99 protein-coding genes, 8 pseudogenes and 1 other annotated feature (1 of these 108 running past the window's edge) are annotated in these 115,343 nt (G+C 64.1%); of the genes and pseudogenes, 69 read left to right on the top strand and 38 right to left on the bottom strand.

Translation table 11 applies throughout. The annotated features are described in order from the left end of the window. Both QPR87_RS12055 and QPR87_RS12050 read right to left on the bottom strand, forming a co-directional pair. Positions 1-795 carry the 5' portion of a FecCD family ABC transporter permease gene (locus tag QPR87_RS12055; protein WP_285049670.1) on the bottom strand. The gene continues 204 nt to the left of window position 1, outside the view, so 795 of the gene's 999 nt are visible here — the first part of the coding sequence; it begins with the start codon at positions 793-795; the stop codon falls past the left edge of the window. Further along, complete coding sequence (locus QPR87_RS12050) at positions 792-1,571, bottom strand: ABC transporter ATP-binding protein (RefSeq protein WP_285049669.1); 780 nt, start codon at positions 1,569-1,571, stop codon at positions 792-794. The genes QPR87_RS12055 and QPR87_RS12050 overlap by 4 nt, the downstream gene beginning before the upstream one ends. An 83-nt stretch (positions 1,572-1,654) precedes the next feature. On the opposite strand from QPR87_RS12050, the gene QPR87_RS12045 reads away from it, so the two are divergent. After that, positions 1,655-2,839, top strand: a complete 1,185-nt coding sequence (locus QPR87_RS12045) for an LLM class flavin-dependent oxidoreductase (protein WP_011749284.1) — start codon at positions 1,655-1,657, stop codon at positions 2,837-2,839. On the opposite strand, the gene QPR87_RS12040 is transcribed toward QPR87_RS12045, so the two are convergent. Next, positions 2,779-8,490, bottom strand: a complete 5,712-nt coding sequence (locus QPR87_RS12040; protein ID WP_197029432.1) for a non-ribosomal peptide synthetase — start codon at positions 8,488-8,490, stop codon at positions 2,779-2,781. The genes QPR87_RS12045 and QPR87_RS12040 overlap by 61 nt on opposite strands. 105 nt (positions 8,491-8,595) lie before the next feature. Here QPR87_RS12040 and QPR87_RS12035 point away from each other — a divergent pair, with 105 nt between their 5' ends. The 3 genes from QPR87_RS12035 to QPR87_RS12025 all read left to right on the top strand — a co-directional run bounded on the left by QPR87_RS12035 (position 8,596) and on the right by QPR87_RS12025 (position 12,682). Then, positions 8,596-8,844: a phosphopantetheine-binding protein gene (locus QPR87_RS12035; RefSeq protein WP_011749286.1), complete on the top strand. Its 249-nt coding sequence runs from the start codon at positions 8,596-8,598 to the stop codon at positions 8,842-8,844. 251 nt (positions 8,845-9,095) lie between these two features. Continuing rightward, the gene (locus tag QPR87_RS12030) at positions 9,096-10,898 is read left to right on the top strand and encodes an ABC transporter ATP-binding protein (protein ID WP_011749287.1); all 1,803 of its coding nucleotides are present in this window, start codon (positions 9,096-9,098) and stop codon (positions 10,896-10,898) included. Beyond that, positions 10,895-12,682 carry an ABC transporter ATP-binding protein gene (locus QPR87_RS12025; protein WP_024845260.1) on the top strand — a complete coding sequence of 596 codons (1,788 nt, stop codon included), beginning with the start codon at positions 10,895-10,897 and terminating at the stop codon, positions 12,680-12,682. The genes QPR87_RS12030 and QPR87_RS12025 overlap by 4 nt, the downstream gene beginning before the upstream one ends. Before the next feature lie 378 nt (positions 12,683-13,060). On the opposite strand, the gene QPR87_RS12020 is transcribed toward QPR87_RS12025, so the two are convergent. The 6 genes from QPR87_RS12020 to QPR87_RS11995 all read right to left on the bottom strand — a co-directional run bounded on the left by QPR87_RS12020 (position 13,061) and on the right by QPR87_RS11995 (position 15,684). Then, positions 13,061-13,501 (bottom strand): CBS domain-containing protein, encoded by a 441-nt coding sequence (locus QPR87_RS12020; protein ID WP_011749289.1) that lies wholly within the window; start codon positions 13,499-13,501, stop codon positions 13,061-13,063. 12 nt (positions 13,502-13,513) lie between these two features. Beyond that, entirely contained in the window at positions 13,514-13,897 is a 384-nt protein-coding gene (sdhD, locus tag QPR87_RS12015) for a succinate dehydrogenase, hydrophobic membrane anchor protein (protein ID WP_024845261.1), read from the bottom strand. Further along, positions 13,894-14,271: a succinate dehydrogenase, cytochrome b556 subunit gene (sdhC, locus tag QPR87_RS12010; protein ID WP_011749291.1), complete on the bottom strand. Its 378-nt coding sequence runs from the start codon at positions 14,269-14,271 to the stop codon at positions 13,894-13,896. The genes sdhD and sdhC overlap by 4 nt, the downstream gene beginning before the upstream one ends. A gap of 15 nt (positions 14,272-14,286) precedes the next feature. Next, positions 14,287-14,655: a 2Fe-2S iron-sulfur cluster-binding protein gene (locus QPR87_RS12005; protein WP_011749292.1), complete on the bottom strand. Its 369-nt coding sequence runs from the start codon at positions 14,653-14,655 to the stop codon at positions 14,287-14,289. A 117-nt stretch (positions 14,656-14,772) separates the two neighbouring features. Beyond that, a complete protein-coding gene (locus QPR87_RS12000; protein WP_011749293.1) occupies positions 14,773-15,225 on the bottom strand; it encodes a DUF6522 family protein in 453 nt (150 codons plus the stop codon). Between the two features lie 21 nt (positions 15,226-15,246). After that, positions 15,247-15,684, bottom strand: coding sequence for an RrF2 family transcriptional regulator (locus tag QPR87_RS11995; RefSeq protein WP_011749294.1), 438 nt, complete (start codon positions 15,682-15,684; stop codon positions 15,247-15,249). A gap of 143 nt (positions 15,685-15,827) precedes the next feature. Here QPR87_RS11995 and ric point away from each other — a divergent pair, with 143 nt between their 5' ends. The 9 genes from ric to QPR87_RS11950 all read left to right on the top strand — a co-directional run bounded on the left by ric (position 15,828) and on the right by QPR87_RS11950 (position 25,426). Next, positions 15,828-16,499 carry an iron-sulfur cluster repair di-iron protein gene (gene ric / locus QPR87_RS11990; RefSeq protein ID WP_011749295.1) on the top strand — a complete coding sequence of 224 codons (672 nt, stop codon included), beginning with the start codon at positions 15,828-15,830 and terminating at the stop codon, positions 16,497-16,499. Between the two features lie 113 nt (positions 16,500-16,612). Next, positions 16,613-16,936, top strand: coding sequence for a hexameric tyrosine-coordinated heme protein (locus tag QPR87_RS11985; protein ID WP_011749296.1), 324 nt, complete (start codon positions 16,613-16,615; stop codon positions 16,934-16,936). 19 nt (positions 16,937-16,955) lie between these two features. Beyond that, positions 16,956-17,294, top strand: a complete 339-nt coding sequence (locus tag QPR87_RS11980; RefSeq protein ID WP_011749297.1) for a carboxymuconolactone decarboxylase family protein — start codon at positions 16,956-16,958, stop codon at positions 17,292-17,294. 213 nt (positions 17,295-17,507) lie between these two features. After that, positions 17,508-19,178, top strand: coding sequence for a cytochrome c oxidase subunit I (locus tag QPR87_RS11975; protein WP_011749298.1), 1,671 nt, complete (start codon positions 17,508-17,510; stop codon positions 19,176-19,178). 245 nt (positions 19,179-19,423) lie between these two features. Beyond that, entirely contained in the window at positions 19,424-21,757 is a 2,334-nt protein-coding gene (locus tag QPR87_RS11970) for a TonB-dependent siderophore receptor (RefSeq protein WP_164901616.1), read from the top strand. An 11-nt stretch (positions 21,758-21,768) separates the two neighbouring features. After that, positions 21,769-22,593, top strand: a complete 825-nt coding sequence (locus tag QPR87_RS11965; RefSeq protein ID WP_011749300.1) for a class I SAM-dependent methyltransferase — start codon at positions 21,769-21,771, stop codon at positions 22,591-22,593. Between the two features lie 4 nt (positions 22,594-22,597). Continuing rightward, positions 22,598-23,611, top strand: a complete 1,014-nt coding sequence (locus tag QPR87_RS11960; RefSeq protein WP_011749301.1) for a FecCD family ABC transporter permease — start codon at positions 22,598-22,600, stop codon at positions 23,609-23,611. Then, entirely contained in the window at positions 23,608-24,378 is a 771-nt protein-coding gene (locus QPR87_RS11955) for an ABC transporter ATP-binding protein (RefSeq protein ID WP_011749302.1), read from the top strand. Before QPR87_RS11960 ends, QPR87_RS11955 begins: the two co-directional genes overlap by 4 nt. A 10-nt stretch (positions 24,379-24,388) precedes the next feature. Beyond that, complete coding sequence (locus tag QPR87_RS11950) at positions 24,389-25,426, top strand: ABC transporter substrate-binding protein (protein ID WP_011749303.1); 1,038 nt, start codon at positions 24,389-24,391, stop codon at positions 25,424-25,426. A 173-nt stretch (positions 25,427-25,599) separates the two neighbouring features. Here the strand turns inward: QPR87_RS11950 and QPR87_RS11945 are convergent, their stop codons facing one another. After that, positions 25,600-25,752, bottom strand: a complete 153-nt coding sequence (locus QPR87_RS11945; RefSeq protein WP_157137445.1) for a hypothetical protein — start codon at positions 25,750-25,752, stop codon at positions 25,600-25,602. 138 nt (positions 25,753-25,890) lie between these two features. After that, positions 25,891-26,046 (bottom strand): butyrate--acetoacetate CoA-transferase, encoded by a 156-nt coding sequence (locus tag QPR87_RS11940; RefSeq protein ID WP_011749305.1) that lies wholly within the window; start codon positions 26,044-26,046, stop codon positions 25,891-25,893. A 69-nt stretch (positions 26,047-26,115) separates the two neighbouring features. Next, positions 26,116-26,173, top strand: a sequence feature (sul1 is cis-regulatory element that is thought to sense ions involved in sulfur or methionine metabolism; They are found in Alphaproteobacteria). Positions 26,174-26,240: 67 nt separating this feature from the next. Here QPR87_RS11940 and QPR87_RS11935 point away from each other — a divergent pair. After that, complete coding sequence (locus QPR87_RS11935) at positions 26,241-27,731, top strand: SulP family inorganic anion transporter (RefSeq protein WP_285049668.1); 1,491 nt, start codon at positions 26,241-26,243, stop codon at positions 27,729-27,731. Positions 27,732-28,215: 484 nt separating this feature from the next. Here QPR87_RS11935 and QPR87_RS11930 read toward each other — a convergent pair whose 3' ends face one another. Both QPR87_RS11930 and QPR87_RS11925 read right to left on the bottom strand, forming a co-directional pair. Then, positions 28,216-29,460 (bottom strand): chloride channel protein, encoded by a 1,245-nt coding sequence (locus QPR87_RS11930; RefSeq protein ID WP_114669397.1) that lies wholly within the window; start codon positions 29,458-29,460, stop codon positions 28,216-28,218. 209 nt (positions 29,461-29,669) lie between these two features. Beyond that, positions 29,670-31,334, bottom strand: a complete 1,665-nt coding sequence (locus QPR87_RS11925) for a BCCT family transporter (RefSeq protein WP_011749308.1) — start codon at positions 31,332-31,334, stop codon at positions 29,670-29,672. 375 nt (positions 31,335-31,709) lie between these two features. On the opposite strand from QPR87_RS11925, the pseudogene QPR87_RS23635 reads away from it, so the two are divergent. Beyond that, positions 31,710-32,567 (top strand): annotated as a pseudogene (locus tag QPR87_RS23635) (hypothetical protein); the annotation flags it as partial. Positions 32,568-32,827: 260 nt separating this feature from the next. On the opposite strand, the pseudogene QPR87_RS11915 reads toward QPR87_RS23635, so the two are convergent. From QPR87_RS11915 to QPR87_RS11905, 3 genes and pseudogenes are all read right to left on the bottom strand, one after another. Then, positions 32,828-33,274: pseudogene (locus QPR87_RS11915) on the bottom strand (IS5 family transposase); the annotation flags it as partial. A 29-nt stretch (positions 33,275-33,303) separates the two neighbouring features. Continuing rightward, positions 33,304-33,519 (bottom strand): annotated as a pseudogene (locus tag QPR87_RS11910) (transposase domain-containing protein); the annotation flags it as partial. After that, positions 33,513-33,944 (bottom strand): hypothetical protein, encoded by a 432-nt coding sequence (locus QPR87_RS11905; protein WP_028710128.1) that lies wholly within the window; start codon positions 33,942-33,944, stop codon positions 33,513-33,515. The pseudogene QPR87_RS11910 and the gene QPR87_RS11905, both read right to left, overlap by 7 nt. Positions 33,945-34,248: 304 nt before the next feature. On the opposite strand from QPR87_RS11905, the pseudogene QPR87_RS11900 reads away from it, so the two are divergent. Both QPR87_RS11900 and QPR87_RS11895 read left to right on the top strand, forming a co-directional pair. Then, a pseudogene (locus QPR87_RS11900) lies at positions 34,249-34,422 on the top strand (recombinase family protein); the annotation flags it as partial. A 52-nt stretch (positions 34,423-34,474) separates the two neighbouring features. After that, positions 34,475-35,311, top strand: a complete 837-nt coding sequence (locus QPR87_RS11895; protein ID WP_231486813.1) for a recombinase family protein — start codon at positions 34,475-34,477, stop codon at positions 35,309-35,311. A 117-nt stretch (positions 35,312-35,428) separates the two neighbouring features. Here the strand turns inward: QPR87_RS11895 and istB are convergent. From istB to QPR87_RS11875, 4 genes and pseudogenes are all read right to left on the bottom strand, one after another. Continuing rightward, a pseudogene (gene istB / locus QPR87_RS11890) lies at positions 35,429-35,893 on the bottom strand (IS21-like element helper ATPase IstB); the annotation flags it as partial. 41 nt (positions 35,894-35,934) lie between these two features. After that, positions 35,935-36,087 (bottom strand): annotated as a pseudogene (locus QPR87_RS11885) (DUF4405 domain-containing protein); the annotation flags it as partial. 202 nt (positions 36,088-36,289) lie between these two features. After that, entirely contained in the window at positions 36,290-37,507 is a 1,218-nt protein-coding gene (locus tag QPR87_RS11880) for an MFS transporter (RefSeq protein WP_024844894.1), read from the bottom strand. Positions 37,508-37,531: 24 nt separating this feature from the next. After that, entirely contained in the window at positions 37,532-38,764 is a 1,233-nt protein-coding gene (locus tag QPR87_RS11875) for an MFS transporter (protein WP_011749313.1), read from the bottom strand. A 204-nt stretch (positions 38,765-38,968) separates the two neighbouring features. Between QPR87_RS11875 and QPR87_RS11870 the strand changes: the two genes are divergently transcribed. Next, positions 38,969-39,922, top strand: coding sequence for a quinone oxidoreductase family protein (locus tag QPR87_RS11870; RefSeq protein ID WP_024844895.1), 954 nt, complete (start codon positions 38,969-38,971; stop codon positions 39,920-39,922). 24 nt (positions 39,923-39,946) lie between these two features. Here the strand turns inward: QPR87_RS11870 and QPR87_RS11865 are convergent, their stop codons facing one another. Beyond that, positions 39,947-40,393 carry a MarR family winged helix-turn-helix transcriptional regulator gene (locus QPR87_RS11865; RefSeq protein ID WP_197029418.1) on the bottom strand — a complete coding sequence of 149 codons (447 nt, stop codon included), beginning with the start codon at positions 40,391-40,393 and terminating at the stop codon, positions 39,947-39,949. A gap of 85 nt (positions 40,394-40,478) precedes the next feature. On the opposite strand from QPR87_RS11865, the gene QPR87_RS11860 reads away from it, so the two are divergent. The 13 genes from QPR87_RS11860 (at position 40,479) to iaaH (ending at position 54,898) form a co-directional block, all read left to right on the top strand. Further along, complete coding sequence (locus QPR87_RS11860) at positions 40,479-41,999, top strand: FAD-dependent oxidoreductase (RefSeq protein WP_024844896.1); 1,521 nt, start codon at positions 40,479-40,481, stop codon at positions 41,997-41,999. Positions 42,000-42,039: 40 nt separating this feature from the next. Continuing rightward, positions 42,040-42,324 (top strand): hypothetical protein, encoded by a 285-nt coding sequence (locus tag QPR87_RS11855; protein WP_128493034.1) that lies wholly within the window; start codon positions 42,040-42,042, stop codon positions 42,322-42,324. Positions 42,325-42,738: 414 nt separating this feature from the next. Further along, complete coding sequence (locus QPR87_RS11850) at positions 42,739-44,766, top strand: alpha-ketoacid dehydrogenase subunit alpha/beta (RefSeq protein ID WP_197025571.1); 2,028 nt, start codon at positions 42,739-42,741, stop codon at positions 44,764-44,766. Beyond that, positions 44,766-45,521 carry an IclR family transcriptional regulator gene (locus QPR87_RS11845; protein ID WP_011749318.1) on the top strand — a complete coding sequence of 252 codons (756 nt, stop codon included), beginning with the start codon at positions 44,766-44,768 and terminating at the stop codon, positions 45,519-45,521. Before QPR87_RS11850 ends, QPR87_RS11845 begins: the two co-directional genes overlap by 1 nt. Before the next feature lie 12 nt (positions 45,522-45,533). Then, positions 45,534-45,932, top strand: a complete 399-nt coding sequence (locus tag QPR87_RS11840) for a RidA family protein (RefSeq protein WP_011749319.1) — start codon at positions 45,534-45,536, stop codon at positions 45,930-45,932. Further along, positions 45,932-47,320 (top strand): aminotransferase, encoded by a 1,389-nt coding sequence (locus QPR87_RS11835; protein WP_024844898.1) that lies wholly within the window; start codon positions 45,932-45,934, stop codon positions 47,318-47,320. The genes QPR87_RS11840 and QPR87_RS11835 overlap by 1 nt, the downstream gene beginning before the upstream one ends. Beyond that, the gene (locus QPR87_RS11830) at positions 47,310-48,737 is read left to right on the top strand and encodes an amidase (protein WP_011749321.1); all 1,428 of its coding nucleotides are present in this window, start codon (positions 47,310-47,312) and stop codon (positions 48,735-48,737) included. The genes QPR87_RS11835 and QPR87_RS11830 overlap by 11 nt, the downstream gene beginning before the upstream one ends. Positions 48,738-48,768: 31 nt before the next feature. Then, positions 48,769-50,076: an ABC transporter substrate-binding protein gene (locus tag QPR87_RS11825; RefSeq protein WP_128493035.1), complete on the top strand. Its 1,308-nt coding sequence runs from the start codon at positions 48,769-48,771 to the stop codon at positions 50,074-50,076. A gap of 2 nt (positions 50,077-50,078) precedes the next feature. Beyond that, positions 50,079-50,891, top strand: a complete 813-nt coding sequence (locus QPR87_RS11820) for an ABC transporter ATP-binding protein (protein ID WP_011749323.1) — start codon at positions 50,079-50,081, stop codon at positions 50,889-50,891. 4 nt (positions 50,892-50,895) lie between these two features. After that, positions 50,896-51,594 carry an ABC transporter ATP-binding protein gene (locus QPR87_RS11815; protein WP_197029419.1) on the top strand — a complete coding sequence of 233 codons (699 nt, stop codon included), beginning with the start codon at positions 50,896-50,898 and terminating at the stop codon, positions 51,592-51,594. 3 nt (positions 51,595-51,597) lie between these two features. Continuing rightward, positions 51,598-52,476 (top strand): branched-chain amino acid ABC transporter permease, encoded by an 879-nt coding sequence (locus tag QPR87_RS11810; RefSeq protein WP_011749325.1) that lies wholly within the window; start codon positions 51,598-51,600, stop codon positions 52,474-52,476. Continuing rightward, complete coding sequence (locus QPR87_RS11805; RefSeq protein WP_285049667.1) at positions 52,473-53,489, top strand: branched-chain amino acid ABC transporter permease; 1,017 nt, start codon at positions 52,473-52,475, stop codon at positions 53,487-53,489. Before QPR87_RS11810 ends, QPR87_RS11805 begins: the two co-directional genes overlap by 4 nt. Next, the gene (gene iaaH / locus QPR87_RS11800) at positions 53,477-54,898 is read left to right on the top strand and encodes an indoleacetamide hydrolase (protein WP_285049666.1); all 1,422 of its coding nucleotides are present in this window, start codon (positions 53,477-53,479) and stop codon (positions 54,896-54,898) included. Before QPR87_RS11805 ends, iaaH begins: the two co-directional genes overlap by 13 nt. Positions 54,899-55,192: 294 nt before the next feature. On the opposite strand, the pseudogene QPR87_RS11795 reads toward iaaH, so the two are convergent. Beyond that, positions 55,193-55,707 (bottom strand): annotated as a pseudogene (locus QPR87_RS11795) (IS5 family transposase); the annotation flags it as partial. On the opposite strand from QPR87_RS11795, the gene QPR87_RS11790 reads away from it, so the two are divergent. The 4 genes from QPR87_RS11790 (at position 55,657) to QPR87_RS11775 (ending at position 60,596) form a co-directional block, all read left to right on the top strand. Beyond that, positions 55,657-57,690 carry an autotransporter outer membrane beta-barrel domain-containing protein gene (locus QPR87_RS11790; protein ID WP_350310456.1) on the top strand — a complete coding sequence of 678 codons (2,034 nt, stop codon included), beginning with the start codon at positions 55,657-55,659 and terminating at the stop codon, positions 57,688-57,690. The pseudogene QPR87_RS11795 and the gene QPR87_RS11790 overlap by 51 nt on opposite strands. Before the next feature lie 29 nt (positions 57,691-57,719). After that, a complete protein-coding gene (locus QPR87_RS11785; protein ID WP_155984362.1) occupies positions 57,720-58,235 on the top strand; it encodes a hypothetical protein in 516 nt (171 codons plus the stop codon). Between the two features lie 88 nt (positions 58,236-58,323). After that, positions 58,324-58,518, top strand: coding sequence for a hypothetical protein (locus tag QPR87_RS11780; RefSeq protein WP_036764897.1), 195 nt, complete (start codon positions 58,324-58,326; stop codon positions 58,516-58,518). Between the two features lie 95 nt (positions 58,519-58,613). Beyond that, entirely contained in the window at positions 58,614-60,596 is a 1,983-nt protein-coding gene (locus QPR87_RS11775) for a hypothetical protein (RefSeq protein WP_155984363.1), read from the top strand. 439 nt (positions 60,597-61,035) lie between these two features. Here QPR87_RS11775 and QPR87_RS11770 read toward each other — a convergent pair whose 3' ends face one another. After that, positions 61,036-61,347, bottom strand: a complete 312-nt coding sequence (locus QPR87_RS11770) for a type II toxin-antitoxin system RelE/ParE family toxin (protein WP_011749333.1) — start codon at positions 61,345-61,347, stop codon at positions 61,036-61,038. Positions 61,348-61,351: 4 nt separating this feature from the next. Next, positions 61,352-61,606: a ribbon-helix-helix domain-containing protein gene (locus QPR87_RS11765; protein ID WP_024844905.1), complete on the bottom strand. Its 255-nt coding sequence runs from the start codon at positions 61,604-61,606 to the stop codon at positions 61,352-61,354. A gap of 214 nt (positions 61,607-61,820) precedes the next feature. Here QPR87_RS11765 and QPR87_RS11760 point away from each other — a divergent pair, with 214 nt between their 5' ends. The 4 genes and pseudogenes from QPR87_RS11760 to QPR87_RS11745 all read left to right on the top strand — a co-directional run. Next, positions 61,821-62,093, top strand: coding sequence for a DUF2285 domain-containing protein (locus QPR87_RS11760; RefSeq protein ID WP_231000905.1), 273 nt, complete (start codon positions 61,821-61,823; stop codon positions 62,091-62,093). Positions 62,094-62,196: 103 nt separating this feature from the next. Further along, positions 62,197-63,096 carry a DMT family transporter gene (locus QPR87_RS11755; RefSeq protein ID WP_011749336.1) on the top strand — a complete coding sequence of 300 codons (900 nt, stop codon included), beginning with the start codon at positions 62,197-62,199 and terminating at the stop codon, positions 63,094-63,096. A gap of 170 nt (positions 63,097-63,266) precedes the next feature. After that, positions 63,267-63,689 carry a LysR substrate-binding domain-containing protein gene (locus QPR87_RS11750; protein WP_011749337.1) on the top strand — a complete coding sequence of 141 codons (423 nt, stop codon included), beginning with the start codon at positions 63,267-63,269 and terminating at the stop codon, positions 63,687-63,689. Positions 63,690-63,891: 202 nt separating this feature from the next. Further along, positions 63,892-64,239: pseudogene (locus QPR87_RS11745) on the top strand (IS110 family transposase); the annotation flags it as partial. A gap of 114 nt (positions 64,240-64,353) precedes the next feature. Here the strand turns inward: QPR87_RS11745 and QPR87_RS11740 are convergent. The 5 genes from QPR87_RS11740 to QPR87_RS11720 all read right to left on the bottom strand — a co-directional run bounded on the left by QPR87_RS11740 (position 64,354) and on the right by QPR87_RS11720 (position 70,936). Further along, positions 64,354-66,918, bottom strand: coding sequence for an aconitate hydratase AcnA (locus tag QPR87_RS11740; protein ID WP_024844906.1), 2,565 nt, complete (start codon positions 66,916-66,918; stop codon positions 64,354-64,356). A gap of 55 nt (positions 66,919-66,973) precedes the next feature. Continuing rightward, positions 66,974-67,846: a GntR family transcriptional regulator gene (locus tag QPR87_RS11735; protein ID WP_024844907.1), complete on the bottom strand. Its 873-nt coding sequence runs from the start codon at positions 67,844-67,846 to the stop codon at positions 66,974-66,976. 86 nt (positions 67,847-67,932) lie between these two features. Then, positions 67,933-69,432 carry a tripartite tricarboxylate transporter permease gene (locus QPR87_RS11730; protein ID WP_011749341.1) on the bottom strand — a complete coding sequence of 500 codons (1,500 nt, stop codon included), beginning with the start codon at positions 69,430-69,432 and terminating at the stop codon, positions 67,933-67,935. A gap of 10 nt (positions 69,433-69,442) precedes the next feature. Then, complete coding sequence (locus tag QPR87_RS11725; protein WP_011749342.1) at positions 69,443-69,913, bottom strand: tripartite tricarboxylate transporter TctB family protein; 471 nt, start codon at positions 69,911-69,913, stop codon at positions 69,443-69,445. 51 nt (positions 69,914-69,964) lie between these two features. Further along, on the bottom strand, positions 69,965-70,936 hold the full coding sequence (locus tag QPR87_RS11720) for a Bug family tripartite tricarboxylate transporter substrate binding protein (protein ID WP_011749343.1): 972 nt from the start codon (positions 70,934-70,936) through the stop codon (positions 69,965-69,967). 170 nt (positions 70,937-71,106) lie between these two features. Here QPR87_RS11720 and QPR87_RS11715 point away from each other — a divergent pair, with 170 nt between their 5' ends. The 4 genes from QPR87_RS11715 (at position 71,107) to tnpA (ending at position 76,452) form a co-directional block, all read left to right on the top strand. Beyond that, positions 71,107-71,520, top strand: coding sequence for a hypothetical protein (locus QPR87_RS11715; RefSeq protein ID WP_011749344.1), 414 nt, complete (start codon positions 71,107-71,109; stop codon positions 71,518-71,520). After that, the gene (locus QPR87_RS11710) at positions 71,517-74,507 is read left to right on the top strand and encodes a baseplate multidomain protein megatron (protein WP_011749345.1); all 2,991 of its coding nucleotides are present in this window, start codon (positions 71,517-71,519) and stop codon (positions 74,505-74,507) included. The genes QPR87_RS11715 and QPR87_RS11710 overlap by 4 nt, the downstream gene beginning before the upstream one ends. 10 nt (positions 74,508-74,517) lie before the next feature. After that, a complete protein-coding gene (locus QPR87_RS11705; RefSeq protein ID WP_011749346.1) occupies positions 74,518-75,594 on the top strand; it encodes a DUF2793 domain-containing protein in 1,077 nt (358 codons plus the stop codon). Positions 75,595-76,035: 441 nt separating this feature from the next. Further along, entirely contained in the window at positions 76,036-76,452 is a 417-nt protein-coding gene (tnpA, locus tag QPR87_RS11700) for an IS200/IS605 family transposase (RefSeq protein ID WP_011749347.1), read from the top strand. A gap of 4 nt (positions 76,453-76,456) precedes the next feature. Here tnpA and QPR87_RS11695 read toward each other — a convergent pair whose 3' ends face one another. The 3 genes from QPR87_RS11695 to QPR87_RS11685 form a co-directional block, all read right to left on the bottom strand. After that, positions 76,457-76,930: a DUF4357 domain-containing protein gene (locus QPR87_RS11695; protein WP_011749348.1), complete on the bottom strand. Its 474-nt coding sequence runs from the start codon at positions 76,928-76,930 to the stop codon at positions 76,457-76,459. 290 nt (positions 76,931-77,220) lie between these two features. Continuing rightward, positions 77,221-77,889: a DUF3011 domain-containing protein gene (locus QPR87_RS11690; protein WP_197025573.1), complete on the bottom strand. Its 669-nt coding sequence runs from the start codon at positions 77,887-77,889 to the stop codon at positions 77,221-77,223. A gap of 465 nt (positions 77,890-78,354) precedes the next feature. Then, positions 78,355-81,621, bottom strand: coding sequence for an autotransporter outer membrane beta-barrel domain-containing protein (locus QPR87_RS11685; RefSeq protein ID WP_024844887.1), 3,267 nt, complete (start codon positions 81,619-81,621; stop codon positions 78,355-78,357). Positions 81,622-82,178: 557 nt separating this feature from the next. On the opposite strand from QPR87_RS11685, the gene QPR87_RS11680 reads away from it, so the two are divergent. The 5 genes from QPR87_RS11680 to QPR87_RS11660 all read left to right on the top strand — a co-directional run bounded on the left by QPR87_RS11680 (position 82,179) and on the right by QPR87_RS11660 (position 85,973). Further along, positions 82,179-82,790, top strand: a complete 612-nt coding sequence (locus QPR87_RS11680) for an outer membrane protein (protein WP_011749351.1) — start codon at positions 82,179-82,181, stop codon at positions 82,788-82,790. A 39-nt stretch (positions 82,791-82,829) separates the two neighbouring features. After that, positions 82,830-83,198 (top strand): hypothetical protein, encoded by a 369-nt coding sequence (locus QPR87_RS11675; protein ID WP_011749352.1) that lies wholly within the window; start codon positions 82,830-82,832, stop codon positions 83,196-83,198. A gap of 190 nt (positions 83,199-83,388) precedes the next feature. After that, the gene (locus QPR87_RS11670; RefSeq protein WP_011749353.1) at positions 83,389-83,796 is read left to right on the top strand and encodes a lysozyme inhibitor LprI family protein; all 408 of its coding nucleotides are present in this window, start codon (positions 83,389-83,391) and stop codon (positions 83,794-83,796) included. Between the two features lie 25 nt (positions 83,797-83,821). Then, complete coding sequence (locus tag QPR87_RS11665) at positions 83,822-84,676, top strand: hypothetical protein (RefSeq protein ID WP_024844885.1); 855 nt, start codon at positions 83,822-83,824, stop codon at positions 84,674-84,676. A 241-nt stretch (positions 84,677-84,917) separates the two neighbouring features. Beyond that, on the top strand, positions 84,918-85,973 hold the full coding sequence (locus tag QPR87_RS11660; RefSeq protein ID WP_197025569.1) for a transporter substrate-binding domain-containing protein: 1,056 nt from the start codon (positions 84,918-84,920) through the stop codon (positions 85,971-85,973). Positions 85,974-85,987: 14 nt separating this feature from the next. On the opposite strand, the gene QPR87_RS11655 is transcribed toward QPR87_RS11660, so the two are convergent. From QPR87_RS11655 to QPR87_RS11640, 4 genes are all read right to left on the bottom strand, one after another. Beyond that, positions 85,988-86,590 carry a hypothetical protein gene (locus QPR87_RS11655; RefSeq protein WP_024844883.1) on the bottom strand — a complete coding sequence of 201 codons (603 nt, stop codon included), beginning with the start codon at positions 86,588-86,590 and terminating at the stop codon, positions 85,988-85,990. 45 nt (positions 86,591-86,635) lie between these two features. Continuing rightward, positions 86,636-87,529, bottom strand: a complete 894-nt coding sequence (locus tag QPR87_RS11650; protein WP_285049665.1) for a helix-turn-helix domain-containing protein — start codon at positions 87,527-87,529, stop codon at positions 86,636-86,638. Positions 87,530-87,831: 302 nt separating this feature from the next. Continuing rightward, on the bottom strand, positions 87,832-88,290 hold the full coding sequence (locus tag QPR87_RS11645) for a hypothetical protein (RefSeq protein WP_024844882.1): 459 nt from the start codon (positions 88,288-88,290) through the stop codon (positions 87,832-87,834). Positions 88,291-88,403: 113 nt separating this feature from the next. After that, on the bottom strand, positions 88,404-89,558 hold the full coding sequence (locus QPR87_RS11640) for a tyrosine-type recombinase/integrase (protein ID WP_011749359.1): 1,155 nt from the start codon (positions 89,556-89,558) through the stop codon (positions 88,404-88,406). 218 nt (positions 89,559-89,776) lie between these two features. On the opposite strand from QPR87_RS11640, the gene QPR87_RS11635 reads away from it, so the two are divergent. The 21 genes from QPR87_RS11635 (at position 89,777) to hypE (ending at position 111,683) form a co-directional block, all read left to right on the top strand. After that, positions 89,777-91,216 (top strand): DUF6880 family protein, encoded by a 1,440-nt coding sequence (locus tag QPR87_RS11635; protein ID WP_024844881.1) that lies wholly within the window; start codon positions 89,777-89,779, stop codon positions 91,214-91,216. A 561-nt stretch (positions 91,217-91,777) separates the two neighbouring features. Then, positions 91,778-93,112 (top strand): PAS domain-containing sensor histidine kinase, encoded by a 1,335-nt coding sequence (locus QPR87_RS11630; protein WP_024844880.1) that lies wholly within the window; start codon positions 91,778-91,780, stop codon positions 93,110-93,112. Further along, positions 93,109-94,098, top strand: coding sequence for an NADH-quinone oxidoreductase subunit B family protein (locus tag QPR87_RS11625; RefSeq protein WP_011749362.1), 990 nt, complete (start codon positions 93,109-93,111; stop codon positions 94,096-94,098). Before QPR87_RS11630 ends, QPR87_RS11625 begins: the two co-directional genes overlap by 4 nt. Positions 94,099-94,115: 17 nt before the next feature. After that, positions 94,116-95,549 (top strand): nickel-dependent hydrogenase large subunit, encoded by a 1,434-nt coding sequence (locus QPR87_RS11620; RefSeq protein WP_024844879.1) that lies wholly within the window; start codon positions 94,116-94,118, stop codon positions 95,547-95,549. 20 nt (positions 95,550-95,569) lie between these two features. Continuing rightward, complete coding sequence (hypF, locus tag QPR87_RS11615; protein ID WP_155984358.1) at positions 95,570-97,819, top strand: carbamoyltransferase HypF; 2,250 nt, start codon at positions 95,570-95,572, stop codon at positions 97,817-97,819. A gap of 202 nt (positions 97,820-98,021) precedes the next feature. Continuing rightward, positions 98,022-99,107: a hydrogenase small subunit gene (locus QPR87_RS11610; protein WP_011749365.1), complete on the top strand. Its 1,086-nt coding sequence runs from the start codon at positions 98,022-98,024 to the stop codon at positions 99,105-99,107. Positions 99,108-99,110: 3 nt separating this feature from the next. Further along, positions 99,111-100,904, top strand: a complete 1,794-nt coding sequence (locus QPR87_RS11605; protein WP_011749366.1) for a nickel-dependent hydrogenase large subunit — start codon at positions 99,111-99,113, stop codon at positions 100,902-100,904. A gap of 15 nt (positions 100,905-100,919) precedes the next feature. Next, positions 100,920-101,504: a HupE/UreJ family protein gene (locus tag QPR87_RS11600; protein ID WP_011749367.1), complete on the top strand. Its 585-nt coding sequence runs from the start codon at positions 100,920-100,922 to the stop codon at positions 101,502-101,504. Positions 101,505-101,508: 4 nt separating this feature from the next. Beyond that, positions 101,509-102,255, top strand: coding sequence for a Ni/Fe-hydrogenase, b-type cytochrome subunit (cybH, locus tag QPR87_RS11595; RefSeq protein WP_011749368.1), 747 nt, complete (start codon positions 101,509-101,511; stop codon positions 102,253-102,255). Between the two features lie 256 nt (positions 102,256-102,511). Next, entirely contained in the window at positions 102,512-103,129 is a 618-nt protein-coding gene (locus tag QPR87_RS11590) for a HyaD/HybD family hydrogenase maturation endopeptidase (RefSeq protein ID WP_024844877.1), read from the top strand. Then, a complete protein-coding gene (locus QPR87_RS11585; protein WP_011749370.1) occupies positions 103,129-103,440 on the top strand; it encodes a HypC/HybG/HupF family hydrogenase formation chaperone in 312 nt (103 codons plus the stop codon). Before QPR87_RS11590 ends, QPR87_RS11585 begins: the two co-directional genes overlap by 1 nt. A gap of 3 nt (positions 103,441-103,443) precedes the next feature. Further along, the gene (locus QPR87_RS11580) at positions 103,444-103,863 is read left to right on the top strand and encodes a thioredoxin domain-containing protein (RefSeq protein WP_011749371.1); all 420 of its coding nucleotides are present in this window, start codon (positions 103,444-103,446) and stop codon (positions 103,861-103,863) included. Between the two features lie 12 nt (positions 103,864-103,875). Next, on the top strand, positions 103,876-104,709 hold the full coding sequence (locus tag QPR87_RS11575; RefSeq protein WP_011749372.1) for a hydrogenase expression/formation protein: 834 nt from the start codon (positions 103,876-103,878) through the stop codon (positions 104,707-104,709). Beyond that, positions 104,706-105,557, top strand: coding sequence for a [NiFe]-hydrogenase assembly chaperone HybE (hybE, locus tag QPR87_RS11570; protein ID WP_011749373.1), 852 nt, complete (start codon positions 104,706-104,708; stop codon positions 105,555-105,557). Before QPR87_RS11575 ends, hybE begins: the two co-directional genes overlap by 4 nt. After that, positions 105,554-106,456, top strand: coding sequence for a hypothetical protein (locus QPR87_RS11565; RefSeq protein WP_024844876.1), 903 nt, complete (start codon positions 105,554-105,556; stop codon positions 106,454-106,456). The genes hybE and QPR87_RS11565 overlap by 4 nt, the downstream gene beginning before the upstream one ends. Next, positions 106,449-106,790 carry a hydrogenase maturation nickel metallochaperone HypA gene (hypA, locus tag QPR87_RS11560; protein WP_011749375.1) on the top strand — a complete coding sequence of 114 codons (342 nt, stop codon included), beginning with the start codon at positions 106,449-106,451 and terminating at the stop codon, positions 106,788-106,790. The genes QPR87_RS11565 and hypA overlap by 8 nt, the downstream gene beginning before the upstream one ends. Continuing rightward, the gene (gene hypB / locus QPR87_RS11555; RefSeq protein WP_011749376.1) at positions 106,790-107,710 is read left to right on the top strand and encodes a hydrogenase nickel incorporation protein HypB; all 921 of its coding nucleotides are present in this window, start codon (positions 106,790-106,792) and stop codon (positions 107,708-107,710) included. Before hypA ends, hypB begins: the two co-directional genes overlap by 1 nt. A 3-nt stretch (positions 107,711-107,713) precedes the next feature. Continuing rightward, entirely contained in the window at positions 107,714-109,195 is a 1,482-nt protein-coding gene (locus QPR87_RS11550) for a sigma-54-dependent transcriptional regulator (RefSeq protein ID WP_011749377.1), read from the top strand. Between the two features lie 2 nt (positions 109,196-109,197). Then, on the top strand, positions 109,198-109,482 hold the full coding sequence (gene hypC, locus QPR87_RS11545; protein WP_011749378.1) for a HypC/HybG/HupF family hydrogenase formation chaperone: 285 nt from the start codon (positions 109,198-109,200) through the stop codon (positions 109,480-109,482). Further along, on the top strand, positions 109,479-110,615 hold the full coding sequence (hypD, locus tag QPR87_RS11540) for a hydrogenase formation protein HypD (protein ID WP_011749379.1): 1,137 nt from the start codon (positions 109,479-109,481) through the stop codon (positions 110,613-110,615). The genes hypC and hypD overlap by 4 nt, the downstream gene beginning before the upstream one ends. A 12-nt stretch (positions 110,616-110,627) precedes the next feature. Then, positions 110,628-111,683, top strand: coding sequence for a hydrogenase expression/formation protein HypE (gene hypE / locus QPR87_RS11535; protein ID WP_011749380.1), 1,056 nt, complete (start codon positions 110,628-110,630; stop codon positions 111,681-111,683). 648 nt (positions 111,684-112,331) lie between these two features. Here hypE and QPR87_RS11530 read toward each other — a convergent pair. Both QPR87_RS11530 and QPR87_RS11525 read right to left on the bottom strand, forming a co-directional pair. Next, on the bottom strand, positions 112,332-113,369 hold the full coding sequence (locus QPR87_RS11530) for a CNNM domain-containing protein (protein WP_011749382.1): 1,038 nt from the start codon (positions 113,367-113,369) through the stop codon (positions 112,332-112,334). Beyond that, complete coding sequence (locus tag QPR87_RS11525) at positions 113,366-114,736, bottom strand: hemolysin family protein (RefSeq protein WP_011749383.1); 1,371 nt, start codon at positions 114,734-114,736, stop codon at positions 113,366-113,368. Before QPR87_RS11525 ends, QPR87_RS11530 begins: the two co-directional genes overlap by 4 nt. Positions 114,737-115,343 lie beyond the last annotated feature (607 nt).

Raw genomic sequence — 115,343 nt, 5'->3', positions numbered from 1 at the left:
CACCAGATGCGGCACCACCAGTCCCAGAAACCCCAGCGGTCCGCAGATCGCCACAGCCGAGGCCGAGGCCAGCACCGCCGCCCCCAGCGCCAGAAGTTGCGTGCGCGCCACGTCGATGCCCAGCGAGGCGGCCTTCTCGGCCCCCAGCGCCAGCAGCGACAGCCGGCGGGCCAGCAGCAGCATCGCCGCCATGCCAAGCGCCGCCAGCCCCCAGAAATCCGCCAGCCTTTCGGCATGGACATGGCTGACATTGCCGCCCAGCCAGCCCAGGTAATCCTGCCGCAGCGCCGGATCGGACAGCAGCAGCGCCTGCGTCAGCCCGCCCAGGAACATCGAGACGATCGCGGCGGACAGGATCAGCGCCAGCCCGCGCGGATCATGCGCATGGCCGGCCAGCCGCGCGACGCCGAGGCTGGCCAGAAAGCCCAGGCCGCCGCCCGCCAGCGCGGCCGATCCCTGCGCCCGCGGCTCCAGCCCCAGCAGGAAGGCGCCGGCCACCACCGCCAGCGCCGCCCCGGCATTGATCCCGACCAGCGAGGGCGAGGCCAGGGGATTGCGCAGCACGCCCTGCAGGACCGCCCCCGACATGGACAGCGCCGCCCCGGCCAGCATGGCGATCAGCGCGCGCGGCAGGCGCTGGTAGATCACTATGACATCCGCCTGCCGCGTCTCGTCGAAGCGGGCCAGCGCGGCCCATATCCCCGAGGGCGGGATCCAGCTTTCGCCCGCCGACAGCGCCAGCAGCAGGCAAAGCGCCAGCGCCAGCGCCGCAAGGACCGGAAAGCCGCGCCTCATGCGCTGGGCTCCGGCAGGGCGGGCAGGCAGATCCGCCGACCCTCGTGGCGAATGACCTGCGCGTCGAGGTCGAAGACCTCGCGCAGGTTCGCGGCGTTCAGGACCTCGGCCACCGGCCCCGAGGCGCGGGCCTCGCCCCCCGACATCATCACCACCTCGTCGGCGAAGCTCAGCGCCAGGTTCAGGTCGTGCAGGACCGAGACCACCGTGCGGCCATGGCGCCGCGTCAGGTCGCGCACCAGCCCCAGCAGGGCATATTGATAGGTGACGTCCAGGTGGTTCACCGGCTCGTCCATCAGCACGACGGGCGTGTCCTGCGCCAGCACCATGGCGATGAAGGCGCGTTGCCGCTGGCCGCCGGACAGGGCGTTGACCGGCAGATGCGCCTGATCCTGCAGCCCGACGATGCGCAGCGCCTCGCGAAACAGCAGCCGGTCGCGGTCGTCCGGCCCGGCGAAAAGCCCCTGCCGGGCATGGCCGCCCATCTCGACCAGCTCGCCCAGGGTCAGGTAGTCGGGGCAATGATTCTCTTGCGGCAGCCAGGCGATGCGCCGTGCCAGCGCCCGGCGCGGGATGCGCGCCATGGGCACGCCGTCCAGCGTGACGCGGCCGGCCTGGGGACGCAGAAAGCCCATCACCGCCTTCAGCAGCGTCGATTTGCCGCAGCCGTTCGGCCCGACCAGCGCGGTGAAGCGCCCTGGCGCGAAGCTGGCGTCCAGCCCGCGAATGACCGGCTTTCGGCCATAGCCGACCGTCAGGCCCTGGATGCGGATCACGTTTTCACTCCGGCTGGCAATCGCGTCCTCCGGTTCGTAAAGTAAAACACTCGGAATTATCCAGACGCAATTTCACGAGGAGCATGCGATGGCGCGGATGCTGCATATCGGTCTGGCCCTTGCCCGGACCTGGGGGCCGCCGCCGGCCCCGGACCAGGCGCTGGCGCTGGATTGCGCGCTGGCGGTCCGGGCCGAGGCCGCGCATCGCGCGGGCGGCGCTGGATCCGACGCTGGTGCTGACCGCCGTGGCCGGGGCGACGCGGCGGATCGGGCTGGTCACGACGGTCTCGACCAGTTTCAACCCGCCCTATGTCGCCGCGCGGCAATTGCAGACGCTGAACTGGCTCAGCAACGGCCGGGCGGGCTGGAACATCGTCACCGCGCTGGATGGAGAGCGGAATTTCGGCCTTGCCGCCATGCCCTCGGCGGCCGAGCGTTACGCCCGCGCGGCCGAGTTCACCGATGTCGTGCGCCGCCTTTGGGACAGCCACGGTGCCGAAGGGCTGGCGGCCATCGACCATTGCGGCGCCTTCTATCAGGTCGAGGGGCCGCTGAACGTGCCGCGCCATCCCGCGCGCGTCGCGCTGTTCCAGGCCGGCGCCTCGGCCGAGGGCCGCGGCTTCGCCGCCTCGGTCGCCGATGCGATCTTCGCCTCGGTCCCCGACCCTGCCGCGGGGCAAGAGCTGCGGTCGGACCTGCAGCGCCGGGCCCGCGCCGCCGGCCGCGACGACGCGCCGCGGCTGCTGCCGGGCTTTCACGCCTATCTGGCGCCCAGCCGGAGCGAGGCGCAGGAGATGTTCCGCGAGGCGCAGGCCCGCCGCGATCCTGCCGCGCTGCGGGCCAAGCTGGGGGCGCTGGTCGGCCGCGACCTGGGCGACTGGCCCGAGGACCGCCCCCTGACCCCCGCGGACCTGCCGGCCGGGGACGCGGCGCTGCGCAGCCGCACCCATTCGGGGCTGCTGCAGCGGCTGATCCGGCAGGAAAGCCCGCCCCTGCGCGACCTGCTGCTGCGGCCCGAGGTGGCCAATTCCGGGCACTGGACTTTCGTCGGCACCCCGGCCGAGGCCCTGGCCGAGATCGCCGCCTGGTCGGATGCCGGGGCCATGGACGGCTTCATCGCCCTGCCGGGCGGCAGCGGGGAATCGCTGGACCTGCTGCTGTCCGAACTGGTCCCGGCGCTGGCCGAGGCGCGGCGCTTTCGCCACGCCTATGCCGGAGAGACGCTGGCCGCGCATCTGGGGCTTGCCTCGCCGGCGTCCAGCGGCTGATCGTCCTGCGGCTGTGCAAAGCGGGCCAGCATCGCCTCGACCGCTTCGGTGATCCGGCGGATTTCGGCGGGGCCGTAGCGGTCGGCGCGATGGCTTAGCATGATGCGCAGGCCGGCGGTCTCGTCCGCCACGTCCTCGACGATCTCGAATTGCAGGCCCAGCAGCGATTCCGCCTTGTCGGGGTCGATCTGCCGGTATTCGACGCGGCTGCCGTCCATCAGCGCGATGGCGCCGTTCATCCGGTTCCGGGCGTGGATCTGGATGAAGACCTCGAACATCTCGTCCAGCCGGGTGACGGGATTGCCGGTCAGCGCCTCGCCCACCAGGTCCAGCGGGACCTCGGAATGCGGCAGCGACCGGGCGATGCGGTCGCGGACCTGCGCGATCAGCGCGGCGGGCGTGTCCTGCGCCCCCAGCGCCAGCCGATGCGCGGTCATGGTGGTGAAATAGCCCACCGTGTCGAACCAGGCCGGATCGTTGCGCCCCGAGGCCGAGGTGCCGATCACCAGGTCGCCGATGCCGCCCAGCCGCCCCAGCGCCGCGCCGATCGCCGCATAGGCCGTCGCGAAAAGCGAGGCCGCGTTGCGCCGCGCCGTGGCGTAAAGCCCGCGTGCGACCTCGGCCGGCAGGTCGATCCGGGTCCAGCCGCCCTGCGGGTCCTGTCCGCCCGGCGCAGCGCCGAGGATCGGGCGGGCACGCGGCGCGCCGCGCAGGTGATCCAGCCAGTAGTCCAGATGCGCGCGGTCCGTATCCGCCGCCCTTTGCGCGGCGGCGAAGCGGTGGAAGCCCGGCGGTTGGTCGGGCCATTCCGGCGCCAGCCCCGCCGCGCGCTGGCGATAGGCGTGGTCAAGCTGGTCCATCAGCAGGTTCAGCGACCATTCGTCCAGCACGATATGGTGGAACAGCATGGACAGCACCTGCTCGTCCCCCTCGCGGAAGAAGCGCAGCCGCAGCGGCAATTCGCGGGCAAGGTCGAAGACATGGCCGGCCTCGGTCCGGCGGTTTGCCTCGCCCGCCTCGGCGCTGGTCCAGAACCAGCGATAATCGCCCAGCCGCTCGACCGGGACCACTTCTTGCAGCGGCGTGCCGTTTTCCTCGCGGAAATGGCTGCGCAGCACGGGATGGCGGCGGATCAGGTCGCCGAAGGCCAGGCCGAAGACCGCTTCGTCCACCGGAGTCGGGAAACGCAGGGCAAAGGGCAGGTTGAAGATGCCGCCATAGCCGAAGGCGGCATAGGCCTTCCACAGCGATTGCTGCGCCAGCGACAGGGGCGCCGCCTGGGGCCCGGCCGCGTCGTCCCCGGCTGCGGGCATCGGTGCGGCCGGCGCGCTGCGGGTGGCGATCCCGGCCAGCGCGAGGGCGGTCGGATGGCGGAAGATGTCGGTGAAGCGCAGGGCGATGCCATGCTCGGCCTGCAGCCTGCCGATGATCCGGGTCGCGACCAGCGAATGCCCGCCATGGTCGAAGAAATCGTCCTCGGGCCCCATTCCGGGCGCGCCGAGCGCCTCGCGGAAGGCGGCTAGGATCAGGCCCGTCAGCGCGTCCGCCGGCTCGGCACCTGGCGCTTCTGGCGGTGCGGTCGGCTCGGGGCCGGGCTGGCCCGCGATCTGGCGCGCGCGGCGGCGGTCGGGCTTGCCGTTGGCCGACAGCGGCAGCGCCGGGATTGCAAGGATGCGGTCGGGAAGGTGCGATTGCGGCAGCCGTTCGCGCAGGAAGGCGCGCAGCGCGGCCGGTTCGGGCAGATCGCGGCCGGCGACCAGCGCGGCCAGCACCGTCTCGCCCCGCGCGTCGGGAATGTCCACGACCAGGGCCTGCGCGACGGCGGGATGGGCGGCCAGCTCGGCCTCGACATCGGCCAGCGAGATGCGCACGCCGCGCACCTTGACATAGCCGTTCACCCGGCTGTCGAACAGGATGGTGCCGTCGCCGCGCAGCCGCCCCAGGTCGCCGCTGCGAAAGGCGCGGATGCCCCCGACCTCGGTGAAGTCGGTCTGTTCCAGCGCGCCGTCGCGCAGATAGCCGAGCGCCAGGTTCACGCCCGTGGTGTGGATGCGGCCGGCCACGCCCTCGGGGCAGGGTTCGCCCTGCGGGTTCAGCAGCAGGTAGCGGTTGCCGGGCAGGGCGCGGCCATAGGGGATGATGCGGTCGTCCTCGGGGCCGATCCGGTGCCAGATGCTCCAGATCGTGGTCTCGGTCGGGCCGCCCAGCGACCACAGCGCCGCATCGGGCCGCAGCCGGCGCAGCCGGTCGATCACCGCCGGCTTGATGTAGTCGCCGCCCTGCGCCACCAGCCGCAGCGAGGTCAGCCCGTCATCCGGCGCACAGGCCAGCAGCATCTCGACGATGGCGGGGACCGAGCACCAGACGGTCACGCCGTGGTCGCGCACCAGACGGTTCCAGGCAAGGGCGTCCTTTTCCTCGGCCGGCGCGGGCATGACCAGTCGCGCGCCGGCGGCCAGGGTGCCGAACAGGTCGAAGACCGACATGTCGTGATGCAGCGGCGTGACCGAGATCACCGCGTCCTGGGCCCCGATCCCCCAGGCATCCAGCGTATGGCCGATGACATTCGCGGTGGCGCGGTTGTTCAGCACCACGCATTTCGGCCGCCCGGTGGTGCCCGAGGTGTAAAGGTAATAGGCCGCCGCTTCGGAACGGGACAGCGCGGCCAGTCCCTGCGGGATCGGGGCCGGGTCATGCGCTTCGAGGGTGCGGGGCGAGGCCAGCGGCCAGCCGGGCAGGTCGGTCCCGGCCACGACCAGCCGCGGCGCGGAATTGCGCAGCAGGTAGTCGCGCCGCTCGGGCGGCGCGGCGGCGTCGATGGGCACCCAGACCAGCCCCGAGAAGGCGCAGGCCAGCGTCAGCACCAGATGCTCGGGTCCGCGCGGCAGACAGATCGCGACCATGTCGCCCGGCGCGAGCCCGCGCGCGGCCAGCCCGGCCATCACGCGCCGCACCCGCAGGCCAAGCGCGCCGTAGCTGGTGCTGCGGGTGTCGCAGATCAGGGCCGTGCGGTCGGGATCGCCGTCGAACAGCTGCGCCGCGATGCGCTCCAGATGGCCGGGGCCGGCATGTTCCGCCCCGGCGGGGGCCGCGGGCGGCGGCGGCAGGAAATCGGCGCCGGCCAGGGTCAGCTCGTCCCGTTCGGCCAGCGCGGCGAAGGCGCGGGCGGCGGCGTCCAGCAACGCGCCGACGACCGCAGGCTCCAGCGCCTGCTCGACGTGATCGGCTTGCAGCAGCAGCGCACCCTCCGCATCCAGCGCCAGCCGCAGGTCCAGCGCGACCTGCGGGGTCTGCACCAGCCCGTCCACCAGCCGCAGCCCGGCATCGGCGGGCACCCGGTCCCAGCCCATGCCGTTGGTCAGCACCACCGGCAGCGCGATCCGACCGCCCATCTGCGACAGCAGCAGCCGGCTGAGGCCGATGCCCGACAGGCCGGGATGCGCCATTCCCTCCAACAGGTCCTCTTGCAGCCGGCGGGCATGATCCAGGAAGCTGCCCCGGTCGGCGCGATAATCGACGGCGACGAAGGACGAGCGGTTGGCCAGCGCCCCGCCCGGCGGCGGCGCCACCGGCACCGCGACACAGGGCGCCAGGTCCGGGGTCCAGCGCGCCAGCACCTCCAGCACCACGGCCATGGCGATGCTGTTGCGGGTCAGTTTCTGCGCCGCCGCCAGCCGGGCCAGGCGCGCCAGCTGATCGCGCGGGATGCGGCGGCTGTCGCGGCGCCAGCGCGGGCGGTCGATGCCGTCCAGCGGCTGCCGCCAGGGCAGGCAGGGCGGCCCCTCGACGCCGGCCAGACGCGCGCGCCACCAGGCGGCATCGGCGGCGCGGTCGGCCTGTTCGAGGGGCGGTGCGGGCAGGGCGCAGGCCGGGGGCAGTTCGGGCGCCAGCAATTCGGCGACGACCTGCGCGATCCCGGCGCCGTCCAGCGGCAGGGCGTCCATCTTGACCAGCAGCGCCTGGTCGCGGGGCTGCGGCATCTCGACCAGCACCAGCCGCCACAGCAGCCCGTCCAGCGGCAGCGGCGCGCGGGCGAACTCGTCCTGCAGGGCGGCCAGCCGTGCCTCGGCCTCATCGGCACCCATATCCGAAAGGTCGATCCGTTCCAGCGGCGGTTCGGCTTCGTCCAGCACGCGCAGCGCCGAATATTCAGGGTCGAGCCGGCAGCGCAGCGCCTCATGCCGCTCGATCAGCGCCTTGGCCCGGCGCGCCAGGGCTTCGGCATCCAGCGGGCCGCGATAGCAGCGATATTCCTGCATGGCGGTGCGGCCCAGCGGCAGCTCGGCCTCGCGGCCCAGCAGATAGGCCTTTTGCAGCTCGCCCAGCCGCCGCATCCGCATCGGCGCTGGCAACCAGTCCGACAGCGGCGCCGCCGCCAGATCGGGCGCATCGGCCAGCCGGCACAGCGCCGCGTGGCAGGCATCGAAACCGGCGCGCACCCAGTCCTCGGGCAACGCGTCCAGCCGCAGGTCCCAATTCAGCAGCACGCCCTCGGCCAGCGCGGCGACCTGCACGTCCAGCGCGACCTGCGGCGCCTGCGACACGCTCCAGACCAGCCGCCCGAACAGCCGGCCGACGCGCGGGCTGAGCAGCTGGCGCTGCGCCCCGTCCAGGTCGAGCCCGCTGGTAAAGACCACCGGCGCGGATTCCACGCCCTGGCCGCCGCGTGACATCTCGCGCAGCACGGCGACGCCGGGGCAGGCCTGATGCGACAGCGCCTCGGCGATCTCGCGCCCTGCCTCGCGCGCCAGTCCGGCCAGCGTGGCCTCGGGCCCGACCCGCAGGCCGAGCGGCAGGATATTGGTGAAATCCCCGACCAGCCGCGAGGCGCCGCGCATCACCGGGGCGCGGAAGAAGCCCGGCAGCGTCAGGCGAAAGGCCCGGTCGCCCGTCGCCCGCGCCAGCAGGGCGGCAAAGACCGCCAGGTAAAGCGCGGTCTGCGTGACCCGCAATTCACGCGCAAGCCCCCGCAGCGCCGCGGCCCGCGCCGGCGGCAGCAGGGCCGAGATCCGGGTGCTTTCCGGCGCGCCGGCCTGGTCGCGCAGCGGCAGCGAGGGCGGCGACGGCAGGTCGCGTAGCCGCGCCCGCCACCATTCCCGGTCCGCCACCTCGGCCGGGTCGGGGGGCAGCCGGGCCAGGTAGTCGAAATAGCAGCTCTCGGGTTCCTCGGACGCAGCGATCCCGGCCGGATCCTCGTAAAGCCGGGCCAAGTCGTCCATGACCAGCCCGAAGCAGGACGGATCGGCCGCGATCATGTCCAGGTCGATATGCAGCCGCTGTTCGCCGCCGGGCAGCAGGCTCAGCCGGAACTCTGCCGCTTCGCCCGAGGCGATGTCCAGCCGCTGATGCGTCATCCGCCGCCGTGTCGCGGCCAGCCGTTCCTGTGCCTGGTCCGGCGCCAGTTCCCGCAGGTCGTCAAGCCGCAAGGCGTGGCGGTCGTCTAGCGGCTGGATCACCTGCTGGCCCGCGGCCGTGACCCGCAGCCGCAGCATCGGGTGCCGGCGGAACAGCCCGCGCACCGCGCGGTCCAGCCGCCGCGGCTCCAGCCCCGCCGGCTGGAACTCGGTATGCAGATGCGCGGATACGCCGCCGCCCGGCCCCTTCCAATCGCGCCCGGTCCAATAGGCTGCCTGCATGGCGGTCAGGTCCATGTTCATCCCCTTGCGTCTGGCGATAGTGGTTGATAAAAATACTCAACTAATGGCGATGTCAAGGAACGGCCTTGGCTGCGCAGGACAGGACAGGACGGGATCGGAATGAACGACATCGGATCTATCGAAACGCTTGACCGGGCATGGCTGGAAGCGCGCGTGTGGGCCCTTATTCCCGACGAGGCGGATATTGGTTCCGATGAAAACCTGCTATTCTTGGGGCTGGATTCGCTGTCGGTGCTGAAGCTGGTCGCCGAGCTGAAGCAGGCGGGCATCACGCTGAGCGCGCGGGAACTGCTTCACGAGCCCAGCATCGAGGGCTGGTGGCGCCTGATCCAGGCGCGGCGGCCCTAGATCATGACGTGCGATCTGGTTGACACGTTTGCTCGGACAGACGGTCCCCAAGGCCCGCGTGACCTACACGGCATCGAACTGGATGGAGTCCATGGCTGTGCCCACACCCTCGTCGACGAACGCCCCCGATATTGCAGGGCGGTCAACCGCCGGGTCCGCGGAATCGATCCGGCGACGGGTTCTGACCCGCCTGCCCCAAGGGCCGGGATAGCCCTCATCCGGCCCCTCTGCATGCCAAGGGAGCAGGGCGCATGAGAGCTGCCAGCCATGCCGCAAGGCCCGAGCGCGGGGATGACGACGACCGGGCCTGGGCCATCATGGAACCCGTGCGTCGCCAGATCCGCCTTGCGATGGGGTTGGGCGCGGTTTCGGGACTGGCGGTCCTTGCCACGATGATCTGCCTGGCGATGACGGTCCTGGCGCTGCGCGATCATCCGGGCCAGGTGCCGTGGGTCTGGATGCTGGGTGCTTTGGCGGGGACGGTCGCCAGCTATCTGGCCCGGCTGGGTGCGTTCAACCAGTCCCACTATGCTGCCTTCCGGCTGGAGCGTATCCTGCGAAGCCGTCTGGCCGAACGGATGGCCGAGGTTCCCCTGGGCTATATCCAGGCCCTGGGCGCCGGCGGGCTGACCAAGGTGATCCACGACGACGTCAAGGCCTTGCACGTCTTCGTCGCCGACAGCACGCCGCTTTATGCCCGCGCCTATGTCACGCCGCTGGCCACGGCGGCGATCCTGTTCTGGCTCGACTGGCGGTTGGCGCTGGCGGTGCTGGCGGTTCTGGGCCTGGGCATCCTGTCGATGCGCGGCGCGCAGAAGCGCCGGCGCAACATGGCGCGGCTGTACAACGAGGCGCGCGAGAAGGTCAGCGCAGCGGTGGTCGAGTTCGTGCAGGCGATGCCGGTGGTGCGCAATTTCGACACCGGCCATTCCAGCTTTGGCCGGTATCAGCAGGCGCTCGACGCCTATCTGGCGGTGCTGGCGCGGTGGTATCGTGACTCGGGCCGTTCGGTCCGCATGACCTGGGCGATCCTCAGCCCGCTTCCGACGCTGGCCGTCGTGCTGTGGCTGGGGCTCTGGCAGGTCCGGGAGGGCGAGCTGGACGCGGTGCGGTGGCTGGCAATTCTTCTGCTATGCACCGGAATGGCCGAATCGGTCATGCCGATGATGATGCTGCGCCACATGATCGACAAGGTGCGGCTGTCGATCGCGCGCATCCATGACGTGCTGGCCGCGCCGCTGTTGCCGGTCCCGGCGCAGGGCCACTCGCGCCGGCCGGCGGATTCCGGCGTGGTCTTCGACGATGTGAGCTTTCGCTATGGCCCCGACGAGACCGAGGCGCTGCGCCATGTCAGCTTCGTTGCCGTACCCGGCAGCGTGACGGCGCTGGTCGGGCCGTCCGGCGCGGGCAAAAGCACCGTTGCGCGGCTGATCCCGCGGTTCTGGGACGTGACCGGCGGCCGCATCCTGATCGGCGGGGTCGATATTCGCGACATGGGCGCCGACGACCTGATGCGGCAGGTGGCCTTCGTCTTTCAGGATACCTTCCTGTTTTCCGACAGCATCGCCGAGAATATCAGGCTCGGTTGTCCCGATGCGACCGATGAGGAGGTGATCGCCGCGGCCCGCGCCGCGCAGGCGCATGATTTCATCGCGGCGCTCCCCCAGGGTTACGACACGCCGGCCGGCGAGCGGGGCGCGCTGCTGTCGGGCGGCCAGCGGCAGCGCATCACCATCGCCCGTGCGATCCTGCAGAACCGGCCCGTCCTTGTCCTGGACGAAGCGACGGCCTTTGCAGATCCGGAAAACGAGGCCGCGCTGATCCGTGCGCTTGGCGAACTCACCCGTGGCAAGACGGTGATCACGGTCACCCACCGCCTGCAAAGCGTCGTCCATGCCGACCAGATCCTGGTCTTCGATGCGGGCCGGCTTGTCCAGGCGGGTCGCCACCACGACCTGCTGGCACAGCCGGGGCGCTATGCACGGCTTTGGGCCAGCCATGCCGAGGCGCAGGCCTGGACCCTGGGACACATGAGGAAGGGAGCCGCCGAATGACCGGGCGCACCATCCCGGCCGGCCGCCCCGGCCCAACCGCGATCCGCGAGACCTGGCGCCAGTTGCAGGACAGCGTGGGCGAGGACGCCCCGCGCTTGCGGGCTGCCATTCTTGGCCTCTTGCTTGCCGCAGCGTTGCAGGGGCTGGCGCTGGCTGCCATCGCGCCGGTCCTTGTCGCAGCCTTCGACGGCAGGGACTGGCCGGGCGCATTGCGCTGGCTGGGGATCTGCACGATCCTCATGGTCGCGGCGACCGCGGCAAGGTGGTGGGCGCAGGGCTTCGACTTCAACGGCCGCATGGCCGCGGCCACGCATCGTGTCCGGCTGCGGCTGGGCGAGCAGATGCGGCGCATGCCGCTGGAAATGCTGCACGGCCACCGCACCGGCGAGCTGAACTCGATGGTCATCAACAACGTCGATGAAAACCTTCTGACCACGCTGACCATTCTCAACCTGATCTTCATCTCGGTCGTCACGCCGCTGGTGACGGGGCTGGCGCTGCTGGTGCTGGACTGGCGCGCAGGGCTGCTGGTCCTGGTGGTGTTTCCCGCCATCCTGCCCCTGTATCGCTGGCGCCGGCCCGCGATCGGGCGTGGCAAGCGCATTCTGGGCGCCGCCCACCAGCAGGCGAATGCGGATGTGCTGGAATACACGCAGGGCCTGCCCGTGCTGCGCGCCGCGTTGCAGGCCGGAGCGCGCGCCGGCAGGCTTGAACGGACGTTCCGCAAGCTGGAGGAGATCCAGATCTACGGGCATCGCAAGGGAGAAAAGCCGAATCTCATCGTCTCGACCGTTGTCGAGCTCGGGCTGGTCCTGATGCTTGGGCTCGGCGTGGCCTTCGTGGTCGCGGGAGAGATGGATCTCGCGCTTCTCGCCGCGCTTCTGGTGATCGTGGTGCGGCTGTCCGAGCCGCTGGCGACCTTCATTCTCTATACCGCGATCCTGGAATTGATCGAGGCAGCCTTGGACCGGATCAAGGCGCTGCTTGCCATTTCACCCCTGGATCAGGCATTGCCCGCGCGAACGCCGGCACACTGCGGCATCAGATTCGAAGCTGCCAGCTTTGCCTATGCAGGGGCCGATGCCCCGGCCCTGCGCGATGTCGATCTGACGATCCCCGAGGGCAGCCTGACCGCATTCGTCGGCCCCTCGGGATCGGGCAAGACCACGCTGGCGCGACTGATCCTGCGCCATGCCGATCCCCAGAAGGGCCGCATCCTGATCGGCGGGGCGGATCTGCGCCAGATCCCCGAAAGCGCCCTGCGCGGGATGCTGTCCGTGGTGTTCCAGGACGTGCATCTGTTCAACGACACCGTCATGGCCAATATCCGCATGGCCCGCCCGGATGCGACCGAGGCCGAGGTCCGCGAGGCTGCCCGTGCCGCGCAATGCCTCGATTTCATCGAGCGGCTTCCGCTTGGCTGGAATACGCCCCTGGGCGAGATCGGCAGCCGCCTGTCAGGAGGGGAGCGTCAGCGCATCTCGATCGCGCGCGCGCTTTTGAAGGACGCGCCGATCCTGATCCTGGACGAGCCGACTGCGGCACTGGATACCGAAAGCGAACGTGCCGTTCAGCGCGCCATCGATGCCGTCGTGCGCGACCGCACGGTCATCGTGATCGCCCATCGGCTGTCGACCATCGCCGGCGCGGATCAGATCGCTGTCGTGGATGACGGGCGCGTCGTCCAACTCGGCACGCATTCCGCGCTGCTGGCGCGGCCGGGCCGCTACCGCGCGATGTGGGAGGCGCAGCAGGCGGCGAAGATCTGGTCGGGTCGGGCGTGATCCGGACAGGAACACCCGCTGATAACGCAATGATGCGTTGGCAGTAGCTGGATGTCGCTGCGTCAGGACGGCAATGGCGATTGCCGGGGGGAACTTTATCGTGCCGACACTACAGCCTCTGCCTGCGCTGATTACTGCTCCGGCGCCGGTTTGCGGGCGATCATCGCCGGGCGACCGATGCACGGGAACAGGCTGGCCTAAGGCAAGGGGATAGCGGTTGTCGGTGCCTCCAGGCGGTATCCTGTCGGCCGCGTTGTTCGCGGGCATCGCCTGCGGAAGGATCATCGCCCGGCCACATCCTAGGCAGGGGTGCATTGCGCCATTGCCGGCGAAGGGCCCATGCCGATGCAAGAGACATGGGCGTTCCCTTGCGCCCGCTCAGCGGTAGCCGATATTCATGACATAATCATGCAGCAGGTTTTCCTCCTCCCGCACTTCCTGCAGCAGCGTCTGAAGAACATCGCGCGCATTCAGCACGCCGAGCGGGTGGCGGTTTGCATCGACGATCGGAATGTTCTTGAAGCCGCGGGCCTTCATGATGTCCCAGACATCCTGCAGCCAACCGTCCGGGGTCACGGTGGTGACGTCGCGCGTCATCGCCTCGATGACAGGTGCGGTGCAGCTGGCGCCGGTACAGCGACCTGTCTGGCGCACCACGTCGGTCTTGGTCAGGACGCCTGCCAGTCGGCCGGCAGCATCGCAGACCAGCAGCATGTCGCAGCCTTCGCCAAGCCGCCTTGCCGCCTGCAGAAGCGCCGCGTTCACATCGATCGATTGCAGGTGCCGGCGCGCGGTGGGCAGAAATTTCTGGATAAGCACGTGAACTCCTTCCTATGCCATCGGCGCGATGCGCAGCACCGAAGCGATGCCGAACACGACACCTGCAAAGCAGGCCAGCTGGATCGCCGCCGCGGCGACGAACCGCGCGCCAGAATGAATGTAGTCCTCGGCCAGAACCTGGAGCCCCAGCGCCGCATGATGAAAGCCGGCCATCAACAGCAGGATCATGAGCCCGGAATTGAGCGGCGCCGCCAACCAGGCCACCAGCTTCGCGTGATCCGCGGCCGCGCTGCCGGCCAACGCCAGGGCGAACCACAGGACCAGCGGCACCAGACCCGCGGCAGAGACCCGCTGTGCCCACCAACGACCCGTGCCATGCCCCGCTGCTCCAAGGCCGCGTGCCCGTGCGAATGGCGGGATATGGCGGATCGTCATGCCAGCCCCCATGTCCACAACGCCAGCGTCAGGATCAGGCTTGTCCCCACCACCGTCCATCCGCCGGCATAGATCGCGCGCAATTCGAAGCCCCGGCCACTGTCCCAGACCAGATGCCGGACGCCGTTGCAAAGGTGGTAAAACAGCGCCAGCGTTACAAGAAAAAGCGCAATACGGCCAGGCACGGACAGCAGCAGCGCCTGCGCGCTTCCGAACGCATCCTGGCCCGAGGCGCCGGCCATCAGCCAGGCTGCGAGGCCGAGGGCGCCGAGGCTCTGCGCCACGCCCGAAAGCCGGTGCCCGAACGACAGGACGGAGGTCAGCTGTGGCCGGTAGTTCTGCATGTTGGGTGATTTTGGACGGCGGTGAGACATGGCGCTTCCTTCGTGTCAGCCTTGCCGCTCGATCATTTTCTTCTTGATCTCGGCGATGGCGCGGCCGGGGTTCAGCCAAGGCTCGATCATTTCGTATTGGGCGAGCAGATGGGTCTGGTCGGGCACCAGTTCCTTGATCGCTGGCAGGTTGGCCAGCAGAAAGATCGTCGCAGGTTTGGCCCGATCGGCTATCGCCCAGGTGCAAGCGGTCCAGTTCGTGGCATCGATCGTCATGGCGCATGACCCGCATACGCCCTCGCGGCACGAACGCCGGAAAGTCAGCGTCGGGTCGATCCTGTTCTTTATCCAGATCAGCGCGTCGAGCGGTATCGGCCCGCAATCGTCCAGATCGTCGCGGAACGTATCCCGCCGCAGGCCGGCCATGCCGTCGGGATCGAGGCGATGGATGCGCAGCGTTGCGATCCGCGCAGCACCCCCGGCGCGGGCCAGGAAAGCGCCGCGGCCGCTTCAGGCGCGGCACCTCGTGCGGGCGAGCGACGATCATGGCGCCTTTCCTAGCAACAGGGATGTCCGGCGCGGCGCGTCGATGCTGATCGCGATGGGGTCGCTGGCAGGGAAGGTTCCCTGCAACGCCAGGTCGAGAAGCGTCTCGATATGGGCCGCCTGTCCCGGATCACGCCCGCTTCCAGGCGCCCCGTGATCCGCGCCGGCCTCCGGCCTCCGGCTTCCGGGGCCGGATGATCCGGCGAAATCCACCGCGCCGCAGGTCAGGATCCTGCCGCTTTCGTCCGCGGTGATCCGAATGCGGCGGCTGGACGAGAAGAAGATCAGCCGCACCGTGCCGGCATCCTTGCCCGCGCCGCGCTCGAACCGGCTGGTGATCGTGCCGTCGCGCATGCCCTGCCGCAAATCATCGGCGCTGATCCCGAATGCCCTGGCCAGGACGGCCGCGTCGATCCGGGCGCCGTCTTGCTGCAATTCGATCCCAGGCATCGCCGCCTCTCTTTCCCGGCCTCACTCGGCCGCCACCACGCGCCCTCCCGGACCCGCTCCGGGCCAGGCGCAATCCTCGAGCGTCGTACGGTCCAACTCGGCCATGAACGCCTCGCGCGCGGCGGAAAGCTGCGGCCGCAGGCGGCAGCGCGGCCTCAGGACGCATTCGCCGCCATCGGCGCGGAAACATTCCACGATGGCGAACTTGCGCTCCAGATGGCGCACCACCTGTCCCAGCGTGATCTCGTGCGCCGGGCGCATCAGCCGCAGCCCGCCGGACCTGCCGCGCTCGGACCGCACGAAGCCGCCAAGCCCCAGGTCGCTGACCACCTTGGCCAGGTGATGCTGCGAGATGGCGAACTCCCTGGCGATCTGCCCGGTCGAGATCGGCTTTTCCGGCGCCCCCGCCAGCCGCATCAGCACCCGCAATCCGTAGTCGGTAAAGGTCGCAAGACGCATCGGCTCTCCTAATTGGTATTGACAATACCGATTATGTGGGAGGATATTCGGTATTGCAAGTACCGAATATAAGGGCTTCGCGCATCCTCCTGACCCGCGGCGCCCGACTCACCATCAGACACCCCCCGCTCATGGAGACCGCCATGCCCCAGACCACATTCCCATTGCACGACCGGACGGTCGGCGAGATCGCCGCGCGGCTTCCCGGCGCGTCCGGCGTGTTCCGCCGCTTCGGCATCGATTTCTGCTGCCACGGAGAGGTGCCGCTGGCAGAGGCAGCCAATCGGCGCCAGCTGGACCTTGGCGCGCTCGAGGCGGTCCTGGGCGACCTCGATCCCCTGGCGATCCCCGATGCGCCACGGGAGACCGGGGCGCTGATCGACCATATCCAGACCCGCTATCACCAGGCGCATCGCCGGCAGATCCCCGAACTGATCGCGCTTTCGCGCAAGGTCGAGGCGGTCCATGCCGGCCACCCGGAGGTGCCCGGCGGCCTGGCCGACCTGCTGCAGCGGATATGGGGCGAGTTGGAGGTGCATATGAAGAAGGAAGAGTTGATCCTTTTCCCGGCCATGCGCCGGCAGGCGGCGGACCGGATTGCCGTCCCCATCGCCGAGATGCGGCATGATCACGACGATCACGGCGCCTTCCTGGCAGAGCTGGCGCGGCTGACGCAGGACCATACCGTGCCCGAGGGCGCCTGCCGGACCTGGCAGGCGCTTTACGCCGGGACCGCGCAGCTGCGGGCCGACCTGATGGAGCATATCCATCTGGAAAACAACGTGCTGTTCCCGCGCTTTGAAAAGGGCGCATGAGCCTGCTGCTGGAAGCCGGGCCGCTATTCATGCAATCCCGCGACGCTTGCCGCCGGCCCCGCATCCAATGCCCCGAAGCCCGCCCCATGTGATCCAATCGAGGAGGAGGTTCCATGTTCCGATCCAGTTGCATCCTTGCCGCCTCGCTGGCGCTGCTGCCGCCTGCCAGCCTTGCCCAGACCGGCCAGTCTGCCACGGGCGCAGCGGTGGCAGAGACGTGGCTGCCGACCCTGCAGGTCGATACGCCGCAGCAGGGCTTCGATCTGGCCATCGTCATGGCGCGGCGGGCGGTCAGGACGACCCAGCCCGATGTCGCGATGCTGAAGGCGCAGCGGTCACGCTATGCCGAGGATGCGGCCAGCCTGATCGACGTCTCGGCCGTGGCGGCGGCCTGGTTCGCGACCATCGCCGCGGCCAACGACTATTGGCGCGAATGAACCTGAAGGGAGGACGACCATGGCCGACATCTCCATGCCCAAGGCCAGCGCCGCGCTTGGCGCGAAACGTCACGCGCTGGCGCCAGCCATCGACGATGCCTTTCTGGCGCTGTCGAAGGTGGTCTTCGCCGACGGTGCGCTGGACAAGCGCACCAAGCAGCTGATCGCGGTCGCCGTGGCCCATGTCACGCAATGCCCCTGGTGCATCGAGGGCCATGTCAAGGGCGCCCGCCGCGAGGGTGCCACCAACGAGCAGATCATGGAGGCGATCTGGGTCGCGGCCGAGATGCGCGCCGGGGCCGCCTATGCCCATGCCAACAAGGCGCTTGCGGTTCTGGATGAGATCGATGGCGCGTGAAGCCTGCCCATGCCCTGCTGCCGCCCCTTGGGGAACATGGCTACGGGTCGAGGCCTGTATGAAGGGCGCGGCGGCAGCCCGGCGGATCACCGCGAGGCTCGATTCCACCCTTGGCCTTGCCGATAGCCGCAGGGCCGGCCAGGTCGGCTTGCCGCCGCGCCCGACCATCCGCGTATCCGCAGACCGGAGCCAGCACAGATAAAGGACAGGACCATGTCAGCCCAGATCAGCGACAGCATCGAAGAGAAGCGGGGCTTCTTCACCCGCTGGTTCATGTCGACGAACCACAAGGATATCGGTGTCCTCTACCTGTTCACGGCGGGTCTGGCCGGGCTGATCTCGGTCACACTCACCGTCTACATGCGCATGGAATTGCAGCATCCGGGTGTGCAATACATGTGTCTGGAAGGCATGCGGCTGGTCGCCGACGCTGCGGCGGAATGCACGCCGAACGGCCATCTGTGGAATGTCGTCGTGACCTATCACGGCATCCTGATGATGTTCTTTGTCGTGATCCCGGCGCTGTTCGGCGGTTTCGGCAACTATTTCATGCCGCTGCATATTGGTGCCCCGGACATGGCTTTCCCGCGGCTGAACAACCTGTCATATTGGCTCTATGTCTGCGGGGTCTCGCTTGCCATCGCCTCGCTGCTGTCGCCGGGCGGCTCGGATCAGCCGGGGGCAGGGGTGGGCTGGGTTCTGTATCCGCCGCTCTCCACGACCGAGGCCGGCTATGCGATGGACCTGGCGATCTTTGCCGTCCACGTCTCGGGCGCAAGCTCGATCCTGGGCGCAATCAACATCATCACCACCTTCCTGAACATGCGCGCCCCGGGCATGACGCTGTTCAAGGTGCCGCTGTTTGCCTGGGCGGTCTTCATCACCGCCTGGATGATCCTGCTGTCGCTGCCGGTGCTGGCCGGGGGTATCACCATGCTGCTGATGGACCGCAACTTCGGCACGCAGTTCTTCGATCCGGCCGGCGGCGGCGATCCGGTGCTGTATCAGCACATCCTGTGGTTCTTCGGCCATCCCGAGGTCTACATGCTGATCCTGCCCGGTTTCGGCATCATCAGTCACGTCATCTCGACCTTCGCCAGGAAGCCGATCTTCGGTTATCTGCCGATGGTTCTGGCCATGGCCGCCATCGCCTTTCTCGGCTTCATCGTCTGGGCGCATCACATGTACACGGCCGGCATGTCGCTGACCCAGCAGACCTATTTCCAGATGGCGACCATGACCATCGCGGTGCCCACCGGCATCAAGGTCTTCTCGTGGATCGCGACCATGTGGGGCGGCTCGATCGAGTTCAAGACGCCGATGCTCTGGGCCTTCGGCTTCCTGTTCCTGTTCACCGTCGGCGGCGTGACCGGGGTCGTCATCGCCCAGGCGCCCTTGGACCGCGTTTATCACGACACCTACTATATCGTGGCGCATTTCCACTATGTGATGAGCCTTGGCGCCGTCTTCGCGATCTTTGCAGGCACCTATTACTGGATCGGCAAGATGTCGGGCCGGCAATACCCGGAATGGGCGGGCCAGCTGCATTTCTGGATGATGTTCATCGGCTCGAACCTGATCTTCTTCCCGCAGCACTTCCTGGGCCGCCAGGGCATGCCGCGCCGCTATATCGACTACCCGGTCGAGTTCTCGTACTGGAACAACATCTCGTCGATCGGCGCCTATATCTCCTTCGCCTCCTTCCTGTTCTTCATCGGCATCGTGTTCTACACGCTCTTCGCCGGCAAGCCCGTGAACGTGCCGAACTACTGGAACGAGCATGCGGACACGCTGGAATGGACCCTGCCCTCGCCGCCGCCCGAGCATACCTTCGAGACCCTGCCCAAGCCTGAGGACTGGGATCGCGCACAGGCGCATCGGTAGGCAAGGCAGACCTTCGGAAACGACCGATCGTATCCAACGGCCCCCGACTCGAGCGGATGTCGGAACAGCCGATGCTGACGCATATCAGCCAAAGGCATCATACCGTGCGAGGCGGATAGGCACCAAAAGCAGCGTTGCAAGCGGTGCCGCAGAGGAGGGGTAGGAGATAGGGCCGGACGATTCCCAAGTGGTGTCGGCGCGCCAAGGTAGCGGGTGCTGGAGCACCGGCACGGAAGAGAATGTCCATGGGAGCGGCAGTATCTGATACGCCCCACAACTCCCGGAATAACAACTTGGCAATCACGTCACGCGGCATCTTGACGCGATTCGATATGTTTACACAAGCATATCGTGATGATACCTCACGATCGTCGGTGGCGTGGAACCACGCGATCCAGATATCACGGGGGGACCAGGGTGCCATGCGTCGCGCAGTTTCGAATGGTGGGATAGCGATTTCTTTTTTCTGCCTGGCCACAGCAGGTCATGCGCAGACGCTGCCCAGACAGGACGCCATCGTTCTTGACCAGGTCGTCATCCAGGGGGGCGACGACAGCGGCAAGAGCGGGGTGCGCGCGAAAACCGCGACGATTGGTCCGCTTGGCCGGCGCGAGATCAAGGACACGCCCTATTCGGTCAGCGTCATCGACAAGACGCTGATTGAAAACCAGCAGGCGACAACCTTGCCCGATCTGTTGAAATACATGCCCTCGACGCAGATGGAGGCGCGCGGCGGCGGCGATGTCGGGCGTCCGCAATCGCGCGGCATGCAGGGCACGCCGGTTTTCAACAATCGCCTCGATGGTATGAACATCGTCGCCACCACTGCGCAGCCCATCGAGATGTATGAAAGGGTCGAGGTCGTCCACGGCCTCGCCGGCGCCTATTTCGGCCCGGCAAGCCCCGGCGGACTTTTCAACTTCACCCGCAAACGGCCCACGCAAGATCCCTATAATCGCATCAACACCGGCTTTACCGGCAAGGGGACCTGGCTGGCGCATGGCGATTTCGGCGGCCATGCGGCAGACGGCATGCTCGGCTATCGCATCAACGTGCTGAGCGAAGAGGGAGACGGCTATGTGAAGGGCAGCGATCTGGATCGCTCGCTGATCAGCGGCGCCTTCGACATCAACCTGACCGACCAGACGACAATAGAACTGAACGCCAGCCGCTACCGTTTCGACAAGTTCGGCTTTCCCGGCAGCTTCAGCTACGACAACAGCGTGACCCTGCCCGATGCGCCGGATCCGACCAAGGTCGGCTACGGTCAGAAATTCGCCGGCTACGGGCTGGAGGACACGCTGGTCGGCGGCCTCGTCAAGCATCGGTTCAACGAGGATTGGTCCTTGACCGCCGGGATGCAGCATCAAAGGGTCAGCCGCTGGTTCGTATCTGTCTCGAACGCGCTTCTGGACGACGACGGCAATTATAGCAACAGCATCGATGGCGGGGTCAGCGGCCAGTTCCGGGTCACCAGCAATATCGCCGTGCTCAACGGCACGCTGTTCACCGGCGGGGTCAAACACGACGTCCATCTGGGCACGACCGGCGTGAACTGGGAAAACTACAGCCCCCGCAGTGGCAATCCGAGCGTGCAAGGCTATCTTGGCGATGCCAGCATCGACAATCCGGTCCAATGGGACGCCCCGACGGGTCTGGTGCGCAACGGGCCGCGCTACAGATCCTTCAGCAACAGATCGCAAAGCCTGGTGTTGGGTGACAGCATCACCTTCAACGGGCAGTGGTCGGCCATCCTGTCGGGCAGCTACACTTGGTTCGACGTCAAGAACTATGACGAAACCGGCACGGTCACGCAGAAATACAGCGAGCGGGGTTTAAGCCCCAGCGTGGCGCTGAGCTACAAGCCCGCCGAAAACATCACCACCTATGTCGCCTATGTCGACACGCTGCAAAGCGGCGGTACCGCGCCGACCACGGCCGCGAACGCCGGACAGGTGCTCGCGCCCGAGCGCAGCAAGCAGGTCGAGGCTGGGGTCAAGGCCGACCTAGGCGGCCTGGATGCTTCGGTGGCGGTGTTCCGTATCGAGCGACCCTTTGCTTTCACCGGCGAGGACAATGTCTATCGCATCCAGGGCGACCAGGTGAACAAGGGGATCGAACTGGAACTGCGCGGCCAACTGCTGGAAAACCTCAATATCCATGGCGGCGTCACCCTGCTTGATCCCAAGCTGAGGAATACCGGCAACCCGCTGACCAGCGATACCGATGTGGTGGGCGCGCCCAAGGTGCAGGCCAACCTGTTCATGGAATATTTCTTCAAGAGCCTGCCCGAGCTTTCGGCCAGCGCCAATCTGCACTTCACAGGCAAGCGTGCGGGCAACAACATCAACAGCTTCAAGGTCGACAGCTATGCCACCCTGGATCTTGGGCTGCGCTACGAACGCCAGATGACCAAGGATACCACCGCGGTCTTCAACCTCGCGATCAACAACGTCTTCGATGAGCATTACTGGGCATCGATCTTTCCCGGCAGCATCGATGGCGCGACGCGGGGCGCGAACAGCGCCTTTCTGGGTGCGCCCCGCGAGGTCAGGCTCTCGGCCAGCTTCAAGTTCTGAAGGATCGGCCCATGGGTAATCTGATCGATTGGGACCTTCTGGACCGTCTGCTGACGCCCCCGGTCTTCGCCCAGTCGCCGATGTGGGATGCTTTCGCGGATCGCTACAACGGCTATGTCGCGATGCAGTCCGAATATACCGGATTGCAGATCGACATGATGAATATCGGGGTAGACGAAACCGTGCTGGATGTAGGCGCCGGGCCGGGCAGGATCGCCATTCCGGCCGCCGCCCGCGCCCGGTCGGTGACCGCGCTCGATGTCTCCCGGCCGATGCTGGATCATCTGGAACGCAACGCAAGGCAGGCGGGGCGCGACAATATCCGCAGGCTCGACCTTGCATGGCAAGACGTCGAGCCGGACGGTAATGTCGAGGTGCATGACATCGTGGTCGCCGCGCGTTCGCCCGCGATGAACGACCTGCGCAAGATCGATGCGCTGGCGCGCAAACGTGCCTATGTGACGCTGTTTTCGGGGCCCAGTCTCAAATGCTTTCACGACAGCTTGGTGGCGGGAATCGAGCCCGCCCCGCCGTCAGCGGCGGCCAAGCCTACGCCGATGCCGGGATATGCGCTGGTCTTCAACCGCCTTGTGGCGATGGGGCTTGAGGTGAACGTCGGTTTTGTTCCCGACGGCTTTTCCCAAGTCTTCCCGGACTGGGATGCGGTTCTGGACGGGTTTTCCTGGCTGGGCATCGGCAAAACCGACGAGCCGCGATTCCGCGACAACATCGCCCCCTATCTGAGCCAGACCCAAGACGGGCTGGCGCTGCGCATGGAAACGCGAACCTGCATCCTGTGGTGGGACAAGGTCCATCCGGCGGGTTTCGGGACGTGATCGGGTGACGGCACGTTCCCCTACGCTGACGTTTCTGGCGCTTCTGCTAGCGGTGAGCGTCATATTCGCCTTCGGGATCGGGCGCTATCCGATCGGCACCCGCGACCTGTTCGATTTCGTTCTGGCCGCGACCGGGCTGGGCCGGATGGAGCAGGACCGCTACGACCTGTTGAGCAACCTGATCCTCGACATCCGTGCGCCGCGCATCGCCGCAGCGGTGCTGGTCGGCGCGTCCCTGGCCACGGCGGGGGCTGCGTTTCAGGCGGTGTTTCGCAACCCTCTGGTTTCGCCCGGCCTGCTGGGAGTGCTGGCCGGTGCCGGTTTCGGTGCGTCCGTGGGCATCCTGATTTCGGGAAACTGGGTCGTCGTGCAACTGCTGGCCTTTGCCTGCGCCATTCTGGCCGTGCTGTTCGCGCTCGGGATTGCGAACCTGTTCGGCAATGCCTCGCTTGTGATGCTGATCCTCGGCGGGATCATCAGCGGCGCGCTTTTCTCGGCGCTGCTGACGCTGGTCAAATATGCTGCCGATCCGGGCGATCAACTGCCCGCGATCACCTATTGGCTGATGGGCAATCTCGGCACCGCACGTATCGAACAATTGCGATGGGCCGCCTTGCCGGTGTTCGCGGGTATCCTGATCGTCTGGATGCTGGGCCGCGCGCTGGACGCAATGTCGATGGGCGACGATGAGGCCCATACGCTTGGCGTTCCGGTGGCGCTGATCCGCTATGCCGTCATTGCCGTTGCGACGATGGTCTCGGCGATCTCGGTGTCGATGGTGGGCATCATCGGCTGGATCGGCCTGATCATCCCGCATATCGCGCGGCTGATGATCGGTCCGATGAACATGCGCCTGATCCCCGCTTCGGCCCTGCTGGGAGCGTCCTTTCTGGTCGGTGCGGACATCCTGGCGCGGTCGCTTTCGGGTATCGAGATCCCCATCGGCATTGTCACCGAGATCGTCGGCATCCCGATCTTCGTCCTCGTCCTGTCGCGCGTCCGCCGGGGCTGGACATGAGCAGGGTCGTCATCTCTACGCAGGGTCTGGGTTTCGACCGCGACCGGCGCGTCATCCTGTCGGACGTCGAACTCGCTATCCGCGCGGCCGAGATCGTCGCCATATTGGGCGCGAACGGAGCGGGGAAATCGACGCTGCTGCGGCTTATGCTGAAGCTGCTGCGGCCGGCGCGCGGCAGCGTCTCTCTGTATGGCATGCCGCTTGCCGCGATGCGCCGCCGCGACATCGCCGCTGCCGTCGCCTATGTGCCCCAGCATCATACGCCGCCCTTTCCCTATACGGTGGCGCAGGTCGCGGGGCTGGGCAGGCTGGTGACCTCGGGCCTGCTGAAACTTCCCGGCGCGCGGGACGAGAAGCGGGTCCAGGCGGTTCTGGAACGGCTCGGGATCGCGCATCTGGCACAGCGCGACTACACCGGCATCTCGGGCGGCGAGCGCCAGCTTGTCCTGATCGCGCGGGCGCTGGTCCAGGGCGCCCGCATCCTGCTGATGGACGAGCCGGACGTGGGCCTCGATTACGGCAACCAGCGCCGCTTGCTCGACCTGATGCGCGCGCTCGCGGCCGAGGGCCATACGATCGTCTTTACCACCCACCATCCCGATCACACGCTCTATGCCGCCGACCGCGCGGTGCTGATCGACGGCGGGAAAATCCTCGCGGATGGCGGGCCTGCCTCGGTCCTCACGCCGCAGGTCATCCACGCGGTCTATGGGGTCCGGGTCGCCCGGGTCGGTCACGGTCCCCACATTATTTTTGTCCCGGCATGAGGAGAGGATGATGTTCCGGATCCGGCATCTGGCCACGTGCATCGCCTGTGCAGTTGCCCTTCTGTCCCAACCCGCATCGGCCGAGATCATGCGCGAGGTGGTCTATTACGGCGACCGATCCGTCAGCCTGCCGCCCGAGATCGATCGGATCGCCACGAATTGGGAGGCGCAGAACTCGATCCTGACCATGCTCGGCTATGGCGACCGCATCGTCGCGACCACGCGCATCGCGCGCTCGATGCCGCTGATGCAAAAGTTCGTGCCCTCGATCAAGGCTGCGGCGCTGACCACGCTCGGCGACGGCACCGTCAATGTCGAGGAGCTGATGGTGCTGAAGCCGGACATCCTGTTTTCCTCGCGTGCGTTACCCGACGCTGTTTCCAGGCAGCTTCGGGGGGCGGGCATCGCCGTGGCGTCCTTTCGCAGCAATTCCATCGACGCGCTGGTCGAGCGCGTGTTGATCACCGGCGAAATGCTTGGGCCGGATGCGCTTGAAGTCGCCAGGAGGTACCAAGGCTATTTCGACGACAACCGCCGCCGCGTCGCCGAGCGGCTGGAAGGCATCCCGCCCGATCGGCGCGTGAGGGTCTACCTGGCCTCGGGCGCGCCGCTTTCGACCTCGGGACGACCGTCGCTGAACCAGGACTGGATGGATCTGGGCGGGGCGATCAATATCGCGGAAAGCTGGTTCGGAGACATGCCCTATGCCTCGGGCATTGCCTCGCTTGAGAATATCATCGCCGGAAACCCTGATGTCATCATCTCGATGAATGCCGAGGACGCCGAGGAAATCCGCACCAACCCGCAATGGCGCAACGTCAAGGCGGTGCGCGAGGGCCGGGTCTACGCCAATCCGCGCGGGCTGTTCTGGTGGTGCCGGGAAACCTCGGAAGGGGCGCTTCAATTTCTTTGGCTGGCCAGCACGCTTTATCCCGACGCTCTTGCCGATATCGACATGCGCGAGGAAACCCGGCGTTTCTATCGCAAATTCTATCGCATCGAACTGACCGACAACGAGATCGCCGAGTTCCTGAAGCCGACATACTGACGCAGCAGTCCGGGATGATCATAGAGACAGCAGCGATGAATTCGCGGACCTTTGAACCAAGCTTCTTTCGAAGTGGATGCCTTGGTCGGTGGCGCAATCTTTCCGCCCACCCGTGCGCGAGAGTTTCGTCGCATCGGGCAATATGCCGCAATATGCCCTTTGCCTTCCCTTCGTTATGCTTGAATGAATATAACGATTCGGTGGGATGCGAGGAGGAGACGGGCGTGGTGGTTCGTGCGTCTCATCGGGACCCAAGCTGGGGTCTTGGAAAAGAACGGCTTCAGGCGCTCCATCTGCGCATCGGTCAGCCAGAAAAGATTGCTCATCGATCAGGTCTCCTTGCGGAGCCTGAATCACGCCAAACACCTGAAATCAATGGGTCTGGAGCCTAAGAAGGCGCCCACGAAACATGGGGCTATTCAAAGCGTAGCCACACTCCAGAACGCAGCTGGAAAGACCTGCCTTCACAACCTAATTTCCGGCACCTCCCCTGCGATCAGCAGGTCCGCGCCGGTCGCGGCCTCGATCTCGCCAGCTGAAACGCCGGGCGCGCGTTCGCGTAGCGCGAGGTCCTCCGGGGTCGGCTCCATCACCACAAGCTCGGTCACGATCAGCGTCACGGAACGTTACGAGGTCAACCTCCACCTGCTTGCCCACTGTCGTGGATCCAGGTATGACGCCGCGAACCGCAAGGACTCGGGTGCGATTCCCGGGTGGCTCTTCCGGCCGCCGATCCGCCGGACCATTCTGAACAAACCCGATCCCACAGGCCCGCCCTTTCCCAGGCGGTCTTCGTCCCGGGTATGGATCACGCATGAATTCTCTTACCTCATACCGGCACGAATGGCTGGGCAACATCCGCGCCGACCTGCTGTCGGGCTTGGTCGTCGCCCTGGCCCTCATCCCCGAGGCCATCGCCTTCTCGATCATCGCCGGTGTCGATCCGAAGGTGGGGCTTTACGCCTCCTTCTCCATCGCGGTCATCACCGCCATCGCCGGCGGGCGGCCCGGCATGATTTCGGCCGCGACCGCGGCAACGGCGGTGCTGATGGTGACATTGGTGCGCGACCACGGGTTGCAATACCTGCTGGCCGCCATGGTGCTGGCCGGGCTGGTCCAGATCGGCATGGGGCTGCTGCGGCTGGGCTTCGTCATGCGCTTCGTGTCGAAATCGGTGATGACCGGCTTCGTCAATGCGCTGGCGATCCTGATCTTCATGGCGCAGCTGCCGGAACTGGATCCCGCCCGCGTGCCGCCGCTGACCTACCTGCTGGTGGCGGCGGGGCTGGCGATCATCTACCTGTTCCCGCTGCTGACCCGCGCCATCCCTTCGCCCCTGGTCACCATCGTCGTGCTGACGGCGCTGAGCCTGGCCTTCGGCTGGGACGTGCGCACGGTGGGCGACATGGGCGCGCTGCCCGACACGCTGCCCGTCTTTCTGCTTCCCGACGTGCCGCTGAATCTGGAAACGCTGACGATCATTCTGCCCTATTCGCTGGCGGTCGCCGTGGTCGGGCTGCTGGAAAGCCTAATGACCCAGAACCTGGTGGATGAGTTGACCGACACCAGGACCGACCGTAACCAAGAATGCATCGGCCAGGGACTGGCCAATACGGCCACCGGCTTCATCGGCGGCATGGCCGGCTGCGCGATGATCGGGCAGTCGATGATCAACGTCAAATCCGGCGGGCGCGGGCGGCTGTCCTGCTTCGTCGCGGGGGTATTTCTGTTGATCCTCGTCGTGGGTCTGGGCGATCTGGTGGCGCGCATCCCGATGCCAGCGCTGGTGGCGGTGATGATCATGGTCTCGGTCGGCACGTTTTCCTGGTCCTCGATCGGGAACCTGCGGACGCATCCGCGATCATCCTCGGTGGTGATGCTGGCAACGGTGGCGACAGTGGTCTGGACCCACAACCTGGCCATCGGCGTGCTGATCGGTGTGCTGCTCTCGGGCATCTTCTTCGCCGCCAAGATCGCGCAGCTTTTCCGCGTCACCTCGGCCCTGTCGCTGGACGGGCGCAGCCGGACCTATCGCGTCGAGGGGCAGCTTTTCTACGGCTCGGTCGAGGACTTCATGGCCGCCTTCGACTTCCGCGAGGCGCTGGAGCGGGTGGTGATCGACGTTTCCGCCGCCCATATCTGGGATATTTCCAGCGTGCAGGCACTGGACATGGCGGTGCTGAAGTTCCGCCGCATCGGGGCCGAGGTCGAGGTCGTCGGCCTGAACGAGGCTTCCGAGACCATCCTCGACCGCCTGGGCAGCCATGACAAACCGGGCGCGCTGGACAGGCTAAACGCACATTGACGAGGATGGAGATGAGCGATCGTATCGTCGCCTTGGTGGACGGGTCCGACTATTCCAAAGCACCTGCCGTCATTCCGGCGAGCTGTCCAAGCCGCTGTGGCCCCTATTGAGATCCCGCAGGTGCTGGGCCGGCCTAGAAACAGGGGATCGATGCGTCGATGACCAGCCCGGCCAAGATCCGTTGCTTTTACGTTCTGTCGTGCCGACAAGGAAGTCGTTGTTGCCACGCCATTTTTCGTGGCGCACTGGCTCCGTTCCGGGTTGATCCCAAACGCCACATTCGTCCACTCTCGTCCTGAAGAATTCGTTGTTAAAGAAGAAGAACCAGACTCAACCCCAGGACCAACTTAAACAAAGGAAAACATTTACCGTAGGGGTTGGGCGGCAGGGCCGGCATTTTGCTTTTCTCGGTCGACCCCGGAAGCTGGTAAACGGCCTCAGTTCTGCCCAGCCGCAAGAGGACCAGGGACGTGAAATTTCCCATTCACGCAGCACCCTCGCGCCGTCGCAGCTTGAGGGCGTCCGCCAGCCACAGCCGGGCCAGCCCGTGATACAGCGGTTCGGGCGACAGCAGGCGCGACACGCCAAAGCCAAGCATCGCGGCGGCCATGATGGGCAGGGCATGTTCCTGCGTTGCGGTCATCTCCATGACGATAACGAAAGCGGTCATCGGCGATTGCACGACACCGGCGAAATAGGCCGCCATCCCGAGCACCGCCGCAAAGCTGAGCGAGGCCGAGAACAGGCCGCCGATCAGATTGCCCAGCCCCGCACCGACCGAAAGCGACGGCGCGAACAAGCCGCCCGGAATACCCGATACGGTCGAGGCCAGCGTCGCCAGCAGCTTGGCCAGGAAAAAGCTGGCGGGCAATTGCTCACCCTGCACCGCCAGCCGCGCCTCGCCGTAGCTGGTGCCAAAGGCCATGCCGCCGCTGAGCAGCCCCGTCACCGCGACCGCCAGACCCGCCGCGCCGGCGACGACGACCAGCTTGCGTCCGGGCGCCAGCTTCCAGCGCCGGATGCGCCGGGTCAGGGACAGCACCGACCGGCTGAACCCGGCACCAAGCGCACCGCCGGCAATTCCCACCACCCCGACCAGCAGCCAGTCGCGCGGGAAATTGCCATAGGCCACGGCCTCGCCGAAATAGGTGTAGCTGCCCGAGATCGCCAGCGCCGCGATCCCGGCGATCACCACTGTCGAAAGCACCAGCCCATTGGTGCGGCTTTGATAGGTGCGCGCCATTTCTTCGATTGCAAAGACTATACCAGCCAGCGGGGTGTTGAAGGCGGCTGCGATTCCGGCGGCCGAGCCCGCAAGGATCAACCCTTTGGCCTGGGCCAGATGCCCGACGCGCGCGCTGGCCAGCATGATGGCGGCGCCGATCTGGACGGTCGGGCCCTCGCGCCCGATCGAAGCGCCGCAGAGCAGGCCCCACAGCGTCAGCAGGAACTTTCCGGCGGCGATCCTCAGCGTCAGATACAGCCTCCGCTCCTCGCCCTCCAAGGCGCGGGCGGCGATGGCCTGCGGGATGCCGCTGCCCTGCGCGCCGGGAAAATATCGTTGCGCGACCCATCCCGAAGAGATGAAGCCCGCAGGAAGCGCCAGAAGCAGCCAGGGCGAGGTTCCCCCGGCCGAGAGATGGCGGAACGTCTCGGTTGCCAGGTCAGCGAGCTTGGCGAAGGCGGTGCTGACCAGCCCGACCAGCAATGCGCCGCACCAGAAGACCATCCGCCCACGCCATTGTTCCCGGCTCGTGATCAGCGCGCGCGAGCGTCGGAGGATGCGAAACCGGGGGCGAGGCATGGGCATGTCGGATCCTGTGTCGCCAAGCAGGCAGAGAGCAGAAGGCCGGAATGAGATCTTCCCTGCATTCCATAGACCTGGTGGAGAAGACAAATGCAAACCGGGCCGGACATGACCGCCCGGCCCGCCCAGCCTCAGGTCAGTTCCCGCTTTTCGGCCAGCAGGCCCTTGAGAATGGCCCAGCAGGCGCCCAGCAGCACCAGCGTGAAGGGCAGGCCGGTCGAAACCGCCATCGCCTGCAAGGCCGTCAGCCCGCCACCCAGAAGCAGGGCGATGGCGACCAGCCCTTCGAAACTGCACCAGAAGATGCGCTGCGGCACCGGCGCGTGGATCTTGCCGCCCGCCGCGATGGTGTCGATCACCAGCGAGCCGGAATCCGAGGAGGTGACGAAGAACACGATCACCAGAACAATGCCGATGAAGCTGGAAATCGCGGTCAGCGGCAGCTGCGACAGCATCTGGAACAGCTGCAGTTCCAGCGCCGCATCGGTCACACCCGAAAAGCCGGCCAATGTCTCGGAAATCGCGGTGCCGCCAAAGGCCGTCATCCACAGGACCGAGATCAGCGAGGGCACGATCAGCACCGCGGTCAGGAACTGCCGCACGGTCCGCCCGCGCGAGACCCTGGCGATGAACATGCCGACAAAGGGCGACCAGCTGATCCACCAAGCCCAATAGAAGGCGGTCCAGCCATGGCGGAAGTTGTCGTCGGTGCGCCCGAACGGGTTGGACAGCGGCAGGATCTTGGCGCCATAGGCGGCCAGATTGCCGAAAAAGCCGGTCAGGATCTGCCAGGTCGGCCCGGTCAGGATCACGAAAAGCAGCAGCAGGACCGCAAGGATCATGTTGATCTCGGACAGGCGCTTGACGCCCTTTTCGACGCCCAGCACGACCGAGGCCGTGGCCACCCCGGTGATGATGACGATCAGCACGATCTTGGCGGTCAGCGCGGTGCTCCAGCCGAACAGGAAATGGAAACCCGCCGATGCCTGCTCGGCGCCGATCCCCAGCGAGGTGGCCAGCCCGAACAGCGTCGCCATCACCGCCAGCACATCCACGACATGGCCCGGCCAGCCCCAGACCCGTTCGCCCAGAATCGGATAGAACACCGAGCGCAGCGTCAGCGGCAGCCCCTTGTTATAGGCAAACAGCGCCAGAGCCAGCGCCACGACCGCATAGATCGCCCAAGGATGCAGGCCCCAGTGAAAGATCGTCGCGGCCATCGCCAGCCGCCGCGCGCCCAGTTCGTCCCCCGGCGCGCCGTCCAGCGGCGCCCAATCGGTGCGCACGCCGTTTTCGACCACCGGCCCGCCCAATGCGGCGGTGAAATGGCCCAGCGGCTCACTGACGCCATAGAACATCAGGCCGATGCCCATGCCGGCGGCAAACAGCATCGAAAACCAGCCGGTCAGCGAGAAATCGGGCGTGGCCTCGGGGCCGCCCAGCCGGACCGAGCCCAGCGGCGACAGGATCAGGCCAACGCACAGCAGCACGAAGACATTGCCGGCGATCAGGAAGAACCAGTCGAAATTGCTGGTAACGACGTCGCGCAATCCGCCGAAGAACGGCCCCAGCACCGAGGGGAACAGCAGCGTGGCCGCGGTAAAGACCACCACCGCGACGCCGGAGATCATGAAGACGGGGTTGTGGATGTCGAAGGCGACCGGCTTGACGCCTTCGATATTGTCCTGTCCGATCTCGTAATCGGTCGCGATGATCTGGGTCGGGCCCTCGGGCGGCGGCAGGGCCTCGATGCCGGCGTCGGCGATCAACGGTTCGGATGGGCTTATCTGTGACATGCGTCCCTTTCTCATTTGGGTTCGATCGGGCGCCGAAAGCTTCGACTCGACGCGAAATGCGCCTGGGGACCCAGAGTTTCACAGTTTCTTTATGATTGCCATCCGCAGCCGCCTGACAGTTGAACTGGGACATGGCGATGCTTGCATCATTCGAAATTCTTCCGCTGGCAGATCAAGATCGTCGTTTCTTCGAGATCCGCGAGGTGGTTCGTCCCAGGAATCGGTATTTAGCCTTGGGGATATGGGACCGGCTGACAAAATAAGGCGTTCGATCGCCGAAAGCTCCGGAGGACCGCAGCGTAGCCCAGGCGATAGTGGATTGCGATTGGCGGTGGGCTTTGCTGTAGTCAGGCGAAGGCACTTCTGAGGGAAGCAATGACGTCTTACTGGAATGGCCGACAGGCACGGCCCGACAACCTCCGGCTGTTGACCCATGAGGGTGCCTGGAAGGCGTGGGCAGATGCTGAAGAACCGATGCCGGCGGATCCAGAGCATCGGCTTCGCGGGTGCCGCTCCATCGTGACGCAGGCACTTCAGGACGTCTTGCACTCGACTAATGTGATCATCCTGCTCGGCTCAGGCGCATCGTTTTGTGCGCGAAATACGACAGGTCCTAATGCTCCGGGCATGCGGGATTTATGGGTTGGGGTGCGGGCAGCTTGCGAAGCGCACCGCGCCGGTGAATTCGATGCGGTAGTGAGGGCGCTGGTTGGAACGGCACCCGGAGTAGATCCGGACGGCAACCCGAAGACTGGCAACATCGAACGACTGCTCAGCCTGTGCAAAATGCGCCTCGAGCTTCTGTCGGTGAAAGAGGAAACCTTGAAGAATGCGCGATCGCTGGTGGACGATCCCGGGCCAGAGGAAGCCGCCGCCGTTGCGGAAATGGAAAGTCTCTCAGCGTTCGTGTCGCTGGCAGAGGAAGCGGTCCTAACCAAGGTCGGCTTCGTGAATGCGACGACGGAGCTTTCGGCGCATACGGAACTTCTTACGAAATTCGGTCGCAGGAGTGCTGACAAGCCCCGGGTCAAGATTTTTACGACGAACTACGACTTGTGTATCGAGGAGGCGGCACTCCGGCTCAATGCGGTTCTCGTGGATGGATTTTCGCACAGCGCGCGGCAGCGATACAATCGAGACAACTTCGATCATGATATCGTCCGCCGGCGCAACGGCACCGCACGCGCAGACTTCGTCGACGGTGTCTTCCAACTCTACAAACTGCATGGCTCTGTCGACTGGAGACGTGTCGGCGACCACGTCTTCCGCAGTTTGGATATGGATTTTGAGCACGGCGCACCCGTCCTGATCTACCCCCGGTCTACGAAATATCAGGAGGCGTTCGATAGCCCCTATCTCGATATGTTCGCGGCATTGCAGGCCGGGTTAAGGGAGCCCGATACGACACTGATCATCGCGAAGACCCCGCCCCACCGGACGGCGCTGTTGCGCAAATCAGCCGATGACCGGACTTCCCCTTTCCCCGGGCACACCTATCCTGCAGCCACGGTCATCGGGATACCGAGTGCTGTGAAGCGGTTGAGGACCGCCGCGCGGATCTGGACCTCTGCCACCTGGCGGTCGAAGTCTCGCGACATCAGCCGCTGGCCGAGCAGCTTCACGCAGTTCATTTTTGTTTCGACCCTGCTGCGGCGGTGATACCCGCTCCAGTTCCGCCAGAGCGCCCGGCCCAAGCGCTTCGATGCTCGCAGGATCTCGTTGCGCGCCCGGGCTCCGGCTGTGTCCGGCTTCCATGGCCTCGCATTCTGTCTCGGCGGCATGATAGCTGCAGCATCGCGGGCGGCGATGGCGTCATGGCAGGCACGGGTGTCATAGGCACCGTCGGCGGTGACGGTGGCGATCTCCTCCTCCGCCGGGATCTGGGCAAGCAGGTCCGGCAGCATCGGCGCATCGCCAACACTGCTGGAGGTGACCTCGACGTAAGCGTTTGCAGGGGATCACGGGCGGCTTAGCTTGCCGGCCTGAAGTTCCAGGGCAGCAGGTCGTCGATGCGGCTTTGCGGATGACCGCTGGCGATGGCGGTGAGCGTGGCCTTGAGGTAGGCGAAGGGCTCGATGCCGTTGATCTTGCAGGTTTCGATCAGCGAGGCGATGCGGCCCCAGGCGATGCCGCCTTCGTCGTGACCGGCGAAGAGTGCATTCTTGCGATTGAGGGCCATCACCCGTTCATTCTGCCCATGTCGGGCAATTTGTTGAGGTGCATTACCGGTGGCACGCGCTTTTTGGCCGACAGTTTCGGGTTGAGCGTGTCGACCGACGCAAGTCCGGTCAGTTTGTCCATATCGAGGTTCTGCCTGGCATCTTCATGGTCGTGGCCGCGTGGATGCTCGACCCGGCGGCTTGCACCGGAATGGACCTCGGCACGCCGCGCGTATCGCTCGCGGCCCTGTCGGATCTCGATGACCTTCTGACTCGGCGCGGTCTTCGGCGAAGCTCTTCCGGTGATATCATCGCCGGAAAGGAACAGACCGATGCAAGACCTGCCCACCGGGCCGTCGCGCCCCAGGCAATTGCAGATGCAGTTCGACTCGGAGCGGTTGCGCGGAATGAGCCCACGGGAGCGCCAGCAGGTATTGACGCGCCTGGCCATTCTGCTGGCCGAAGCAGCGGGAGCGAGCGAGCTGGAGGGAGGCGATGATGGACGGTGATGTTCTTCCACCGGCCATCCTGCAGCGCAAGGCGGTGGTCTATGTGCGCCAATCGACCCCGGCCCAGGTGGAGCTCAACACCGAGAGCCGGCGACGGCAGTATGAACTGGTCGAGATCGCGCGTCGTCGTGGTTTCAGGACCGTGGATGTGATCGACGACGATCTCGGCCGCTCCGCCAGCGGCATGGTGGCCCGGCCCGGCTCGAGAAGCTTGTCGCCGCCTTGTGCGCCGGGGAAGTCGGCGCCGTGCTCTGCTTTGACGCTTCGCGGCTGGCACGCAACGGCAGGGACTGGCACCACCTGCTCGAACTGTGCGGGCTTGTCGAGGCGCGTGTCATCGACCTCGATGGCATCTACGATCCCTGCCTGCCGAACGACCGCCTGCTGCTCGGCATGAAGGGCAGCATCAGCGAGTTCGAGCTTGGGGTGATCCGGGCGCGCATGCTTGACGCCGCCCGGGCGAAGGCGCGCCGTGGCGAACTTCGGATCAGCGTGCCGATCGGCTATATCTGGCATCGCGAGGCCGGCCTCGGCCTCGATCCCGACTTCCGGCTCCAGCAGTGTCATCCGGCTGGTCTTCGAGCGATTCCGCCAACTCGGCAGCGCACGGCAGACGCATCTGTCGCTGGCGGCGGAGGGGGTGTTCTTTCCGCGCCCCTCGGACGGCAAACGCCTGACCTCCTTCGATTGGACAGCGATCCGCTATCGCAACGTCATCGGGCTGCTGAAGAACCCCTTCTACGCAGGGGCCTATGTCTATGGAAAGAGTGAGAAGCGCATTGAACTGGTCGACGGTCGCGCGCGTAAGACCTACGGCCATGGCAAGCCGCCTGAGGCGTGGGACGTGTTGATCCGTGATCATCATGCCGCCTATATCGATTGGGCGGAATACGAGCGGAACCAGATGCTGCTCGCAGCCAACGCCTATGGACGTGCGGGAGGACAGAAGTCCGGGCGGGGCGGCCGTGCTCTTCTTGCCGGCATGCTGACCTGCGGGCGCTGTGGCCGCGGTCTGGCCGTCGCCTATGTCGGCGCCCCGCCCGGCCGTCCGACCTATCGCTGCGATCGGCCCAATCTCATGCTCGGCCTGCCGCGCTGTCTCAGCTTCGGTGGATCCCGTGTGGACGCCGCGATCGCATCGGAGATACTGCGCGTGGTCGAGCCGATGGCGATCGAGGCCGCACTGGAGGCGGAGCGGATGCACAGGGAAGGAGAGGCCGAGCGCCGGCGCGTAGCCGAACTCGACCTGCAGCAGTCAGAATACGATGCTTCGCTGGCGGAACGGCGCTATGCTGTCAATCGGCGTTGAATGGTGCCCCCTTATCGGCGTCCAAAAGTGACCCCTTTGGCGCGCGGGTGAGCAGGCCCGTGGCGGCGTAGCTTTCCAGCTGGCGCAGCCGACGCGGGCCTGCGTTTTGGAGGGCGGTCAAGCTCGTGTTTTGATGCGCCAGCTGTCGTTGCCGGTTTCGACGATGTCGCAATGGTGGGTGAGACGATCGAGCAGCGCGGTGGTCATCTTCGCGTCTCCGAAGACGGTCGGCCACTCCCCGAATGCCAGGTTGGTGGTGACGATGACGGAGGTCTGCTCGTAGAGCTTGCTGACCAGATGGAACAGCAACTGACCGCCGGACTGTGCGAATGGCAAGTATCCGAGCTCATCGAGGATGACGAAGTCGAGCCGCATGAGATGCTCGGCCAGGCGGCCCGCCCGCCCTGCACGGGCCTCGGCCTCGAGCCTGTTCACGAGGTCCACAACATTGAAGAAGCGGCCGCGAGCGCCGTTGCGGATGGCAGCGCGCGCGATCGCCACGGAGATATGGGTCTTGCCGGTCCCGGTGCCGCCGACCAGCACGACATTGCGCTGCTGGCTGAGGAATTCCCCGCTGGCCAGCCCGATTTCAGATGCCGCAGGAAGGGGCGGTAGTTCACGGCGATGTGGGCGCCCGCACCCAGCACGAACAACCACGAAAGCCATTCGTGGACGAAGGTGACGTAGCCGGGCACGATGTCGAAGAACATCATGACGCCGGTTCCGAACATCAGAACCGAGGCGCCGATGGTCAGCGGAGTCGCCCAGCGGCGCATGGTTATGGCTTCGGCCATGTCGGAACCTTTCGAGTTGGGCGGGTGCAGGCCGGGGAGCAGGCGTCAGGCCAGCCTTTCCCGTCCTGCGGATGGGCCATCCGCAGCGATCCTCGCTATTTATCACCGCCTATTGTGTATTATGCACATAATTGAGCATGCGGCCCACGTCAAGCTGAAACGTGCAAAATACGCATATGTGGCATCACGGGTCAGCTCTCTTTGATGAATCCGATCCCGCCGGAGATAGTGCCACGACGGCAATACCGGCCAAGGCCAGCCCGACAAGGGCCATGGCCCACCCGGTGAAATGCTGGCCCTCGATCAGCAGCCCCCCGGCAATCGGTGCGACGATGTTGATCAGCGCGGCCATGGACTGGGCCATCCCCATCGCAGCACCCTGCGAGGTGGCGGGCACGATGAGTGAAAGTGCGGCGACAAGCGTGGGCCGGGCCAAGGCGATGCCTGTTGCGGCCATCACTATTCCGGCCGCCAACGCCGGGACCGTGCCGACAAGGCCGATGATCATGAACCCGATGGCGAGGAGGCTGAAGGAGGCCATGGCCAGCGTCCTCTCGCGCAGGGCCTTGCCAAGGAGCGGCATCACGACGACCTGCACCAGAATATTGATCGCTCCGGCCGCAACGAACACGAACCCGATCTCTGTCGGACCGAAGGGCCGGCCTTGCCATTGGAAGCGGGCGTGCAGCACCAGGGCGAATTGCGATCCGAACAGGCTGAACGCCATGAACAGCAGGGCGAGCGCCGCAAGAAGGTGCTTCACCTGCGGCAAGGCGAGAAGACCGCCGATCTGCGCCAGGAAAGGTGCTGGCGCTGGCTTGTGGATCGGCTGCTGTCCTTCGGCGGGAAGCAGGAGGCAGGTTGCCAGGATGCTGGCCAGGGAAACGACTGCGGCGACTCCGAACGGCACGGCCAGTCCCATCGGTGCCAGAACACCTGCCAGCGCCGGTCCGACCATCGTGCCGACACCCATCGCGGCACTGACGAAGCCGATGGCCTGTCGCCGCTTGTGGGGCGCAGTCCGGTCCGACACATAGGCGGTCGCGATCGAGATGTTGCCTGCCGACAGGCCGCCGAGGATTCGAGCGGCGAACACGACGGCAAGATTGGGGGCCAGGGCGAGCAGGAGGAAGCTCGCACAGGTTCCGATCTGGCTGGCCACCAGCAGCCGCTTGCGGCCGAACAGGTCGGAGGCTTTCCCGAGGATCGGCGCGGCCAGCAACTCGCACAGCGAAAAGCTGGCCAGCAGCAGGCCGATGGTCAGGGGCGTGGCTCCGAACTCGCTTGCGTAGAACGGCAGCAGGGGCAGGATCATGCCCAGACCAGCACTTTCCACCGCGACAACCGCCAAGATCGGGGGCAGGGGACTCCGATCCGGCGCGGCGGGCTCCTCGGGCATCATCGGACTGTTTCCTTGCATGGGAGATCAGTCGGCCCGCGCCGCCGTTTCCGGGTCCACCGCCGGCAGATGTCGCCAGGCGATGGCTGCGGTCAGTGCGACGAGGGCGATGATCACGCCGGTCCAAAGGCCGTAGAGCGCCTGTCCTATCAACAGCCCGGCGAAGACCGGGGAGGCGACATCGGTGAGCGCGATCAGGGATTGGGTGGTGCCGATGACGATCCCTTGCCGTTCCTGCGGAGCATGGACCGACAGAGCCGAGAAGAACGTCGGGCGCGCCATCGCATCGCCGAAGCTGACGCAGAGGATAGCGAGAACGAGGACCGGAAGCGTTGTCGCAAGACCCACCGTCATGTAGCCGGTGGCGACGATGGCACAGATGAATATGATCAGGCGACGTACGGTGAAGAACCGTCCCAGCCAGCGCAGCAGGAACAGTTGCACGAGGATGTTGATCGCTCCGTCCGCCGCCAGCACATAGCCAAGCTCGCGCGGGCCGAAGGGATTTTCCGGTGTGACGAAACTCGCCTGGAGGTAGTTGGCAAGCTGCGAGCTATACATCCCGTAGGCGAAGAAATAGCAGAGCAGCACGACGACCAGCACGCGGATCAGCGGCGAGCCGACGATTGACCTGAACGAGACCTCGCGCGATGCGTCGGGGGTTTGCGATGCGGCCGGGCTGCGCTTCAGCCAGAGTGCCGTGACGGTGAAGCTGACAGCAGACAGCACCATCGCGGCGTAGATCGGTGCGGTCAGCGAGATGTCGGACAGATAGCCGGAAATGCCTGCCCCGACGATGCCGCCCAGCCCTACCCCAGCGTGGAGGGTGCCGATCGCCTGTCTTCGATTGGCGGGCGAACTGTGGTCGGCGGCATAGGCGGCTGCGGCGGCAAAGGTTCCGCCGGTGAAGCCGAACAGCATCCTTGCCAGCAGGACAGGGATAACGGCCTGAGCCAGGCCCAGCAGCAGCAGGCTGACGAAGGCTGTGGCTTGCGTGGCGAGCAAGATCCGCTTGCGCCCCAGCCGGTCGGAGAGTTGGCCGATCAGCGGTGCCGCGACCAGGTGGGTCAATGCCTCGGTGCCCATGACGATGCCGAGGATCAGCGGTGTGCCGCCCATCTCCTGGATATAGAATGGCAGGATCGGCAGGGTGGAGGCGGCGCTGGCAGCATAAAGGCTGACGACCAGGAAGACCGGCAGCATCAGCCGCCAATCGAGTCTTTCCGGGGCGGCATCGTCCGCAGTTGCTGCGTCGTTCATCTCGCGATTCCTTCTGTTGGCGCGCATCTGCGTCGCGAATGAGCGTCGGGAAGTCGGTTGCTGCCGCCCGCTCAATGTGTATCATGCACATAAATGTGGCATGCCTCCGGCGTCAACAGAAAACGTGTATCATGCACATTATATTGACGCAGCGCTTCCCGCCATGATATGTGCTTTATACACACATCAAGAAAGGAAGCCGCCATGAAGGCTCTGGTTGTGCAGGACTACGGCCGGTCGCCGGCCTATACCGATTTCCCCGATCCGGCCGTAGGGCCGGGCGAGGTTCGGGTTGCCGTCAACGCCGCCGCGATGAGCCAGGTGGTCAAGGGACGGGCCGCAGGCAGCCACTACAGCGCATCGGGCGGGCTGCCCTTCGTCGCTGGCATCGACGGTGTTGGTCGCCTTGATGACGGGCGCCGGGTCTGGTTCGTCCTGCCGCGCGATCCCTTTGGCAGCATGGCAGAGCAGACGGTGGTGCCAGTGGCGCAGTGCCTTGTCTTGCCGGACGATCTCGATGACCTGACGGCGGCGGCCATCGCCAACCCGGGCATGTCATCCTGGGTCACCTATACCGAGCGGGCGCGGCTTCAGCCTGGCGAGACCGTTCTCGTCAACGGCGCTACCGGAACCTCGGGCAGGCTTGCCGTCCAGATCGCCAGGCACCTGGGGGCGGGGAAGATCATCGCCACCGGCCGCGACGCCGAGGCTTTGCGCGAGGTCGCCGCTTTGGGCGCGGACGTGACGATCCCGCTTACGGAGGATGCGGCTGCCTTCGAGGAGAGGTTCAAAGAGCAGTTCGCGCAAGGCGTCGATGTGGTCGTCGACTACCTTTGGGGGATGAGCGCGGAATGCCTGCTGATCGCTGGGGCCAAGACCGGACGGCCCGGCACTCCGATCCGCGTGATCCAGATCGGCTCGGTCAGCGGCGCGACCATCACCCTTCCGAGCGCGGTTCTGCGGGCTTCCGCGATCGAACTCATGGGCGCCGGTCATGGCGCCGTCCCGCTCGACCGTCATCTTGCGGCGGTGGAGGCGCTGCTGAAGGCGGTGGCGCCCGCGAACCTGAAAATCGCGTTCCACGCAGTCCCGCTATCAGACGGCACTCGAGCCTGGGATCGGGACGACAGCCGCAACCGCACGGTGTTCGTGGTCTGACATCCGGCTCGCTCCGGGCCTATCCTACTCGCTTCGGGTAGGCTCGGCGCTCATGCTGTCGGCGAGCATCTTCATCAGCCGGATCAACTCGTCGAAATCGTCACGTTTCCAGTCCTTGAACAGCGAAAGCACCATCTTCTCCCGCGCGGCATCAACCGCGTCCGTCGCGGCCTTGCCTTTGGTCGTGATGACTGCCTCGCGCACCCGCTTGTCAGAGGGGGAGGCGCGGCGTTCGACCAGCCCGATCTCCTCCAGCCGGGCGATCTGGCGGCTTACGGTCGTGTAGTCGCGCCCGACACCATCGGCCAGTTCGACCACCCCGATCGGCCCCCGCCGCTCGACCGTGACGAGCAGCGGAAACAGCGCCCTCTCCAGCGTAAGCCCCGCGATTTCCAGCAGTTGCGCATCCCGCTCGGGGCGGTTCATCAGGCTGGCGATGTCCATCAGCGCCCGATGCAGCTCGGGCAACATCTTCCTGATATGTGTATGATGCACTTTTATCGTTGACACGCGCAGACCCTCCATAATATGTGCATCATACACATTGGAGAGAACGATGAAAGCGCAAAACCCTGTTGCGGTGCTGATCTGTGGCGCCGGTGCGTCGGGTCTTACCCTGGCGGTCGATCTGGCCCGTCGTGGCGTGGCCTTCCGCATCATCGAGAAGATGGACCAGCCCTTCGCCGGCTCGCGGGGCAAGGGCATCCAGCCGCGGACGCAGGAAGTGTTCGCGGATCTGGGCGTCCTCGACCGTGTGGTGGCGGCAGGCGGTATCTACCCGTCGATGCGGGAATATCGCGCGGATGGCACCTGGATCGAGAAAGACATGGCTGAGCGGCATGACCCGACGCCCGCCGAGCCCTATCAGATCGCGCTGATGGTTCCCCAGTTCCTGACGGAGCGGGTGCTACGCGAGCGTCTGGCCGAGCTTGGCCACCGCGTGGAGTTCGGCACCGAACTCGTCGGGTTCGAGCAGGACGAGAAGGGCGTCACCGCGCGGCTGGTGGGTCCGGATGGCGAGGAGACCTTAACCGCCCGCTATCTCGTCGGCGCCGATGGTGGCCGCAGCTTCGTGCGGCGCACGCTTGGGGTGGAGTTCCCCGGCAAGACGCTGGGCGTGCGCGCCATCGTCGCCGATGTCGCGTTGACCGGCCTTGGACGCGATGCCTGGCATCAGTTCAACGATGGCGACATGCAGCGGATGGTGGCGATCTGCCCGCTTGCCGGGACCGACCTGTTCCAACTTCAGGCGCCCATCCCGCCGGAGGGCGAAGCCGATCTCTCTGCCAAGGCGCTGGAGGGAATGATACTGGATCGGACAGGCCGCAGCGATATCCGGGTGCATTCCGTGGCCTGGGCTTCCGCCTATGCCATGAACGCGCGGCTCGCCGAATGCTTCCGGGTCGGCCGGGCGTTCCTGGTGGGGGACGCCGCCCATATCCATCCGCCGACCGGCGGTCAGGGCCTGAACACCAGCGTGCAGGATGCCTGGAACCTCGGGTGGAAGCTGGCAGCCGTGCTGCATGGCGCGCCGGATGGGCTGCTCGACACCTACGAGGCGGAGCGGCGCCCGGTGGCCGAAGCGATGCTGGGGCTTGCGACCGGCCTTCTTGACGCGATGAAACGCGGAATGACGCGGCGCGGCCGCGAGACCCGCCAGCTCGACATCGGATACCCCGAGTCGCCGCTGGCCCTCGATCCCTCCGGACGGCCCGGTATCCTGCTCGCCGGGGATCGCGCGCCCGACGCTCCGCTACGCGGCGCTGCTGGACTGTCCCGCCGCCTGTTCGACCTGTTCAGCGGCCCTCACTGGACGCTGATCGGCTTCGAGGCTGAGCGCGACATCATTGCGCCGAGAGGCGGGCTGCACATCCACCGGGTCGGCCCCGGCCAGGAGCTTGAGGACGAGGACGGCCACCTGCACGCCGCCTATGGCCTGGCACCCGGCGAATGGGTGCTGGTGCGTCCCGACGGCTATGTCGCCGCGATCGTGTCCATGCAAGATGTGGCTCTTTTGGAGAGTTTCCTTGCCGAGGTAGGAGTGGCGGGAGCACGCTCTGGAGACCTGAAATCGTAGCCCCGTGATCTGTTGACATTGATCGCTTGAAATTCAGTTCATGCTGGTGGTTTCGAGCGCAAATATGGGCGTTTGCCTACGCGGCTGTTCGAAATATCTCTCGAAGTATTTCTGGCTCAACCTGGCGGAGCATGGGAAAGATGAGAGTGCTTGGTGGCAAGTGAAGATGGTTGTCCGCCCCCGCAACCAGAAAACACAAAGATATCAGCGTGTTAAGCCTCCCTCGGGAGGCTTTTTGCATTTGGGCTTCCTGAAGCCCGGAAGCATATCGGAAGCAATCGATCGGAAACCACAGCGGGAAATCGGCGGTGTCACATTGCCGTGATTAATGGCTTGCCGTCGCTTGATCCATATCCGCCACTAGGCTCTTGAGCTACTCCTTCTCGTCCACGAGCCGCGTTAGCGGCTTGCCGTCGGGCAAAACAATGCCGACAAACTTCGCCTTCGGCTTGTAGAGTGCGGCGAGGCTCAACTCGTGCTTTCGGCAGACCGGCCCCCCCATTCTTTGATCATCCCGATAATCTGCGTCTCGGTGAAACTGCTTTCATGTCATCCGCTCCCTCTCGGATGTCCCGCAAGCTCTACGTCGCAGCGAAGGAGCTTCTGGGGGTAGGTCAGCATGCAGAGAGAGCAAAGACATAGAATTATAAAATAGTGATAACAATATAAATATATTGACCATTTTGGGGTGGGCATCTAGCATCAAGTTAACTGAAAGCTCGGCGCAGGGAGAATAGAGTTGCCCGCACCTCTCACCGATACTGACATCGAATTTCTTGTGAGTTCTTACGAGCGGATGTACCGCATCCGTCAGTTCGAGCAGTCTGCGCTTGATCTTAGCACCAGCAAGGAAGCTCTTATCGCGGGGTCGGTGCATCTGTGCGCCGGTCAGGAAGCGGTGCCTGTCGGTGCAATGGCCGCACTCGGCCCGTGTGATCGCGTTATCGCAACTTATAGAGGTCATGGCTGGGCGTTAGAAACGGGCGTTCCCGCCCAAGAATTTTTTGCTGAGCTTTGCCACCGTAAGGCAGGTGTGAATGGTGGACGAAGTGGCTCTGCCCTGGTCACCGCGCCGAATCAGCGTTTTATCGGTGAAAACTCTATAGTCGGTGCGGGCGGGCCGATTGCCTGTGGCATCGCCCTGGCGGCAAAGATGGAGGGCGCGGACCGCGTCTGCCTTGTGACATTCGGTGACGGGGCCACCAGCCAGGGCGCTCTGCATGAGGCTTTCGTCTTCGCCGCCGCCTATAAGCTTCCCGTGATCTTCGTCTGTGAAAACAATGGTTGGTCAGAGATGACCCCGACGCTTTCAATCACGGGGCTCGACCGTCTGGCCCGGCGCGCGAATGGCTATGGCATGGCATCCGCCACGATTGACGGCACCGACCCGATGGCGGTCAAGGACAGCATTGCCCTTGCGCGGGCGGCTGTGCTTGGCGGCAAGGGGCCTGCGCTGATCGAATGCCGGGTGCCGCGGCTCTGGGGGCATTACAACCGCGATATCGAGCATTACCGGCCGAAATCCGACCGTGAAGACAGCCGCGCCCGCGATCCGCTGGCGCTGCTGGAGGCCCGGCTCTGCGCTCTCGGTGCCAGCAGCGCGGAAGAGCTGGCGATTCTGCGGGGGCGGCTCGACCGTGACTGGAGCGCGGTTCTGGACACTGTGAAAGCCATGCCGCTGCCCGATGCCGCCTCTGCCGCAGATCATGTTGTGGCACCGATCCCCGCCGCCCCGTCCGCGCCGGATCAGCAGGGGGAGAGCCGCGAGATCACCTATATCCAGGCTGTGAATGAGGCCCTGAAGCGCGAGCTGACCGAGCACTCCGAAGTGATGGTTTTTGGCGAAGATGTCGGCCATGCAGGGGGGATCTTCGGTGCAACCCGCTATCTGCAAAGGGATTTTGGCGCGGAGAGGGTCTTTGACACCCCGATTGCCGAAGCCGCGATTCTGGGGTCGGCGGTCGGGCTGGCGCTCGAAGGCAAGCGGCCTGTGGTGGAAATCATGTGGGCCGATTTCCTGCTGGTGGCGCTGGATCAGATCATAAATCAGGCCGCGAATATCCGCTATCTGACGCGCGGCACCCGGACTGCGCCGATTGTCGTGCGCGTTCAGCAGGGCGCGACGCCCGGCTCCACCGCGCAGCATTCACAATCGCTGGAGGCGATGCTGGCCCATGTGCCGGGCCTGCGGGTGGGGCTGCCGTCGACAGCCGATGACGCCTATCACATGCTGCGCGCCGCAATACATGGCGCGGATCCGACCGTCATCATCGAATCCCGTGCCCTTTATCAGCGTACAGGGACGGTCTGGCCGGATGCTGCGCGTCAGGCCACCGCAGGGGCGACCCTGCGCCGCGCGGGGACGAGCGTGACCCTGCTCGGCTGGGGCGCAGTCATGCCCGCGGTCGAGGCTGCCGCCGATGCCCTGGCCGAGAATTGCATCGACGTTTCTGTTCTGGATCTGCGCTGGCTGTCACCGGTGGACTGGGGTCAGCTCTGCGCCACCGTTTCCGCAACGGGCGGTCGCGTCGTGGTGGTGCATGAGGCCAATTTGACCGGCGGTTTCGGCGCGGAAATCGTCGCCGGGCTGGCGGAACGGCTGGGACCAGGGGCGCTCTCTTTCCGCCGGGTCGCGACGCCGGATGTGCGGATGCCGGCTTCGCCGGTCCTTCAGGCCGCGCTGCTGCCCGATGCGGCAAAGATCATGGCCGCCGCGAAGGATCTTCTGCAGTCGAATCTCCTGCCCCAGAACGAGGAATATGTCTGATGACCGGCAGCAAAGAGAAAAGCGGACGTCTCCAGATCAACTCCGTGGTGCGCGGGGTCAATATCCTGACCGCCATCGCGCGCAGCGATCAGGGGCTGAGCGTGCGCGAAATTGCCGAGGCCATTGGGGTTGAGCGGCAGACGGCCTATCATCTGGTACATACGCTTGAAGATACAGGATTTATTGCTCGCGATGATCAGCGTAATTACCGCCTTGGCCTGCGGGTCGGGGCGCTCGCCGAGGCTTTTGGCCGACAGTTTTCTGCCCCTGATTATATGCTACCGCTGGTGCGCGGTTTGGCCACGGAAACCGGCGAGACCTGCTATGTCGTCGGCTGGTGGCAGGGCGAGATCGTGATCATCGAGGTGGCCGCTGGTGCCAATGCGATCCGCGCAGCCGAGATGCCGCATGGCCAGTATCTGCATGCCCATGCGCGGGCAGCGGGCAAGGTGCTACTCGCTTATGCGGCCACGGCCCGCATGGCGGAATATCTGCTTAATCATCAGCCGCTGGCAAAGCTGACCGAGAATACCATGACCGATTTCAAATCCCTCCAGGCCGAATTCACCCGTATCCGGGCCGAGGGCATCGGTTATGACAATGAGGAATTCGCCCGCGGTACTTCCTGCATGGCGATGCCGCTGGAAGCTGGCACCGCCCCCTATGCTCTGGCCTTGTCCGCACCAACCGAGCGCTTTCATGCCTTCCGTGAAACCTACCAGCAGAAACTGGCCGCGCTGGTTCAGCGCAACTGAGAGACAGATCCCATGACCATCACGCTTTTTGATTGTAAGGATGTCGCCGCCGCTTTCGGGAATTACGCGCATGGCGTGGTCATTCCGCCAAGTGCCGTCACCATCCATCTGGCCGGTCAGGTCGGGGTGCGCCCGGATGGCACGATCCCCGGTGATGCGGGAGAACAGACCCGCATCATCTTCGAGAATTTCAGGATTATCCTAGAAAGCCGGGGCTTTGCTTTCAGCGACATCGTCAAAATGAACTACTTTGTTGTCGAGGCTGAAGATCTCCCTGCAATCCGTGCGGTGCGCGACAGTCTGATCCCCGCGCCCTTTCCAGCGGCCTCTCTGGTGTTGGTCAAGGCGCTCGGGCGGCCAGAATGGAAACTCGAGATCGAATGTATTGCGGCCCGGACCGGGGCGGAATGATGCGCAATTCTCTGGCCCATACCGATCTGAACTGCCTGCTGCATCCCCAGACCGACCCCGCCGCGCTGGTGGCGCAGGGGCCGCTGATCCTCGAAAGTGGCGATGGCGTTTTTGTCACTGACAGCAGCGGGCGCAGCTATCTGGAGGGGATGTCCAGCCTCTGGTGTGCTTCCCTTGGCTTCAATGAGCCGCGTCTGGCCCGCGCGGCGGCTGATCAGATCAGCCGCCTTGGTACTTACCACACTTTTAACCGGCGCTCGAATCCGGCGGTGATCGAACTGGCGGAGCGGCTTCTGGCGTTGTCTCCGATGCCGGATGGCAAGGCGTTGTTCGCCAATTCCGGCTCGGAAGCGGTCGATACGATGATCAAGCTGGCCTGGCTCTACCATAGCGGGCGCGGTGCGCCAGAAAGGCGCAAGATCATCAGCCGCCGCCGCGCCTATCATGGCAGCACCGTTCTCGGGGCGACGCTCAGCGGGCTGCCCTCGATGCGTGGTGCCTTTGCCTGGCCGGATCCGGGCGTGATTTTTGCCGAGGCGCCCCATTTCTACACCTGCGCAGAAGCGGGCGAGAGCGAGGAGGCCTTCGTCGACCGACTGGTGGCCGAAGTCGCGGCTCTCATCGCCGCCGAGGGGGCTGGCAGCATTGCGGCCATGATCGCAGAACCGGTCATGGGGGCGGGCGGCGTCATAATCCCCCCTTCCGGCTATTTCCCGAAACTGGCGGAGCTGCTGCGCGAGAAAGGTATCTTGCTGCTCAGCGATGAGGTGATCTGTGGCTTCGGACGCACCGGTGAATGGTTCGGCTGCCAGACCTTCGGCTTTCGGCCCGATATGATGAGCGTCGCCAAGGCGCTGTCTTCGGGATATCAGCCGATCGGGGCAACCTTGCTGACCGCGGAGATCCACGATGTGGTCAGCGCCGAAGCCAGCCGTCTGGGCGTGCTTGGCCACGGCTTCACCTATGCCGGGCATCCCGTCACCAGCGCGGTCGCGCTTGAGACGCTGAAGATCTACGAGGAAATGGATCTGCTGGCACAGGTTCGGGCGCGGGCACCGGCCTTTCTTGACCATATCAACGCGCTGGCTGGGCATCCGCTTGTGGGCGAGGCCCGCGCTGTCGGCCTGATCGGTGCAGTGGAACTGGTTGCGGATCGCGCCACGCGCCGACCCTTCGCGTCAGAAGCCGGTATCGGCGCGCGTCTGGTCACGCTGGCACTGGATCAAGGTCTGATTGTTCGCAATCTGGGCGACGCCATAGCCATTTGCCCGCCGCTGATCGTCACGACAGCCGAACTGGAGCTACTTTTCAACCGCCTGCGACAGGCGCTGGATGCTCTGGCCCTTGAAACCGCCGCGAGCCAGGTGGAGGACCGGCATGATCAGTGACATTCTTGATCTCGATGCGACAGCGCAGGCTGCGGCCGTCGCGAAGGGCGATGTCAGCGCGGCAGAGCTGGCCCGCGCCGCGATTGCGAGGATCGAGGCCGGGGAGCCCGTGCTCAATGCGGTGACGCAGCGCTTTTTCGATCAGGCGCTCGATATGGCATCAGCCGATCTGCCGCCGGGGCCGTTTCGCGGCGTGCCCTTTCTGGTGAAGGACTTTTACTGCCATATGGCGGGAACCCCGACCACCGGCAGCGCAAAGCTGCTGGAGCACAACTTGATCGACCATGACAGCGCACTGATGGCTCGCTATCGCCAGGCGGGGTTTGTGACGCTCGGCAAGACCAATGTGCCGGAAATGGTCACCATGGGCACGACCGAGCCGGTCTGGCGCGGCCCCACGCGTAACCCCTGGAATACCGGTCATACGCCGGGCGGGTCTTCGGGTGGCTCGGCGGCGGCGGTCGCGGCGGGATATGTCGCGGTGGCCCATGCCAATGATGGCGCCGGATCCATCCGCATCCCGGCCTCATGCTGCGGTCTCTTCGGGCTGAAGCCTTCGCGGGCCCGGGTCACGCTCGGGCCGGATGTTGGCGAGGCCATCGGTGGCATCACGGCGGAACATGTGGTTTCGCGATCCGTGCGGGACAGTGCGGCGGTGCTCGACGCCACCGCCGGAGCCCTGCCGGGAGACCCCTATATCGCCCCCGAGCCGCCGGAAGGCTTCCTTGCCGCCATCGCCAGACCGCGCAAGGGGCTGCGGATCGGCCTGACGCTCGATGCGCCGGACGGCACCAGCGCCGCGCCGGAATGTCAAGCTGCGGCTCTGCGGGCGGCGGTGCTCTTGCGTGATCTTGGTCATCAGGTCGAGGAGGTCACGTTGCCCTTCGACGGCGCCGCCTTCCGCGCGGCGCTCTCCACCTTCTGGCCGATGACCGTGACCCGGGGCCTCAGCGCGATTGCGGAGGCCCGGGACGCGGACCCCGAAGTTCTGTTGCGCGAGCTTGAGCCCTTTAACCAGCATCTCTTCGCTCTTGGGATCTCGCGCCGGGCGGTAGATTACATCCGGGATCTTGTGATCTTTCAGGGAATGGCGCGGGCCATGGGGCAGTTCTTTGCCACACAGGATATCTGGCTTTCGCCGGTCCTGCCCTTCACGCCGCCCCGGCTTGGCTATTTTGATGCGGGTGTCCTGGGCGGGGAAACGGCCTGGAACCGGGTGCTCGACTCCTTCATGTTCACTGCGCCCGCCAATGTCACCGGCCTGCCTTCTGCCAGCTTGCCGATGACCGTGTCGAATGAGGGGCTTCCCATAGGCATCCAGTTGACGGCGAAGCTGAATGACGAAGCGCTCATCTTCAACCTCGCAGCGCAGCTTGAAGCCGCAAACCCCTGGGCGATGCCTAGGCACAAGATCTAAACAAAAACCAAACACAACAGGGAGTTACAACATGGGTCATCGCATCCATCGGAGAGGCATGCTTAAAGGGTCGGCCTGGCTGGCCGGGGCTGCCGCAGTCTTGTCGGGCGCGAATGCCGCCCGGGCAGAGGCCTCGGGCGAGCCGGTCCCCATTGGTCAGGCTGCGCCGCTGACCGATTTCGCCGCCGCTGACGGCGTGGAATTCCGCAACGGGCTGATCATGGCCTGCGACGAGATCAACGCGCTTGGCGGCATTCTTGGCCGCCCGCTGGAGCCGCATTTCGAAGACACGAAACAGATGGGCGACGCAACCAATGTGCAGGCCGTGCAGCGCCTGATCGACCGCTACGGCGTTCATGCCGTGATCAACGGCTATAATACCGGATCGGGGTCTGCAGTGCAGGACGCTATTGCGGATGCCGGCATCATCTATATGCACAATGACACCTCCAGTGGGCATGGGGTGCTGATCGGCTCTGACCCGGAGCGCTATTTCGGTTCCTTCCAGACCGATCCGTCGGAAACATGGTATGGCTCGGGCCTGCTGAAGTTTCTATCCTCCCTGACCGATGGCGGAACATTCGCGCCCGCCAACCGCAAACTGGCGATCATTCTTTCAGCGGGGACCTATTCCTCGAACATTGCCAATGTGGTGCGAGAGGGCGCGGCGGAGCTTGGCTGGGAGGTCAGCCTCTATGAGACTGTAAATGTGCCGATTTCGGAATGGGGGCCAACGCTGTCCAAGCTGCGCCAGGACCCGCCCGGCGTGATCGTGGTCACGCACTATTTCCCGGCTGATTTGGCGCAGTTCATGGTTCAGTTCATGACCAATCCGACGCCGAGCCTGATCTATATGCAATATGGCCCCTCGGTGAAATCCTTCCGCGACATCGCCGGACCGGCCGCCGCAGGGGTAGTCTTCTCGACCGTGATCGGCGCGCTGCAGGACGAGATCGGCCTTGATTTCGAAGCCCGCTACAAGGCGCGTTTTGGCGATGACGCGGGGCATAATTCCGGGGTCCAGTCCTATAATGCGGCTTGGATCTGGGCGGCTGCGGCGGCACTCGCCGGTGGCTCCGGTGCCCCGGGGGAGGAGGAGCAGAACCGCAAAGTGGCCGAACGCATCCGGGCGATGATTCACCGTGGCCCGAACGGCACGACACGTTTCATGCCCGGCGAGCAGGCTGCGGCCTCTTATCCGGGCGGCACGGATGATCCTTCGCTTGGGATGCCACATCAGTTCCTGCAGATCCAGGACCATACTGCAGAGCCGGTCCTGATCGCCCCTTGGCCCTATGCAAAGGCCGGTTTCATCACGCCGCCCTGGATCAGGGGGTGAGAATGTTTCAGGTCAGGGAAACACCTCTCCTGTCCTGCCGGAATGTCACGAAGAAGTTTGGCTCGCTGGCTGCTGTCAGCGAGTTGAGCTTCGACCTTGCCGCCGGTGAGGTCCTTGGCATCGGGGGGCCGAATGGGGCAGGAAAAACCACGCTTTTCGAGATGATCTCCGGGCAGACCGCTGTCACATCCGGCACGATTGCGCTTGAGGGCCGCGATATCACCGGGCTGTCGCCTGTCGGGCGCTGCCATGCCGGACTGGCCCGGGTGTTTCAGCTAAATACCGGTTTCGACAGTCTGAGCGTGCGCGAGAACGTGCTGGTCGCGGCCTATTACGGCAGGGCCCCGCGCCGGATCCCCGGCTTTCGGGTGCCCTCAGAGGTCAGCGACCAGGTGCAGGATGCGCTGTGCCGCGTGGGCCTCGAGGCAAGCGCGGATCGCGCGGCGGCCAAGCTTCCGGTGATCGACCGCAAGCTGCTGATGATCGCCGGAGCGCTGGCGATGTCACCGAAACTCCTCTTGTTGGATGAACCCGTCGGCGGGCTGACACAGCGCGAGATCGACCAGGTGGCCGATGTCGTGGGCCAGGTGGCGGCGGATGGGGTGACGGTCGTTCTGATCGAACATGTCATGCGCTTTCTGGTGCAGCTGTCCACCCGTGTGATGATCCTGCACCATGGCAGGAAGCTTTACGAGGGCGATGCGGCGGGTATTTCCCGCGACCCGGATGTGGTCGAGGTCTATCTTGGCCAGAGCGCCGGCAAGGATGTCGCGCGCCTCGCCGCAGACCGGACGGAGGCGCGCCATGCCGGATGAACTTGTGATCTCGCATCTGACCGCCGGCTATGGCCATCAGTCTGTCCTCCAGGATCTGAGCTTGCGGGCAGAGGCGGGCCGGCTGACCGCCCTTATCGGGCCCAATGGCCATGGCAAGACCACGCTCTTAAGAGCGATTTCCGGGCTGATCCGGCCGAAGTCCGGTGAAATCCGCCTCGGGGCGGAACGGATTTCCGGGCTGGGCGCCGAAACCATCGTCGCGCGCGGGATTGTCCATGTGCCACAGGGCGATTTGCTCTTTCCCGATATGACGGTTCTGGAAAACCTGCGCATGGGCGCCTTTCTACCTGCGGCCGCCAGGCAGGAAAAATCCGTGCTGGAGGAGGTCTTCACCCTCCTTCCGAAATTGCGCGACCGTCAGAGCCAGATTGCGCGCACTTTGTCGGGCGGCGAGCGGCGGATGGTTGGCATCGGGCGCGGGCTGATGGCCTCGGGGCGGGTGCTGATGCTGGATGAGCCCTCGCTGGGGCTGGCCCCCATCGTCATTGAGCAGATTTACGAAGTCATCGCGGGTCTGCGCCGCGCCGGGCGCAGCATTCTCCTCGTCGAGGAAAACGCCATGCGGGCCGCTGTCATCGCCGATCAGGTGCATCTGCTGGACCATGGCACTCTCGCCTGGAGCGGCACCGGCGCTGAGCTTTCGGGCCGATCCGAGCTTCTTGAAACCTATCTGGGGGTATGAGCGATGGATGTTCTTTTACAGATTCTCGCCTCGGGCCTGACGCTGGGCGCGGTCTATGCGATTTCCACGGTTGGGCTGGCGCTGGTCTTCGGCGCGATGAATATGCTGAATATGAGCCATGGCGCGCTTATGGCTCTGGGCGGCTATATGGCCTGGTTCATGGTGACCGGTTTCGGCCTGCCGCCGGTTGCCGGAATGCTCGCGGCGGTGCTGGTCTGTGCGGCGGTGGGGGTGCTGATCTATCTGCTGATCGCAAAGCCCATGCTGCAGTCCGAGGGGTTCGAGACCCGCATCTTCATCGCGACCATCGGGTTTGGCGCCATGCTGGAGAGCGTAATCCTGATGGCCTTCGGGCCGCAGCCAAAGCCGCAACCGTTAGCGGTGCAGGGCGGGTTCTCCCTCGCAGGGGTGCATCTGCCGATCCAAAATCTGCTGATCCTTGTGCTGTCGATGCTGCTGATGGCCGCGCTGGCGCTGCTTTTGCAAAAGAGCCGGATCGGCAGGGCGATCCGCGCCACAGCGCAGAACCGTGATGCCGCGCGGCTGATGGGGGTGCGGATTGGTGTGGTCTATGCGCTGGTGCTGGGAATTTCCGGCGGGCTTGCCGCGATTTCCGGAATCACCGTGTCATCGCTGTCCAGCCTCCTGCCGAATATGGGGGGTGATCCGATGCTGAAAGCCTTCATCATCTGCGTGGTCGCCGGGCTTGGCAGGGTGCCTGGCAGTGTGATCGCTGCCCTGTTCATCGGTCTCTTCGAGGCAGTGGTGCAATATACAATCGGGGTTCGCTTCAGCTTTGCGCTTTTGCTTCTTCTCGTCATCGTGGTGCTGATCTGGAAGCCTCAGGGCGTGTTCGGGCGCCAACAGGGGGTTCGTCTATGACTGCCATGCGTCGTGATCTTCTTCTTTACGGCCTCTTCGCCTGTGTTGCGCTTTTCTGGCCTATGATTTCTGGGATGCGTTACTCGATAACCCAGACCACCTTTTTCTTTATTTGGGCCACGGTGGTGGTGCAGTGGAATCTGGTCTTCGGGATCGGCGGGATCTTCTCGCTGGCCCAGGTCGCGATCTTTGCCATCGGCGCCTATGTGACCGCGATGCTTGGCTATTACCTCGGTACATCTATGCTGCTGGCAATGCCTGCAGGCGCGGTTGTGGCAGTGGTCGCGAGTATCATCCTCGGCATCGCCTGCCTGAGGCTCTACGGCCCCTATGTCGCGCTGCTGACGATCTGCGTTTCGCAGGTCCTCTATGTGCTGATCGTGAATGATACCGATTGTTTTACCAATCCGCCGGCGGGCTGTATGCCGCTGATGGGCGGGGTGCGCGGCTTTTCCCGCTTTGGCGATCTGGGGTTTCGCGACTGGCTGGGCGCGGGCTTCTATGTCGGCAACTACTATGTTGGGCTTTTGTTGCTGAGCGCCGCGATCCTCTTCTCGATCATGATCATCCACAGTCCTATGGGGCTCGCCTTCCGGGCCTTGCGCGACAACCCGGTCTATGCCGCTGCCCGGGGCGTTGACCGCTTCCGCTATCAACTCTGGATCTTCGGTCTCTCGGCCTTCTTTACCGGCCTTGCCGGTGCCTTCTATGCGGTCAATACGGGCGTGGTCGGCCCGGTGGTGTTTTCCTTCCAGCACCTGCTCTTTTTGCTATCGATGATCATCGTGGGCGGAATAGGCACGGTCTGGGGGCCGGTGATTGGCGCGGCCGTGCTGATGCTGGCGGATGAGGCTATGCGCGAACTTGGGGACTTCCGCGATATCGGCATGGGGCTGATCCTCGTTGCCTGTGTCGTGTTGATGCCCAGGGGCCTGACCGGCCTGTTCCACGACATCTCGACACGTCTTGCAAAGTCATCTGGGACCGAAGGAGAGAAATCATGTCAGCGCTGAAGCCCGTGACCATGACAGAGCAGCTCCGCCAGCTGCGCAGCGGTGAGACGACTGCAGAGGCCATGATGACCCGCGCGATCCGGCGGGCCGGAGATTTAGGTCATCTCAATGCCTTTTTGACCGTTGAGCCTGACCTGGCGCTGCAACAAGCCCGAGCCGTCGATAGGGCGAGAACAGAGGGGGCGAAGATGCCAATACTGGCGGGACTTCCGATCGGTGTGAAGGATAACATCGATGTCGAAGGATGGGTCACTAGCGGTGCCACACCCGCATTGGCCCAGCTGCGTGCAAAGGCGACGGCGCCGGTTTTGCAGAAGCTGCTTCAGTCTCAGGCAGTTCTGCTAGGTAAAACCAATCTGCACGAACTGGCTTTCGGAGTCACGAATACCAACTTTACCCCTATACCGGCGGTCCGAAATCCGCATGATCCGGCCCGGATTAGCGGGGGTTCCTCGGGTGGTACAGCTGCCGCTATTGCGGCGGGTATTGTCTCTGCCGGGCTTGGAACAGATACCTCTGGTTCTGTTCGCATACCTGCCGCGCTTTGCGGTATCGCGGGCCTTCGGCCATCGGTCGGCGCGGGAGGCACTGAACGCAGATATTCCTCGCAGGGGGTTCTGCCAATCAGTCACACCAACGATACGCCCGGCCCGATGGCGGTGTCTGTCGAAGATTTGGCGCTTCTGGACGCTGTAATAACTGGAACTGATCCGGTCACTGCCAAATCGCTCAAAGGCGTGCGCTTGGGCGTCCCCGATTGTTTCTGGATCGACCTTGATCCTGATGTTGAACGTGTCTGCCGTGAGCTATGTGGCAAGCTCGCGAAGGCGGGGGCTGAGCTGGTTTCTGTTAGCCTGCCTAGGCTCCGTGATGTATGGCGGCAGGTATCCGCGCCGGTTGTGCTGCATGAGCCGCGCGAAGATATTCCCGTTTGGCTCGCTGCAAATGGCCGATCAGACATCTCTATCATGGATATTTTTCGTCAGATTGTGAACCCTGATGTGCGAGCCGCTTTTGAGGTTGTAACCTCGGAAAGCTCTGACAAAAATTATCGTGATGCAATTCAAAATTATCGTCCTGAGCTGTGCCGGATTTATGATGGAGCGTTTCAAAAAAATGGCCTCGCGGCTTTGATTTTTCCAACGGTTCCAATTCCAGCAACATATATCGACATCGAAAGCGCGTTCGGAAAAGTAAAGGTAAACGGTGAAGATCGGGAGATTTTTGATACGCTTGTTCGAAATACTGATCCGGGTGCTAACGCTGGATTGCCGGGATTGAGTATTCCTGTTGGATGGACGCAGAGTGGTTTGCCGGTTGGAATTGAAATTGACGGGCCGGTTGGTTCGGATCGGGATGTTCTCGGAATTGGAGTTTCAATCGAGCGTGAAATTTCAAATCAAGTGTAAGTCTGTCGGTTATTTTAATGTGAATTTTTGGTAAAAAACTCAAGGGTGTGGCGCTGAGTGTGCGGCATGACGCATGAATTGTTTGTCATGAATTTAATTTCAAGAGATGCGGCCAAAATAATTATATTACTATCAAGGGATACGTGATGATAGTGTGGGCCGAGTATGGTTTCGGAAATCGATGATGAGATATCCTCCGGGGCTGGTTCGCAGAAGTGGCCCGGTCCCGGACTACCTTTCGATCTTCGCGCCTTGCGTTATGCAATTGCTGCTGCGGAACATCTGAGTTTTAGGTCATGTTGACAAATGGCGGACCCAAAGGCGTATCGGCGTGATATCGATGAAGCCCAGGAAGCTCTCCGCAGTCTTGTCGTAACGGGTGGCAACGCGGCGGGCGTTCTTAAGCTTGTTGAAGCACCGTTCGACAAGGTTTCGAAGACGATACAAGGACCGGTCGACGGCAATGCGTTTTTTTCGTGATTTGCGCATGGGGATGACGGGCAAGACATCGCGTTTTCCCATGGATTTCCGAATGCTGTCAGCATCATAGCCTCGGTCGGCCAGCAGAACACTTGGTGTCGGCAGATTGTCGGCCATGACCAGATCGAAGCCGAGATAGTCGGAGGTTTGCCCCGCGGTGATCTCCGTCCTCATAGGCAGCCCTGCTGCGTTGACGAGGAGGTGGATCTTGGTCGTGAAGCCACCACGCGAACGGCCAAAACCCTGTCGCGGAGTCCCCCTTTAGCGCCCGCTGCCTGATGATGGGCGCGGACCACGGTGCTATCGATCATTTGCAGTGCATGCGGGACCGCGGCACGATTGAACTGGTCGGCATGGGCAGTATCGAAAACTCGTCGCGGGTGATCGTGGATGGCGCGCTTGATCTTGAAAACAAGGGCAACGAAATCGCGTTCTGGGGGGTGTCGGATGCCTATAATGATGCGAAGATCCGCAATCTGGCCGGGTCGGGTTCGGTCTTTATCTATGATAGCGATCTAGTGCTGACTGCGGCACAGGACACGTTCAGCGGGACTATCAGTTCTGTCGACAGCGAGGGGAGGCACCTTAAAGGCGGCCTGACGGTTCAGGGCGGTGTGCAGACGCTGTCGGGTGCGAATGTCTATTTCGGCGCGACCAAGGTCGACGCCGGTGCTGGGCTGGTCCTGACCTCGACAGGAAGCCTTGCAAGCGACGTGCTGGTTTCCGGTGGCTTCGTCAACGATGGCGATGTCGCGGGTGATACCATCGTGCAGGATGGCGGTATGACCGGCGGTTCCGGCAGCTATAGCGCGCTGACGGTCCTGGGCGGCGGCACGGTGGCCACCAATGGCAAGACGCCCCTGACGGTCGGAAGCGAATTTACCCAGAAGGCCGGCTCTACGCTTGTCTTCGCGCCGGTCGAGAACGGCATCCAGCCCGCTATCGCTGTCGGGGGGCGGGCCGTGATCGAAGACGGGGCAAGCATCACGCTGGACCGCGTTACGACCGGTCGGCTGGCGGTGGGGCGCGAATATGCGCTGGTTACCGCTGCGGGTGGCCTTGTCGGCAACTATGGCAGCCTGACCGGCGATCTGGTCACCGATGCGCCTTTCCTGTCCTTCGCGCTGGACAAGACTTCTTCCGGCGTCGCGCTGGGGGTTGAACGGTCCGATATCGTCTTTGCCGAGGTTGCGCACAGCGCCAACCAGATTGCCGTCGCCAACGAGCTGGAGGCGCTTGGCAGCGGCAATGAGTTGCATGACGAGGTTGCCTATATGACCGCTGCCGAGGCTTCGGATCTGCCTGCGGCCTTTGATTCGCTCTCGGGTGAAATCCATACCGCGATGCTGGGGGCAGTGGCCGAGGAAAGCCACTTCCTGCGCGATGCGGTGAACGGGCGCTTGCGGGCCGCCTTTGGCACGGTTGGCGCATACAAAGGGGGCGTGCAGGCCCTGACCGCATATGGGCCTGTCTCTGCCGAGGCGACCACCGACGGCCCGGTCTATTGGGGCCACGCCTTCGGCGGCCGGGGTGAGGCCGATGGCGACGGCAATGCGGCACGTCGTGACAGCCGGACCAACGGTGTGGTTTTGGGCTATGACGCGCCGGTTCAAAACTGGCGTCTGGGTGGCGTTCTGGCGATGAGCGACAGCTCCTATGGGTTGGACGGCCGTGCCTCGTCGGGTTCGGGCCGGGGTATCCACCTCGGGGTCTATGCCGGCACGCAATGGGGGCAGACCGCGCTGCGCAGCGGGCTTGTCTATTCGACGCTTCGGCTGAAGGCGAACCGCAGCACCAGCCTTGGCACGATCAACGAAAGGCTGTCGTCCAAATATAACGGGCATGTCTGGCAGGCCTTTGCCGAGGTCGGCCACCGGCTCGACCATGGCACGATGGCGCTGGAACCCTATGCCGGGCTTGCCCATGTCTGGATGCGCACCGACAGTTTCGCCGAAAACGGCGGTGAAACGGCGCTTGCCGGTGCGGAAGGCAAGATGGACACGACCTTCGCCACAATCGGGGTGCGCGCGGCCACGACCATCGAGGCGGCGACCCACAAACTGACCGTCAGTAGCGGCATCGGCTGGCGTCACGCCTTTGGCGACGCGCGCCCGGAGCTGGCGATGGCCTTTGCAGGGGGCACGGGCTTCAACGTGGCGGCGGCGCCGATTGCCCGCAATGCGGAGGTGCTGGATATGGGGGTCGATATGGAACTTGGCCGCAATACCAATCTGAGGCTGGACTATCAGGGCCAGCTTGCCACGGATGCGCGCGAGCATCGGCTGGGCGCCACTCTCGGCATGCAGTTCTGACGCCGTGTCTGAATACCAAGGAGAAAGCAATGGCATCTGGTTACATAACTATCAGAGGGGGGCTGTACCCCCTCCCTCTGGCCGCTTTGCTGGCCGGTCTGTCCGCCCTGCCGGTTTTTGCGACGGAAAAACACGCGCTGGGATTTGATGTCGCCATCAGCCTGTCGTCCAAAGCCGAAGCCGCGCTCAAGTCCACCCATGAGGGGATCTCGTTGTCGGCCACTTATTATGGCGAACCCCATCCCGGTGATGAGAAACACACCAACGCAATGGGGATGGTAGATCTGGGAGCCGAGGATATCAATCTTCCAGACGGTGCGCGGACGGTTCATGTGACCGGTAAAACGGTCAGCGCCGATCGACTGCGGCTGATCAGTGGCGGGCCGATGGTGAACGTCAATCTCTTTTCCTCGCGCAAAAGCCATGATGACAATATTCTGGCCTGCGATTTCATCGACGGTGCCGTTTCCAGCTTGAGGTCCGGGCCGGTGTATCTGCGTTGCGGCCTGATCACGGAAAACCCGGAAACCGAGGTCAAGCCATGACTCCGGCAGGCAGAGATGAAACGGGGCGGAACATGCACCGAGGCAACCGACAGTTCCTTCAATAGTAATAACAGGAGACAATAATATTATGCGCAACTGGCTTCTTGTTCTGCTGCTTGCAATTGGCCCTTTGGCGGCCTGCGACGATTCCGGGTCTGATGGATATACCGGCGGTCATGGTGTCGGCCTTCTGGTGGACGATCCCGATGATCCCAATAACTGGCCGCTCTGTTCGGATGGTGCGCGGCATCCGGATTGCAGCTACGCGCCGCTCGGCTATTGACGAAACCTGCGTATACGCCGTCGCCATGAGTGGCGGCGTATCGCGGCAGTCGTCGCGGTGCGGGGTGAATACATCAAGCGATTAAAGGAGACGGCATGCCCGGGGCATATTTCACGCAACAATGGAACGGTGTGGGAATGGCACTAGGGGCGCTTATACGGAGCACCCGGACTGAAGGCTGCGTAATTCTTCGGGGCCGGTCGGTTCTGGTCTGCGCCGTATCCGGTCTGGCTCTGATGACCTTTTCCTTTTCAGCCGGCGCTGATCCGGTTCAGCCCATCGGGATTCCGCTGAAGCATGTGCCGTCGGATGACGACGCAACGGATTTCAATTCACTTGGCATAATGGTCGGAGTTAATGACGCGCATCCGCGGCTTTATCAGTTTGATACCGGCTCTGATTTGTTTGTCGGGCAGTTTGACGAGGCCATGTCCGATGTGCAGCCGCTGGCGGGGCACAAGCCCGATCTGTATGCCTATGGTGACGGCTCTTATGGCTATTGGATGCAGGAAATCCAGTTCGGAAGCATTGCCTACTATGATCCGGACGCGCCGGATAAACCCGTGGCGGTCATACCCGGCAAACATGTTGCCGGGCGTATCATCGACTGGGTCTACAGTCAGGGTAGCGACGGTTACAAAAATCACAAGGTATCGGCCACGCCGATCGGGTACAGTGACGGGGTCGCGTATTACGCCGATATGGAGGTGCGTGACCGCATAATACATGATCAGCCAAGCGATCACCCACCATTTTACGGCACATTCGGCGCGGGAAATTTTACAGACGACAAAACCTATATTTCGGCCCCCGCCAGTCAGACAAAAACTGGCTATGTCATAGCCGCCAATGCGAATATGGGGGATAGTAAGACGCCGGGTTGTGCGCCCTGTCTTTCCCTGCATCTCACCCCGCAGATACGTGCGCAATTCACGGCGCTGATGCCGTGGGGAAAGCTGGACTATGAATTTTCCATGCGGCAGTTCCCCGGTTCCGGCGCAAACGCTTCGAATGTGCATGACGGGAACTACCGCTATACAATATCTGTTCCGGTTGGGAAAAAGAAGCGGGCCATTGACTTCCGTGGGCCCATTCTCTTTGATACAGGAACACCTGAATTCATTTATGTTGATTCCGATGGGATGCTGGCGAAATTCCGGTCTAAAGGTTATCGACTTGAAAAATATGGCGATGATACCGTTGATATCAAGTTCTATGGCTTTGACGATAAGCTGAACGATCTGGAATATGACGATGTTGATATCAGCCGGTTGTCCGATGAGGGCAGCGGGAATTCTCTGACCATCGGGTTGCCTTTTTTTCAGTCGAACTCGATGATGTTCGATCTGGAAAACCGCATAACCGCCTTTACGCCTTATTTCGTCACTGCCAGCGATTTTTCAACTGACGCCGGTGTGAATATTCCACATCTCGGTGTTGTCAACGGGGATGTCGGCAGCGTTGGATGGGTTGGCCTGGCCGGCAATCTGTCCGGGCAGGGTGATTTCACGATCGAAAAAGATTCGAATGTGCGCATGACCGCCATCAACACCTATACCGGAGCAACACGCATTGCCAAAGATGGTTATCTGCATCTGGCCGGGCTTGGCAGTATCGAGAAATCTGCGCATGTTTTCAACGAAGGAAATTTATTTATCGACCAGAAGGGCGCTTACATGACGCAATGGGGTGTGGATAAATCCTTCGGTGACGCCGTTATTCGCGATATTTCGGGTGGTGGTGACATTGTTCTTGGCTCCAGGCGCCTGGTCGTGACGGCAGCAACAGGGACGATAGGCGGTTCGATTACCGACTATGATGACAATGGCAAAAATCTCGGCGGCGGGCTGGTGCTTGCCGGAGGTAAACTGACCATTGCGGGCGACAATGATTATTCCGGCCTGACGGAAGTGGCCAGCGGCGCCGAAATGCACGTCACCGGCCAGCTTGCCGGCGATGTCTCGGTCCACGGGAAGTTGAGCGTGGACGGGCAGGTGTCCGGCACGGTGACGGTCCACGAAGGGGGCGAGCTTTCCGGGAATGGCGCGATCAGCGCTGTCCACCGGGTAAGCCGCTGAACTCGTCGTCGAGCGCCTCGGCCATGGCCGCCAGCCATTTCGGGCTGCATTCTGCATGCCGGTGATGGCGGCCGCCGACACGGTTCGGATTCGATCCTGTTAGCTGTTTGATCCAGTGGTTTGCAGGTGAACCTGAAGCGGCGCCGATGCCAAGCGAGAATACAGAAGAGTTCGAGCGGGTTCTCACCCAGCACTGAGCCGGCTCAGTGCTGGGTGAGAAACAACAGCCGGATTCACTACGACTAAATCACACAGCGCATCGAAGCTCAGGTAGGTTGCGGCGGTTGCGCGCCCCCGCAACAAAAAATACACGTAAGATCAAAGACTTCAAAGCCGAGCATAACGCTCGGCTTTAGTCGTTTGGATTTCTTGTCAACACCTGGTCAACGTTTTGCGAGCCCCCTTCGACGGGGCGGATAATCGTCGCCGGAGCCATCCGTCACTTCGGAACATCATCCCGAAACCTGTCCATCTGGTGCATTCGCTCGTGCAGGATCGTCACGATGCCGACGTCCCCGTTCGACAGACGCCGCCAGTACACGAAATGATGCGCGTGCCGGAAGTAGAAGCCTTCGACCCCAAACTCGGCCGGGATGGGGCGTGAAACAACGCCATGGCGTTCGATCTGGTCGAACGCCGCGAAGAGGTCGGTGATGTACCGATCCGCCTGCTCGGCGCCCCACCGGTCGCGCGTGTATCTGTAGATCTCGTCAAGCCGCAGCGATGCGGCCTCCTGGACGCGAATGGCCACGTGGTCAGCCCCGGTTCCGGGCGATGACCTCGGCCGCCGTCAACGGGCGATAGCTCTCCTCCGGAGCAGCGAAGGCGCGTGTCAGCTCAGCCTTCAGGCGATCAAACGCCTCCCGCTCTGCCCGCTCCTTGTCGCGTCGGATCAGGTCGCGGACGTATTCGCTGATGTTCTCGTAGGCCCCGTTCTCTCCGACGTTCGACGCCACGAACTCGCTCAGTGCGCCGCTGATGCGGACTGTCATGGTCGTGGTCTGGGACATGGTGGCCTCCATCTGCTTGTCTTCAAGATAAACAAGGATGAACACGTAGGCAAGGCACGCCATGTAGCCAATCTCCGCATCACCTGCGGAGATTGACATTTCTAATCTCCGCAAGTGAGCTCGGCTACGCTATCAAAATCGCCGCGCTGCGGCTATCAACCGATTGAAGCAGCCTGCTCCGGAAGGCCCCAGACAGCGCGAGCGAGCGTAACAAGTGAACGCTGACGCTGATGAACGGCCCCTTCATTCCAAGTGGAGTACGGCTCGACCGAGGCGACCGCCCGGTCAATGCGAGTGTTCGCACCGACCTTTGAGCGGGGCGAGCTATCGCGAGATCGCCGGCGCGATCTACGGCGCAGACCGGGTCCGCGCAGAGGCCTGGAAGACTTCCGCGCTGCGTGACGCGGTCATGGGCTTCGTCAGGGATGCCCGCGCCATGATCGGGGGCGGTTATCGCCGCCTGCTGCGGCGGCGACGGCGGAAGTAGCTGTCGGGACTGTCGGGACGGTGGCCTTCCAATCCTTCGCGCAACGTCGCAAGGTCTGCCCCGAACCAGATGCCCGCCTCAATTCCGCTTCCCGAGAACGATCATGACCAATACGCCGGATTTGCTACGACTGATCGCGACAGTCTTCATCGCGGTGACCTGCGTGGTCATCGGAGATACGGCGGGCAAACTGCTGACCGGCGGCGGGGTGGATCCCTTTATCGTGGCATGGTCGCGGTTCCTCCTGGCCGCGCTGATGCTGCTTCCGTTCAGCGGATTGACCCGGCAGGAACTGCCGGCCTTGCTGGACTGGCGCGTTCTGCTGAGGGCGGGATTCATCGTTTGCGGGATCTGCTGCATCCTGACGGCCCTGAAGACGGAACCGATCGCCAATGTCTTCGGAGCCTTCTTCGTCGGCCCGGTCGTGTCCTATGTCCTGGCGATCCTGTTTCTGGGCGAGCGGCCATCGGCGCAGAGAAGTCTCCTGCTGGGACTTGGCTTCGCCGGCGTGATGCTTGTGGTGAAACCCGGTTTCGGCAGCTCCGCCGGCATGGCTTTCGCCCTGGCGGCGGGAACATTCTACGGCGCCTATCTGGTCATGACCCGCACCCTGGCGGGAGCCTTCCGGCCGCGCTTCCTGCTGATCTCGCAACTGCTGATCGGAGCCGTGGTCCTGACGCCCTTCGGCCTGCAATCCGATTTTCCCGTGCCGGACATGCTCCTGCTTGCGCTTCTTCTGGTCAGCGCCGTCGGCTCGGCCCTGGGCAACTTCCTGCTGGTGATGGCCAGCAGGAAGGCCGAGGCCAGTCTGATCGCGCCCCTGGTCTACAGCCAGCTGATTTCGGCCACGGCACTCGGGATTGTCGTCTTCGGCGATTGGCCCGATCTCGTATCACTGGCGGGGCTGGTGCTGATCGCGATCTCGGGGCTGGGCTCGCTGCTGGTTCACCAGCGTGCGGGCAGGGGGCGCCTATCGACCCCGCCTTACCCGCGTACGCCGTGATGTCGCTGGACGTCTGGAACCGTCGGCATGGAACCTCGGTAATCCTGCGACGGCGAAAGTAGACGCGGTCCCGCTGTCTTCCGCAGGCGCCTTTGCGCGATCAATCCGAAGCAGTCCTTGCCTGAATGAACCCTCCGGCGGCGATGCCCTGCTCGTAGGGGCGGCTGGCCGTGATCCGTTTCGGGCTCTATGCTTCGGAGGACTATGTCCGGCGAAACGGCTACCCGGATGTGCCGGAGGATCTGCATCGGCACCAGGTCATAGGCTGGACCGAGGACCTGACCTATCTGGCCATGGCCAATTGGCTCGCGAGCCATTGTCCTGGGGTTCGCCCATCACTGCGCCTTACATCCTTTGCCGCCCAGGCCGAGGCAGTCCGACAAGGCGCCGGCTGGGCGGTGCTGCCCGACTTCATCGCCGTCCCTGCCGGCTTTGCGCCGGGAATGCCCGATTTGTTCCGCTCGGAGTCCGAACTCTGGCTGCTGACCCATGCACAGTCTCGGGCGCTCCAGCGCGTAAATCTGGTGCGAGATCGTGTCATCGTCGCGATAAGGGAGGAATTGAACCAGCTACAACCGCAACACTCGGCGTGAGCCCGATCCGTGGCGCGGATACGCTGTCCCTGCTTTCACGATACCGTATTTCGCGACATTGCGGATCTGGTCGATCGGGGGATGGTTGAGAAAGAGGATGTAAGTAGCCGCAGCACCAGCTGCAGAGTGGTTGAGCGGACAGCGACCCCATGACCGAGCATGGCCTCAGCGCATTTTTGAGAGGCTCCGCCACTGGGGGACGGTGCTGCATCGTGCTGATCAGGTCCGCAAACTGGCTGAGAAGCTGGCGGCCCGCGGGGAGCGGCTGCATTTCTGCTATGAGGCGGGTCCCTGCGGCTATGGCCTCTATCGTCAGCTCGTCGAGCTGGGGCACGATTGCATCGTGGTGGCGCCGTCCCTGATCTCGATGAAGGCGGGTGAACGGGTGAAGACCGATCGCCGCGATGCCGTGATGCTGGCCAAGCTCCACCGGGCCGATGAGTTGGCGGCGGTCTGGGTGCCGGATGCCGCGCATGAGGCGATGCGCGATCTGGTGCGGGCACGTTCGACGGCGATGCAGGTAGCGGGCAAGGCGCGCCAGCACCTTCAGGGCTTCCTGTTGCGACACGGCCGGATCTATCCCGGCAAGAAGGGCTGGACGGGTGCGTATCGGCGCTGGCTGGCGATGGTGCGCTTCTCCGCACCACCGGATCCCTTCGTTGGATCAGTTAGCCGCCTCGGCCCGAGCCGCGCGGTCGAGGATCAGCGGCATCAAACCGTCCTTGGCCAGCGTCTCGACCTCAATGCTGGTCTCGATGGCGGCGGTGGCGTCGAATTCCTCGACCGTGCCCGAGGCACGATGGATCGCCACCGCGACAGGCGCGCGCGGTTGCAGCCGCGACGGATCGAGCGTGATCCCGATCCGGTCCGAGACCGTCAGCGCCAGGGACTGCGGCGATATTCCCGCGGGTAGGCGCAGCGGCAGGATGCCCATGCCGATCAGGTTCGAGCGGTGGATGCGCTCGAAGCTTGTCGCCAGCACCGCCCGCGTGCCCAGAAGCGCCGCCCCCTTGGCCGCCCAGTCGCGCGACGAGCCCATGCCGTAACGCTTGCCCGCGACGATGACGACCGGGGTGGAGCTCTCGCGGTAATGCTCGGCCGCGCGCCAGAGCGGCAGGATCCGCCCGTCGGGCAGGATGGTGCTGCCGGGCGGGATGTCCTCGGCCAGCAGGTTGCGCACCGATTTGTTGGTGAAGAGCCCGCGCAGCATCGCCTGCCAATTGCCGCGCCGCGAGGAGAAGACGTTGAGGTCGTCGGGCCTTTCGCTGCGCTCGATCAGGTAGCGGCCGGCCTCGCTGTCGGCCGGGATGGCGCCGGCGGGCGAGATGTGGTCGGTGGTGATGTCGTCGCCCAGCACCAGGATCGGCGCTGCCACGATCTGTCGCGGCCGCGTGCCGGCGAAACCCGCGAAGGGCGGCCGGCGGATATAGGTCGAGGCCGGATCCCAGGGAAACAGCGGCGCGTCCGGGGCGTCGAGGTCGCGCCAGAGCCCGCTCGCCTCGGCCTGGTCATAGGCGGCGGCATAGTCGTCGGCATCCTGCGCACGGGCCAGAGCCGCGTCGATCTCGGCCCCCGAGGGCCAGAGATCGGCCAGCCCCACGCCCGGCGCGATCTCGTCGTGCAGGATGTCGCGTTCGATGTCTCCGGCCAGGGCGAAGGCGACGACCAGCGGCGGCGAGGCTAGAAAGCCTGCCTCCAGCTGCGGATGCACCCGGCCGGGAAAGTTGCGATTGCCCGACAGGACCGCGACCTGCAGCCGTCCCGCGGCCTGCGCCTCGACGGCCGTATCGGGTAGCGGACCGGAATTGCCGATGCAGGTGGTGCAGCCATAGCCGACGATGCCGAAACCGACGGCCTCCAGATCCTCCAGCAGGCCCGCGCGCTCCAGATAGCGTTGCGCGGTGGGCGATCCCGGCGCCAGCGAGGTCTTGACATGGGCGGGCGGGCGCAGCCCCAGGCCGCGGGCCTTGCGCGCGACCAGGCCCGCGGCGACCAGCAGGCGCGGGTCGCTGGTATTGGTGCAACTGGTGATGGCGGCGATGGCGACGGCGCCGTCCGGGGCCTGGCCCGGCGGGGCGGGGAGGGGCGCATGGCCGCGCATCGCCGCCGTGGCCTGGGCGGTGGCCGAGGCCGGGATGCGGTCCTGCGGCCGGCGCGGACCGGCGACGCTGACCTCGACCGCGCCCAGGTCCAACGCGACCACTTCGGTAAAGACCGGGCTCTGGCTTGGATCGAACCACAGGCTCTGGCGGCGGCAGTATTCCTCGACCAGCGCGCAATGTGCGGGCGTGCGGCCGGTCTGGTGCAGATAGGCGATGGTCGCCTGATCGACCGGGAAGAAGCCGGAATTGCCGCCGAATTCCGGCGTCATGTTGGCGACGACCGCGCGATCCCCGGCCGAGAGCGCCGAGACGCCGGGTCCGAAGAACTCGACGAAACGGTCGGCCAGGTCGATGCGGCGCAGGGTTTCGGTCACGGTCAGGGCCAGGTCGGTCGCGGTCACGCCCTCGCGCAGCCGCCCGGTCAGGCGCACGCCCACCACTTCGGGCACGCGCAGCATCACCGGCATGCCGAACATCACGCTTTCCGCCTCGATTCCGCCGACGCCCCAGGCCAGCACGCCGATGCCGTTGATCATCGGCGTATGGCTGTCGGTGCCGATCAGCGTGTCGGGCATGATCCAGCCGTCGCGTTCCGTCACCACCGTCGCCAGCCGTTCCAGGTTCAGCGTGTGCATGATGCCGGTTCCCGGCGGGTGGACGCGGAAATTCGACAGACTGTTCGTGGCCCATTTCATGAAGCGGTAACGCTCGGCATTGCGGCGGTATTCGTTCTGGATGTTGCGGGCCATGGCGCCGGGCGCGGCATAGGCGTCCACCGCCAGCGAATGATCGGTCGAGACATCGACCGGCAGCACCGGGTGCAGAAGCTGCGGGTCATGCCCGGCCTCGGCCAGGGCCGAGCGCATGGCGGCGATATCGACCAGCGCCGGGCCGCATGTGGTGTCGTGCATCAGCACGCGGCCGGGCAGGAAGGGGATCTCGGCCTCCGAGCGGCCGGTTTCCAGCCAGGCGAGGATCGCGGCACGGGCGGCCTGCGGGTCGGGCGCATTGCGCAGCACGTTTTCCAGCAGCAGGCGATGGATATGCGGCAGGCGGATCAGGTCGGCACCCGCGGCGGCGGGCAGGTCGATGATCTTCTGGCCCCGAATCGTGCTGGCGAACGGCATGCGCTTCCTCCCTACTGATGAGAGAGGGATAGCATTATCTAATTATGAAATGCAATTACTCAAACAACGCCGCCTTGATGTTCCCGGCCTCGCGGATATGGCTGTAAAGGAAGGTCGCGGCGGCCTGCATGTCGCGCTGTTCGATCAGGTCGAGGATCTGCAGATGCTCGCGGCATTGCTGCGGCAGGCGCGAGCGGTCGTGGGTGATCGAATATTCCATCAGCCGGCGCACCCGGTTCACCCGCCGCACCGCGTCCAGGAAGAATTCGTTGCTGGCGCAGGTCATCAGCATCTCGTGGAACTCGATATTGGTGCCGAACACCTTTTGCCGGCTTTCGCTTTCATAGCTCGCCAGCAGTTCCTGCTGGTGGCGGCGGGCATCGGCAAAGGCCGCTTGGTCGATGCGGAAGCTCGGCAGCAGCAGCGCCTGCATCTCGATGGCGGCGCGGAACTGGTAGGCATCGGAATAGGCCTTGCGCGAGGTCAGGATCTCGCGGAATTCCCAGCCGTTGCCGGGCAGTCGCTCGATCCAGCCCTCGTCGGCGATCTGGTGCAACACGCGCAGCAGCCGCCCGCGCGCCACGCCGTAAAGCCGCATCAGCTCGTTCTCGCTGAGCCGGTCGGGCAGCCGGCGGGCCAGGCAATCGGCGGCGATGCGGTCGTAAAGCGCGTCATCGGCGGCCGCATCCGTGTCCATCTCGGGGATTTCATCGGCATTGCAGGCCAGGAAATAGCCGCGGTTCGGCTCGGACTGGACGATGCCCATCTGCTCCAGCTTCTTCAGCGCGCTGACGATGGGCTGGCGCGAGACCTTGAAGCTGTCGGCCAGAAGCTGGGCCGGCAGGTGCTGGCCGGCCTGCATGTTCTGCGCCCGCGCGTGATCGACGATCCGGGCGATGATCTGGGGGGACAGGCTGACGCGCGCCATGGGCTCTCCTTCGGATTGCCCGCAATATCAGGGGCGGGATACCGTCATGCAAGAGGCGCGGCCCTGCGGCCGCGCCTTGTCTGCGATCAATCCTCGTCCTGCCGGAACCGGGCCAGGCCCTTGAAGAGGAAGGGGGCGACCAGCGCCAGCGTGGCAATGGCGATCATCGTGGCCGAGCCGGGATGCTGCAGCAGGATCATTGGGTCGCCCAGGCTCATCTGCAGCGCGCGGCGTAGCTGGCTGTCGGCGAGCGGGCCCAGGATCAGGCCCACCACCACCGGCGCGACCGGATAGTCGTATCGCCGCATGACGAAGCCCAGCAGGCCGAAACCGACCAGCAGCATCAGCTCGACCACCGAAGGATTGGCGGCGATGGTGCCCATGCAGGCAAAGACCAGGATGCCGGCGTAAAGCCAGGGCAGCGGGATCTTCAGCAGCCGCACCCAAAGCCCGACCAGCGGCAGGTTCAGCACCAGCAGCATGATATTGGCTATGAAGAGTGAGGCGACGAGGCCCCAGACCAGCGCCGGATGCTGCACGAAAAGCAGCGGGCCGGGTTGCAGGTTGTATTGCTGGAACCCGGCCAGCATGACTGCCGCCGTGGCCGAGGTCGGAAGGCCCAGCGTCAAGAGCGGCACCAGCGTTCCCGCGGCCGAGGCGTTGTTGGCCGCCTCGGGGCCGGCCACGCCCTCGATGGCGCCCTGGCCGAATTCCTCGGGCTTTTCCGCCAGCTTCCGCTCCATCGTGTAGCTGAGGAAGGTCGGGATCTCGGCGCCGCCGGCTGGCAGGGCGCCGATGGGGAAGCCGACCGCCGTGCCGCGCAGCCAGGGCTTCCACGACCGCCGCCAATCCTCGCGCGACATCCAGATCGAGCCCTTGATCGCCATGGGCTTTTCGTCGTTGAACAGGTGGCGCGAGGCGACGAACAGGCATTCCCCCAGGGCGAACAGGCCCACGGCCAGCGTCGTGACCTCGATCCCGTCCAGCAGGTTCGGCACGCCGAAGGCCAGCCGCGTCTGCCCGGTCAACTGGTCGATACCGATCAGCCCCAGCCACAAGCCGATGCCCAGGCTGGTCAATCCGCGCAGGGGCGACGAGCCGAAGGTGGCCGAGACGGTGACGAAGGCGATCAGCATCAGCCCGAAATAGTCCCAAGGCCCGAACTTCACCGCCACCTTAACCAGGATCGGCGCAAAGAACGCGAGCCCCGCCGTGGCGATCAGCGCCGCGACGAAAGAGCCGATTGCGGCGGTCGCCAGCGCCGGGCCGCCGCGACCGCGCCGGGCCATCTGGTTGCCCTCGAGCGCCGTGACGACCGAGGCGCTTTCGCCGGGCGTGTTCAGCAGGATCGCGGTGGTCGAGCCGCCATACATGCCGCCGTAATAGATGCCCGCGAACATGATGAGCGAGCCGCCCGGGTCCAGCTTGAAGGTGATCGGCAGCAGCAGGGCGACCGTCAGGGCCGGGCCGATCCCCGGCAGCACGCCGACGGCAGTGCCCAGCAGGACGCCGATGGCCGCGAACATCAGGTTCATCGGGTCCAGCGCGGTGCCGAAACCATGCATCAGGTGGATGAGCGAATCCATGGCGCCCCTCTCAGAACAGCCGCTCGAACGGGCCCATGGGCAGGGCCAGCGTCAGCAGCTTGTTGAACAGCAGGAAGATGACCGTCGCCAGCACGAAACCCAGCGCCAGATCGGCCGGAAACGCCTTGCGGCCAAAGGCCCGGGCCGTGAAGGCGAAGAGCAGGGTGGAGCCCAGGATGAAGCCGGCCCCGAACCATAGCGCTGCGACCAGGCTGCCAAGGCCGAGCGCGACCCAGCCCACCGCTTTCCAGTCGCTGGGGCTGGCGTCGCCCTGCCAGCGAAAGGCGGCAAGGATGTGGCCGGCGCCCATGAGTGCAAGGAAGGCCGCGACGAAATAGGAGGCGGCATCGGCCCCCATGCCATAGCCAGCACGGATCTGCATGGTACTGGCGTCGCGCCAGGTGACGAAGGCCAGCGCAAGAAGCGCTGCGCCGATGACGAGCGTGGGCCTGTGCAGGCTGCTGGCGGTCGGTGTGGACAAGACGTTGCCTCCCATCGTCAGGGGCACGGGGGCGCAGGGCCCCCGCTGCTGTCAGTCGGCGAGGCCGATGGAATTGAGGATCGAATGGACGCGCCCGGTCTCGGACGTCAGGAAACCGGCGAATTCGGCCGAGGGGGCGTAATAGTCCGACCATCCGCGCGCCTTGATGAGTTCCTGCCACTCGGGCGACTGCACGGTCTTGCCGACAGCCTTTTCCAGCACGGCCTTGTCCTCGGCGCTGATGTCGGGGCCGGCGAAGATGCCGCGCCAGTTCACCAGCTCGATGTCGATGCCCTGCGCTTTCAGCGGCTGGGCGGCGATGCCCTCGATGGGCTCGGGATAAGAGATTGCCAGCGCCCGCAGGTCGCCGGATTCGATCTGCCCCTGCCATTCGCCATATCCCGAGACCCCGGCCGTCACCTGTCCGCCCAGCATGGCGGCCAGCGATTCGCCGCCGCCGGAATAGGCGATGTAGTTCACCTTGGCAGGGTCGATGCCGGCCGCCTGGGTCACAAGTGCTGCCAGGATGTGATCCGCGCCCCCGGCCGAGCCGCCGGCCCAGATCGTGCGCTCGACATCTTGCCTGATGCCCTCCATCAGGTCCGCCATGGTCTGATAGGGGGACGACGCCGGCACGACGATGACCAGCGGATCGCCGGTCAGCCGGGCGATGGGCGTGACCTTGGTAAGGTCATGGGGCGCCTTGTTGGTGATGATTGCGCCGACCATGGTGATGCCGCCGACCAGCATCTGATCCGGGCTGCCCTTGGCGCCCTGGACGAATTGCGCCAGCCCCACCGTGCCGCCCGCACCGGGGACGTTGACGACCTGCACGCTGCGCGCTTTGCCGGTTGCCATCATCACTTCTTGCAGCGACCGCGCGGCCGCGTCCCAGCCGCCGCCGGCACCGGCCGGGGCGGTGATCGTCAGTTCAAGATCCTGCGCTTGCACCGACGTTGCGGGCAGAACGGCAGCAGCGGCCATCATCCAGGCTGCCGCCAGCCCGGAGTGAAGATATGTCATGGTTTCCTCCCTTGAGTCGCCGTAACCGGCTCGACTCCATTAATGCATGATGAGATTATAAAATGCAATAATGCAAATCGGGAGCGGTAAGAAGGGCTCTACCGGTCCGGCATCACCAGCCGGGCAGCCACTGGGGTATCCCGCGCGAAGAGCGTTCCTCGCGCTGGACCATGGCCGATATCTGCTGTCTCGCCATGACCGGCAAGAAGCCTGACCCGACCGAGGCGCTTTATGTTCAGATCCTGATCGGCCTGCTGATCTCAAACGGGCCAGGGTCGATCACGGCGCAGGGTGCCAAGGGCGCGGTTTCGGCGGATGGGCCGCAGACGCCGGACCGGGTCCAGATCAACAAGGCCATGGTCGGTTTTCTGACCCATTCCGGCTACAGCCACGGCGGCAACGGATTCGAGGGCATGGCCTTCCTGCTGGATCAGTTCCGCGACAAGGGGCTGAAGGATCCGACCGATCCGAACCACGGGCTGGACCTGACCGCGATGGCACGCGACTTCGCCTTGGCCTACAAGCGCGACAAGGCGACGGCCAAGGAGCTGGGGACCGAGGTTCGCGCCTTGCCGGGGGTGTGAACCGCGACGATCAGGACCGCCCGGTCTATGGCGGTACACCCTCCGACTTCGCCGTGGTGCAGGCGATCCAGGAGATGAAGGCGCGCAGGCTGCGGGTAACCTTCTATCCCTTCATCCTGATGGACGTTCCGCCCGGCAACACCCTGCCGAACCCCTATTCCGACAACGCCGCCGAGACCGGCCAACCTGCCTTCCCGTGGCGGGGCCGGATCACCTGTTCTCCGGCTGCGGGGTTCGCGGGGAGCGTCGACAAGACCCCGACGGCGGCGACGCAGGTCGCGGCGCTATTCGGCGGGGCTACACCCGCGAACTTCTCCGTATCTGGCGAAACCGTCAACTGGACCGGCCCTGCCGGTGACTGGGGCCTGCGCCGGATGATCCTGCACTATGCCCATCTCTGTGCGGCCGCCGGGGGCGTCGATGCCTTCCTGATCGGCTCGGAGATGCGCGGGCTGACCACCATCCGCTCGGGCGCCAGCAGCTACCCCGCCGTGCAGGCCTTCCGTGATCTGGCGGCAGCCGTGCGCGCCATCCTCGGGCCGGGCACGAAGATCAGCTACGCGGCCGACTGGTCGGAGTATTTCGGGCACCAGCCAGGCGATGGCAGCGGCGACATGTTCTTCCATCTCGATCCGCTCTGGGCCGATCCCGAGATCGATTTCGTCGGCATCGACAACTACATGCCACTGTCCGACTGGCGCGACGGGTTCGAGCATGCCGACGCCGCCGATGGCTGGCCTGCCATCTACGACCGGGCCTACCTTCAGGCGCACATCGCCGGCGGCGAAGGGTTCGACTGGTTCTACTCCTCGGCCGCCGACCGCACCGCGCAGGTCCGCACCCCGATTACCGACGGCGCCCACGACAAGCCATGGGTCTTCCGATACAAGGATCTGCTCGCCTGGTGGTCTAACCCGCATTACAACCGCCCGGGTGGGGTCGAGAGCGGCACGCCGACGGCATGGGTGCCGCAGTCGAAGCCGATCTGGTTCACCGAGCTCGGCTGCCCGGCCATCGACCGCGGCACCAACCAGCCGAATGTCTTTTTTGATCCGAAGTCGTCAGAGAGCTTCACGCCGTACTTCTCGCGCGGCTGGCGCGACGACGCCATCCAGCGCGCCTATCTGGAGGCGACGTATCTCTGGTGGGGTCAGGGCGCGAACAACCCGCTGTCTACCGTCTACGGAGGCCGGATGGTGCATGTCCCCGAATGCGCCGCCTGGACCTGGGACGCGCGGCCCTATCCCTTCTTCCCGGCACTGACCGGCGTCTGGACCGATGGTCCGAACTGGCGGCTCGGCCATTGGCTCACCGGGCGGCTGGGCGCGGTCTCGCTCGCGGCCCTCGTCCGGCACCTGTGCCTGCGCGTCGGGTTGCCCGAAAGCCGCATCGACGTCACCGGCCTGTGGGGCGCGGTCGAGGGCTTTGTCATCGGGGCGCTGGAAAGCCCGCGTGCCTCGATCACCACGCTTGCACGGCATTTCGGCTTCGATGCCGTCGAGACCGAGGACGTGATCCGCTTTGTCATGCGCGGCCGGGCCTCCATCGCGACCGTCGCGCCCGACGATCTTGTCGCCACACGCGAGGGCGACGTGCTGGAACTGACGCGCGGCCAGGAGACCGAGCTGCCGCAGGCGCTGAAATGGCAGCTGGCCCGTGCCGACGAGGATTACGACGCCGCCCTCGTCGAGGCGCGGCGCATCACGGTGGACACGACCCGGATCGCCTCGGAATCCTTCCCGATGGCGGTGCCGCCCGAGGAGGCCGAGCGCCGCTGCCGCCGCGCACTGATGGAGGCGTGGGTGGGGCGCGAGACGGCGGCGTTCCGCCTGCCGCCCTCGCGGCTTGCGCTCGATCCCGCCGACGTCATCCGGCTCGCCCATGACGGGCGGGAGATCGAGTTCCGTCTCGTCTCCGTCGCGGATGCCGAAGCCCGCGGTATCGAGGCGGTCCGCCAGGACCGGGCGACCTACGACCTGCCGCCCGGCGATCCCCGCGCGGCGTCGCTGACGCGCGCTGTCGTGTTCGGGGCGCCGGATGCGGTGCTGATGGACCTGCCGCAGCTGACCGAGGACCAGCCCGCGCATCGGCCGCTGGTCGGCGCGCACGCCGTGCCCTGGCCGGGCGAGATGGCGGTGTTCCGCAGTCCTTCGACGGACGGGTTCGAACTGCTGACCAGCTTCGGCGCGCGAGCCCGCCTCGGCGCGCTGGTCTCGGACTTCTACGCGGGGCCGACGTCGCGCTTCGACCTCGGCAACGCTCTGGTCATCGATCTGCTGACCGGCACGCTGGAGAGCGTCACCGACCTGACCTTGTTCGGCGGTGCGAACGCGCTCGCCGTCGAGAGCGCACCCGGCGCTTGGGAGATCGTGCAGGCGGGCGTGGCCGAACTGCTGGCGCCCGGTCGCTACCGCCTGACCCGGCTCCTGCGCGGCCAGCGCGGCACCGAGGGTGCGATGGGCAACCCGACCCCGGCCGGTGCCCGCATGGCGGTGCTGGACGCCTCGTTGAAACCGCTGCCCATCGCCGAGGCCGATCTCGGCATCCCCTGGAACTGGCGCATCGGCCCGGCGAGCCGCCCGGTCAGCGACGAGACCTATGTGGCGCAGAGCTTCACGCCGGTGGGCATGGGGCTGCGGCCGTTCTCGGTCGCCCATGTCGAGCAGCCATGGCGCACGCCGCGCACACCGGCCGACCTCACAATCCGCTGGACGCGGCGGTCCCGCGTGCTCTCGGCCGACAACTGGGGCGCGGTCGAAGTGCCGCTCGCCGAGGAAGTTGAAGCTTACCAGGTCGAGATCCTCGACGGCGCCGCCGTGAAGCGGGTGCTCGGCACGGGCACCACCAACGCGCTCTACACCGCCGCCCAGCAGACCGCCGATTGGGGCGCACCGCTCGGCCCCGGCAACACCCTCACCATTCGCATCTTCCAGCTCTCCGCCCTCGTCGGGCGGGGCGCGGCGCAGATCGTCACCCTCACCTTCTGAAGGCCATCCCATGTCCGACGCCACCACCCATCTCCTGCTGCCCTACATTCTGGCGGCGCAGGCCCAGAAGCATGTCACCCACAACGAGGCGCTGCGGCTGCTCGACGGGCTCGTGCAGCTCTCGGTTCTAGACCGGGATCTGACCGCGCCTCCCGGCAGCCCCGCCGACGGTGACCGCTACATTGTGGCGTCGGGCGCCATCGGGGCGTGGACAGGCTGGGACCTGAACGTCGCGCTCTGGACCGACGGGGCCTGGCTTCGCCTTCCGCCACGGACCGGCTGGCGGGCGTGGGTCGAGGACGAGGGGCTGCTGCTGGTCTACGACGGCGCAGGCTGGGTCGGGACCACTCCCGCTGCGCTGCAGAACCTTGCGTTGCTGGGGCTGGGCACCACGGCCGACCCGGCCAATCCGTTCTCGGCCAAGCTCAACGCCGCGCTCTGGACCGCGAAGACTGTCGCGGAAGGCGGCACGGGCGATCTCTTCTACACCATGAACAAGGAAGCCGCCGGTCGCGACCTCGGGCTTACCTTCCAGACCGGCTATGTCACCAAGGCGCTGATGGGCCTGTTCGGTTCGGACAGGTTCCGGCTCGCGGTCTCCGCCGACGGCAGCACCTTCTTCGATGGGCTGATCGTCGACAACGCGACCGGCATCGTCGACCAGCCCCGGCTGCCGCGCTTCAAGGGCCATACCAACTACGACAACTATGTCGCCGTCGACACCTGGACGAAGATCGGCATCAACAACACCGACTATAACGACCAGAGCGCGTTCGACGCCGGCAACAACCATTTCGTTGCGCCCGCCGCAGGCACCTACCTCTTCGGCGCCACGCTGCTCTACAAGGTCAACGCCAGCACCAATGCGCGCATGCGCGGGCGGCTGGTGCTGAACGGCTCGACGGAGATCTGGGGATCGCGGGGCGAGGTTTCCGGGGCGCACGCCTCCGAGGCGACGGCGCTCTGGCTGCAGACCATGGTCCCGCTCGCGCAAGGCGACACGGTCGAACTGCAGGGCACCTTCCGCGCGGCGGACGGGTATTTCGCTGCCGATCACACGAGCTTTTGGGGCGCGAAGATCGGCTGAGCGGCGGGAGGGGGATAGGTGAAAGACGGGCCGAGGATCTTTCCGCAGGAGACATGAGGCGCCTCGACCGCAGCGTCACGCCCGGCCCGGTTCACGGATTCACGGTTTCAAAAAGCGGCAGGGATTCGCTGCAGGCGGATGATCGCACGGGATGCCGCGTCTGTCCCGCGTCGAAACGGGCACAATTGTGCCCGGCTGCCTATGCCGGGGATCTCGGACTCTGTGGCCAAGCAAAGTGAATTCACGAGGAGAGCAAGAAAGCCGATATCATTGATCGGCCCCTGTGCTCTCTGAGTTTATGGAACTGTTGAGTATCCACGTCTGGGTACAACCCTCCGACTTCCAGTCGGACCTGCTTCAGCGCGAAGAATCGGCTTATGATCCTATCCTCCCGAAATGAGCCGCAGCCGGGGCAAGGGCTCATTTCGGGAGGATAGGATCATGCACTATGACACCGGCAAGCACTGCGTTTTCTATCATCGCTATCACATCGTCTGGTCGACGAAGTATCGCTACAAGGTGCGGATCGGGCCGCTGCGGCTCAGGGTGCGCGACATCTGCCGCCAGGTGTGCCGCGAGAACGGGGTCGACATCTTGCGCGGGGTGCTGTCGAGCGACCACGTCCACATGTTCGTGTCGGTGCCGCCCAGGCTCGCCATCTCGGATCTGGTGCGCAAGATGAAGGGCCGTTCGTCTTATCGGGTGCAGCGGGAATTTCCGCAGATCCGCAAGCGCTACTGGGGCTGCCGGTTCTGGGGTAGGGGCTATTTTTCAACCACCAACGGCGCCATCACCGAAGACATCGTACTTCAGTACCTCGAAAATCACATCGCTGATCCTACCGGCGCCAGCCGGTAGTCGTTCAGTGCTTCTGGTACCTCGCCTTGGTCCGCCTCCCAATCAGCAAGGTCCTGCCATCTGGAAGCTTCCAAGAGTTTCGCCCGTTCACGCTGCTTCCACATATGGCAGCTGCCGCCGCTGACGCGGAAGAAAAGCTGTAATCGCTGGTAAAGTCGAGGAAATCCTCTTCCTGCTTCAACACGCCCGAGTCGAGCAGCGTCTTGCGCAGGGCACTGGTTCCGCGCGGAATCGTGGCGGCTGTATCGACCCGCGCTCGGGAACCCGCAAGAACAACGAAATCACCGGAGGCCCCGAGCTCCATCTCGGCGGCGAAGCCCGCACCGCGGAAAAAGAACAGCAGGCCGGGGGAAGGGCTGAGCGCAGGAACGGAGGGAGCGATAGTCGCCAGGTCGGCGATGCGCCCCCTCATCTCTCGAAACAGATCCCAGCCCAATGCGCCGACCAGCGTTTTGGTCTGATCCACGAATTCGTCCATTGCCGCCCGGTCGGGAAGTGGCAGTTTGCCAGCATCCCCGGCGGGAAGCTTGCTGTTCGGATGCGACCAGCGTGGATTGCTGCCTGTGCTGCGGATCAGGCAGGCCTCGACATAGCGCGCATGGCTTTTCGTCAGGTTCTCGTCCTTGCTGATCTACCATCGCCCTGAACGGCACACCGCTGCTATCGGGCTGAGTCCGATTGTGGCGTCGGTTCTGTGCAAGGATCCGCTTACCGACACGGAGCTTGCCGTCCGCTTCGTCGGGGAGGCAGGATGGCGCATTTGTCGTATTATTCGTCCGGATCGTCGACCAGGCAACCCATGCCATGACAGCCTTGATAGTTGCCGTCCTCATCAAAGTTTGGCTCTCCCTGCGCATCAAATTGCGGCCTGGGGTCGATTTCATCGTCCGCGTCCGGATTGTCGACATAACAACCGATCCCGTGACAGCCGCTGTAATCATTGACCTGGTAATAGTTGTTGGTGGTCGTGTGGGCGTGACCTCGGTGGTTGTGCTCATCGCTGGTCATGCTGCCGACAAGAGCGCCGATAACGGCGGCGCCGACGACAGCACCGACGTCATGGCCGTGATCGTCATAAGCACGAGCATTTGCATCGTGACCACCACCACGGCCATGATGATAGCCGGCGACATCGGCAAAGACGCCGGCGCAGCCTTGGGCAACCCAGATGTATTGGCTTTTTGGATTGTAACCCCAAGTCTTGTTCAGAATGCACGAAGCGTTCGATATTTGATGGATGAGTTGCGGCTTCTTCAGCGGTCCAGCCCAGCATTCATCATATTTATGATTCCTCGAATGACACTCTACCGTGGCCTCGGCCATCACTGGAGCGGCTGCGGCGATGTTTATCCCCGCCCCCAACAGCGCAAAAATGGCGTAGCGGGCAATCAGATCGCGCCGCACAAGAGAAGCTGATTTTTTCCGTAGCATTTCCATGTCCTTATCGTCAGGATCGAAGCTCTGGCACCATCATGCACCTGATCGTTTCCTGCTTTGCTGACCGCGCCCCCGCGTGGCACCTTCAGTGGAAACCTGAAATCACCCGCATGTCGTGCCTCCCCCAACCATCGGCGGAGGAGGCATTGGAAGCGACTGTTCAGTAACCGAGGGGCGCGTTTCGGCAGTCTTGGCGCTGCGCCCCGTCCGAGCAGATCGGCCAATTGTCTGGATCATCGGGGTTATCGACCAAGCAGCCGACGCCGTGACAGCCATCATAATCGTCATAGCCACTGGATTCGTCACAGGCCGCCAGAGGGGCGATTGCCAAAAGCACAATAAGAAGTCCGGTCCGCATTGATGTTCTCCTGAGGTGGTATTCGTGTGAAAGCAGGATGACGCTGGCTGGTCTTATCGCGTCATCTGGGTTAGCGTCTCATTCCGGTCCTTCGGATGTTCCCGTCTCTAGAAACGCATACTGAAGGTGGCGCCAAGGCGGTGCTCGCGCGCGTCCGAGGCAAGCTGGCCCTGATAGTCCAGTCGCATGATTGCCTTCTTTCCAAGGTTCATGTCGACGCCCAGGTCCAGCACAGCCGCGTTGCGGGCAATTGCCGCGCCGGCGATGTCGAAGTTTGCGCCCCCGGCAAAGGCCATTGCCAGTTCCGGGTCAACGTCACCGAAGGCATGGCGCCAGCCGATTCCGCCGCTGACCGCGAGGTCATGCTCAGCAGATCTGATCGTCGTAGCCGCGCGCAACCCGATCATGGTGAAGGTCGTGTTCATCACCCCTTCTGCACCCCCAAGCGCCATGCTGCCGCCACGTTCGGCGAAGCTGTCTGTGCGCAACCGGACATGGGCCAGCCCGGCATAGGGCTCCAGTGCCATGTTGCCGTGATCGACACGGTGGCCGACCTCCGCAAACGCTTGCCAGACATGCCCATTATATTTCGACGAGAGCGGCGCGGCCATTTCACCGATGGCGGCGTGGCGATCTGTCTTCAAGCGGTAATCCGAATAGGTCAACCCGGCACGCAGGGCAGTCTGCCCCCATTCCGTGCCGGCATAGGCCCCGAGATGGATCCCGTTTCCTGATCCTGAGGAAACTCGATCATCCACGTCATACGAGCTGTCGCTCATCGCCAGCACGCCGCCCAGCCGCCAATCCTCGACTGGCGCATCATAGCCAAGGACAAGGCCGTGGGTTCTGCGGTCAAGCTGCGCAGCATTGCCATCGCCATCTGTCCGACCCCGGGCGCCAAAGGCATGGCCCCAATAGACCGGCCCATCAATCGTGGCGACGGCATCGACCGCCCCGTCGGCGGTCAAGGCCATTACGCCACTCTTCGAGGCGCCGACCGTCCCGAATGCTGCGCGCAGACGTCCGTTTACCGCATCGCGCAGAAAGTGGCTTTCGTCGATCAACGCCCCCTGCATTGATGCATGGATCTCGCCCGAGACCGAGTCGAAGGCGCTCGCCGCCTCAGAGGCACCTAGATAAAGTGCCTCATCATAAAGCGGGTTGCCGCTGCCCAGTGACTCCAGCCCGAAAGCCGAAGAAGCCTGGTTCGCGCTTTGTGCCACATCGGCGAAGGCGATATCCGAACGCCTCACCTCCAGCACAACATTGGCAGGAGAATTGTTCAGCGCAAAGCTGAGGAACGGTGCATCCGTCACCAGATCCCCCGCCAGCATGTTATAACCACCAGAGACGCCGCCAGTTGCGTCCAGCAACAGATACTCGCGTCCCAGCGACAGTCGCCCAGCCGTGGCGCGGTCAAGTGTTACGCTTGCGCCATTTTCGATCAACGCCTGATCCGAGACAGCGATACCGGGTTGGGCACCCCCAGCCACCGGACCGAATACGAGGGTCGAGCCTGCCTGCTGGGTAAAGCTTCCTTCAACCTTCAACGGTACCGCGCCGCCTGTGGCTACCGCGCCGCCATCGGCTACCGTCAAGCCGTGGAAGGTGCCCGTGCCGCCTGCCGTGCCGCCATTCTGCACGGTCGTATGATCATTCACGGTGCCGTCATTGGCAAAACCGCCGGAAACAAGAACCTTACTGGCAAGCGACCCTTTCGAGGTCAGGACCAATCCTGCACCGGTATTGATCCTGGTCGCACCGGTATACTGATTGTTGCCGGCCAGCGTCTGCACGCCACCCTGAACGATCAGGCCGCCGCCGTGATGCGTGTTTTCCGCGTCAAGGTCGGTGATCGTCCCTCTGAAACTGTCCTGCGCCGCCGTCAGCACCAGATTGCGGTCGTAAAGCAGCACCGTGCCAGAGCCGGACAGGCTGCGAATCCGCGCATCATTATACGCATCTGACACCCCCCAGAATGCGATGCGATTACCCTTGTCGCCGATGTCCAGCGTGCCATCCGCCACCACCCGCGACGAGGTTTCGATGCTGCCGATGCCGGCCAGTTCGAGCTTGCCATCCGTCTCAATCACGGTCTGACCGGTATAGGTGTTGGCATTGGAAAGCCGCAATTGGGCGTGTTTTGCCACCGTCAGATCGCCAGCGCCCGAGATCACCCCGGCCGCGCCGAAATAGCCAACGGTGTATTCGGTCCCGTCATCATCCTTCATGGGAAACGGGCTGCCCATCTCTGCCGTTACCCGCGACAGCCCGATTTCGTCCACAGCAGGGGTATCCGTGGTGAAATTGTTGGCGCTGACAAAATATGGCGTATAGGCGGTGGACTGGTTTTCCAGGTCATACATGACCGACTGGCTCACAAAGAAGTCCATACCAGCTATGAACTGCACCGGCGTGTCTGCGTTCCCCTCGATCTCGACGACATCAATGTTGGAAAGACCGACCGGCATACCCTCCCCCGCCACAAGATTCAGCGAAGGGATCGTCTTGTTGCCATCCTTGTCGATGTCGACCCTGACCCCGGACGCGACAAGGGCATTCAGACGCGCCGTGCTGATGGTGATCTGCCCACCGCCTGGTGTTCCGGTGTCCAGCAACGTGGCAACCTTGGTGAGGCTGGGGGCGGCATCATCGTCACCGAATGCCAGGGTGTAATTCCCCTCGAACTCGGCAGAGGCAGGTGCGCCAGATCCGGGGAAGTTAGGCAAGGTACCCTTGGCGTCGTCGCCATTCTTGTCGCCCCAGGGCATGACCGAGGTGAACTGTGCACGAACCGCAGAATTCACATCCACGATCAGGCAGGGGGAACAACCCGGTGTAAGACCCTGCTTGCCCGACTCGGTATTGCCGTTGGCGGCAATGACATAGCCCGTCTTCGTCGCCCGCCCGATCAGCCCCGATGTGCTTGCCCATTCGCGGCCCAGGTAGTCGCCGGCACCGAAGGTTCCCCAAAGGGTTCCGCCATCGTCAATGGGCTTGTCCTGTGCCATCTGCTTGCGGGCATTGAGGTCGGCATAATAGGCTGTCTTCGACCCATCCTCGTTGGTAACGACATAGACAGGATCCGCGCTCAGCATCGGCTTTTCCGGCCCCGTGTAATCGGCCGTGTAAATGACATCGACGATCCGCGCCACCTGATAGGTGGATTGCCCCGCAACCGGCAGGGTAAAGCTCTCGGAGCCGTCTGCTGCATGATAGGCGATGTCATCTACATCGACCTGCTGCAACAGGTAGCCATAGGTGCCGTCACCATAGAAATAGCCTCGGGGCTCAGTGCCCGGTGTTGGTTTCACCCCGCTGACATCGGAACCGAGCTGCATATTGGCGCTATCCGAACCGGTGTCGAACAGCATCTGCCGTCGCTGACCATCATTTGTGGAAACCCAGATGGTGATGCGACTGAGCTCGTCATTCCCCTTGTCGTCCTTAACATACAGGTAATCAAGTGGGACTGACCTTGGATCGGATAAGGCCGGAGATGATGCCAGGCCCAGCCCGACAAGCAGAGCCAGCCCAGCCGTCGACCCGCCAAGCCGTCTGAGCAGGAACTTGCGATTCCCAATCGTATTGCACGTCACCATGTCGCGTCTTTCCTTATGCGAAATCACCCGGCGCGGATGCCGCGACGCGCCCCGAAGTCGCACCCCGGTTTTCCACCGGTGTTCAACATCGTCTTCGCCAGCAGCCGCACAGCCAGGATCCGGTCATACCAGCAAGACAATACATATTCCTGGCGGTCGTCATCCCGCTATGACTATCATGATTCGCACATTTTATAACGGAACGCACATATTCGGCGGCTGTGCAGGTGCTCGAGGTTGCGGCTCGATGCTGTGGGATAATATGCCCGGACAAAGGCAGAGTGGGGGGCTATCGGCCTGTTTCTGTATACTAACTATTTGGAGAATAAATGATGAAACGACTTGGTGTCATGTCGATTGCAGCGCTGGCCATTGGCGGCGCGGCAAATGCTGGTTCGTATACGGCTCCGGTCATTGAAGCGCCCGTGATCGCGCCCGCGGCGCCTGCGCTGAGCCACAGCAACACCTGGACCGGTTTCTATGCCGGTATGCAGATGAGCTATTCGGATTTCTCGGTAAATCGCGACGGCGTCGATGACGCGACCGGCGGCGTCTACGGGATCCATGCCGGCTATAACCACCAGCTTCACAACAACATGGTCATCGGTGGAGAGATTACCTTCGATCACTCCAGCGCCGACAATGATGTCTGGCAGGTCGAACGTCTGATGACGGTTCGCGCCAAGGTGGGGTATGCCCATAATAATTGGCTGGTCTATGGCTTGGCAGGCTATGCGCATGTCCGGACCGAGGGCGCCGACCGTGCCCATGGAAAAAGCGGCGGTGCAGTTTTCGGCATCGGCGCCGATTATGCCGTATCCGACAAGTGGCTGGTCGGCGGGTCCTGGGAAGGCTATCGTTTCAGTGACTTCAAGAACGATCCCGACAACATGGAAGTTGATGGCGGGTCCGTTCGGTTCCGCGTGTCCTACCGATTCTGAAACTTTGCTCCTTGCGGAGCATCTTGGAAAGGAAACACGATGAAGCTCAAAATGCTATCCGCTATTGGCGTCGCTTGCACCCTTGCGGCATGTGCCGAGAACCCTGACAATATTCGTGCGGGCTATACTTCGGCTGCAACCTATCAGAACATGTCCTGCCAGCAACTGGCATCCGAGGCTATCACTGTCTCGAATCGCGCGCATGATGCGGCGAATGTCCAGCGCCGCCATCAAACCCGCGACGAAGTTGCTATGGCGGCGGGGCTGGTGGTGTTCTGGCCGGCACTTCTGTTCGTTCACGGGAATGACCAGACCACATCGGAGGTTGCACAACTGCGTGGTCAGATGCAGGCGATCGAGCAGGTTTCGGCCGCCAAGAATTGCGGAATGGTCTTCCAGCGGACATAACGCCTGGCCGGTCAAGGCAGGCACGACAAGCCGCTTGGAGAAGGCCCCCAAAGAACCCGCAGGCTCGCTTGCGCAGAGGCGAGCCTCTAACGTTATCGCGATTAATCTGGTTTTATAGGTTATCACTTGGGTTAATATTTCTCTTGCCGGAGATGCGAGGAATGCTGTCACTAAGAATATGGAGACGTCTATGAAACATATCGTCCTGGCAGCGATATTCTGCACGTTATCCCTGTCTGCCGCGCAGGCGGATCAGTGCATGGATAAGGCGGTGGACCAGGCTTCAATGAACCGCTGCGCGGCGCAAGCCTATGAGAAATCCGACGCGGATTTGAACAAGTATTTCCATGAAATCAGACAGCGACTGGCTGATGACGTGGACGCGCGGCATCTTCTGCGCGATTCACAGCGCGCCTGGATCACGTTTCGCGATGCGGAATGCGCCTTCGCCGCTTCGGCAACAGCCGGTGGCAGCGCCTATCCCATGGCGCACGATCTGTGCCTGGCCGACCTGACGCAGAAGCGCGCATATGAACTGCGACAGTATCTGGAATGCGAAGAGGGCGATATGACCTGTCCCGTTCCGTTCGCCGATTAACAGCTTGGGAGTGTATACAGTGAGAATGACGGCCTGTTTCACAAGCATCGTGATAGTCCTTGCCGCAACCGCCGCACCTGCCCTGGCTGAGGGGGTTGATCCCTGCGCGAGTATCGACACCAATCTGACCGATAAGCGCGCCAGAGAATATGCCCACCTGATCGTCGACGCCTTTTCCAAGGATCTGAAGCCATCCGAGCGTTTCAAACCCTCAGATGTCGAGGTTGAATCGTTCCTGGGAAGCGGTCACTGGAGCGCTGTGAACGCATCCATTCCCACTGCTGATATGGGAATGTTCTTTTTCCAAGAGGTTGGTGGCAAGAAGCAGTTCAAGGATGTGTGGGGCGGCATTGCCGAAGCTTCCGAAGTCCCACAAGTCATAAAATGGGCCGAAGATCTGGGGGCGCCACATAATCTTGCGACCTGCTTCGCCGACCAGGTCAGCTTCGACGATAGTGCAGATTCTCCATTCGGTTTCACGGTCGATCTGATCTTCTCGACCAAGGCAGAGGAACGTCTCACCGCGCTGCATGAGGAGGTTGTCGTATCAGCCTCCTACTATGGCGATCCTTCTGAAAAAGGTAAGGAATTCTCTGATGATGTCGGGCGATTTGACCTTGGCACGGAGACCGTGCAGGTGCCGGCTTCGCCGGGAATCGCTAAGATCAGCGGCAATCAGGTTGGCGAAAGTGACCTCGAATGGATAGAGGGCCGACCTAATGTCAATGTCAATGTTTTCACTGCTCGCATCAGCGGCGACGACAATCTCATAAGTTGCGATTTCATTGACGGCCCACTTGACGATGTCATTCAGTCCATGCCCGTCGCGCTGCACTGCACGCTGATCGAAGAGGAGGTCGATGCCGAGCTGAAGCCATGACATGCGCGCTTTGGGAAATCCCCCGGTTTCTCTGGCCACGACTTCTCATCGCAACCAATCGCACGCGTATCAGAATGGAACTGCCACCAACAGATCACCACCAAATCTGAGTTATGGTTGTCGGCGGCTGCTTGCAGGTCCTTCGATACCCGGAACTGCTCACAGCGACCCCGGCGACCACGATGGATCTCATGACCTCGAGGAGGATAGCCGGTTGACGCGTATATTGATGCCTGTCGTCATGTCACTGCTTCTGGCATTACTTGCGGCGCGCAGCGACGCGCAGGATGCGCCGCCGGAAGAATTGGTGGTCGGAGTCTATGTCAGCCCACCTTTCGTCGAGGAACACGACGATGGCAACTATTCCGGCATGGCAATCGATCTCTGGGAAACTGTTGCCGACCGGATGGATCTGGCTTTTCGCTATGCCACTTATCCAACCTTCGGCTCACTGGTCCGTGCCACGGCCAGTGGCGAGGTGGATGCGGCCGTTACCAATCTGACCATTACCCGTGAACGTGCCGAGCTCATCGCATTCACCCAGCCGTGGTATGATGCCGGGTTAAGGATCATGGTGCCCAGTCAGGGGGGGGGCGGGTTTCGAGGCATGCTGAACGGGCTTCAGAATGCCGGCCACCTCCGCGCCTACATATTTCTACTGTCAATGATCCTGATCGCTACTGTTGGCCTGTCACTTTTTGATCGGCGATTTGATCCGGATCATCCCAGACGATGGCGTGAATCCATCGCGGAAAGTTTCTATCAGGTGATGTTGATTATCACCTCGGGACGAACTGCGCGCAAGAACCTGTTCGGCTGGGTCGGGCGCATCTGGCAGGCTCTCTGGCTTATCGTCGGCGTCGCGGTCATCGCCTATATTACTTCTTCGGTGACGAGCGTCATGACCACCGTGTCACTGACCCAAGGCATCTCCGCGCTGTCGGACCTGCCCGGCAACACGGTTGGTGTCCTTTCCGGCAGCGTTGCTGAGCAATATATGCGTGATATGGGTATCGCCACGCGTTCATACGTCAATATCGATGCTTCGGTTGTCGCACTGCGCGAGGGGCGACTGGACGCGGTGGTGGGAGACGCGCCCATCCTTGAACATTATGTCCTTACACATCAGAAGGATAACCTGGCGGTTGTCGGCAACTTGTTTCATCCGGACAAATACGGCTTTGCCTTCCCGCATGAAAGCAACCTGACGACACCGACTACACTGGAGCTTCTGGACCTTCAGGAAGACGGTACGTTAGGGAACCTGAGGTTGGAGTACTTCGGCAGCAGAAATTGACCTTCACCTGACGATCAGCCAATCGTCTCGAACAGGCTAACAATCCAAATTGCCTCGTATATGATGGCAAATACGGCGAAAATGGCATGATAGCGGTCTGATCTCCATGCCAGTGCAGCTAAGGTGCCGGCGATCAGGATTGCTTGCCTGATTGGATAATACCAACCGTATCGGTGGTAATAATAATCGCCGCCTTTGATCAAGGTGTCGACAACGTCAACTGTCAGTAACATCAGCAACAGGATATAAAAACTACGCCGACGCTTCTTGAAATAGTCCTCAAAGCCAAGATACTCATCCATCTTATCTGGAAAGATGACGGCCGACATCGCGACGAACAAGAAGGCATAAAATATCAGGAAGATATATATGTTGAATGACCAGTCCTGGCGATGAGCGAGCGCGAATTCGAACCACCAGAAGTGGATGATGAACAAGACAAGAAACAAGGCCCATGTGAAGTGTGGAAGGTATATCCTCTCTCGGCCAGGGTGTTGTATGAAACGTGTCATCCCCGTGATTAAACGACTAACACTGAGCCCTAACACCATACCAAGAATAATGCGGACATGAGTGAAGACCTCAGGACCATTGATCGTGCCATGAATGTCGTTCATGCTATTTCACAATTATGAAGTTATGATCTCATATGCAGGGCGTCGTTATCGCTTCCGCCTCAACTCTCCCGGTGTTGTGCCGAAAAATTTCTTCATGACAACCATCATGTGAGACTGGCTAGAGAAGCCATGCGCGTTCGCTATCTGCGAGATGTGCGAATCTGTATTGGCAATAGATGACATTGCACGCTCGGCCCTCAGTTTCATAACGTATTGATGCGGGGACACACCCATCTCCACGCCGAAACTACGCGAAAAATGCCCGCAAGACATACCGGATATGTCGGAAAGTTCACTGATCGTTATCCTGCGATGGATGTTTTCGTGTATATGCTCGACAACCCTGCGCCGAATATGTGATGCCAGTCCGCCTCGCTTCGGGTTGTGATCCACTCGGTTGTCGGCATTGGTCATTCGTCTGATGAGGTGGGAAAGCAATGCCATGCTGAGGGACTCCAGGTAAAGATGATTATCCCCGTCATTGATGATTCCATTCCTTAGCAACATGGCTATTTTGTGTGCAATTGGATCCACATCTCCAACCTTGAACAATGGGGGATCTGATAATTCAAGATCGTATTCCCTGATGCTCAGGTTGTTCAATTTCTCAGGCGTGACAGAAAGAAGTATGTTCTCTTTCGGCTCCGACCATTCTGCTGTGTAGTTTTCTCCGGCTGGCACCAATTCCACCGTGCCCGGAGATGCGGAATATTCCTGACGGCGAGATGAGCTCAGCATGGTTTTCCTCCGTGCCTGCGGCGTCAGGAGGACGAGGATGAAATTCGAGCTGGCGGCAAACTCTACCTTGCCTTCCCTTGTTTGTGTTAGCATTAGGTCAACGTATGGGCTATAATATTTCCGACCCCATTGCGGGGGAAAAATATCAATCGCTCGGGGAGGCAAGCAATCTGATGAGTTTTGCCGGCTCTCAATCTTCATTTTCCATCCAGACAGTTCGGATGCGTCCCGGGCATCCCGGTGGTGGTTCCATTTGGGTAGCTACATTCGCACTTGGCGATCCGTTCGTATGATGCGTGGCCGTCCGTGCAGTGCACGACGTTGCGAGCCATGATGGGCCGCAGGGCAGCGAAAATCGCCGCGTGGCCTTCGCCCGCTCTCGCGCCTCGCCCTTCCCGGCCTGTCGAAGCTCTTGCGGTGTCAGTCGGGCGAGCAGACGGCCCAGCTTGGTTGGATCGAACCCAGGTCATGCCAAATCTCCGAAAGCTTGAAATTCTCGCATCCTACCCCACGGCGCCGAGAATGGCAAAAAGCAAGCCAATTGCTGACACCTTTTCCTGGCAGGTGGCATGCTGCTTCCAGGATAGGTCCAGCATGAGCGTGGTGCGCCAGGCGAAGAGCGTCAGATCGCAGCCGTCCTCGATAGTGACCCGGTCGAACTGGGTTTCGCCTTTGGCGAAACGGTCCTCGTGCAGGCGGATCGCGAACTTGATAATGCCATTATTCAGGAACTTTACGCACTCGGTCCCGACGAACTCGCGATCCGTGACCAGAAGCTGGAGCGTCGAGACCGGGAAATGCGCGAGACAGCGCGATCCGGGTCGCGGTCGTGCTGTTGCCCGGACCGTCGAGCTCGGTCCTGAACAAGGGAGCCCGGAAACGCCGGGAGACGACCACGAGCACGAGACAGTGCACGTCGCGCGCGGATCTTTCAGTTCGTCCAGACGAGCGCGAGCGTCCATGCTCCCGCCGGCCCGGTCAGTCGCGCGACGATGGGAATCACCCCTCCGGATCAATCCCGCCGCCCTCGGTCAGGACTGTGTCGCATAGCGTGATCCTTCGAGCCCGAGCTCAACTATCCCAAGGATTGTCGCAAGTTCTGCGCCACCGCATCGGCGGCCATCTTCACCGGCTCGGCGGCGAGATGGGCGTAGCGGGCGGTGGTCTGGGCCTGCGTGTGGCCGAGCAGCTTGCCGATCATCGGCAGGCCCTGACCGGCGGCGACGGCCGTCGAGGCGAAGGTGTGGCGCAGGTCGTGGATGCGGACGTCCTTGACCCCGGCGCGGGCGCGGACGCGCTGCCAGAAGGGCTGCAGGTCGCTCAGCCGCTTGCCGGGCAGGGTGCCGGGGATCACCCATGGGTTGCCCTTGATGCGCGGGGCGTCCCGCAGCAGCTCCACCACCGGCTGGCCGAGATGAACGATCTTGGCGCCGGTCTTGCTGTCGGGCAGGCGCAGGGCGCGGCCCTCCAGATCGACATGGTCCCATTGCAGGGTCATGATCTCGTTCAACCGGCAGCCGGTCAGGATCAGCAGCCGCGCGGCGAGGATGGCCGAGGTCAGCTCGATGCCCTCCGTTTCCATCTCGCGCAGCACCTCGCCGATGCGACGCAGCTCCGCCGCGCTGAGGAAGCGCTCGCGTTTTTCCTCCGGATACTTGCGGATGTGCTTGCGCGGGTTGGTGCCGTCCGGACGCAGGCCCCACATCTCGGCGTAACCGAACATCTTCGAGACCACCTCGAGGCAGCGGTTCGCCTGATAGGGGATGTGGCGCAGGTCGTGGTGGAACTTCGCCACATCCGCCCGGGTGATCCCCGTGACCGTCAGCTGTCCAAGTGCAGGCAGGATGAAGCGGCGCAGGTTGCGGCGATATTCACCGGCGGTGCTGGCCTTCACGCGGATGGCGATGTGTTCGCGGTCGAACCGCTCGGCCAGTTCGCGCACGGTGATCGTCTTGCGCCCTGCATCGCGCTCGGCGGCGGGGTCCTCGCCATTGCGCGCTGCGGCGACGATGGAGATGGCGCGGTTACGCGCCTGCTCGCAGGTCAGCACCGTCGCCGGCCCGAGGCTGATCCGCCGCGACCGGCGGCCCGCGCGGTATTGCACGACGTAGCCTTTTCTCCCGCTTGGCAGCACCCGAAGTCCGAAGCCGGGGATGTCGTTGTCCCAGACGAAGTATTCGGCGGCTTGGGCTTCTGCGGCGTCGACGATGCGCTTTGTCAGTTTGGGCATGGGAGATCGGCTTCCGGGTTCTTTGGCTTCCACAGTGCGCAATGCGGAAGGCTAGTCAACGAACACATTGATATTGCGTGTAAAAAGGAAAATCCACGTAATGCCACGCAGGGGCTGAATTGCAGTCGTGGGCGGAAAGGATGGTCCGCACGAATCAGAACGCAGGTTCCGGTCTTTCGACAGCGCTGCTAAGGTCCGCGAAAAGAAACGGAATCCCGATGGCATCGAAATCCACCCTCAATGCAAAGAACCTGGAGACGCTCGGCGCTGAGCGTCTGGCGCAGCTGCTGATCGAGATCAGCACCGGCGATGCCGCAGCCAAGCGCCAGCTGCGGCTGGCTCTCGCCGGGGCGGAAGGGCCGAGGGAAGCGGCGCGGGAGATCACCAAGCGGCTGACCAGCATCGCGAAGGCCCGGACCTTCGTGAACTGGCAGAACCGCAAGCCGCTGGTGAAGGATCTTCAGACCCAGCGTAGCGCCATCATGGAACAGATCGCCCCGCATGATCCGGGTGAGGCGCTGGCGCTTCTGTGGCGGTTCATGGGACTGGCCACGCCGGTGTTCGAACGCTGCGACGACAGCAGCGGCACCGTCATCGACATCTTCCATCAGGCCTGCGCCGATCTGGGCGAGGTGGCGAAGGCGGCGGGTGCGGCGCCGGAGGCGCTGGCGCGGCAGGTTCTCGACGCGCTGCAGGACAACGGCTTTGGTCAGTATGATGGTTTGATTGCCATGATTGCCCCGGCGCTGGGCCCCGAGGGCGTCGCGCATCTGAAGACACTGGTCGAGGAACTCGGCCGCACGCCGGTGCCGGTGCCGCCAAAGAGCGAATGGCAGGCTGTCGGCTGGGGCAGCGGCGGCACGCGCTACGCCCACGAGATGGAGGAACGCGCGCGGCAGAGTACGGTCGAGATGGCGCTGAAGGACATCGCCGACGTGCAGGGCGACGTCGATGGCTTCATCGCCCAGTACGACCCGAAGACCCGCAAGGTGCCAAAGATCGCGGCCGAGATCGCGCAGCGCTTGCTGGCGGCGGGCAGGGCAGGGGACGCGCTTGGTTTCATCGAGCGGGCTGAGGTGGACAAGGCGCGCTGGATCCCGCCCGAGTGGCAGGACGCCCGACTTGCCGTGCTGGAGGCGCTCGACCGGAAAGACGAGGCGCAGGCATTCCGCTGGGCGTGTTTCGAGCGCGACCTGTCGGGCGAGCATCTGCGGGCCTATCTGAAGCGTCTGCCGGATTTCGACGACATCGAGGCCGAGGAACGCGCGATGGCGCATGCTGCTGGCCATCCCGACCTGCTGGCTGCACTGGCCTTCTTTCTGAATTGGCCATCGCTTGGCCACGCCGCGCGAATGCTGATCGACCGGCAGGACGAGGTCGACGGCGATCACTACGAATTCCTCGCCCCGGCGGCAGAGACATTGGCCGAGAAGCATCCGCTCGCCGCGACGGTGGCGCTTCGGGCGATGATCGATTTCACGCTGATCCAAGGGAGGCAGAAGCGTTATGGCTATGCCGCCCAGCATTTGGCAACCTGTGCCGACCTGGCCGGACGGATCGAGGACTTCGGACTGGTCGAGCCGCACCCTGCCTATGCCGCGCGCCTGAAGACCGAGCATGGCAAGAAGACCGGCTTCTGGTCGCGGATGGACGGATGATGGACGTGCTACCGGAAAATCATTCCGCCACCCAATGGAAGCATGGTGGAAGCACGAGGGGAAAAACCGCTGCGCAATCCTGACAATCCGCGCGCAGTTTGGGCTTGTGGCCCTATCTCGCAACTGGCAGGATATGCGAAAGAAAACGCGATTCGTCGCGCCTGATCGTGTTTGGTTTGACACGACTCATAACCTGAAGGTCACAGGTTCAAATCCTGTCCCCGCAACCAGAAATCCTGATAGATATCAGTGCATTAGGCCTCCTTCGGGAGGCCTTTCGCATTTGAGCCCAAAACGCTCCGGGAGCATATCGGAAGCAGTCGCGCGGAAACCACGTCGCAAGATCGGCGGGGTCACATTGACGTGATGGAAGTCGTCGACGGGTAATTGATGACCCCACTTCATTGAATTGATGGGTTCCTGACGCTTGATGCGTCCGCGAGAAGGCCAGCGAGCGCAGATAAGTCGTAGTCCGTCGCCCGGGTGCAGCATAGGCTTGGGATACTACCAGGCTTGACATGCAGGATGGAAAGATGCGCAAGGAGGGGAAGAGGATTGCAGATGCCACGGGCAATGGACGCAAAGGACGACAGGGCGGGTGCTGCGCTGACGGATGCGGCCTGGTCCGATGTGCTGATTGCGGTGGATCGCACCTATGCCGAGCTGATCGAACATCAGGAGCGGCTTGAGGCCCAGAACCGCGAGCTTGAGGCGCTGCGTCAGTTCCTGTCCTCGGTCATCACCTCGGTTTCCGATGTGCTGATCGTGCTGGATCGCGACGGGCGGGTGGATGAGGTCAATGCCTCGACCTGTGTCTGCACCGGGCTGCCTGTCGCGGCCCTGGTCGGCCGGAGCGTGGCGGATCTGGTGCGCGAAGAGGATCGCGCGGGTCTTTCGGCCCTGATTGCGGAGATTGCGCGCAAGCGGGCGCCGGGGCGGATGGAGCTTTCGCTTGTGAGTTCGCGTGAGCCGGCCCCGGTCGAGGCGGTCCTGTCGCCGCGCCTCGATGATCGCGGCCGGATCGAGGGGCTGGTGCTGACGGGGCGTCCGGTGGGGGAATTGCGCCGCGCCTATGCCCAGCTTGAACGCAGCCATGCCGAGATGAAGGCCGCTCAGGCGCAGCTGGTCCATGGCGAGAAGCTGGCCTCATTGGGGCGTTTGCTGGCCGGGGTGGCGCATGAGCTGAACAATCCGATCAGCTTTGTCTATGCCAATGCCCATGCGCTGGAACGCTATGCCGCCAAGTTTGAGACCTATTTCGAGCGGGTTCAGGCCGGGGCAGACAGGGATGAACTGGTCCGCCTGCGGGAGGAATTGCGGCTGGACCGCGAGTTGCGCAACCTGCGCGAGGCGGTGCAGGGCGCCCGCGAGGGGGCCGAAAGAGTGCGCGATATCGTCGAGGATCTGCGCCGCCTGTCCTCGGACGGGGGCGGAGAGATGGCGGCCTTCGACCTGGTCGAGATCGCCCGCACCGCCGCCTTCTGGATCATGCGCGGGGCCGGCCACAGCACCGTGCCCGAGATCCATGCCGAAGGGCCGGTGATGGTTCTGGGGCATACGGGCCATATTCAGCAGGTGGTGATGAATCTGGTGCAGAACGCGCTGGATGCGGTTTCGGAAACCGCAGCCCCGCAGATCGCCTTGCGGATCATGCGCGAGGAAGGCCGTGGCGTGCTGGACATCCACGACAACGGTCCGGGCATCGACGAGGCGACGGCCGCGATGATCTTTGACCCGTTCTTCACCACGAAACCCGTGGGGAAAGGCACCGGGCTTGGCCTGTCGATCAGCCTCAAGATCGCCGAGGATCATGGCGGCAGGCTGAGTTACAGCCCCGCCTCCGGTGGTGGCGCGCTGTTTCGGCTGGAACTGCCGCTGGCAGGAGATGGCGCATGAACATTCTGTGGCTGCAAAGCGCCGGTTGCGGTGGCTGTACCATGTCGCTGCTATGTGCCGAGGGGCCGAATGTCTTTGACCTGCTTGCCGGGGCGGGGCTGACCTTCCTGTGGCATCCGGCGCTGAGCCTTGAAAGCGGCACCGAGGTGCGCGGGATTCTGGCCGGCCTTGTTTCGGGCGAGGTGCCGCTGGATATTCTCTGCGTCGAGGGCGCGATCGCGCGCGGGCCGCGTGGCACCGGACGCTATCAGATCCTGTCGGGCACCGGGCGTCCGTTGCTGGACTGGTTGCGGGATCTGGCGCCGCTGGCGGCCCATGTGGTGGCGGTGGGCACCTGTGCGACCTATGGCGGCGTGACCACGGCAGGGGGCAACCCCTCGGATGCGGTGGGGGTGCAATATGACGGCGCCCATCCGGGCGGCGCCCTGCCGGCGACGTTCCGCGCCCGTGCCGGCCTGCCGGTCATCAATATCGCCGGCTGCCCGACCCATCCCGATTGGGTGACCGAGACGCTTTTGATGCTGGTGGCGGGCAGGCTGGGGGCCTCGGATCTGGATGCGCTTGGCCGGCCCCGGTTCTATGCCGATCATCTGGTCCATCATGCCTGCCCGAAGAACGAGTTCTACGAATACAAGGCCAGTGCGCGCGCATTGTCGGAAATGGGCTGCATGATGGAGCATCTGGGCTGTATCGGCACACAGGCGGTGGGCGATTGCAATATCCGGCCCTGGAATGGTCAGGGCAGTTGCACGCGCGGCGGATATCCCTGCATCAACTGCACCGCGCCGGAATTCGAAGAGCCGCGCCACCTGTTCACCGCCACGCCCAAGATCGCCGGCATTCCGGTTGGCCTGCCGACCGATATGCCCAAGGCCTGGTTCATGGCGCTGGCCTCGCTGTCCAAGGCCGCCACGCCCGAGCGGATCGCGAAGAATGCCGTGGCCGATCGTATCGTCACCCCGCCGACGCTGAGAAAACCCCGATGAGCGGGGCAGGGGGCGAGATGGGGCAGGGGCAGTTGATCGTCGGTCCGTTCAACCGGGTCGAGGGCGATCTGGAGATCCGGCTGGACATCGCAGAGGGGCGGGTCAGCGCGGCGCGGATCAACTCGCCGCTTTATCGCGGGTTCGAGCGTATGCTGCCCGGCAAGGATCCGCGCGACGCGCTGACCATCGTGCCGCGGATTTGCGGTATCTGCTCGATCAGCCAGTCGGCGGCGGCGGCGCGGGCTCTGGCCATGGCAGTGGGCGAGGTCCCCGAACCGCAAGGAGAGCGGATGGCTGCGCTGATCCACGCGGTCGAGAATGTCTCGGACCATCTGACGCATTTCAACCTGTTCTTCATGCCTGATTTCACCAGACCCCAATATCAGGCGCGGGGCTGGTATGATCGGGCGGTGGCCCGGTTCACGGCGATGGAGGGATCGGCCCTGAAACGCGCGGTCGAGGCGCGGGCGGGGTTGATGCATGTCCTTGGGCTGATGGCCGGGAAATGGCCGCATACCCTGGCGATCCAGCCCGGTGGTGTCACGCGCGCCCCGTCCGAACGCGACCGGCTGCGTATTCTGGCCAGCCTGACGGCCTTTCGCCGCTATCTGGAAGATACGGTCTTCGGGGCAGCGGTCGAGGATTTCGCGGCCCTTTCCTCGGTCCCGGCGCTGATGGGATGGCAAGGGGGCGATGCCGGCCTGTTCCTGCGCATCGCCGCCGATCTGAATCTGGCGGATCTGGGGTGCGGCTCGGGGCGCTATCTGTCCTTTGGCGCCTATCCGCTGGAGGGTGGCCACGGCTTTGCCCCCGGCATCTGGGATAGCGGGGCGCAGCCTCTCGACATCGCGGCGATCAGCGAGGATTTGTCGCATAGCTGGATGCTGGGGCCTGCGGCTCATCCGGCCCAGGGCGTGACCGATCCCGACGAGGATATGCGCGACACCGCCTATAGCTGGTGCAAGGCCCCCAGACTGGCCGGGCGCACCATGGAAACCGGCGCGCTGGCCCGGCAGGTGATCGACGGCCATCCGCTGGCGCTGGATCTGGTCCGCGATGGCGGCGGCGGGGTGCTGGCGCGGGTGGCGGGGCGTTTGCTGGAACTGGCGCGCAGTCAGGTTCTGATGGAGGATCTGGCGCGCGGGATCGTGCCCGAGGCCCGCTTCATGGCCGGCCCCCTGAAAATCAGCGACGGGATCGGCGAAGGGCTGGTCGAGGCCGCGCGCGGCGCGCTTGGCCATTGGCTGAGGATCGAAGGCGGGCGGATCGCCTCGTATCAGATCGTCGCTCCGACCACCTGGAACTTCAGCCCGCGCGACGCCGGCGGCGTGCCCGGCCCGGTCGAGGCGGCGCTTGAGGGGCTTGTGGTGCAGCCGGGCGAGACGACCCCGCTCAGCGTGCAGCATGTGGTGCGCAGCTTTGATCCGTGCATGGTGTGCACCGTGCATTGAGGAAGGAGTGCCCGCCGGACATGACTTTGCCGACCATGGAACAGGGCTTCGCCATCCGGGTGCGCGGGCAGGTGCAGGGGGTCGGCTTCCGGCCCTTTGTCTGGCGGCTGGCGCGGGCGGCAGGGTTGCGCGGCGAAGTTCTGAACGATGCCGAAGGGGTCCTGATCCGTCTGGTCGCGCAGGATTGCGGCGACTTCATCGCGGCCTTGCGCGCGGATAGGCCGCCTCTGGCCAGAATCGACGTGATCGAGGCCGTGCCACAGGTTTTTGCCGCGATGCCCGAGGGGTTTTCCATCGTGGCCAGCACGGGCACAGGCGCCGAAACGCGGGTCACGCCCGATGCCGCGACCTGCCCGGAATGCCGGGCTGAGGTCTTTGCGCCCGGTAGGCGGCAGGGCTATGCCTTTACCAACTGCACCCATTGCGGGCCGCGCTATACGATCCTGCGCGAACTGCCCTATGACCGGGCGCGAACCACGATGGCGGGCTTTGATCTTTGCCCCGATTGTGCCGCCGAATATGCCGATCCCGCCGACCGTCGCTTTCACGCGCAACCCATCGCCTGCCCGGCCTGCGGCCCAAACCTGTGGTATGAGGCCGGGGGAAAAGAGGTCGCGGGCGATCCGGTCGCATTGGCGGTGGCGGCGCTGAAGGCGGGGCAGGTCGTCGCGGTCAAGGGGCTGGGCGGCTTTCACCTTGCCTGCGATGCGGCCGATGCCAGGGCCGTGGCGCTGTTGCGGGCGCGCAAAAGGCGGCCGTCGAAGCCCTTTGCCCTGATGGGGACCGAGGCGATGATCTGCGCCCATGCGACGCCGTCCGAGGCTTGCTGGCGATTGTTGCGCGACCCGGCGGCGCCGGTGGTGCTGGTGCCCGCCCGGGGCACATTGCCCGAGGATGTGGCGCCGGGGATGCGCGCGCTTGGCGTCATGCTGCCCTATACGCCTCTGCATCACCTGCTGATTGCCGCTTTCGGGGGGATGCTGGTGATGACCTCGGGCAATCTTTCGGGCGCCCCGCAGGTCACCGGCAATGACGAGGCGCGCAAGGCGCTGGCGCGCTTTGCCGATGGTTTCCTGATGCACAACCGCGAGATTGCGCGGCGGCTGGATGACGGGGTCGAGCGCGCCGATCCGCCAATGGTGATCCGCCGCGCCCGTGGGCGGGTGCCGGGCACGCTGCCCCTGCCGCCGGGGTTTGACGGAGCGCCTCGGGTGCTGGCCTTTGGTGGTCAGATGAAGGCGGCGATCTGCCTGACCAAGAACGGTCAGGCGATGGTGTCGCAGCATCTGGGCGATCTGGACGATGCCGAGACCGCGCTGGAATACGACCGCACCCTGCGCGATCTGGCGGCCCTGTTCGACCATGCCCCCGAACTGGCCGCCTGTGACCCGCATCCGGGCTATCGCGCCACGATAGCGGCCGAAGGCGCGGGCCTGCCGCTGATCCGGGTCTGGCACCATCATGCGCATCTGGCCTCGTGTCTTGGCGATAATCTCTGGCCACTGGACGGCGGCAGGGTGGCGGGGATCGTGATGGACGGGCTTGGCCTTGGACCGGAAGGCGCGATCTGGGGCGGCGAGGTGTTGCTGGGCGATTATACCGGGTTCGAGCGCGTCGCGCATCTGGCCCCCGCCCCCTTGCCGGGCGGCGACAGCGCCAGTCGAGAGCCCTGGCGCAATGCGCTGGCGCGTCTGGATCAGGCGGGGCTTTCAGCCGTGGCGGATCGGCTTTTCCCGGCCGCGCCCCGCGCTCTTCTGCGGCAGGCGGCCCGTGCGGGGGTGAATGCGCCACAATCATCCTCGGCCGGGCGGCTGTTCGATGCCTTTGCGGCGCTTGCGGGCTTTGCCGGGGCGCAGAGTTACGAGGGCGAGGCCGCGATGCGGCTGGAGGCCATGGCGTGCCCTGCTTCGCCCTATCCGTTTGACTGCCGGGATGGGGGGGTGATTGACCCCGCGCCGATGTTTCGCGCCGCCGCCACCGATCTGGCGGCAGGGCGCGATCCGGGCGAAATGGCGGGGGCCTTTCATGCCGGGCTGGCGCGTGCCTTCTGCGCGCCGGCCCGCGCGCTGGTCCAGAGCGGCAGAGCGCAGGCGGTGGCCCTGTCGGGCGGTGTGCTTCAGAATGCTTTCTTTTTGCGCGAATGTCTGGCGGCGCTGGATGGTCTGCCGGTCTTGCTGCATCGCCAGATACCGGCCAATGACGGAGGGCTTGCTTTCGGTCAGGCTCTGGTTGCTGCGGCGCAGCATATGGCTGCGGCGAAAAGCTTGTAACCGTCAGGCGCGTCCTCTGGCTGGATGCTGGCCATCCGGCCAATGTTGAAAATATCTCATGGCATTGAAAATGTTTAAGAAAATGTAATTCTCCATCTGCGACATTCTGTCATTGCCCTGGGCCCTCCTGCCTTGGCATGCCTTGAAAGACCACGCGAAGGTCCGCGCAGCCGGGCCGCCAGGCTGAGAGGAGGAGGACGTCTTGTCGCAAATCGAGACTTTCTACGATGTTATGCGCCGGCAGGGGATCACCCGCCGCAGTTTCATGAAATACTGCTCGCTGACAGCAGCGGCGCTTGGCCTTGGCCCGGCTTTCGTGCCCAAAATCGCCCATGCGATGGAAACCAAGCCCCGCACGCCGGTGATCTGGGTGCATGGTCTGGAATGCACCTGCTGCTCGGAAAGCTTCATCCGCTCGGCCCATCCGCTGGCCAAGGATGTCGTGCTGTCGATGATCAGCCTTGACTATGACGATACGCTGATGGCCGCTGCCGGCCATGCCGCCGAGGCGGCCTTCAAGGACACCATCCAGAAATACAAGGGCCAGTATATCCTTGCCGTCGAGGGAAACCCGCCGTTGAACGAAGACGGGATGTATTGCATCACCGGCGGCAAGCCATTTGTCGAAAAGCTGCGCCATGCGGCCAGGGACGCCAAGGCGATCATTTCATGGGGGGCTTGCGCGTCCTATGGCTGCGTCCAGGCGGCCGCGCCGAACCCGACGCGGGCGACGCCGGTCCACAAGGTCATCCTCGACAAGCCGATCATCAAGGTGCCGGGCTGCCCGCCCATCGCCGAGGTGATGACCGGCGTCATCACCTATATGCTGACCTTCGACCGCATGCCCGAGCTTGATCGTCAGGGCCGGCCGAAGATGTTCTACAGCCAGCGCATCCACGACAAATGCTATCGCCGCCCGCATTTCGACGCCGGCCAGTTTGTCGAGCATTGGGACGACGAAAACGCCAAGAAGGGCTATTGCCTTTACAAGATGGGCTGCAAGGGCCCGACCACCTATAACGCCTGCTCGACCGTGCGCTGGAACGAGGGCGTTTCGTTTCCGATCCAGTCGGGCCATGGCTGCATCGGCTGTTCCGAAGACGGGTTCTGGGATCAGGGTTCGTTCTATGACCGGCTGACCAATATCAAGGCCTTCGGGGTCGAGGCCAATGCCGACAAGCTGGGCGGCATCGCGGCGGGTGCAGTCGGTGGGGCCGTCGCGGTCCATGCCGCGATTTCGGCGCTGAAACGGGCGCAGAAGAAGACCCAGGACAAGGTGGAGGCCTAGGCCATGACGATCAACACGCCGAATGGCTATACCCTCGACAATTCCGGGCGCCGCATCGTGGTGGACCCGGTCACCCGGATCGAAGGGCATATGCGCTGCGAGGTCAACGTGGATGATCAGGGTGTCATCCGCAACGCGGTCTCGACCGGGACGATGTGGCGCGGGCTGGAGGTCATCCTGAAAGGGCGCGACCCGCGCGACGCCTGGGCCTTTGTCGAGCGGATCTGCGGCGTCTGCACTGGCACGCATGCGCTGACCTCGGTGCGCGCGGTCGAGGATGCGCTTGGGATCATGATCCCCGACAATGCCAACTCGATCCGCAACATGATGCAGCTGGCGCTGGAGATCCACGATCATATCGTGCATTTCTATCACCTGCATGCGCTGGACTGGGTGAATCCGGTCAATGCCCTGCGCGCCGACCCCAAGGCGACCAGCGAATTGCAGCAGATGGTCTCGCCCTCGCATCCGATGTCATCGCCGGGCTATTTCCGCGATGTGCAGAACCGGCTGAAGAAATTCGTCGAATCCGGGCAACTGGGGCTGTTCAAGAACGGCTATTGGGACAATCCGGCCTATCTTCTGCCGCCCGAAGCCGATCTGATGGCGACGACTCACTATCTGGAGGCGCTTGATCTGCAAAAGGAAATCGTCAAGGTCCATACGATCTTTGGCGGCAAGAACCCGCATCCGAACTGGCTGGTGGGCGGGGTGCCATGCCCGATCAATATCGACGGCACCGGATCTGTCGGCGCGATCAATATGGAGCGGCTGAACCTCGTCTCCTCGATCATTGATCTGTGCGACGAGTTCAACAAGAACGTCTATATTCCCGATGTGATCGCCATCGGCGGCTTTTACAAAAGCTGGCTTTACGGGGGCGGGCTGTCGTCGCAGGCGGTCATGGCCTATGGCGACATTCCCGAGAACCCGAATGACTTTTCGCCCGAGCAACTGCATTTGCCGCGCGGCGCGATCATCAACGGCAATCTCAACGAGGTGCATGACGTCGATCCGCGCGACCCCGAGCAGGTGCAGGAATTCGTCGACCATTCCTGGTATTCGTATGGCGATCCGGGCCGCGGCCTGCATCCCTGGGATGGTGAAACCAATCCGAAATTCGAGCTGGGGCCGAACCACAAGGGCACGAAAACTCGCATCGAACAGCTGGATGAATCCGCGAAATATTCCTGGATCAAGGCGCCGCGCTGGCGAGGTCACGCGATGGAGGTCGGCCCGCTTGCGCGCTATATCATCGGCTACGCCAAGGGGCATGAGGACATCAAAAATCAGGTCGATGGCCTGTTGAGAACCATGGATTTGCCCTTCGAGGCGCTGTTCTCGACTCTGGGCCGCACGGCGGCGCGGGCGCTGGAATCGGAATATTGCGGGCGCCTGCAACGGCATTTCTTCGACAAGATGGTGCGGAACATCAAGAATGGCGATCAAAGCACCGCCAATGTCGAGAAATGGGATCCTTCGACCTGGCCGAAAGAGGCCAAGGGCGTCGGCATGACCGAGGCACCGCGCGGCGCGCTTGGCCATTGGATCCGCATCAAGGACGGCCGGATCGAGAATTACCAATGCGTGGTGCCGACCACCTGGAATGGCTCGCCCCGCGACAGCCAGGGCAATATCGGTGCCTTCGAGGCCAGCCTGATGAACACGCCCATGGAGCGCCCGGATGAGCCGGTCGAAATCCTGCGCACGCTGCACAGTTTCGACCCCTGCCTGGCCTGCTCTACCCATGTCATGTCACCGGATGGTGACGAGCTTGCCGCCGTCAAAATTCGCTGAGAAAGGGACGATCCAATGAAAAAACTGATGCTGGCCGCGCTGGCCGCACTCATGGGCTCACCCGTTCTGGCCCATACCGGGGTGGGAGAGACCTCGGGCTTCACGGCCGGACTCTCGCATCCGATCTTTGGGCCGGACCACCTGCTGGCGATGCTGGCTGTGGGGCTTTGGTCGGGCTTCGTGCTGCCGCATCGCTTCTGGCTGGGGGCGGCGACCTTCATGGGCGCGATGGCCGTGGGGGCGTTGATTTCGTGGGCCGGTATTCCGATTCCGATGGTGGAAAGCTGGATCGTGCTGTCGGTCGTGGCCTTCGGTCTTCTGACGGCGTTCTCGCGCCGCGGGCAATCTGACCAGATCACCTTCGCCTCGCTGGCAGCGATCGCCCTTTTCGCCATATGCCACGGTCATGCCCACGCGACCGAGGCCCACGGCAATGCCGCAGCTTATATGATCGGCTTCCTGATCTCGACGGCGGCGCTGCATATCGTCGGCATTTTCATCGCCCGCACGATCTCGAACGCCACGGCGGCCAGAATGGTGCAGGCGGCAACCGGCACCGGGATCGCTGTGGCGGGCCTTGCCCTGATGGCCGCCGGGTGATGCCATGAGCGACATCCATCCCGGCGATGACCATATCTTCGAGGGCCGCCCTCTGGGCGCCCCCCATCAGGTTACCCGGCAAACCTCGGTCTATGTCTATGAGGCGCCGGTTCGCATTTGGCACTGGATCAACGCGGCCTGCATCATGGTCTTGTGCGTGACCGGCTGGCTTATCGGCAGCCCGCCGCCTTCGATGCAGATCGCTGAAGCCTATGACCAGTTCGTCTTCGGCTATATCCGCTTTGCCCATTTCGCGGCGGCTATGATCCTGACGGTGGGCTTTTTCGGCCGCATCTACTGGGCGCTGATCGGCAACCACCATGCAAAGCAGCTTTTCTATGTGCCGATCTTCTCTCGCCGGTTCTGGGGAGAGTTACTGTTCGAGCTGCGCTGGTACTTCTTTCTGGAAAAAGAGCCGAAGAAATATGTCGGCCACAACCCGCTGGCGCAGCTTGCGATGTTTCTGTTCATGACGGTCGGTCTGACCTTCATGATCGTCACCGGATTTGCGCTGTATGCCGAAGGGGCGGGCAAGGACAGCATGTTCTATGCCGTCTTCGGCTGGGTCCAGGACCTTGTTCAGAACACCCAGCGCCTGCACACGCTGCACCATATCGGCATGTGGTGGATCGTGATCTTCATGATCATCCATATCTATGTGGCGATCCGCGAAGACATCATGTCGCGCCAGTCGATGGTCTCGACGATGATCTCGGGACACCGCACCTTCAAGGATGATCGCCCCGACTGAACGCGGCTGGCAGCAACTGGAAGGATCGTTTCCGGTTTCAGAGCCAGACGGCAGGTCACTTGCCGCACCATATCCCGAAATCCCGCCCGCATTGGCGGGATTTCGTTTTTATATCATTATCTTGCAAGGAATTTCGAGGGTTGCGACTTTTTGTCTCTGCTTTCGGAACTGGTGGCTATACTTTCGGCCCATAGGGGTGGGGCACATGACCGCACCGCCTGCCAGCAATGCTTCGGGGAGTTCGGGGAGGGGGCAGATGCCAGCGGAAGCGCCTGCAAATATCCTTGTTCTGGGGATCGGCAATGTGCTTTGGGCCGATGAGGGCTTCGGGGTGCGCTGCGTCGAAGAGATGGCCGCGCGCCATGCCTTGCCCGAACGGGTGAGGCTGCTTGATGGCGGCACGCAGGGGCTGTATCTGCTGCCCTTTCTGGAAGAAGCCGACGCGCTGATCGTCTTTGACGCGGTGGATTACGGACTGCCCCCCGGCACGCTGAAGCTGGTCGAAGGGGCCGAGGTTCCGGCCTTTCTGGGCGCCAAAAAAATGAGCCTGCACCAGACCGGCTTTCAAGAGGTGATCGCGACCGCCCAGCTGCTGGGGCGTTGTCCGGCGCAGCTGATGCTGATCGGCTGCCAGCCGGTCGAACTGGAGGATTACGGAGGAGGACTCCGCCCCGAAGTGGCTGCACAGATCGGGCCTGCCATCGAGATTGCGCTGGCGAAGCTGGCCGAATGGTGCGTTCAGGCCGGCGAGGGCGCGACCTCGGGTCAGCTTGCGGATCCGGCGATCCGGCGCGAGGCCTATGAGACGGGCCGCCCCGCCGCCTCTGATGCCTGCCGCGAGGGCGATGCGCGCTTTTTCCCGGGGGCCGGCTGATGTGCATGGGCATCCCGATGCGGCTGGCGCAGGTCGACGGCATCGCGGGGCAAAGCGAGGGCGGCGATCTGATCGACCTCAGCCTGACCGCCGATGCGCAAGCCGGCGACTGGGTGCTGACCTTCCTCGGCACGGCGCATGAGGTGATCGACGCTGACCGCGCCGCACGGATCGCGGCGGCATTGCAGGGGTTGCGGGCGGTCATGGCGGGGGGCGACGCTTCGGGCGCCTTTGCCGATCTCGAGGGTCGCACCCCGGCGCTTCCGTCCCATCTTCAGGCGGCGTTGGCCGCAGGCCGCAAAACGGGTTGACCCATGCATGACCATTCCCACGACATTCTGCACAGCCCCGGCGGGGGCGCCCTGCACCCGCTGCTGGCGCGGCTGGAGGCCGAATTCGGCTGGCCACGCCTGCATTCGCTGCATGACGTCGCAGAGTTTACCGCCAGCCCCGGTCTGCATTGCCTGTTCGTTCCGGGCGACCCCGCCCGCAATCTGGAGACGGTGGACGCGGCGGTGATCCTGCCGGAACTGCGCATGGCCTTTCAGAACGCCTTTGATTGCGCCGTGGTGGGTGACGCCATCGAAGCAACGGTCCGCGAAACCCACAGGGCACTGAAAACGCCGGGGTTTCTGTTCTTCCGCGATGGCTCCTATCTCGGCTCGATCGAGAAGATCCGCGACTGGGACGATTACATCGCCCGCACCAGCCACATCCTCTCGCTGCCGGGTTGAAAGGCAAAGACAATGGCCCAGAATTTTCACCTGCCCCCTGTTGGTTTCGGCCCCGGATCGCAGCCCGACGATGGCGAGGGGCTGGAGTGGCTGCCGCTGCCCTCCGGGATGCGCACCTATGACATGCATCTGCCCGAGGTCGGGAATGTCGCGTCTCTGGCGCCCGCGCTGGCGATGCTGGCCGAGATCGCCGCGGCCTGCGATCGTGTGGCCCAGGGGGCGGCGCCGGTGTCGTTCGATCTGTCCGCGCTGGATGCGGCCAACCGGGCGCTGATGGCGGAAACGCTGGGTCAGGGCGAGGTGTCGCTGCGCGCGCGGGGCGTGCCGGCGGTGGCCGTGCAGGAAAGCGTCTTTGCCGGGGTCTGGGTGCTGAAGGCCGAGGGGATCGACCGGGTCGAGGTCGCGCCCGTGCCGCAGCTTGCCCTGACGCGGGCGTTCCATGCGCAGCGCCCGGCGATCGGGGCCCTGGCCCCGCGCGCGCCGGGGGTGGTGAACGCCCCTGCCTTGCTGGCTGAACTGATGGACAAATCCCTGTCCTGGCGTGGCCCCGGTGATCTGCATGTGGTGAACCTGACCCTGATTCCGCATACCGAAGAGGATCTGCTCTGGCTCGATCAGGCTCTGGGCGAGGGGTCGGTGACCATCCTGTCGCGCGGCTATGGCAATTGCCGCATCACCGCGACCGCGCAGGATCGTCTGTGGCGGGTGCAGTTCTTCAACTCGATGGATGTGCTGATCCTCGATACCTTCGAGGTGACCGCCATGCCCGAGGTGGTGCTGGCCGCGCCCGAGGATCTGGCGGACAGCGCGGGCCGCATTCGTGAAGTGCTGGGGGCGATCCGATGAGCGTCGAGACCGCACGGGGCGGGTTCGAGGGGTCTTATCTGGGCGCCAATGACCGGATCAGCCCGCAGGCGATCATGGAATGCAAGATCTGCTGGACCAGCTATGACCCGGCCGAGGGGGATGAATACCGGCAGGTTCTGCCCGGCACGCCGTTCGCGGCCTTGCCCGCCGACTGGAAATGTCCCGGCTGCGACGCGCCGAAGCAACAGTTCATCGTGCGCGAGGATCCCGGCTCTGACGAGATGCGGATCGCGGCCGAGATCGAGCGGCGCTGCGCCCGGCTGGTCGCCGACTTCCGCGAGGTCTTCAACGCAAAGATGCGCGACGTGCCGATCATCAATCAGGCGCTGCATGTCGAGGCGATGGCCTTTCGTCCCTGGCAGGGCGGCTTTCTGGGGGTGCTGATCGCGCCCTGGTTCATGAACCTGATCTGGCTGCCGGGCGAGGATCAGGACTGGTCGGCCCTGAAGGCGGGCGAGAAAGAGGTGGTCGCCTTTCCCTCGGGCGAATATGAATTCATCCATAACAGCCGCGAGATGACCGGCCCTTACAAGGCCTGTTCGCTGTTCTCGCCGATGGCGGATTTCACCAGCCAGTTGCAGGCCGTCGAGGTCGCGCGCGCGGTGATGGTCGAGCTGTTCAAACCCGAAAACCGCGACGGGACCGACCGCGCCGCCGAGATTCGCGCCGCCCGCGAGGCCGAGCTTGCACCGCCGTCCGAGGCCGGACCGGCATCGGATGCACCGATCCCCAATCCGCGCCCCACGCGCCGGGCGCTGCTGACCGGCGGGCTGGCCGCTGCTCCGGCAGAGGGCGACGATCCGGAGATATCCGGGGGCGTGGAATGATCTCTGCCTCCGTCAGCTTTCGCCTTTTGCCCCGCGACGGAGGGCTTGCCCTTGCGCCGGGGGCGCAGGCGGGGCTGGCGGTGGATGCGCTGATGACGGGGCGCAGGGTGGATGAGGTCAGGCAGATCCTGCCCGCCCTGTTCGGCCTGTGCCGGTCCGTGCAGGAATGGGCTATGGCGCTGGCGCTTGGGCTGCCGCTGCCGCCCCTGGACGATCTGCGCCGCGACATGATCCGCGACCATCTGGCCAGGCTGTGCCTGCATCTGCCGCCGCAGCTTGGGCTAGCGCCCCTGGCGTTGCCGCAGGGCTGGCAGGCGGGGGGGCGCGCGCTGCGGGTGGCGCTTTTCGGGCAGGATGGCCTGCCCGGACCCGGTGATCTGGCCGCATGGAGCGCGGGCCCCGCGCCGCTTGCGCGCCTTGTCGCGGCGGTTCAGGGGCATTTCGCGCCGGGCGAGGCGGTCAGCGATCTGCCGGCGATGACGGATCCGTTCGGCGACGGCCTTGTCGAGAACAGCCTTGCCACACGCCATGCCGGACATCCGCTGCTGATGGCGGTGCGGGGCGCATATGGTCACGGGCCTCTGGTGCATCTGCTGGCCCGGCTGGTCGATCTCGACGCCCTGTCGCGCGGGGCTTTCCCGCCGCCCCGCCGGATGGCACAAGGGGCGGCGCTGGTGCCCTGTTCGCGTGGCTTCTGCGCGCTTGAACTGCGCGCGGCCGGCGGCATCGTGACCCGCTTTTCGCGCCGTACGCCCACCGATCACCTGCTGATGTCGGGCGGGCTGCTGGCGGCCAGCCTTGCGACACTTCCGCCAGACAAGGCTGATCGGGCGCCTTTGCTTGCCATGATCCTTGATCCCTGTATCCCTCTGCATCTGGAGGCCGGACCCCATGCATGAGATGTCGCTTTGCGAAGGGATCCGCGGCATTGTCGAGGATCAGGCCCGCCGCCACGGTTTTTCCCGCGTGACCCGGATGCGGCTGGAAATCGGGCGCTTTGCCGGGGTGGAAAAGGCCGCGCTGAGCTTTGCCTTTGACGTGGTCATGCGCGGCAGCCCGGCCGAGGGCGCGGTCCTGGAAATGATCGACCTGCCGGGCCGGGCAATGTGTTTCGACTGTGCCGAACAGGTGGAATTGGACGACCGCCTGTCGCCCTGTCCCCTTTGTGGCGGTGGCAGGCTGATGCCCGAGACGGGGGACGAAATGCGGATCAGGGATATGGAGGTGATCTGATGTGTGGGATTTGCGGTTGCGGCAGCACGGTGACGGTGGACGGGCGCGAGATCAGCCATGACGAGGCGCACCGGCTGGGCCTGGCCCATGAGCACGCGCAGGATCACAGCCATGGCCATGGGCACAGCCATGCCGCGAATGGTCACGCGCATGACCATGGTTCCGGCGATCACCACCACCATCATCACGACCATGCGCCGGGCCATGGTCACCATCACGACTACGGCGCGGGCGCGGCGGGTCTATCGGTGCCGGGCCTGACGCAGCAGCGGCTGATCGAGGTCGAGACCTCGCTTCTGGCCCGCAATGACGGGTTGGCTGCGGGCAACCGGCGGGTACTTTCGGCGCTGCGAGCCTTTGCGGTCAACCTTGTCTCATCGCCCGGTTCTGGCAAGACCACGTTGCTGTGCCGGACCATCTCGATGCTGGAAGGCCAACCGCTGGCGGTGATCGAGGGCGACCAGCAGACCGAGAACGATGCCGACCGGATCCGCGCCACCGGCGCGCGGGCGGTGCAGGTCAATACCGGCAAGGGCTGCCATCTGGATGCGCAGATGGTGGGCGGTGCGATGGATGCGCTGCGGCTGGAACCGGCCTCGCTGCTGTTCATCGAAAATGTCGGCAATCTGGTCTGCCCCGCGGCTTTTGATCTGGGCGAGGATGCCAAGGTCGCGATCCTGTCGGTGACCGAGGGTGAAGACAAGCCCTTGAAATACCCTGATATGTTTACGGCCGCAAGGCTTGCCATCCTGAACAAGATCGACCTTGCCCCCCATTGCGATGCCGATCCCGAGGTCTATGAGGCCAACCTGCGGCGGGTGAACCCCGGCATAGACATCCTGCGCCTTTCGGCCCGCACCGGCGAGGGGATGCAGGCCTGGATCGACTGGCTGCGTGCCGGTCTGGCGACAAAGTCCTGAGCCATGCCCACGCCGCGCCCCTTTGTCCTGCTGGTGGATGACGAGCCGCATTCGCTTTCGGCGATGCGCATGGCGCTTGAGGATGAGTTTGAAATCCTGACCGCCCCGGATGCCGCCGCCGCCGCCCGGCTGATGGAAGAGGAATGGGTGCAGGTAGTGGTCTGCGACCAGCGGATGCCCGGCCAGACCGGGGTGGAGTTCCTGACCGGGCTGCGCGAGCGCTGGCCGGAAACGGTGCGGCTTCTGATAACCGGCTATACCGATCCCTCGGCCATCGTCGATGCGATCAATCTTGCCGGCATCCATCAGTTCATCGCCAAGCCCTGGCATCCCGACCAGTTGCTGATGGCGGTGCGCAATGCGGCGCAGCTTTTCCATCTTGCGCGCGAGAATGAACGTCTGGCGCTGGAGATGCGCCGGCTTGCCTCGACCTCCGAAACCCGGCTGGAAAAGCGCCGGCGGGCGTTGCGTCAGGGGCAGGGCTTCGACAGCGTGCTGCGTGCGCCCAACTCGCCCATGAACGCCACGGTTGATGCGGCGCGGCATTATGCGGCCTTCGATGTGCCGGTGCTGCTGACGGGCGAGCAGGGCACCGGCAAGGAGCAGCTTGCGCAGGCGATGCATCTGGCCTCGCTGAGGGCGGACCGGCCCTTTTACGCGCTGGATCTGACCGGAATGCCCGATGAGCTGGTCATGGTCGAGCTGCTGGGCGCGCGGCGCGGGGCGGTGGCCGGGGGAACCAGCCGGATCGGCCTGATTCAAAAGGCGGATCGCGGGACGCTGTATCTGTCGGGGATCGAGACCATCACGCCCGAATTGCAGCTTGTGCTTTTGCGCATCCTGTCCGGGCGCGGCTTCACGCCGGTCGGCGGGCAAGAGACGCTGACCAGCAATCTGCGCCTGATCGCCGGCGCCGGCACGGATTTGGCGGCTCTGGTCACCGAAGGGCGTTTTCGCGCCGACCTCTATTACGCTCTGGCGGTGGCCGAAATTGCGGTGCCGCCCCTGCGCGCTCGGCGCGGCGATATCGCCATGCTGGCCCAGCACATGCTGGCCGAGCTGGCGGCCCGTCATGGCAAGCTGGTGCATGGTTTTGACGGGCCCGCGCTGGAATTTCTGGAAAGTTACGACTGGCCCGGCAATCTGCGCGAATTGTCGAACGAGATCACCCGGATGCTGATCCTTGCGCAAGACAGCGTTCTGGGCGCCGATCTGATCTCTCGCCCGATCCTGCAGGGTCCGCCGGGTGAGGATGGCGCCGGCCGTCTGACCCAGGCGGTGCTTGCCGGCGTCGGCAGCCTGAAAGAGCGGGTCGAACTGATCGAAATGCGTATCCTGCGCGAGACGCTGACCCGCCATCGCTGGAACAAAAGCCGCGCGGCGGCCGAGCTGGGTGTGTCGCGGGTGGGCCTGCGCGCCAAGCTGGACCGCTATGGCGTCAAGGACCCGGCCGAGCGTCAGGCCACCCCGGAAGAGGAGGAATAGCCATGTGTCTGGGAATTCCCGGTCGCATCATCGCCATGACCGATCCCGCGCGGATGATGGCCATGGCCGAGGTCTCGGGCGTGCGCCGCGAGGTCAATATCGCCTGCGTGGCCGAGGGGCCGCCCGAGGGGCTGATCGGCCGCTGGGTGCTGATCCATGTCGGTTTCGCCATGAGCCTGATCGACGAGGACGAGGCGGCGCGCACGCTGGCCGCGCTGCATGAACTGGGCGAGGCGCAAGAGGCGCTTGAACAGATGGCCGAAGCCGACCGGGAGATGGCACGATGAAATTCGCTTCGGAATTCCGCGATCCCAAGGCGGCGCGCGCGCTGCTGGCCGCGATTGCCCGCCGCGCCGAGCAGATCGGCGCCAGCCGCGAAAAGCCGGTGCATATCATGGAGATCTGCGGCGGCCACACCCATTCGATCTTTCGCTATGGTCTGGACAAACTGGTGCATGAGGGCGTGGAATTCATCCACGGCCCCGGCTGTCCGGTTTGCGTTCTGCCGCGTGCGCGGATCGATGAATCCATCCAGATTGCCAGGCGTCCGGGCGTCATCTTCACCACCTTTGGCGATGCGATGAGGGTGCCGGGCCGGTCGCAATCGCTGTTGCAGGCGCGGGCGGCGGGGGCGGATATCCGCATGGTCTATTCGCCGCTGGATGCCCTGGCTCTGGCCCGGAAATACCCCGAACGCGACGTGGTGTTCTTTGGTCTGGGCTTCGAGACGACGACCCCTTCGACCGCGCTGGCCATCCAGCAGGCCGCGCGGGAAGGGTTGGGCAATTTCAGCGTCTTCTGCAACCATATCACCGTGCCCGAACCCATCCACGCCCTGCTGAAGGATCCGCATATGGTGCTGGACGGGTTCATCGGGCCGGGTCATGTCTCGATGGTCATCGGCGTGCATCCCTATGATTTCATTGCCCGGGACTTCCAGAAACCGCTTGTCGTCGCAGGTTTCGAGCCGACCGATCTTCTGCAATCGGTGCTGATTGTGCTGGACCAGATCGCCGAGGGGCGCGCCGAGGTCGAAAACCAATATGCCCGCGTGGTCCCCGAGGAGGGCAATCCGGTTAGTCTGGCCGCCATTGCCGATGTCTATGAACGGCGCCCCAGCTTTGAATGGCGCGGTCTGGGCGAGATCGACGCCAGCGGATTGCGCATCCGCCCGAAATACGCAGCCTTCGACGCCGAGGAAAAATTCGGCATCGGCTATGCGGTGGCGCGCAATCCCGCACCCGAACCCGAGGGCTGTGCCTGTGGCGCCGTCATGACGGGGCGGGTCAAACCTACGGCCTGCCCGCATTTCGGCAAGGGCTGCACGCCAGAGATGCCGCTGGGGGCGCTGATGGTCAGTTCGGAAGGGGCCTGTGCGGCCTATTGGCAATATGGCGGTGCGCGGGTTGCAGCGGAATAGGGCGGGCAGAACATGAACGCAATGGCTTTTGGAACCCTGCGCGACAGCCATGTGACCCTGTCGCATGGCGGTGGCGGCAAGGCGATGGCCGATCTGATCGAGACCGTCTTTTTTCCCGCCTTCGGCCCCGGATCGGGCGAGGATCAGGCGCGGCTGACGGCGGATGCGCTGTGTGAACCCGGCGCGCGGCTGGCCTTGACCACCGACAGTTTCGTGGTCACGCCGCTGGAATTTCCCGGCGGCGATATCGGCAAGCTGGCGGTCTGCGGCACGGTGAACGATCTGGCCGTCGGCGGGGCACGACCGCTGTGGCTGTCGGCGGCGTTCATTATCGAGGAAGGCTGCGAGATTGCGCTGTTGCAGCGCGTGGTCGCCTCGATGGCGCGTGAGGCGGCGCTGGCCGGGGTGCGGATCGTGACCGGCGACACCAAGGTCGTCGGGCGCGGATCGGCGGACGGGGTGTTCGTCACCACCTCGGGCGTCGGCGTGATCCCGGCGGGGCGCGATCTGGTTGCGGCGCGGATCAGGCCGGGCGATGTCGTGCTGGTCAATGGCGTGCTGGGCGATCATGGCGCGGCCATTCTGGCGGCGCGCGGCGATCTGGCGCTGTCGACGGATCTGGTCTCGGACTGTCAGGGGCTTGGGCATCTGATGGAGGCGGTGCTGGCCGCCGCCCCCGGCACCCGAGCCGCCCGCGATGCGACCCGCGGAGGGCTTGCCGCGGCGCTGAATGAAATGGCGCTGGCGGCAGGATGCGGCATCGAAATCAGGGAAGATGCGCTGCCCCTGCGCCCCGAGGTGCGCGGGGTCTGCGAAATTCTTGGCCTTGATCCGCTCTATCTTGCCAATGAGGGAACCTTGGTCCTGTTCGTGCCCGAGGCCGAGGCTGAGGCTGCGCTGTGCGCGATGCGTTCCCGCCCCGAAGGGCAGGGCGCCGCAATCATCGGCCGCGCCGTCGCCGCATCCGAGGGGGGCGCCCATACGGCCCGTGTGCAGATGGTGACCTCCTTTGGCGGGCGCCGCATCGTCGACCGCCTCGTGGGCGAACAACTGCCGCGGATCTGCTGAAACGGACCCTTGCCGGCTTTGCGCGACCTCGGCAGCCCGGACGGGGTGCAGCGAGCCTGTTTCGTCATATTTGGCCGCTTTTGCACCGAGGAGAAAACCCTGCACCAACATAGGCGTAAAACCGTATGTCCTTTTTCGGCTGAACTGTGGCGGGTGGTCGCCCTGCATTGGCTGCTTTCAAAGAGAGCTACTCGATAGGCTCCGCCTCAAGCCAGGAGGATTAACCATGCAGGGGAATAGCGAACATTCCATCGGATTGAATGTTTCGAAGAATAACCACGTCATTGCAGTGGCCGAGGGTGGTCGGGGCGTGTATGGATGTATATGGACCTCGCCTGATTGCAACGGTCTGGTTGGCTCTGGTTCAGAACTCGCCATTGCGGACGTATATCCGGCTTCTGTGAACGGCCCGATCCTTCGTCGCCGCGAGCCCCGATGGATTTCCGCGCGCTTCCTCCTCAATGCCCCCGTGACATCGGCCTCCGCCGTGCCGGTTTGGGGAAGCTGCATTGCAGCGATCGATAACGTGACCAATGACCGTTTTGGGCCGGGTCGGTGCGTCGGATACAACGTTGCGGCACGATGCTGCCGAGAGCGCACTGGTTTGCCGCCCTCGGTCCATGGCGAGGCGCATCCGCCAACCGCAGATCATGCGGGGCTGCGCGTGGTCGCGGAGGGTGCCGGTGACGCGGGCAGGACGCGCCGGAGGATGTCGGCAAGGGTGACGACACCGGTGATCTGATCCCCGTTCATCACCACTGCCAGCTGCACGCTTGCGGAACGCATGCTCGCCAGTGCCTCGTAGATCGGTGTGCCGGCCTTCAGGGTAAAGGCGGGCCGTGCCACGCTTGCAGCCGGGGCCGTATCGGGTTTGAGCAGCAAATCGCGCACATGGATCACCCGCGGCGCGCCACCGCCATTGGTCAGAAGGCGCATGTGGGCCGTCCGGGAGGCGATGTCACGCACCTTCGCCACCGTCGCCTCCGGTTTGACCCTGGTGACGGTCTGCCCCGCCGAGATGATGCTTTCGACCGGCATCGTGCCCAGATCGATCAAGCCGGAAAGCTGGCGTCGCAAGCCCGGCTCCAGCGTGCCGACATCGGCTGAATGCTCGACAAGCTGCCGGATCGTGGCAGCGTCCTGACCGCCCACCGCTGCGCTCTCGACCGGCTCTACGCCGCTCGCCCGCACCAACCTGTTGGCGATGACATTGATCCAGTGCAGCACAGGACGCAGTGGCCAGATATAGGCGCGAGCAAGAACGCCGACCGCCATCGCCGACCTTTCGGGATTGGCGATAGCCCAGGACTTGGGTGCCATCTCGCCCACGACCAGATGGAGGAAGGTGACCAGCAAGAGCGACAGAAAGAACGAGGCGCTCTCGGCGATCCAGCCCGGCGCCCCCCATTCGAGGAGCAGCGGCCCGAGAGCGTAGTGGACTGCAGGCTTGGTGATCGCGCCAAGGACAAAGGTGGTGATCGTGATGCCAAGTTGAGCGCCCGCCAGCATCAGGGTCAGATCATTCATGCCGCGTAGCGCAGCACGGGCCGAAGGGCTGGTGGGGGCGCGTTCTTCCAGCCGGTGGCGGCGCGCACCAAGCAGGGCAAATTCAATGATCACGAAAAAGGCGCTGAGTATGATCAGGGCAATCGTGGCCAAGGTGACGAAAAGCGGATTGGTCATCATTGGTCTTGCTCCTGCTCATCCACGAGTTTGACGCGCACAAGGGTTGGCACATGGCGCGCGATGCGCAGAACATTCACCTCAAGGCGGCGACGCAGGGGGGCATCCGATACCACATCGGCACCGTCGGCCGGCAGATCAACGAGGATCGTGTCGGCCTTGGTGGGCAGGCGCCCCAACTGCGCGATGAGCAGGCCCGAGATCGTCTCGAAATCGCCGCGGGGCAGATCGTGGTTCACCGCGCGCTCCACCTCGTCGAGGTGAACATCGCCTTCCATCACCCAGACGCCCTCGTCCTCTTCGCGTAGCGGCTGGATGGCGTTTTTGTCGAATTCGTCGGTGATCTCGCCCACGACCTCCATGGCGATGTCCTCGATGGTGAGGACGCCGGAAAATCCACCGTATTCGTCGATGACGCAAACCATCTTGTTGCCGGATTTGACCAGTGTCTCAAGCGCCGCCGGCAGCGGCATCAGCGTCGGCACAATAGCGACCGGCCGCATCACCGTGGCCGCCGTGGCTTCCAGTTGCTCGGCATTCACCTTTGGAAGAATATCGGCCAGATGCACGACGCCAACCGGCACGTCATCATCGTCAATGACCGGATAGCGCGTGTGGCCATGCGCCATCATCTCGCGCAGTTCCGCGATGGTGGTATCGGGGTCGACCCAGTCCGCCTGCGCTCGCGGGACCATCGCATGTTCGGCATCCCGGTGGGGGAAGTCTAGGATCCGGTCCATCATGAGCGACAGCTCGACCGGAAGATCGCCGCTTTCGCGGGAGTCCGCGATGATATGGGGCAGGTCCTTGGCCGAGGCGCTGACGTCGAGGTCATGCACTGGCTCGATCCGTAAAAGCCGCAGGAACAGGTTTGCCGCCTTGTCGAAGAAGGTGATCAGCCAGCCGAAGAGCGACAGATAGGTCGTCGTCGAGGCCGCCAGTGCCTTGGCCATAGGTTCTGAATTCGCAATGGCCAGGTTCTTGGGGTAAAGTTCGCCAAAGATCATCTGGACGATGGTGGCGAAGAGCAACGCAAGGATCGTCCCAACGCTGATCCCTATCGATTCGGGAATGCCAACACCGCCCAGCAGCATGCCCAGGGATTTGCCGACCAAGGGCTCGGCGACATAGCCGACCATCAGCCCCGTCACCGTGATGCCGAGCTGAGCGCCCGAGAGCATGAAGCTGGTGCGCTTCGTGACGGCAAGGGCGCGCTTTGCAGCCAAATCGCCACTTGCGGCCTGCGCGGCGAGACGGGTGCGGTCAACCGCCATATAGGCAAATTCCTGGGCAACGAAGTAGGCGCCGGCTGCGATGATAACGAGGATTACGAGCAGGCCAGCAAGCAGAAGTAAGAGCGGTTCAAGCATGGGCGGAATGGGGTCTCATGGTCGGGGGCACTACGCAGGGACCTGTGGTTCCCGTGCAGTGCAAGTGAACGAGATGTCGGGGGAGCATGGTTGCGTGCGAGCGGGCATCCCGCCAAGAGCCCGGAAAGCCTCGGGGTGATCGGAGGATAGGCGGGAAACACCGTGGCAGCGAACCATGAGGAACGCAGGGCAGCGGTCGCCTGCACTGCCGACAATCCGGCAGAACGGGCCATCCGCGCAGGGGCGTAGATATCGATGGTATCTGTTCTGATGCGGAGGATCGAGGCGCTGGACTAGGAGGCTCTTCGTCCCCCGCGGGACTTCGGCTTGGCTCAGGCATTAGGCGCAGTGGTCTGATGCGTGGATCACCAGAACTCCCTCCGACAGGTTTCCATTATCCGCGTTCGGCAATGACGCGGCCTCGCCACGCACCTACACCTTATCGTCTGGATCCTGATTTTTCCAGTGGCGCATGCGATCAGCGTTGTTGCAGAACTCATGAGCTTCCGGGATTCACGGCGTGAATCCGGTGGGTTAAGAGCCTGCCATGAGCAAGCCCGAACCTGCCCGCTACCGTACGACCAACTGGAAATCCTATAACGACGCG

This window comes from Paracoccus sp. SSJ, from assembly GCF_030234105.1.
GTDB classification, from domain to species: Bacteria; Pseudomonadota; Alphaproteobacteria; order Rhodobacterales; family Rhodobacteraceae; genus Paracoccus; species Paracoccus denitrificans.
The sequence above is the reverse complement of the archived record's forward strand: the minus strand, read 5'-3'. Positions and strand labels throughout refer to the sequence as shown.

Coding starts and splice junctions, on each gene's coding strand:
- QPR87_RS11840 (WP_011749319.1), top strand. CDS start 45,534: ATGACCATCACGCTTTTTGATTGTAAGGATGTCGCCGCCGCTTTCGGG.
- QPR87_RS11645 (WP_024844882.1), bottom strand. CDS start 88,290: ATGGACGCTCGCGCTCGTCTGGACGAACTGAAAGATCCGCGCGCGACG.
- QPR87_RS11625 (WP_011749362.1), top strand. CDS start 93,109: ATGAACATTCTGTGGCTGCAAAGCGCCGGTTGCGGTGGCTGTACCATG.
- QPR87_RS11775 (WP_155984363.1), top strand. CDS start 58,614: ATGCCCGGGGCATATTTCACGCAACAATGGAACGGTGTGGGAATGGCA.
- QPR87_RS11950 (WP_011749303.1), top strand. CDS start 24,389: ATGTTCCGGATCCGGCATCTGGCCACGTGCATCGCCTGTGCAGTTGCC.
- QPR87_RS11590 (WP_024844877.1), top strand. CDS start 102,512: ATGCCAGCGGAAGCGCCTGCAAATATCCTTGTTCTGGGGATCGGCAAT.
- QPR87_RS11925 (WP_011749308.1), bottom strand. CDS start 31,334: ATGTCACAGATAAGCCCATCCGAACCGTTGATCGCCGACGCCGGCATC.
- QPR87_RS11680 (WP_011749351.1), top strand. CDS start 82,179: ATGATGAAACGACTTGGTGTCATGTCGATTGCAGCGCTGGCCATTGGC.
- QPR87_RS11865 (WP_197029418.1), bottom strand. CDS start 40,393: ATGTTGCCCGAGCTGCATCGGGCGCTGATGGACATCGCCAGCCTGATG.
- QPR87_RS11880 (WP_024844894.1), bottom strand. CDS start 37,507: ATGATGCCCGAGGAGCCCGCCGCGCCGGATCGGAGTCCCCTGCCCCCG.
- QPR87_RS11565 (WP_024844876.1), top strand. CDS start 105,554: ATGATCTCTGCCTCCGTCAGCTTTCGCCTTTTGCCCCGCGACGGAGGG.
- QPR87_RS11765 (WP_024844905.1), bottom strand. CDS start 61,606: ATGTCCCAGACCACGACCATGACAGTCCGCATCAGCGGCGCACTGAGC.
- QPR87_RS11740 (WP_024844906.1), bottom strand. CDS start 66,918: ATGCCGTTCGCCAGCACGATTCGGGGCCAGAAGATCATCGACCTGCCC.
- tnpA (WP_011749347.1), top strand. CDS start 76,036: ATGCACTATGACACCGGCAAGCACTGCGTTTTCTATCATCGCTATCAC.
- QPR87_RS11635 (WP_024844881.1), top strand. CDS start 89,777: ATGGCATCGAAATCCACCCTCAATGCAAAGAACCTGGAGACGCTCGGC.
- hypB (WP_011749376.1), top strand. CDS start 106,790: ATGTGTGGGATTTGCGGTTGCGGCAGCACGGTGACGGTGGACGGGCGC.
- QPR87_RS11985 (WP_011749296.1), top strand. CDS start 16,613: ATGTTCCGATCCAGTTGCATCCTTGCCGCCTCGCTGGCGCTGCTGCCG.
- QPR87_RS11650 (WP_285049665.1), bottom strand. CDS start 87,529: ATGAAGATTGAGAGCCGGCAAAACTCATCAGATTGCTTGCCTCCCCGA.
- QPR87_RS12005 (WP_011749292.1), bottom strand. CDS start 14,655: ATGGCCGGCCTGCGGCGGGATACGTTCCGCGACGATCTGGACGATTGC.
- QPR87_RS11605 (WP_011749366.1), top strand. CDS start 99,111: ATGACGATCAACACGCCGAATGGCTATACCCTCGACAATTCCGGGCGC.
- QPR87_RS11550 (WP_011749377.1), top strand. CDS start 107,714: ATGCCCACGCCGCGCCCCTTTGTCCTGCTGGTGGATGACGAGCCGCAT.
- QPR87_RS11705 (WP_011749346.1), top strand. CDS start 74,518: ATGTCCGACGCCACCACCCATCTCCTGCTGCCCTACATTCTGGCGGCG.
- QPR87_RS11585 (WP_011749370.1), top strand. CDS start 103,129: ATGTGCATGGGCATCCCGATGCGGCTGGCGCAGGTCGACGGCATCGCG.
- QPR87_RS11970 (WP_164901616.1), top strand. CDS start 19,424: ATGGGAGCGGCAGTATCTGATACGCCCCACAACTCCCGGAATAACAAC.
- QPR87_RS11715 (WP_011749344.1), top strand. CDS start 71,107: ATGGCCGATATCTGCTGTCTCGCCATGACCGGCAAGAAGCCTGACCCG.
- QPR87_RS12030 (WP_011749287.1), top strand. CDS start 9,096: ATGAGAGCTGCCAGCCATGCCGCAAGGCCCGAGCGCGGGGATGACGAC.
- QPR87_RS11965 (WP_011749300.1), top strand. CDS start 21,769: ATGGGTAATCTGATCGATTGGGACCTTCTGGACCGTCTGCTGACGCCC.
- QPR87_RS12045 (WP_011749284.1), top strand. CDS start 1,655: ATGCGATGGCGCGGATGCTGCATATCGGTCTGGCCCTTGCCCGGACCT.
- QPR87_RS11630 (WP_024844880.1), top strand. CDS start 91,778: ATGCCACGGGCAATGGACGCAAAGGACGACAGGGCGGGTGCTGCGCTG.
- hypA (WP_011749375.1), top strand. CDS start 106,449: ATGCATGAGATGTCGCTTTGCGAAGGGATCCGCGGCATTGTCGAGGAT.
- QPR87_RS11790 (WP_350310456.1), top strand. CDS start 55,657: ATGATGGGCGCGGACCACGGTGCTATCGATCATTTGCAGTGCATGCGG.
- QPR87_RS11525 (WP_011749383.1), bottom strand. CDS start 114,736: ATGCTTGAACCGCTCTTACTTCTGCTTGCTGGCCTGCTCGTAATCCTC.
- QPR87_RS11810 (WP_011749325.1), top strand. CDS start 51,598: ATGGATGTTCTTTTACAGATTCTCGCCTCGGGCCTGACGCTGGGCGCG.
- hypC (WP_011749378.1), top strand. CDS start 109,198: ATGTGTCTGGGAATTCCCGGTCGCATCATCGCCATGACCGATCCCGCG.
- QPR87_RS11735 (WP_024844907.1), bottom strand. CDS start 67,846: ATGGCGCGCGTCAGCCTGTCCCCCCAGATCATCGCCCGGATCGTCGAT.
- QPR87_RS11730 (WP_011749341.1), bottom strand. CDS start 69,432: ATGGATTCGCTCATCCACCTGATGCATGGTTTCGGCACCGCGCTGGAC.
- QPR87_RS11830 (WP_011749321.1), top strand. CDS start 47,310: ATGATCAGTGACATTCTTGATCTCGATGCGACAGCGCAGGCTGCGGCC.
- QPR87_RS11845 (WP_011749318.1), top strand. CDS start 44,766: ATGACCGGCAGCAAAGAGAAAAGCGGACGTCTCCAGATCAACTCCGTG.
- QPR87_RS11955 (WP_011749302.1), top strand. CDS start 23,608: ATGAGCAGGGTCGTCATCTCTACGCAGGGTCTGGGTTTCGACCGCGAC.
- QPR87_RS11820 (WP_011749323.1), top strand. CDS start 50,079: ATGTTTCAGGTCAGGGAAACACCTCTCCTGTCCTGCCGGAATGTCACG.
- QPR87_RS11620 (WP_024844879.1), top strand. CDS start 94,116: ATGGGGCAGGGGCAGTTGATCGTCGGTCCGTTCAACCGGGTCGAGGGC.
- hybE (WP_011749373.1), top strand. CDS start 104,706: ATGAGCGTCGAGACCGCACGGGGCGGGTTCGAGGGGTCTTATCTGGGC.
- QPR87_RS12040 (WP_197029432.1), bottom strand. CDS start 8,490: ATGGACCTGACCGCCATGCAGGCAGCCTATTGGACCGGGCGCGATTGG.
- QPR87_RS11655 (WP_024844883.1), bottom strand. CDS start 86,590: ATGAACGACATTCATGGCACGATCAATGGTCCTGAGGTCTTCACTCAT.
- QPR87_RS11825 (WP_128493035.1), top strand. CDS start 48,769: ATGGGTCATCGCATCCATCGGAGAGGCATGCTTAAAGGGTCGGCCTGG.
- QPR87_RS11660 (WP_197025569.1), top strand. CDS start 84,918: ATGTCACTGCTTCTGGCATTACTTGCGGCGCGCAGCGACGCGCAGGAT.
- QPR87_RS11640 (WP_011749359.1), bottom strand. CDS start 89,558: ATGCCCAAACTGACAAAGCGCATCGTCGACGCCGCAGAAGCCCAAGCC.
- QPR87_RS12000 (WP_011749293.1), bottom strand. CDS start 15,225: ATGCCTGGGATCGAATTGCAGCAAGACGGCGCCCGGATCGACGCGGCC.
- QPR87_RS11665 (WP_024844885.1), top strand. CDS start 83,822: ATGACGGCCTGTTTCACAAGCATCGTGATAGTCCTTGCCGCAACCGCC.
- ric (WP_011749295.1), top strand. CDS start 15,828: ATGCCCCAGACCACATTCCCATTGCACGACCGGACGGTCGGCGAGATC.
- QPR87_RS11675 (WP_011749352.1), top strand. CDS start 82,830: ATGAAGCTCAAAATGCTATCCGCTATTGGCGTCGCTTGCACCCTTGCG.
- QPR87_RS11995 (WP_011749294.1), bottom strand. CDS start 15,684: ATGCGTCTTGCGACCTTTACCGACTACGGATTGCGGGTGCTGATGCGG.
- iaaH (WP_285049666.1), top strand. CDS start 53,477: ATGTCAGCGCTGAAGCCCGTGACCATGACAGAGCAGCTCCGCCAGCTG.
- QPR87_RS11780 (WP_036764897.1), top strand. CDS start 58,324: ATGCGCAACTGGCTTCTTGTTCTGCTGCTTGCAATTGGCCCTTTGGCG.
- hypD (WP_011749379.1), top strand. CDS start 109,479: ATGAAATTCGCTTCGGAATTCCGCGATCCCAAGGCGGCGCGCGCGCTG.
- QPR87_RS11755 (WP_011749336.1), top strand. CDS start 62,197: ATGACCAATACGCCGGATTTGCTACGACTGATCGCGACAGTCTTCATC.
- QPR87_RS11695 (WP_011749348.1), bottom strand. CDS start 76,930: ATGGACGAATTCGTGGATCAGACCAAAACGCTGGTCGGCGCATTGGGC.
- QPR87_RS11905 (WP_028710128.1), bottom strand. CDS start 33,944: ATGGCCAGGCGCGTCAATACCTGCTGGCGCTCCCGTGGGCTCATTCCG.
- QPR87_RS11870 (WP_024844895.1), top strand. CDS start 38,969: ATGAAGGCTCTGGTTGTGCAGGACTACGGCCGGTCGCCGGCCTATACC.
- QPR87_RS11980 (WP_011749297.1), top strand. CDS start 16,956: ATGGCCGACATCTCCATGCCCAAGGCCAGCGCCGCGCTTGGCGCGAAA.
- QPR87_RS11930 (WP_114669397.1), bottom strand. CDS start 29,460: ATGGTCTTCTGGTGCGGCGCATTGCTGGTCGGGCTGGTCAGCACCGCC.
- QPR87_RS11945 (WP_157137445.1), bottom strand. CDS start 25,752: ATGAGCAATCTTTTCTGGCTGACCGATGCGCAGATGGAGCGCCTGAAG.
- QPR87_RS11975 (WP_011749298.1), top strand. CDS start 17,508: ATGTCAGCCCAGATCAGCGACAGCATCGAAGAGAAGCGGGGCTTCTTC.
- sdhC (WP_011749291.1), bottom strand. CDS start 14,271: ATGTCTCACCGCCGTCCAAAATCACCCAACATGCAGAACTACCGGCCA.
- QPR87_RS11835 (WP_024844898.1), top strand. CDS start 45,932: ATGCGCAATTCTCTGGCCCATACCGATCTGAACTGCCTGCTGCATCCC.
- QPR87_RS11670 (WP_011749353.1), top strand. CDS start 83,389: ATGAAACATATCGTCCTGGCAGCGATATTCTGCACGTTATCCCTGTCT.
- QPR87_RS11805 (WP_285049667.1), top strand. CDS start 52,473: ATGACTGCCATGCGTCGTGATCTTCTTCTTTACGGCCTCTTCGCCTGT.
- QPR87_RS11935 (WP_285049668.1), top strand. CDS start 26,241: ATGAATTCTCTTACCTCATACCGGCACGAATGGCTGGGCAACATCCGC.
- QPR87_RS11690 (WP_197025573.1), bottom strand. CDS start 77,889: ATGGAAATGCTACGGAAAAAATCAGCTTCTCTTGTGCGGCGCGATCTG.
- QPR87_RS11600 (WP_011749367.1), top strand. CDS start 100,920: ATGAAAAAACTGATGCTGGCCGCGCTGGCCGCACTCATGGGCTCACCC.
- QPR87_RS11575 (WP_011749372.1), top strand. CDS start 103,876: ATGGCCCAGAATTTTCACCTGCCCCCTGTTGGTTTCGGCCCCGGATCG.
- QPR87_RS11855 (WP_128493034.1), top strand. CDS start 42,040: ATGCTGGTGGTTTCGAGCGCAAATATGGGCGTTTGCCTACGCGGCTGT.
- cybH (WP_011749368.1), top strand. CDS start 101,509: ATGAGCGACATCCATCCCGGCGATGACCATATCTTCGAGGGCCGCCCT.
- QPR87_RS12025 (WP_024845260.1), top strand. CDS start 10,895: ATGACCGGGCGCACCATCCCGGCCGGCCGCCCCGGCCCAACCGCGATC.
- QPR87_RS11875 (WP_011749313.1), bottom strand. CDS start 38,764: ATGAACGACGCAGCAACTGCGGACGATGCCGCCCCGGAAAGACTCGAT.
- QPR87_RS11720 (WP_011749343.1), bottom strand. CDS start 70,936: ATGACATATCTTCACTCCGGGCTGGCGGCAGCCTGGATGATGGCCGCT.
- hypF (WP_155984358.1), top strand. CDS start 95,570: ATGACTTTGCCGACCATGGAACAGGGCTTCGCCATCCGGGTGCGCGGG.
- sdhD (WP_024845261.1), bottom strand. CDS start 13,897: ATGACGATCCGCCATATCCCGCCATTCGCACGGGCACGCGGCCTTGGA.
- hypE (WP_011749380.1), top strand. CDS start 110,628: ATGAACGCAATGGCTTTTGGAACCCTGCGCGACAGCCATGTGACCCTG.
- QPR87_RS11860 (WP_024844896.1), top strand. CDS start 40,479: ATGAAAGCGCAAAACCCTGTTGCGGTGCTGATCTGTGGCGCCGGTGCG.
- QPR87_RS11785 (WP_155984362.1), top strand. CDS start 57,720: ATGGCATCTGGTTACATAACTATCAGAGGGGGGCTGTACCCCCTCCCT.
- QPR87_RS12035 (WP_011749286.1), top strand. CDS start 8,596: ATGAACGACATCGGATCTATCGAAACGCTTGACCGGGCATGGCTGGAA.
- QPR87_RS11580 (WP_011749371.1), top strand. CDS start 103,444: ATGCATGACCATTCCCACGACATTCTGCACAGCCCCGGCGGGGGCGCC.
- QPR87_RS11685 (WP_024844887.1), bottom strand. CDS start 81,621: ATGCTGTTCGACACCGGTTCGGATAGCGCCAATATGCAGCTCGGTTCC.
- QPR87_RS11530 (WP_011749382.1), bottom strand. CDS start 113,369: ATGATGACCAATCCGCTTTTCGTCACCTTGGCCACGATTGCCCTGATC.